Below are 112,412 nucleotides of genomic sequence, written 5' to 3' on the forward strand. Positions count from 1 at the left end.
TGATGAAGGTCGCTCAAGCGATGAAGCCGAACAGGAAGAGTTCGACACGCTGAACGATGAAGTGACTAAGATCGATGCTGATCTGACCCGCCTCCGCAGCTTGGAAAAGGCTCAGGCGCTGTCTGCAAAGCCAGTGATTGCCAACCAGATCACTGATGTCGCCAAAGCTGCTGCTGCTCGTGCTGGCGCTCCGATCACCGTCAAGCCGAATGTCGAGAAGGGCACTGCCTTTACTCGCTATGCCATGGCGTTGATGGCCTCGAAGGGCAATCTCATGCAGGCCGCAGAGATTTCGAAGCGTTGGGATGACCAGACCCCGGAAGTCTCGGCAGTGCTTAAAGCTGCTGTTGCTGCTGGCACGACCACAGACGCAGCATGGGCAAAGCCTCTTGTTGAATATCAGAACATGGCTTCTGAATTTGCGGAACTGCTTCGCCCTCAGACGATCATTGGCCGCATTCCCGGTCTGCGCAACGTTCCTTTCAATATCAAGGTGCCGCGTCAGACTGGTGGATCGTCCGCTTCGTGGGTGGGTGAAGGCGCTCCAAAACCTGTTTCGGCACTTGCCTTCGATCAGATCAGCCTTGGCGTGACCAAGCTGGCTGGTATTGTCGTGATGACCGATGAGCTTGTACGCTTCTCAAACCCTTCTGCGGAAGCAATCGTTCGTCAGGATTTGATTGATACCATCGTTCAGACCATGGATCGTGACTTTGTTGATCCTGCAAATGCTGGTTCTGCTGGTGTTAAGCCAGCTTCAATCACCAATGGCGTAGCACCTGTTACGGCCAGCGGCACCGATGCGGATGCAGTTCGCACCGACATTCAGGCACTGATGGGCAAGTTTGTTACTGCCAACCTCTCTCTGGCTGGTGCAGTCTTCATTATGACTGAAATGCAGGCTCTGGCTCTGGCGCTCATGCTCAATCCTCTCGGTCAGCGTGAATTCCCAGACATTCAGATTAATGGTGACAGTGGCGGTCGCTTCTTCGGCCTTCCGGTCATCCTGTCTGAGAATATTCCAGCCAATCCGGGCACCGGTGAACCTGCTGTGGGTGCGGGTAGCCGTATCATCTTGGCTAAAGCATCAGAAATCATGCTGGCTGATGATGGCGAAACACTTCTGGATGCAAGCAACCAGGCATCGCTCCAGATGGACAGCGCGCCAACAAACCCACCTGTTGCAGCAACCGTTATGGTCAGCCTGTGGCAGATGAACCTTGTTGGTATCCGTGCCGAACGCTTCATCAACTGGACTAAGCGTCGTCCGGGTGCTGTTCAGTGGATCGATAGCGCTGCTTACGGTCAGGCATAAGCCTTTCTCATCAGAAACAGCCGGTCGCAGAACCTCTGCGGCTGGCACTTCCATGGAGAACGGCAATGAAGCATCAATCCTACATGAACCGAGCGCTCAAGGCGCGTGACCCGCGCTATGCGCGTATTCTCGGCAAGCTTGGTTATTCGACCGCAGCTTTGACAACAGAGACTGGCGAGCCTCAGCCGCCATTGACGGTTACAATCCCCGCCGATTGGCGCGATTTGGCTTGGCCACAGCTCAAATCACTGGCCGGATCGGTTAGCGACGAAAAAATCAAGACCAAGGAAGATGCTGTTGCAGCAATCGAACTTGAGATCGAACGTCGCGGAGAGGCTAATTCCTAATGCGTGTACTTGGCTTCAACATCACCCGCGAGAAGGCGGCTGGCAACTTGTCGCGCCCTAATGATCGGGGTGGTTGGTGGCAAGTCATCAAGGAAAGCTTCACAGGTGCATGGCAGCGCAACATTGAAGTGAAGTTCGACAGCGTTCTTGCGTTTCATGCAGACTTTTCATGTCGTACGTTGATCGCATCGGATATCGCGAAACTGCGCATCAAGCTGGTTAAGCAGGATGAAGATGGAGTATGGTCTGAGATCAAGAAAAAGCCGTTCTCTGATGTACTGGCAAGGCCAAATCACTATCAAAACCGTATCCAGTTCATGGAAAATTGGGTGCTTTCCAAGCTCCAGAACGGGAATACCTACGTTCTGAAACAGCGGAATGAGCGCGGTCAGGTGGTTAGGCTCTATGTCCTTGACCCGAACCTTGTCACGCCATTGATCAGCGATGATGGATCGATATTCTATCAAATGAATACGGACAAGCTTGCAGGCGTGGTCGATCAGATCATCGTTCCAGCGCGTGAGATTATTCACGACCGTTTCAATTGCTTTTACCACCCTCTCGTGGGCCTTTCTCCGATCTTTGCAGGCGGATTGGCTGCGATGCAGGGTCTAGCGATCCAGAATGACAGTGCGGCGTTCTTCCAGAATGGAGCTCAACCGGGTGGCGTTCTCACCGCACCGGGTGAAATTCAGCAGGCAACAGCAGAACGGTTGAAGCGGCATTGGGAAAGTGAATATTCCGGCAAGAATGCTGGCAAAGTAGCGGTTCTCGGTGACGGCCTCAAATATGAGGCGATGAGAGCCAAATCCACAGATAGCCAGCTCATCGAGCAGCTTAAATGGTCTGCGGAAGTCGTCTGTTCGGTCTATCACGTGCCGCCGTATAAGGCTGGTGTTGGATCGATGCCGACGAACAACAATGTTCAAAGCCTGAACATCGAGTATTACACTCAGTGTTTGCAGGTTCTCATTGAAAGCATTGAGCTTTGTCTTGATGAGGGCCTCGGCACAGGCGAGGGCCTTGGCACTGACTTCGATACCGACAATCTGCTGAGAATGGACACTGCAACGCAGATGGACGTTCTTGATAAGGCTAAGAGCGTTTTGACGCTTGATGAGCGCCGACGCCGCCTTGAGATGCCAAAGCTGCCTACAGGCGGGAACACGGTCTATCTACAGCAGCAAGACCACAGCATCGAAGCAATCGCAGCAAGAGATCGGCAGCTTATCGACGGCGTGGATAAGCCGGTTGCATCACCTGCGAACGACAACATGATCGAAGAAGCTGACAAAGCGATGATCGAAATTCTAAGAGGGTTTGGCCAATGACATTTAATGGTAAAGCCTTCGGTCAGGAAATCGTCAAAGAGGTGAAGTCCTTTGTGACCAAAGAGCTCGCGCCAATCTTCAAACGGTTGGACGAGTTGGAAAAGCGATTTGACAGCCTTCCTGCGCCAAAAGACGGCAAAGACGCTGACATGAACGAAGTTCGTTCGATCATTTCGGACGAGTTGAAAGTAATCAGCGAAGCCGTCAACGCCATTGAGCCAGCGCCAGAGCTTCCCGACATTCCTAAGATGATTGAGGATGCCATTGCCGCCCGTATGGACGTTAAAGATATGGAGCGGTCTATTGAACAAGTCGTTCGCGTTGTAGTCGCGGAGATACCGCTTCCGCAGGACGGGAAAGACGGTGAAAACGGCACCGATGGTGCAAGCATATCCCTTGAAGACGTGCTGCCAGCCCTGCAAAAGCAGATTGATGAGCATCTTGCGACTGTCCCGGTCCCGCAGGACGGCAAGAGTGTGACAGTTGAAGATGTGACGCCACTTATCCAGTCCGAAGTAGAGAAACGTGTCAGTGAGCTTCCTACACCGAAAGACGGTAAGGATGGCCGCGACGGTTTGGACGTTAAAGACCTATTCCGAGGTGAGGGCGGTGTTCTTGTTGCCACTATGTCGGATGGTCGAGTGAAAGAGCTTGGCCAGTTCGTCGGCAAGGATGGTGAGAACGGCCTTCCGGGTAATGATGGTGTGGACGGTATCGGCTTCGATGATTTGTCAGTCGATTACGATGGCGAAAAAACTATCACCTTGCGCTTCACCAAGGGCGAGAACGTCAAAGAGTTTCCTTTGGTTCTGCCCGTCGTGATTGATCGTGGTGTATTCGTGGAAGGCAAGACCTATGCCCCCGGCGATGGTGTGACATGGGGCGGCAGCTTCTGGATTGCTCAGGAAGAAACCGGAGAGAAGCCAGATACGGCCAAGGGCTGGCGACTGGCTGTAAAGAAGGGCAGAGACGGTAAAGACGCCAAATCAACGCCAGCGGCCAGTTCTGGCCCGATACGGGTAACGATACCCAAGGCTGGTGACTAATGGCCGATCTGGTTTCGCTCCAAGAGGTCAAAAATGGCCTCCGTATCGATACTGAAGACGACGATGCGCATCTGAACTTGCTCATTTCTGCCGCTTCATTGCGTGTCAAAGCCTATCTTGATGTTCGCGCTGATGAAGTGATTGACGAGAACGGTGCAACGACTGATGGCCGGGTAAAAACCGCCGCAATCATGCTGGTTGGTTATTACCACCGAAACCCAGACCAAGACCCTGATGGTGACTTCGATGTTGGCATGCTCCCCAAGCCTGTCTCATCAATGCTCTATCAATTGCGTGACCTGATAGCGAGGTGAGCCATGGCCGCTAAACGATCTGCCGGTTCGCTGTATGACAAGATCACCTTCAGCACGGTCACCGAAGCGCCGGACCCACACGGTGGTTTCGAGCCGACCCCTACCGATTTCACCGTTAGAGCCAATATTCGTTATCTGCGGGGCGGTGAGACGGTTCAGGCAGCACGATTGACGGGTAAGCAGCCAGTCGTTGTGACGGTGCGCAGGAGTAGCCAGACGGCAGCTCTGACCACTGATGACAAGATGCGGGATGCGCGAACGGGAACCGAGTACCAGATCAGGGCAATCGTCCCGACCGAGGACCGGCAGTTTATGGAAATCACGGCGGAGAGCGGGGTGGCAACATGAGTGTATCCGTTGCCCTGCAAGACCTCATCATTTCCACTCTCAAGGCTGATCCGAAAGTGTCAGCACTTGTCGCTGATCGCGTCTATGACGGTCCACCTGAAAAGCCGACATTCCCTTATATCTCGATGGGCGCGAGTGATTTTCGTACCGATGATGCGGACTGTATCAACAGCCGGGAAGAGACTATCCAGATTGATTGTTGGGTGCGCAGGAATGGCCGGAAATGGCCGTGTAAAGAGATTGTAGACGCGATTGTCGGTGCATTGAGAAATGTCACCGGCGAACTGTCAAACGGCACTCTTGTCGGCCTAAATATCGAACTATCGCGTGTTCTTGATGATCCAGACGGCATCACTACACACGGCGTCGTGCAAGTCACCGGCTTTATCGATGAGGAATGGGACAATGGTTGAGGGGTTAGATAGGCTCAAGAGAAAGCTCACCAAAACCATTCCGCAGGCTGTATTCGACGTGACAATAAAAGCCATGGAGCAGGGGGCGACTGATGTTGTTGCCATGATGCGCCGCCTAGCGCCAAAGGATAGCGGGAAGCTTGCTCAATCGATCAACTGGACGTGGGGCGATGCACCGAAAGGCTCAATGGTTCTCGGCAAATCATCACCGACACGTGACGGCTTAGTAATCACGATCTACGCCGGAGATGCATCAACAATGGTTGGTGAGCGCGAACAGTTTCAGCTTGCCAGACTGCAAGAGTTCGGCACCCAGCACATGAAGGCAAGCCCGTACTTCTTCCCATCTTGGCGCACATTGAGAAAGCGCGTTCGGGGAAGGGTCACGCGCCAGATGCGCAAAGCAGTCAGAGACGGAGCGAAATAATGGCTTGGGCAATCTTCAAAGTGGAATGCAACTGGTCGCGTCCTCGCAGCCGGTATTCGTTCAACGCCAAGGCTTCGCCTGAACCGCAAGAACGTCCGCAAGACTTCATTGATTACTGCGTATCGAAAGGCTGGGCCGAAGCGGTCACAAGCCCGACACGCGATGAGAAACGCGCTCTCAAGGGCCGTAAAAGGGCAATCTAGCCCAATCACCTGAAACCGGGCCTCAAGCCCTATCAAGGCTGGCGTATTGCTGGCCCGTTTTCGCATGGAGAATTATCATGGCCGTTAAGCCAACTACCGCAGAGTTTCAGCATCTGGTTGTTGAAATTGAAACAGATGTCGAGGGTACTTTCTCAAAGATCTGCGGCATCACACAGCGCGGCATCAACCGTCAGCACAACATGCAGACCACGGAAGTGCCCGCCGATTGTGAAGATGAAAGCCTGCCAGCTGTTGTTGAACGTGCTGTTCAGTCCTCGGAAGTCACAATTTCAGGTACTGGCGTCTGGGCCAGTCAAAGCCATGAAATGATGCTTGATTGGTGGTATTCGGGCGGGAAGAAGACAATTCGCGTTCAGCACGTCAATTCTGCTGTTGGTGACACAGAATATGAGACAGGATCAGCGATCCTCGTGAACCTCAACAATGCCGTTGAAAAAGGCCAGAAGGTATCGGCTGAAATCGAAATTCAGTTCGACGGCCTGCCAACGCGTACCGCTAAGGCTGCGTAATGGCTAAGGCTCTCACATGGGCTGGCGGAGAGCATGATTTTGAACTCCGCCTTGAACACCTTCGCGCCCTGCAAGACAAATGCGATGCTGGGCCGCAATGGATCCTGATGCGGCTCACGACAAAGCAATGGTTCATTGACGATGTGATCCAGCCTATCCGCCTCGGCCTTGAGGGTGGCGGCATGGAAAAGGAAGCCGCCCGTAAGTTGGTTCAAAAGTTCGTTGAGGATCGTCCACTCACATTGTCGGTGCTGACTGCGCAGGCCGTGTTGATGGTTGCTCTCTTTGGCGATGAGGATGATCAGCCGGGGGAGGGACAAGCGGGGGCGAAGAAGACCCGAACCCGCTCCCGCGTGGCAAATGGAAGTTCAACCGCTTCTACCAATGGGAAGGAATAATTCATCGCGACATCGACAAGATGACGCTTTGGAAATTCCGCTGTGCGGTTGAAGGCTTCAAAACCGCCAATGCGACCGAAGAAAAAGCCGCTCCCGGTATGAGCGACGATCAACTTGCAGAACTTGGAATTGAGGGCTTCTGATGGCAACTGACGTTGAACGCCTTGTTGTGGCTATGGAGGCCCGGACTGCGGCTTTTGAAAAGGCGCTCAACCGCTCATATAATCAGGCGGCAAAGCAATCCAATCAGATTGAACGACGCTTTCGCGATATGAATAAGAATATCGAAAGTGTGTTCTCTCGCGGTAGCATTAGTTCTGCGATCAAGAAAGACCTTGAAGCGTCCGTTGCGGCTGTATCGACAGCGGAAGCCAAGCTTAGTCAGTCCACAACATCCATGAAAGGGATGATGACCGGACTGGCTGGCATATTTGCAGCCCGCGAATTGGTCATGATGGCCGATAGTTGGTCTGATGTTTCCGCCCGTGTCGGTATCGCCGTGGGTGAAATGTCAGAAGCTCCAGCGGTTATGGAGCGTCTATATAATCTTGCGCAGGACACCTATTCAGGTTTTCAGCAGACGGCGGAAAGCTTCATTGCCAACAGCACTGCTCTCAAAGAGCTTGGCTACAACACCAACCAGCAGCTTGATTATACTGAGGCGTTAAACAACGCCCTTGTTGTATCGGGTGCAAAAGGTGATCGTGCAACCAGTGTCACGAACGCGCTATCAAAGGCGATGGCGGCTGGAAAGTTGTCAGGTGATGGCCTTAATACGATCATCGAAACAGGCGGACGTGTAGCTGAGGTTCTGGCGGCTGAACTTGGCGTTGGTGTGAATGCACTGCGCGATGTTGGTGCGCAGGGCAAGATTACATCTCAGGTCATCTACAGTGCTCTCACTAAGCGAATGGAACAGCTTGCAGATCAAGCTGGGTCTATGCCCGCAACAATTGGCGATGCATTACAGCAGATCCAGAACGCGGCGCTAAAGTCTGTCGGTGCACTCGATCAGACTGGAAAGGTCTCAGAAAAGCTATCTGGCCTGCTGGGCGGTGTTGCCAAGAATATGGATGCCGTTGCCGTGGCAGGTGTCGCAATGGCAGCAGCCTTCGGTGCCCGCCAGATTGGGAACGCATCAACAGATCTTACCAAGTATGCAAAATCCTCTATCGATGCAGCCAAGGCTTCACGGATTGCAGCGCTTGAAACGGCGCAGTCGGCACGTGAGGTTGCATTGCAGGAACATGCAGTTGCTACAGCGCGGTTGCGAAGCGCGGAAGCCGCAATGGCTGGCATTCGTACAAATGGGCTTGTTACCGCATCTTATCGAAATGTCAGTCGTGAGTTGTTGGCAGCTCGTATGACCATGAGCGCTGCGAATGCACAATTGTCTGTTGCTGATAGTTCTCTTGCAAAGAACGTTGCATCAATTACACCAGCAGCTACCGCAGCAAATGCAGCTATTCGAGGCCTTTCAGGGGCGATGACTGCGCTTGGTGGTCCGGTCGGTGTTGGGCTACTGGCCTTGACTGGCATCATGTATGCGATTTCTACGCGCTCGCAGGAAGCTGAGGACCGTGCAAACCGCTATGCTGAAGCTATCCGCAAGGCTGGTGAAGACACAGATTATGCCGGGCTTGGTATCGAAAAGACTGCTGAAAAGCTGTTCACTCTTTCCAGCGGTCTTACGGAAGCCCAGAAGGCAATTCGTGTTGATGAGGCAACCGCAAACGTCGAAAAGTCTGTTGCGGCGCTGGAAGAGGCTTTCAACTCTGCCGGTCGCGGTATCGCAGGTCTAAGCACCTATCTTTCATCCGCTTATGGTGAAATGGGTGATCTGGTTGAGCGTTTCAAAGACGGTGAAATTTCAGTCGAGGATTTCAACTCTGAATTAGACCGTTTGTCTGGCATCGACCCGAATGTAACTGCTGTTGTCGCGCGTATGCAGCAAATTGCATCAGAAGCTGCCGCTGCACGTGGTGAAGTCAATGCTCTGGGATTGGCACTTTCCAGCCTCGGTGGCAAAGGCGGTCGCGTTGGGAAAGAAACCGATGCGGAACGCGAAGCGCGTGAAGCTGGCGTTCGTCAATCTCAAGTCAACTTCAATGAGCGTTTTGGTGATTTTGAGGAAACCAAGAAAAGCTTAGAAGCGCAGGCTAAGGCTATTGAAGATGCCGCGAAAAAAGCGGCTGGTGGCGGTAAGAAGCGCAAGGGTGGCGGCGGACGTTCAAAGAAAGATCGTCCAGATGATTTGCAGCGAGAAATCGAGCAGATCAAAGAGCGCACCGCAGCCATACAAGCTGAAACCGAAGCGCAGGCGGGTATCAACCCGCTCATTGATGATTACGATTATGCAATCACCAAAGCTCGCGCTACGCAAGAGTTGCTCAATGCTGCCAAGAAAGCCGGGATTGAAATCACGCCCGCTTTGAAAGACCAAATCGAAGGTCTGGCAGAAGGTTATGCAAACGCCACCGTTCAAGCCAATAAACTCGCCGAAAGTCAGGATCAGGCGCGAGAGGCCGCTGACTTCTTCAAAGGCTCCATGATGGATGCTTTTCAGTCGATGATACCGGCGATTGAAACCGGTAATTCGGCTCTTGATAAGTTCCTGAATACGCTCATTGAGGCGGTCTTGCAGGCAACGTTACTTGGCAAGGGTCCACTGGCTGGCATCTTTGGCGGCGGTGGGTCGGGGGTATTTGGCGGTATCGGCAAGCTGCTTGGTTTTGACAAGGGCGGCTACACTGGTTCTGGTGGCAAATATGAACCGGCAGGCGTGGTGCACAAGGGCGAATATGTCTTTGATCAGGATGCGGTCCGCGCTGCTGGTGGACCTGCGGCTCTCGATGCAATGCGACGTGGTCTGAAAGGCTATGCCAACGGTGGTTATGTCGGTCCACTGCCAACTTCGAACGCACCGACTGCGCCCGGTATCAAGGGTATGCGGGGGCAGGGTTCGAATGAGACTATTCGCATCATGCTTCAAGACGACAGTGGAAGAATGGCGTCCATTGCCGATCAGCGGATACAGACGGCAGCGGGGCCACTTGTCGAAATTTCTGTTCGCAAAAGCACAGCAACGGTGAAGGGCGCTCTTCCATCAATGATCGCTGACGCACAAACAAGGCAAATGTAATGGCAACAATTCTCTGGCCGCGCTCTGTGCTTAAACCTAAGCGCGATCCGTTCAACATTGCGCCTCGCACATTGGCTGGACCTGCGAGTATATCAGGTGTTTCGCAGGTTTCAGCGTCAGATGCTGGTATCTGGAAGGCCACGTTTGCAGATATCATCATGAAGCGCGGGACAGCTTCAATCTTAGCGTTCCGCGCTATTTCCACAATGCTAGAGGGCAGGTTACATCCCATTCTTGTTCCACGGTGCTGCGCCTATCAGCCATTTGATCCAGACTGGAAAGACTTGCTTAATAGGGTTCCTCATTCGGATACCAGCCCGTTTAGCGATGGTGGCTTGTATCGTTCTCGCGCAATCGACATTCGCCTGACAAGCAATATCCCGCTGCGAGGAACAACAGCAAACATCGCCATTGTTGCAGCGGGTCAATTGCAGCCTGGACAAGATTTCTCAGTCGGTGAGCGCATGTATCGTATTCGTACAGTGCAGATGACCGGGGAAAATACGGCAACAATCACTTTCCGGCCTCCAGCACGTGAGGCTGTGGCGGCTGAAACGGACATGGAATTTGACCGGCCCGTCTGCCGCATGCGCCTCGCAACCGATGGTGAGATGGATCTGGACTTGGACCTTGTTGCGCCATGGTCATACCCAACAGTCAATTTCATTGAGGATGTGTGATGTCGTTTTTCACGCCGCAGCAATTGGCTGAGTTCTCAAAAGGTGAGGTTCGGCTTGATATGCTTGTCGAGTTCCGCTTTGCGTCTGAAACAATGCGGGTATGGAACGGCAATACCAAACTGCTAGCTGGCGGCAATATCTATGAGCCAATGTATGGCTATGGTTCGATTGATGGCATCGGCATGGGGTCATCAACAGCCGCAGAAAGCGTGTCGTTTCAATTAAGTGGTTTGCCGGATGCAACACTGAACTTTCTCGCCATGGCGCTTGATGCCAACGACGAGGTTGATCAGAGGATTGTTATGGTTTCTATCCAGTTGTTCGATACCGAATGGCAACCACTTGGTAACCCTGCGCCGATCTGGTGGGGCTTCATGCAGCCGCCGCGCATTAGCCGTTCAGAAATGCAGGGGATTGATGGCGCGATCCAGTCAATCTCAATGACGGCTGAGAACGCATTCTTCAATCGGTCTCGACCTGCTTATGGCCGGTACACTGACCGCGATCAGCAAGCCAGATCGAAAGGGGATAAGTTCTTTCAGTTTGTTGGGTCGCTGCTATTCAAAAGCTTCAAATACCCCGACTACTAAGGCTAGTTCATGCACATTGCAGATTTTGTAGCAACCGAGGCGCTAAAGCCTTTTCGGTGGGGTGAGACTGACTGTGCTTCAACAGCGGACCGATGGATCAACGCTCACACAGGCAAATCACCTTTGGCGCAGGCCGGGTTGGTTTACCGGGATGAGTACGACGCAACAGCACTTCTGATTGAACGTGGCAGTTTCCCTGTTGTCGTCAATCGGGCGATGAGGCTGATCGGCTTTGAAAAGACAGAAACACCACAAACCGGCGATGTCGGTCTGATCCTTCACAATCGAAAAATGTGCCTCGCCATTCGCGCTGAAACATTCTGGTTCTCAAGAGACGAGAGCGGACTGATCGGCGCACCCCTTGATGCAATCTGGAAAGCTTGGAGAATTCGATGCCTGTAGCTCTTTCCGGCTTAATTGCAACAATCGTTGGCACTGGCGCAGTTGGTGCAGCTCTCCAGACGGGTCTTGCGGCTCTCACAATGTTTGCATCAACCACGTTGGGCGGTTTGGCGCTGACACTTGGCTTTTCCTATCTCGCATCTTCGATTTTCCGCCCGTCACAGCCAAAGCCGGAGGATGTGCAGCAACAGGTTCGTCAGCCGACCGCACCGCGCATCAGACATTACGGTCGCGTAAAAATGTCAGGAACTTGGGCCTTTGCCGAAACCAAGAGCGGCAATTTCTACAAGGTTCTGGCATTGGGACAGGGGCCATTTGAAGCCATTGAGGAAGTTTACATTGATGATCTGGTGCTTGATCTGCAATCTGATGGAACGCCACGACCGCCAAGCAAGTTCCGCCAAGGCACAACAGGGTCATCGCTTTTGCGCATACAGACGCGTTTGGGCGTCACTGTTGAAACGTCATACAATGAATTGGTCTCAGCTTTTCCAGAATGGACGGCGCAACATCGAGGCGATGGTGTGGCCTCATTGTTGGCCTGCCAATATGCGGTAGGGCAGGAAAGCTATCTCAGCCTGTTTCCTAACGGGATCAATACAAATTACCGGGTAGTGGCCCGCACCTCGATTATTGAAAACCCCATCACGGGGGGCATGGAATGGAATGACCGAGCAGCTGCCGTCATCCGTGATTACATGACCCATCGTGACGGTATGCGTCTGCCCAAAAGCCTCTTCACAACGCCGCTCGCGCAGGCTGGTTGGGTTGCCGCGTATAACCGTTCCGATGAACCGATTGCGATAGCTGGTGGCGGCGCGGAGCCTCGATACAGGCTTTGGGGGTCGTATCAGCTCAATGAGCGTCCTGCTGACGTTCTGGGCCGAATGCTGGCATGTTGTGATGGTCGTTTGGTACCGACACCAGATGGCGGTTTGACCCTCGATATCGGGGCATGGGAAGAGCCTACCGTTATTTTGACAGCTGACGCAATTACAGGATTTTCCGAAGTTGGGCGTGGTCGCGATGTGATGACATCAGCCAACACGATCCGCGCCACATTCCTTGATCCAAGTCAGGATTATCAATCGACAGATGCTGATCCATGGGCTGATGAAAACGATGTCTCTGAGCGCGGAGAGGAAGCCAAGGACGTTCAATTCAACATGGCACCTTCGCATAGTCAGGCGCGACGCTTGATGAAACTGGAGTGGTGGCGCGCAAACCCTGTTTGGGTAGGAACTTTCAATACCAACCTCATGGGTCTGGCAGCATTTGCCAAGCGTTTCATCCGTATTCAGTACCCTTTATTTGGTATCAACAGCGCGTTTGAAGTCTTGGACTTCAAATTTATCATCGGTGATGGCGGCATCCTTCAGGGCGCAACAATTCAAGTTCAGTCGATGCCGCAAAACGCTTATCAGTGGGATACCTCGCAGGAGGGAACCGCACCTGTGTCTGACAATAGCAACGTGGATGATGATCTGCCGGTGCCAGCTGCGCCTGCCGTTATTATCCAATCCGGGCCTGTTGCAGAATTGAGCTTTCCGCCGTCTGGCAATCTACTTCTCAGTTATATGGTCCGCTGGAAAAAGACAGCAGATACGGAATGGACAGCAGTCGGTCCGCTGGAAAATAAAGCTGAGCGATACACAACGCCAACGCTTGCAGCCGCAACCGAATACGAATTCCAGTTGGCGATGCGAACCGAAAAGGGCCGGGTAGGCACCTATTCGCCGAGCACAGTCCGAACGACGCCCTGATCGATCAAACAATTTAGATAATTTCCCCTGCTCTGGCGGGGCTATTTACCATGGAGCAATCGCATGACCGCACGTCCATTTGATGAAGTTTTCCGCGATTTCGTAATTAATGGAATCCCGGCTTCCGGACCTTATAGTCCCTATAAGCCAGACATTCGCGATAGTCTTAACGCACTGGTCGCAGGTCCATTCCCGGATAATCGTATCATTAAACTCAACAATGCTGATGAGGGATCGGCCAACAATATCGTTGTAACAGCTGCTGTCGATATTCCGGCAGCGACGTATCAGGTTCTTTATATCCTGAATGTCACTCAGGAAAATACAGGCCCGGTTACGGTATCAGGCGCAATCAATCGCGCACTGGTGACAAACACAAATAGACCCGTTGAGGCAGGTTATTTGCAGTCGGGCATGGCGCTACTCTGCATTGATACCGGCATGGAACTGCGACTGCTTTCATATGGTGATGCAGAGGCCATTCAAGAGGCTGCGGAAGATGCTGCGGCACGAGCGGAAGCTGCAGCTAACTCTCTAAATCTACCTACTATTCAGCCGGGCGATGCTGGTAAGTCACTCGTCGTAAATCCTGACGAAGACGGATATGAGCTGGGTTCTCCTAGTTCGGGTGCCGGTGAATATGAAAGCCGTGCAAAGGTCGAGGAAACCGACATCCCCGAAACGGCAAATTTCCTCCGTACCGCTGGTTATTACGCACCCGGCGACGGCGGTGGCGCGCTTTATAAGCGTGTCGCTACCCAACCTACGCACGCGGGTAAAGTGCAATCAGCAGATGGTGCCTGGTGGGAGATATCAAAAGATGAACATAATCCGCTGTGCTTTGGTGCGAAAGCAGATGGCTCTCAAGATGATGCTCCTGCTATCTTAGGAGCATTGCAGGCTAGCCGCTTAGCAAATTTGCCGGAAGGTAAGTTTCTTATCTCGTCTCAAATCCTGATCGACAATTCCACGATGGCAGGTGAAACAGAGAGTGGACCCAAAGGCTTCATACTTCGCGGACAAGATGCCAGACAGACTATAATTATGGCAGCTCCGGCCCTAACGACGCGAATGCTTCACTTGAATTACGGGCTAGATGCATCCGCACATTCAATGCACCATTATTCTGATTTTAGTCTTGTTGGCCGCAGCAAGGCGCAGAAAGGCATTCAAATTAACAATGCAGCCTTTCTGCATATGGATAACGTAACGGTTCGCGGTACTGGTATAGCCCTTGACATGATCAGTACTCTATCTTCATCATTCAAGGATATGCGTCTTGACGCTAATAACTATGGCGTTGTCGCAACAAAAGGATCTGGCTTTTCTTACCCTAATGCCCTTAGTTTTGAGAACTGTGTTTTCTCCAACAATGCACAGTTGGGGTATTCGGGAAACTCTCCTACCCACAACCTAAACATCATTCGAGGCACGGTTGAAGGAAACGGAACTCAAGGCGACGATGCAACGGGCGGCATCTTTCTAAATTTTGAGGGCGGCATAGAAGGTGCAGTAGGCGCTAATATTAATGGCGTATACTTTGAAGGAAATGGCGGATCTGCTGATCTTCGTCTGGATAATTTGGCGGGGTCGAAATATGTCACGGTAATTGTTCAAGGCTGCAACTTTAACAGAACACAAGCCGCTAAGTTTGTAAGGCAAAACATTGTGGCGGTGGGACGAATAAACCTAGTCCTCATAGGAAATTCATTCCGTGGCTACAACGACTATGTGGAAACATCTGTAAGGCCTTATCTTTTTGCTGATAGCCTTGTTCGTGTCATTTCAATTGGGAATTATATCGATAACGCTGCGGCAGGCGCATCATTGCTATCAATGGGTAGTCTCGGAACGCATCGCGGCGTTGTTGCATCGGATGGTACAGGAACCAGATTGCCAAATAACTGGTCTGTAGCAAAAGCGGGGACCGGTGTTTATACTATTACTCATAATCTGGGTGACGTTAATGCTTACAGTCTGGTTGCTGTATCAAACACTGATAGCCGTAGAGTGCAGAGAACCTCCAAATCAGCCAGCAGCTGCCAAGTGGTCGTTGAAAATCTTTCTAGTACCTTAACCGATGGTGGCTTTGATTTTGTAGTTACGATGGGCTAGTTAACGGATAAATAAAGAAGGGTACTTGTGCCTCCGGTTCCGTTTGAAAAATACTAAACCCACAGTAACGTTAGCAAGGTCAGTGTTATCTAACATGTGATGGTGATAGAGGGACCGGTCGGATACCTCATTCCGACCGGTCTACAACATACGCCGCAATTTGCGCACTGCACGCCCAGCAAAGCGAATAGGCTTCGTATTTGCGGCTCAATACCTTCCCTATTTCAACGCATGTCTCATTCTTTTAATCAAGTTAGCTCTTTGGGTTGAATATTAGTCGCCCGCGCATTCTCTGAAGTACCACATCGCTGATGATCTCTAGCAAATATTGCTCGTCAAAATCAGGTGCATGTTCAATGTGAAACTCTCTTAAGCTAGTAAATCTAAATCCGTCAGTCACATTGTCGTAGTGAGTATGCCACCCTAACTCGTTCTTTTCCTGCGAACTGAAGCGAGGCTTTCTATCTTTGAGAACCTTTTTTAAGCCATGCTGGGACGAACGTATCGGATAGTGATGCAAGATGAAGCGATAAGGAAACGGCTTTTTGCCGGGGAAATCTGCATGATGCCCTCCGCTTGAAGACAAGTCGACCAAGTCTTTTCCTTGAAGCCAAGCCTTAGTCTGTAGAAAATGTGAAGGTTGCTTCGAAAAATAACAGTGCGTAAAATGTGTGACTGGGTCCATTGGATAATAAAAAGTATCGTCAAGCGGTGGGTATTCCACAACACCAAACTCGATTGCGTTGCTCCCATAACTGGAGGCTATCGATAAACCTAGATTTAACGGGATTTCGCTCCACGGAGATGCGCGCAGTTCATCGCTGTCAATGTGAATGATCCATCGCCCTGGAAATGCAAAGCCAATTTCCGCTTTGCGGTTTAAGATGGCTCTCCAAACATATTCAGATGTGGGTTCTGCCGGGAACCTTTCTAGGTTCACCCTGTCGGGGAACTCATCGCGCAACTTTTCCAGTAATTCATACGTCCCATCGTTTGACCAGTTGTCTAGGAAGTGGAGATCAATTCCACTCTCCAGATGCTTTCTGGAAAGTTGCTCAACTATATCAGCATCGTTGAAACACGAAACAACGCCCAAGGGATTGCAAGGCAAGAGATCACACGATTTGTCAATCAAGCGATCAAGGATGAGAACACTGTTGTATTTCTTCCTCTTCATGTTGTCGCTAATCGAATACCCTGCGAATGCTGGTTGCATCCCATTGGCTGTGAAAAAGGACGAAAGTTCTTTTAAGGTCCATTCTCTTACATGAGCAGGGTTTACCGGCGGGCCTTCGTGCAGATAACCATGGAGTTTCTCGCGGTCGGGGGTGGAAAGAACAATGATGCCGCCAGCATCGAAAATGTACTTCAGACAGTCCATCAGGCCTAACGGTGACCTAAGATGTTCAATAACGTCGGCGCAAATAACAACAGCGTCTTGCCACTGAATGTCCGGCAGATTGCTGCTGTCGGCTCTTTCTAAATCGAGATCGACTGTTTTGCACTCTGGGTAATGTGTTTTGAAGAATTCTACGTTCACACCAAAATCTATCGCATACTTGAGCTTTGCTGTACTGCCCACCGAAGCTAGCTTTTTGCCGTTCCCAGAGCCGATATCAACTAAGATTTTACGACCGCTCTGTCTAAGTATAAAATCGGCAGCGTAGTACACTTCAGGCTGATGCACGACAAGCTTGCTAGCGAATGATCTGTCATCAAAATAATCGTTATCTCCGCGGTCAGCGTAGATCGATGGCATGTGAAACTGATTTCGTTCTGAATTATTCATCGCGTCCACTCACAATATTTTCTCTACAGCATTCATCAGAAACCGCTCAACAGAAATATCTTCGATGCACTTTCTAAGGTAGGCATCATCTGACAACACGCCTGATTGCACAACGTCTTCAATATTACTCTCAACGAGGTCGAGAGATAAATCATTCATGTCAAATGAACGAACAAGACGTGAAAAAGGAAAGTCTGCATCTCCAGTAGGGTCCGTTAGTACGGGGACGCCGCACGCTGCTGCAAGATATACGCGTGGTGCTAATGCTTGGATATCGTCAGCATGAATATTAAGAATACAGCGTGCTCTTTTGAACAATTTGCCAAGTTCACTGCCACTTACACCATGCTCGACCCACAAGAATGACAGATTATGGTTCTTCAACCTTGACAGAATTCTTGATCGTCGTTCCGTAGCCTTACCAAGAAAAAGAATATCCCATTTTGGTTTTCTAGCTCGCAAAGGATTAAAATAATCGGTGTTTACCGGAATGACGGCGTAGTCATCTATCGGAAGTGAATGTTGATCGATGAAAGAACGCGAGCCTTGATCATAATGGTAAATACGATTGAAGCCCTCTCGTTCGAGGTGGGCAATCATTGCAAGGCGTCGATCAGTTTCCGAAGATGTCTTAAGTAAGCCGTCGGTTGTGATTTTGGGAAGCGGTTCGGTGGAAAATCCAATTTTAAACCCCGAAATAGACTTCAAATGCGAGGCTCGGTGAAGTTCCGGTCGATAAATTAGCGTAACGTCAGGCCGAAAGCTTCGCAGATCATCGTATACACTTGTCGAATAGTGATCGTAATCGAACCACTTAACCTCGAAGAGTTCGGACCTTAGTTCGCAGAAATGGTTCTCAAAGTAGACCCGGTGTCCAAGACATGCAACACGCGGTTTCATCGCGTGGCCTCTTCAAGTCGACGGAAGCCGCTAATTCTTCTCAGCATCGGTGCGAGTAATTTCCACGCGCGACTGTGTTTAAAGAGTAGGTCCGCTCGTTCAGCAATATAGCCTGCTCTTCCGGGGATCTGGATCTGTGCTGCAACCTGAGGGGTTAAGCGTTCCTGCATTACAACGCCATTGTATTCGCACATGGAAGAAAATAACGATGAAAAATAAGGATTATTGTTAAGGTTTTCAACTAATTCGCGAACTAGAGGCTTCTGTTCTTGCCCGACAAATAGCACTCCCAGCCCGAATTGATGGGAAAAATCGAAAGAACTGTATCTGTTCTTAACATTTTGCCAGAAAATTCGGAAGGGGTCATGAGGGCTCGGGTGGTTGATCGTAGCTATAAGGACGATACCGCTGTCTGAGAGCTTCGGTAGCCATTCTGTAATAACGTCCTCGATGGTGGAGCGATCCGCTAAATGCGAAATCGTAAGAATATCAATTGACCCCTCATCGAACAAAGCCGCGCTTTTTCCGGTGTCGCCGACAATGACTGTGGATTGTGGATAGTTATTAGATACACTCCGTAAAACGGCGTCGATTGAGGAGTTCGCATCGCTATCAGAGCCCTCGAAAATGCCGTAACAAGACGTATCCAAGTTAAAACGACGAATGGCAGAGCTGACAGCTTCAAAAACTGAACTACGCGCTACGCCTAAATCCACTGTCACATTAGGGTTGGCGAGACGTGTCAGTAGCGTGATTACTGGAATGTGACCAAGCAATGTATTCGGTGTATGCGTTGCCGGGATCGCATAAAGGCACTCAGTAAGCGCCCATCCAAATTGGTCAGTATGATCGGTCAAAATATTCTCCACTATTGATTGGCGTATTTGCGCGGAATAAATCGGTTCTGCATCCGAGGTGTCAATCTAAAATCTCTGTAGTGGGTGGAATTAAGTCTGTCAGTAGCCTTTTCGACAGAAAGCCCGGCAGGATCGCACAACCACACCGGGGCCGCGCTGGATAGACTGTCACACCTCACCTGCGCCAGAGAATTGATATACAGATAGACACGAAAAGAAAGCCCCGGTGCATGCGGGCGCTACCGGGGCTGCGCTCTACTGAAAGCGGGGGCTTTTAGAGCGCAGACTAATCATCTCACAAAAATAGGAAAACACAATGGACGGAACCGGGTCTAAATGGTGTGAAGATTAAACCGGCTTACGTTAAGATGCGGGGGGTATTAGCGGCGATTACTCATATCCATAATCATTGAAACAATTGCTGGTGCAATAATCGCTAAAGCTAAAGATGTTAATCCGACATTAAACCAGTACACAACAGCCCCATAGTGCCCATAAATTAAAACATGTCTTATATCATCAAGTTTTAATTTCAAGCACCGTCTTCACAAAATTTAAACAAAGGAAACACAATGACACGACGCATCAACGCGGCGGGGCTTTCGCTCATCCAGCAGCAGTAAGGGGCAGGCCCCTCATTCCTTCGTAATTCCACACTCATTCTCAAGCAGCCCTTGAGGCGGTTTTTTCATGCCGAAAGAAAACCCCGGCAGCACGGGGGTGCACACCGAGGCTGCGCCAGATTGATGGTCATACCTCACCGTCGCAAATCGATCATCCCACAATAATAGGAAAACACAATGGATAGAACTGTGCCAGTTGGCGCGGCGCTTTTGCTTGACTTCATCGCACAGACAGAAGTCGGGAGCACAGGCCGCGCATCTTATGACGTGATCTATGGTCACAATCAGGGAAAGTTGCCAAAGCAGATCACAAGCTTGACGCTCGGAGAACTGATTGATGCACAAGCCTCATTCACAAAGCGCTTCAAATCGTCAGCTTCGGGTCGTTATCAGTTCATGCGGGCCACACTGCAAGGCTTGGCTCAGGAACTTGGCTTGCGCGGTACGCAAGTCTTTGACCCGGATTTGCAAGATCGCCTCGGCTATCACCTGCTCATTCGTCGTGGTTATCATCAGTTCATCTCTGGCAAGATCAGCCGTACTGAGTTCGGCAAGCGTCTTGCGCAGGAGTGGGCATCGTTTCCAGTACTGGCCGCAACCAAGGGCGCCCACCGCGATCTGAAACGCGGTCAAAGCTATTATACTGGCGATCCACTGAATAAGGCGCTTGTCACACCTGCTAAAATTGAAGCCGTCCTTAACAAGGTAAAAACTGCCGGTTCCGCACAGCCAGTCGCTGAGGTGGTTGTTGAGCAAGTGCCAGTTGTTGCCGATCCGGGCGAGCTTGGCACGAAGCCATCGCATAGCAAGACCGTCTGGACGTGGGCAGGCGCTGCAATCATGTCGGCAGTCAGCGGTGTGGGTTCATTCCTCGGCGGGCTGGATTGGCGGGTGCAACTCGTATTCAGTGCGGCCATTATCGGGTTTGCGATTTACGGCATCAAACGCCGTCGCGATCTGTTCAAGGCAGTCAAAGAGCTACAGGCTGATTTGTCATGATCTGGGCGCTAATCCCTAACTGGTTGAAGATAACCGCCGCCGCCGTACTGGCGGCATTTTTGTGTCTGGCTGCTGGGTATGTGATCGGCAAGCGCGACGGCCAATCAATTACCGAAACCAAAATCGAAAGACAGAACAATGAAGCAACTGACAAAGCCCTTGGTGCTGCTCTCTCTTATGATGAGTGTATCGATGCTGGCGGGGTGTGGACATTCAGGACCGGCAAATGTGAGCGGCGTCCGTAGCGTGCTTGGTTCTGACCTGATGGGCGCACGAGGCGCGACTGATGTGGATCAGAGAAAGATCGACCGAACAATCGTCCGAGGCTGTGCCGGTGGTGTCTGGTCGAAAGACGAATGCGCAAAGCATGATGAGAAATAAGAGGGGAGGCGGGAATTGAACACAATGCCAGACACAGAAGGCGATTTGAGAGCGCGTATGAGCGCCATGGAACACAATCTGACCGGGATTGTGCCTCGCATCACCACGCTTGAGCAGTGGCAGCGTCAGTCGGAGATTGCTGGCGCTCGAACCGATGAGAAATGGAAGAACGTGGACAGGCGATTTGATGACCTCGACAAGAAGATCGAGAAAGTGAGCGGCATTCTGTCCAAAATCATGTGGCTGGTTATCAGTGGCTTGATAATGGCGTTCGTGGCTTTTGTAGTTGGAGGTGGGTTGAAGTCACTTTGAAATATCAGTGATTTCCGTTTTTCTGGTCCCTGCTAACTTTCACGAAAGCCCATACAACTGACGCGATTACTCCAGTTCCAATTATAGCAGCGACCCAATCCGCTCCGACAGAGGCCGCATATCCGCATACCCCAAGCGCTGTCAGAACAAATAGAAACGCAAAGATTTTTCCTATAATTGCTTCCGCTGCGTAGAGTGTGGACTGCTTTCGGTCCATATGGTGCCGATGATCGGTCTCTTTTTCCCACGCGCGCATGATGCGTTCCGCGCCGTCTGGAACTACATCGTTGAAAGATTGTAGAACTTGTGGGGGAGGCAGCGGACCAGACCACATCATTTCCATCTGTGATGCTGTCGGCGGTCCGTTAAACTCGTTGTGGTCGTTATTATGACTTTTTACGGGAGGCTTCTTCACGCTTGCGCTCTTTCACTATGACCGTGCGCATATCGGACCCAAGACGAACGAAGTCGCCTCGTAGAGAACCAGCCTCAGGCCGTTGCTGCATGCTGGCGCTTGATGGGCCAGCCAATGCAAGAAGGGTAGCTAATCCCGTAACAAAGCTTCCTGCAAAGCCACCGCGACGGTGACGCAGTTCGGCACTATTGTGCACATTCTGCTTTTTTGCGTTCTTCTTCATAAGGACCAATATATTCGCCAAGCGCGGAAAATCAAATAACACTTCTGTAACAGTTCATTTTGAACGGTCGGCGCAACTACAACAAACTGACAGCCATTGTAAAGTCAGATTATTGATAGGTCGCTTTAATAGCGTAACGACAGACGTATCGTCACAGACATATTGCAGAGGATGGAAGCGGCGCAGAAGAAGGGGGCATTAGCCTATTCGTTTGGATCGGCTCCGCGCTCTCCGATGTGAATACCCATCGCAACCTCTACCATTGCAGCAGCCGCTTCAAGCCTGCCCCATCCCGCTTCCTCTGCTTCGTTTAGGGCTTCAACTAGCTTTGCAGCCAATTCTTCCTGACAATCAAGATTGCGGTCTGGGTAGCTTGTTGGTGATTTTGGTCCGTGCATGTCTTATTCCTCCTACAAAGAATGAACGCACGAACGAGCGAAAGGCTCCTTAAAACAGGCTTGCTTGCTCTTCCTTGTTGTCGTTGCTGGTTGTCAGATCGATTAAATCAGCATTATGCAGAGGCTTCTGCATTTTCTTTGCTTCATCCCATGGAGCGCGGAGCCAAGTTTCGATTTCCTCTGTCGTGCGCAGAATAACGGGCATAGCCTTGGGGTGAACTGGCTTAACAACCGCGTTAGGCTCAGTGGTCAGAAAGCCAAATATATCTACTTCAACTGGCCCTTCCTTTTTCTTTCGCACACCTTTCCATGTCGTCCAGATGCCAGCAAAAGCGAATAGCGGCTTATCTTCATTTAAGGCGAACCAGTGCAGCGGCTTACGCTTCGTCTTCGGATCGGTTGTTTGACCGTATTCAGAGAATGAGGTGGCAGGAACAACACATCGGCTTTCGACGCCTTGCCATCGCCTCCAATGCGGAGAGGTGAGGTTGCGAATGTTTGTGACACCTGTGTCTGCTTCGCCCTTCACGTATATGGGTGGCGTCGGCATACCCCAGCGAAGGTGTGCAAGCTCATGCTCTCCATCAGTGAGATTTCGAAGAACTGGCGCGGAATAATCTGGATACACGTCCAACTGCGGGTCAATACGATTCGTCACGTCACCGAATTTCGGAAACAGTCGGCGCATTGCCTCGTGGCTTGTCGTGATGTTGTACAGATTGCACATGTGATCCTCCTGCAACGGAGAGAATAGGGCGCGAATTGAAGCGGCCCAGCCCGATAGACGATAGTTCTATCGAGGAATTTTTCTAACACCAAACTGACTTTCACCCTTTGATTTGCAAACCGTGCAGCGCATCCGCTTGTGGAGCTCGACAAAATAGGTGTGCGTACCAAACTTGCGCAGAATGATCTTGTGCTGAATTTGTCCAATATGCCCGCACAGAAAACAGTATCCATGCAGCTCATACCACGACACCATATCCTTAATACGCGTTTCAGGCGGAATTGCTTCTAAGTGACGGGGTTTCGATCGCATTTTTCAAAATATGTCTCCCACGGCTTAGATTTATTATCCCATGGATCGTGTGAAACGCCGCCATAAAGCCGGATGAACTCTTGCTGACCTTGTTCCGTTTTGAACATAGCTATTTCGAAATATTTGATATCATGCAGGGTGGTATTCCACAGGCGATATCCACCCAGACGCGTCCGGTCATTCAGCATTGGAATAAGATTTGTCCGGTGCCAGTCGGTCATGAAAAGCACGACCTGAAACGGATATTCCTTGTTGATGAGCGTCTTTGGTGGCTCGCCACGAGATCTAATCATTTTGTAAACACAGTCGGCTTCCAGCCACGAGCAAAGCCCATCGACATAGCAAGGCTGGCGTATTCGATTTCTTTGACGAGAAAGTCGCGGTCTTTCAAAAGTGCTTCAATTGCCGCTCGCACATCGCCTTTGTGATAGGCAAGTACCAGCTCGATTTCGTTGTCGTATTCATTTTCTCGCGTAACCGCATTCATTGTACTGCTCCATTAAAAAGCAGATACACACGCCATCCGTATATCTGTGTTTATCACGACCGCCATCGATGTTCTTATTTTGTTCATGTAAATGGAAGAGTCAAACGTAATTTGCTTGAAAAGAAAAATTAGGTGTCAGTTCATGAGCAAATGCCGTTATCTTCCGCTACGGTATTATGCTAACCCTATGCAGTGAGAGCCTAAAAATAAGGCCACAATCATTTTACAATTCAATTTTGACAGCATTGTTTTTGCTATGCAATTTTATGGTGGTTTTTACAGGGAAAATAGCCGTAAGGTGTTGATTTTATTTATATTGGCATCAGACTTTTAATCAGTAGGTCCAGGGTTCGAATCCCTGCGCGCTCACCAAAATCAATCGCTTAGCACATTTTCTTATCGCTTCAGTTGCGTTCCATCCGCCAGATGATTTGTTCGAATTATGCTCTCACATTCTAAATATGGGATGGCGTGACGTATCGCGGATGTCGTTGATGTTCAGGCATTGCACGATATGCATGTATGATTGCTGTTTTGCCTGATCTGTAGAAAGTCGCTCAGGGTATTTCAAATTAAATGACGACAGGGTGAGGATTGATGCCAGCTGTTTCAACACTGGCATTTACAATTAGCATTGCAGTGCCGCCCTATGCTGGAAGCTACAGGTCGGTCGGCCTTATGAGTTTAATGAGATTGTATTCAATGCATGCGACGGTATTGGAAACAAAACAGGCGCATTAGCGCCTGTTTTTCTGTTTCTAAATTAACGAGGTAGGCGATCTCTGATTTCTGTAAGTCGGTCAATTACCTTAAATGAAAGAATAAGACCTTCGCAGACAACGCGCCAAAACAATGTTCCAACAGCGAGCAAAACTACTGCTCCAATAATATTTTTGAAGCCACCAAACGCTGAAAATGCCGAAAAGAACATAACCAAAGATGCAATTATTATGCCGATTAGCCCAATCCAATAAATTACATTGACCAGATAGGGCGTAAGAAATTTGTTAAATGTCAGGAAATCTGAAAACTTCATTTTTATCTCCAGTAAGGTTTTCGCTGATACCTGCTTTCTTTAATTTTGATGCTGTTTCTAGAGATAATTTATATGAAGTTCTGATTTCAACAGAATAATATATTCATCCAGCCTGTTACGTATTGATAATGTTGCTTGAGTTAGGCGCAAAATATAGCTAACTACATATTTTGCGCCTTGCAGTACTTTACGTCGCGGCAACGCGTATGTCAGCCTCGTATGCGTCAGTAGTCCTCATATGCGGGGCATAAGCCTGACTCGATGTATGTTGGATAAAATGCAGGGCTTACAGCGCACGAAGCTTGCGCCGTAAAGGAATGCTGTCTGTCCGACAAAAATGCAAAGATGCATCGCGAAGTTTTGGATAATGCTCTGGAATCTGAATTGGTTCGACGGGGGGCTTGCTTGCCTAAACCTGCGGAGCAATCATTACCAATAGTTGAATGCAGTTTAAAGGCGGGGCCTAAGCCCCGCTTAATATTTATCTTGCAGCCAAGATGCCGGCAATAAGGCCTGTCGCACCCGCGATAAGCAGGTATTGATTGTCGACCTTTACCCAATGCTGACCGCGGCCTGGCTTAAGAAGGCCATAGCGCTGATAATCTTTGATTTCCTGGTGGCGGCGCCAATCACCATATCGCTCACCACGTGACCAACGCTTCTGCTTCTGATCGCGCCGGTCGTGACGTTCAAAGTTTTTCCCATGAGAAGGGCGAGAGTTTTCAGTGTGGCTATACCCAGGCTTGCGTGGCGGATTATGATTTTGTGCCTGCGCAAGTGGTGCACCAACAAATGAAAGAGCGATTGCAGCGAGGATAGCTTTCTTAATCATGGGACACTCCTTTTGTGTTGATGCAACCGTATCAATCGAGGAGTGAACGCCAGATGAATGAAATAAGATCAAAACATTAATTAAAATCAATGTTTTGTTATCGCGTATTGCGGCTCGGCATTCGGGGCTATGGCATGAGGTTAGGTGAGAATGGGGGATATCAGTTATACTGTGTGAGATACTCAAGTCGGCTTTAAAGGCAGAAGTCCACGCTGATACCGAAGCTTGCCAACTCCTCTCCATTTAAGCAGGGTAACAATGGCAAGTAGCTTATTCGTAATGCTGATGGATGAGTTGGAAATCTAAAAAACGATTCAAAATGCGCCGTGGATTATCAGAAAAATATATTCGAGAATCCAATTCAAGGACAGCAGTTCAGTATTCCAAAAATTTTAACACGCTCTTTTTGAACTGGGAATTTTTATACAACCTACTGTTTTCATTAAGAAAGCAGTGGCTCCCCGGGCCGGATTCGAACCAGCGACCAACCGGTTAACAGCCGGTTGCTCTACCACTGAGCTACCGGGGAAGAGGCGCTCGCTGTGTCAGCGATGTGGCGTATAGCAGGAGGATTTCTGATTTGCAAAGCCCTATTTTTCATTTTTTCTAATTTTTTGCTTTTTGCCTACGAAACCCCATATTTCCCGGGGTATTTATGTGTGTGGAATACCGAAGGTAGGACCAGAAAGTACGAATGTTCTATGAGTGAAGCCTATGAAATACCTGTCAAACGCACCATTTTGATTCTTGGAAAGCGAATCCCTGTGCCCAAATCGGTTGCAATGCGTCGAACTTTGGGCGGTGCATTGGTTTTAGGTGGTGCTTTGGGTTTCTTGCCAATCCTCGGTTTCTGGATGCTTCCGCTCGGATTGGTAGTTCTTTCCAATGATTCTCATCGCGTCCGCCGTTGGCGTCGCAAAAGTGAGGTCAAAGTATTACGTAAATGGCGCAATAGGAATTAGTGGGGCAGCTGCTTGCTGGAGTGTCATTGGAAATTCAGGCTGTGATGCGGAGCAATGCTCATGGGGATGGTGTCCTGGCAGTGTCATCACCCGCGTAATTGCCAATAAGCTTCGGTCTTCCTTCGCCCGTTTATGATCATGGGTGTGCTTTTGCCTGTTTTTTGCTGCTTAAACCAATGCGCACTATTAAGTGTAAATTTTGACGTTTACGGAAACGTAATAGTAGGCTAGTTTCTATCTGAAATTTCACCTTTCTCATCAAGTCTTGATCGGGAATGGTGTCAAAAGTTGATTAAATGGCTGGATTTATGTGTTTCCAGCCCATTTGTTAGTAAAGACGTGCTGTCACGCATTTGAGTTTTTGATGTGGCAATCATGTCGTCGACACAAGCTGATGCATGTTTCGTCAAGGCGAAACAGCAGGTAATTGATTTGGAGGATTTCGATGCCGAGCTATCGCGCGCCAGTTGAGGATACAAATTTCGTTCTCAATGACGTTCTGAATTATCAGCGTTATAACAATTTGCCGGGTTTTGCCGATGCATCACCCGATGTCGTCGAGGCGATCCTGTCCGAAGGCGCGAAGCTTGCCGAAGGCACGCTGTTTCCTGTCAATCATACTGGCGATCAGGAAGGCTGCGCCCGCGCATCTGATGGTTCGGTGAAGACGCCAAAGGGTTTCAAAGCAGCTTATGACCAGTATCGCGAAGGCGGCTGGCTTGGTCTTGCGGTGCCGGAACAATATGGCGGGCAGGGCCTTCCATATCTGCTGCATACTGCTGTTGGCGAATATATGTCGTCTGCCAATATGGCGCTCACCATGTATCCGGGTCTTACACAGGGCGCGATTGCAGCGATCCTTACCCACGGAACGGATGAGCAGAAAGACACCTATCTGCCAAAGATGGTGGAAGGCACGTGGACAGGCACAATGAACCTGACCGAGCCGCATTGCGGTACGGATCTGGGTTTGCTGCGTTCAACGGCGACACCGCAGGGCGATGGTTCCTACAAGATTTCCGGCCAGAAGATTTTCATCTCGGCTGGCGAACATGACATGTCGGAAAACATCATCCATCTGGTGCTGGCCCGTATTGATGGCGCACCGGAAGGTGTGAAAGGTATTTCGCTGTTTATCGTGCCGAAGTTCATTCTTGATGCCGATGGCAATCCGGGAGAGCGCAATGGCGTGTCCTGTGGTTCCATCGAAGAGAAGATGGGCATCCACGGCAATGCAACCTGCGTGATGAACTATGATGATGCAACTGGTTTCCTGATTGGCGAGGCACACAAAGGTCTGCGCGCCATGTTCACAATGATGAATGAAGCGCGTCTCGGTGTAGCACTTCAGGGGCTTTCGATTGCGGAAACCGCTTATCAGAACGCTGCGATCTATGCGCGTGAGCGTATTCAGGGTCGCGCGCTTTCAGGTGCGGCGGCGCCTGACAAGAAGGCAGACCCGATCATCGTGCATCCGGATATTCGCCGTAACCTGATGAATATTCGTGCTTATAACGAAGCTGGTCGCGCGCTTATCCTCTGGACGGCGCTCAATTCGGATATTGCCCATCGTTCAGGCGATGAAGCAGAACGTCAGGCGGCGGATGATCTCGTCGGCCTTTTGACGCCAGTACTGAAAGGCGTTCTGACCGACAAGGGTTTCGAACATGCTGTCATGGCGCAGCAGGTGTTCGGTGGTCACGGCTATATCGAAGAACATGGTATGAGCCAGTATGTCCGCGATGCGCGTATCGCCATGATCTATGAAGGTGCCAATGGCATTCAGGCGCTTGATCTGGTTGGCCGCAAGCTGGCGCTGAATGGTGGTCGTGCGATCACCGCTTTCTTCAAGGAAGTGGGCGAATTCTGCGAAACCAATCGCGAAAATGAGAAGCTCTCATTCTTCACCAAGCATCTGAAGAAGGGCGTCAACGACCTCCAAGCCGCAACTATGTGGCTGATGCAGAACGCGATGGTAAAGCCAGACAATGCGGGTGCAGCATCGAATGATTACATGCATCTGTTTGGTCTGGTAGCGCTTGGTTACATGTGGGCGCGCATGGCGAAGGTTGCCGAAGAAAAGCTGGCATCAGGCGAAGGCAATAAGGACTATCTGGAAGCCAAGCTTGTCACGGCTCGCTATTATTTTGAGCGGATCATGCCGGAAAGTGTTGCCCATCTCGCGCGCATCCAGTCGGGTGCAGATAGCATGATGGCGCTTAACGCAGACGCATTTTGAGTTAGAGATCAGGCTAAGTTTTCGAACTTAGCGGGAAGGAGAAAAAATGGCTGAGGCTTATATTTACGATCACGTCCGCACACCGCGCGGACGTGGCAAGAAAGACGGTAGCCTGCATGAAGTGCCTGCCGTTCGTCTGGGCGCGAAGATTCTGGAATCCTTGCGCGACCGCAACGGTATCGACACGGCAAAGGTCGATGATATTATTTTCGGCTGTGTCGATCCGGTCGGCGAAGCGGGCGCAGTTATTCCGAAATCTGCGGCTTTTGAAGCCGGTTACGACTTCAAGGCACCGGGCATTCAGATTTCGCGTTTCTGTGCGTCGGGTCTCGATGCGGTCAATCTGGCCGCTGCCAAGGTTGCGTTCGGTGCCGACGATCTGGTGATTGCTGGTGGCGTTGAAAGCATGTCGCGCGTTGGCATGGGCATGTCGGGCGGTGCCTGGTATATGGACCCATCCGTCGGCTTTCCTGGCTTTTTCATGCCACAGGGCGTCTCTGCCGATCTGATTGCTACGAAGTACGGCTTCTCACGCGATGACGTGGATGCCTATGCAGTAGAAAGCCAAAAGCGCGCCGCCAAATCGTGGGAAAAGGGCTATTTCAAGAATTCGGTCATTCCGATCAAGGATCAGAACGGTCTCACCATTCTTGACCATGACGAGCATATGCGTCCGGGCACCGATATGCAGGCGCTCGGTCAACTCAACCCATCTTTTGTGATGCCCGGTGAAATGGGTGGCTTTAATGCTGTTGGCATTCAGGCGCATCCGGAAGTCGAAACCATCAATCACGTCCATCATGCCGGTAATTCGTCTGGTATCGTTGACGGTGCAGCAGGCGTTCTCGTTGGCTCGAAGAAGGCTGGCAAAGCATTCGATATCAAGCCGCGCGCGCGTATCCGTGCTTTTGCCAATATCGGCTCCGAACCAGCGCTTATGCTGACTGGCCCGGTTGATGTAACGGAAAAGCTGCTCAAACAGGCCAAGATGAAGCTCTCGGATATTGATCTGTTCGAGTTGAACGAAGCCTTCGCTGCCGTGGTTCTGCGTTATATGCAGGCTTTCGATATTCCGCACGACAAGATCAACGTCAATGGCGGCGCGATTGCGCTTGGCCATCCGCTGGGTGCAACCGGCGCGATGATCCTCGGCACGGTGCTGGATGAATTGGAACGCCGCGACCTCAACACCGCACTGGTCACTTTGTGTATCGGTGCCGGCATGGGTACGGCCACCATCATCGAGCGCGTGTAAGGGTAGGAGGCGAATAATGGCTTATGTAAATTTCAAAGTTGAAACCGACGCCGATGGCATCGCACTCGTCACATGGGACATGCCTGAAAAGTCGATGAATGTTTTCACCGTCGAGGCGATGCAGGAATTGAATGCCATCATCGACGCGACGACTGCTGATGAAAAGGTCAAGGGCGTGGTCATCACGTCGGGCAAAGATACGTTCTCCGGTGGTGCTGACCTGACCATGCTCGAAGGCATGTTCAAGGAATTCCAGAAGCAAAAGGCAAAGGACAAGCAGGCTGCTGTCCAGTCGTTGTTCGACAATGTCGGTCGTATGGGCGGACTGTTCCGCAAGCTGGAAACCTCGGGCAAGCCATGGGTTTCGGCCATCAATGGCACCTGCATGGGTGGTGCATTTGAAATGTCGCTCGCTTGCCATGCCCGTGTTGCATCCGATGCGCCGGGCGTGAAAATGGGCCTGCCGGAAGTGAAAGTCGGCCTGTTTCCGGGCGCTGGCGGCACGCAGCGCGTTCCGCGCCTTGCCAATCAGCAGGACGCTTTGCAGATGATGACGACTGGCTCAAGCCTGACGGCGCAGCGCGCCAAGGCGATGGGTCTTGTTACCGAAGTCGCACCTGCCAAGAAGCTCGTTGAAACTGCCAAGAAGCTCATCAAGGGTGGCCTCAAGCCGGTTCAACCGTGGGACGAGAAGGGCTTCAAGCTGCCGGGCGGCGTGATCTATTCGGCAGCCGGTGCAAATCTCTGGCCTGCTGCAACCGCTATTCTGCGCCGCGAAACCTCCGGCAATTATCCGGCAGCACTTGCTATCCTGAAATCGGTATATGAAGGCCTTCTGGTGCCGTTCGATACCGGTCTTAAGATCGAGCAGCGCTACTTCACCGAAATCCTTCAGACGACCGAAGCGGGCATGATGATCCGTTCGCTTTTCGTGTCGTTGCAGGAATTGAACAAGGGCGCACGTCGCCCGGTTGACGAAAAGCCAACCAAGTTCAAGAAGATCGGCGTCATTGGCGCGGGCTTCATGGGCGCAGGTATTGCTTATGTGACGGCCAAGGCTGGCATTCCGGTGGTGCTCATTGATCGTGATCAGGAGTCTGCGGACAAGGGCAAGGCGCATACGGCTGATCTTATCACCAAGCAAATGCAGAAGGGCCGCGCGACGGAAGCCGACAAGGAAAAGCTCCTATCGCTCATCACCGCAACGCCTGACTATGCTGAGCTTGAAGGTGCCGATCTCGTGATCGAAGCCGTCTTTGAGGACCGCGAAGTCAAGCGTGTAGCGACCGAAAAGGCTGAGGAAGTGCTGAAAACTTCTGCAGTCTTTGCGTCCAATACCTCGACCTTGCCAATCACTGGCCTTGCGAAAGTCTCCAAGCGTCCGAAGAACTTCATCGGCATCCACTTCTTCTCGCCGGTCGACAAGATGATGCTGGTGGAAGTCATTCTCGGTAAGAAGACCTCTGAAAAAGCGCTGGCAGTTGCTCTTGACTACGTTCGTGTGATCAAGAAAACGCCGATTGTCGTCAATGACACACGTGGTTTCTACGTCAATCGTTGCGTGCTGCGCTATATGTCGGAAGCCTACAACATGCTCGTTGAAGGTGTTCCGGCTGCTATGATCGAAAATGCCGCCCGTATGGCCGGTATGCCGGTTGGACCGCTTGCGCTCAACGACGAAACCGCCATCGATCTTTCGCAGAAGATCCTCAAGGCAACGCTTGCCGATCTCGGCGAGAAGGCGGTTGATCCGCGCCATGTGGAACTGGTGGACAAGCTCGTCAATGAGTTTGACCGCAAGGGCCGCAAGAATGGCAAGGGCTTCTATGAATACCCAGCCAAGCCTGCCAAGAAGCATCTCTGGGCCGGTCTCAAAGATCTCTATCCGCAGCAGAACCCTGACAAGATTGATGTGAACGAACTTAAAGAGCGTTTTCTCGTGACGATTGCTCTGGAAGCTGCGCGCGTGATGGAAGAAGGCATTGTCACTGATCCGCGTGAAGCCGATGTCGGCTCCATTCTAGCCTTTGGTTTCGCACCTTACACCGGCGGCACGTTGTCTTATATCGATGGTATGGGCGCGAAGAAATTCGTCAAGCTTTCCAAGGAGTTGCAGCGCAAATACGGCCAGCAGTTCAAGGCACCAAAGCTGCTTGTCGATATGGCAGAGAACGGCGAAAGCTTCTATCAGCGCTTCAATCCATATAAAAGTGAAGCGAAGAAAGCCGCTTAACGTATAAATCTTTGACTGAAGTGAAAAACGCGCGACATCCTAATGTCGCGCGTTTTGTCTATGTATAAGAAAATTTGCCTGTAAAATCGTATATCTTGCGTCGTTTTAGGAATTCTGTTAAGTTTGCCACAATATATGTTAGATAATTAGGTTTAAAATCCTCTTTTGTAGGTTGCGGCAATGTTTTCTCACGATAGCGTATGGGCTGCGATTGATGCCTTGGCAGAACGCAGTTCTTTAAGTGCGTCCGGTCTTGCGCGTCGGGCAGGGTTGGATCCAACGACTTTTAACAAGTCCAAGCGATATGCATCAGACGGCCGCGCGCGTTGGCCTTCGACAGAGTCACTTGCCAAAGTGATGGAAGCCACCGGGGCAACATTGGACGAGTTTACGCGGCTCATTCGGGGTGAAAATTCGACGCCCAATTATGGTGAATATTTACAGGAGCCAAGCGCCATTCCGTTGCTTGGCATGGCGGAAGCGGGCGGAGGTGGCTATTTTGATGATGCCGGATTCCCTGCCGGTCAGGGCTGGGATGTGGTTCAGTTTCCCGCGGCGCCCACAGATAATGTCTATGCGCTGGAAGTTTCCGGTGACTCAATGTTGCCGCTTTATCGTGATGGCGATACGCTAGTCGTAGCACCCAATGCAGCGGTTCGCCGTGGCGACCGTGTGGTTGTTCGCACGAAAGACGGAGAGGTAATGGCCAAAATATTGCATCGCCAGACACCACGTACAATCGAATTACATTCGTTCAATCCTGAATTTCCGAACCGTGCTTTTGAAATGAAAGATGTTGAGTGGGTCGCTCGCATTCTGTGGGCCAGTCAGTAATGGCCAAGCCGCGTCGTAAGAATAATGCACGGATTGTTTTTGGTAGTTTGGCTGGACTAACCGGAGCCATCCTCGTCGCTGCGTTTGTTGCGCCGTTTTATGGCGCGCTAGATCGCCCGGTGACCGTTGTCGAAAGCGGAGACGGTGAAAGTAAACCCGATTCTGCTTCCGGCAATGGAATTGTTGTCGAGCAGTTTGACTATGACGAACCCGATAAAGATGCAGATAATCCGCCAGCACCAGATGCTGCGGCTCCTGAAGCTGCGCCAAACACTAATGAGCAGAATTCTGCCAGTCAGAGTGGTCAAAGCGAGACGGAGCAGAGCGGGCTTGAGCGCGAGCCTGCGCGACCACCTTTGAGCGATCTTGGACTAGCTTCAACGCCAAAGCCACCTGAGCCACCCGCACCTGCAACGCCTGTAGATGATGGCGAGCCGATGCAGCTTTTACAGCGACCTGTTGCGATAGCGGCAGGGCGGCTTGAAAGTCAGGGACGCATTGTTGATTTGCAAGGCATAGAAGTCATGCCGATTGAGCAATCGTGCCAATCGCCATCGGGTGAAAATTGGCCATGTGGTATGCAGGCACGCACTGCATTTCGTCAGTGGTTACGCGCACGGGCAATTATGTGCCGCCTACCGCAAGATGATAGCGGTGCTGCTATTGCGACAAGTTGCAGCGTCGGCAATGACGATGCGGCGCAGTGGCTCGTTGCCAATGGTTGGGCCAAAGCTGTTGCGGGCGGTGCCTATCAGGATGCGGGTGAAAAAGCAGAGGCAGGAAAACTCGGGATCTATGGAAGTAAGCCTGAAAGCGCATTGCCGGAGTTCGGCAATGGGGTTGATCAGCCAATAATCCAAGTGCCACAGGCGCCTCTTCAACCGACAAGACCACAACAGCTTGACGGTGAATTTCCGCCTGCGCCGCAAAACTAGGACACATCGCTAAGAGTGTGAAATTCTTTTCGGGATGCGCGTATAAAGATTTGAGACCTTCCAATCTGATTTAATCAGATTGGAAGGTGCTATAAACAAAAATGCCCTGCGCTGATTGATCGGCGCAGGGCATTTTTCGAATTGTTGGTCGCTTATGACAATGTGCCAGCAAGAGCCTTCTGAATGAGTGCGCGGGTTTCATCGATGCCATAAAGAGCAACGAATGAACCAAAGCGTGGGCCGCGTTCCTGACCGATCAGCACTTCATAGAGCATCTGGAAGAAAGAAACAGAAACGCCGGGGCCGCCTTCAGGGCTCTTCTTGGTGTGATCCTGATAACGCTCGATTGCACGGGCAACGTCCAGAATGGCATTCTGAATGTCAGTGCCATCAGTACCGGCAGGCAGCGTCGCAAGCTTCGCATCAAGGCCTTCAAGTGCTGCGCGTTCCACATCGTCAGGCGTACGGAATTGCTTGGTTGGCTTGACGAAATCGTTGAAGTAACGGATCGCATAGCCAACGAGCGCGTCGAGTTCCGGATTGTTTTCCGGCGTAACACCCGGCACATGGCGCGAGATGAAGCCCCAGAGAACGCTTGGGTTTTCTGCATTCGATGCGCTCACCAGATTGAGCATCAGCGCGAATGTAACCGGCAGTTCAACCTTTGGCGGATTGCCGTAATGGATGTGCCAGACTGGGTTGTTCAGACGGTCTTTCCACTCCTGACGGTTATAAGCCGAGAGATAGGTGAAATATTCGTCCACGGCCTTCGGGATCACGTCGAAATAGAGCTTCTTCGCGGTCTTTGGCTTCTGGAAGTTATAGAGTGCAAGGCTTTCGGTCGGCGCATAGGCCAGCCATTCGTCAATCGCGATGCCGTTGCCCTTCGATTTCGAAATCTTCTGGCCGATCTGGTCGAGGAAGAGTTCGTAGACAAAATGCTCTGGCGCGCGACCACCAAGGATTTCACAGATGCGGTCGTAAATGCCCGCATTGGTCTGGTGATCCTTGCCGAACATTTCAAAATCGACGCCGAGTGCTGCCCAGCGCATACCGAAATCCGGCTTCCACTGAAGCTTCACATTGCCGCCGGTAACGGAAAGCGTGGTTTCAACGCCATCTTCATCATCAAAAGTGATGGTGCCAGCCTTGGCATCGACGCTCTTCATCGGCACGTAGAGCACGCGGCCAGACTTCGGCGAGATCGGCAGGAATGGGCTGTAGGTCGCCTGGCGCTCTTCACCGAGTGTAGGCAGCATCACCTTCATGATGTCGTCATAGCGCTCGACAGCTTTCAGCAGCACCGCATCAAACTTGCCGGACTTGTAGTACTCGGTCGCACTTGCGAACTCGTAATCGAACCCAAAGGTGTCAAGGAAGCGGCAGAGCATTGCGTTGTTATGCTCGGCAAAGCTCTTGTACTCGCCGCCAAATGGGTTTGGCACGGCGGAAAGTGGCAATTGCAGATATGGCTCAAGGGCTGCCTTGTCCGGAACATTGTCTGGGATCTTACGCATCCCGTCGAGATCGTCCGAGAAGCAGATCAGGCGCGTCTTGACCTTGTCTTCCGTCAGAATGCGAAAAGCGTGGCGCACCATCGACGTGCGTGCGACTTCGCCGAACGTACCGATATGCGGCAGGCCTGAAGGGCCGTAGCCAGTCTCGAAAATCACTGTTTCAGGCATACCGGACTTGGCGTAGCGCTTAAGGATTTTCTTTGCCTCTTCAAAAGGCCACGATTTCGCTTCCGCAGCCGCCGCGGTCAGTTCCGGGGTCAGCGTAATTTCGGGAAGACGGTGCGAAGTCATGATTTTATCCTGATGTCCTGTGAAGGGCTTTGTTTGATGAAATTTTTTGCACGGTAATGTACCATTGCTCTATGGCGCGGCGGAGCTTGCACGTCAATCTTTGCCACAGTGATTACGTCCGAATTTCCTTGCGTAAGCCTTACATGCTCCCTAATTTTCTTCAAAATTAGCCGAAACTATGATTCCGGTTGAACGATGCAGGAGCATTCGATGAAAAACATTTCACCTCAGGACGCACTCGTTTACATCATGGTGACGACTTCCGCCGCAGATACAACCATGACCGATGCAGAGCTGGCGTCGATCAGCAATGTGGTATCCCGTCTGCCAGTTTTTCAGGGTTTTGATGCTGCGAGATTGCCAAAGCTTGCCAGTGACTGTCTGGAAATGCTTTCTTATGATGATGGCTTGGAGCGTATTCTCGATCTCGCACATGATGTCTTGCCGGAAAAGCTCTACGACACGGCCTACGCGCTGGCTGTCGAAGTGGCGGCGGCTGACCTTCATGTCGAGCAGGAAGAACTTGAGTTTTTGCAGATGTTGCGTGACCGCTGGGCACTGGATGAGTTGACTGTGGCAGCAATTGAACGCAGTGCGCGCGTTCGCTTCCGCAAGCTTTGAATTAAAAGAGTGATATTGAAAACGGGCGGGTTAAATCCCGCCCGCGGCATAAGTTATTTTGTCTTAGTAAACGGCAGGAACGCGCCGTGCCTTGCGCCATTCAAGCGCTGTCCGCATGAGATGGGCAGCTTCGGCAAATGTTGCGCTGTCTTTCCAGCGCTCTGCATGAATAAGGTTTGACGGAACAATATCCCTCAAGGCTTCGAGCGTATGACGCGGGACAATATCAGTACAACTCCATAGTCGACGGAAAACCACGCTGATGCGAGTGATCTTTCCATTGATTGCGACGACTGGCTCCGCTGTTTCCAAATTCCAGTCTTCGTAGGCATCGATTGCGTTCTGAAATGCGTGATGCAAATAGATCGGTGCATGACCGTCATGAAGTGGGGGCAGCAAACTAGACATTTCTGTTTCCTCTCTTCCAATATGATTAGCTTCAGGCACTTACGGAAACTACAATACAAGACTCCGCAAATGCGGTTAAAAGAGCCGTAAAAGCTCGCCATGTATGTGCCGTATCGAACATCTCCTCACGAAATACGACAACACATAATTAACCATGATCTATGCAAGAGTGGGTGTTTGGCAAGGAGAAAATTTCTTTAATTACGCCGGAAGGAGAAAATCAGTTCCGTTGCGTTTAGAAGTCATCCGCATGCATTTTATGTAATATGCGGTGAATGATCGGCGCAAACATAATGCTGAAGCCTGCCAAGAAAAAAATATTGGCGTAAAGCCCATATATTCCAGCGAACATTCTGCCTGCTGTGCTTGCAGGAACGCTGATTAAACCAAAACCACTGAGAATGAAGGTTGAATGCAGTATTGCATCTTCAAGTCCAAGACCTTCAAAAATAATAAATCCAATCGCACCGAATGCCACTGAGATGAGCATGACGACAATCACATAAAAAGCATGTTTCATCATCCGTTCAATGAAACGGCTTTGGCTCAGCGGTGGAGTGGTACGCTTCTCGTACATTATATTACATCTTTCATGCCAAAAGCTACGACTGTTTTTGCTTTTGATTTATTTTCAAGATGTAAGCAAGTTCTCTTAATCAGTCTAATACTGTTCCGCCCAAATCTTTTATGTTCTGCAAGACGTCACTCGTCATTGGCGTGTGCTCTTCGCATGCCGTTGGAGTCGCAAGTTTCATCATTGCCGGCTGAACATAGTCGGTAATGTAAGCATCCATAGTCAGGTTCATATGACTCGCTACGGCTTGCGCCGTTCCGCCGATCAGTGCCGCATCGCCTTTTGTGACACCGTTAATCTCGCAGTTCGAAGCAACGAGATTGGCCAAAGCAAGCTTGTGCAGAGATTCTTCACCTGAAAATTCAGCAATTGCCGATGGTGGCGGTGTCTGAATTGTTGATGCAACCTGCGAATAGACTGGCGAAGTGATCAAGAGCATTGCGCCAAAAGCGAAGCTGATTATCCGTTGTATGTTCCTATCTATAACAATCATGGAAAATCACTTTCTTTGAGCATCGCTGGGTAGTCTATTGCATGGCGGAAATTGCCAGTGCGGATGTGTAGGTCTTTTTGCAAAGTCTATGTAGTAAGGCAATGTCTGTTCGCCGTTTTCATAGCAGGCGACTTTGATGGCGTTGTGAAAAGGGATGCTTTTCAAGCGAAATTGTTTCATGTTTTATAATGGTTGAGACACGCATCATTTTAAGCAGCCTCAAATTGTACTGAAAATGAAGAGATCGTCATCGGTGGTGGACAAAGACACAGTTTTGGGTGGCATCGTTTCGGTCGGACTGCATGGTGCCGTGCTAGCGCTGCTGTTGATTACCTTTCCGGTGTCAACGCATTCTGTCCAGCCGGAAGATGTGAAGGTCGAACTCGTTCCGCCAGCACCCTCGGCACAGGCTGAGAAACAGCCGGATAAGTCGGATGATGCTGCCAATGCCGCATCTGAACAAAAGGCTTTTGAGACCGCTGCAAACGAAGAGAAAGAAAACACCAAGATTGAACCTGCCAAGCCTTCCGACCAAGAGGGCGAAGATGCGCCTCAACCGACGCAAGGTGAAACCGAACCTAATCAGAATAAATCATCTGCTACTGATCCAATTCTCAGCGCTGAAAAATCGTCTGTGAGTGTAGCTAGTTTGGCGAAGCAAGAAGTGCAGATGACGAAGGCTAAGAAAATTTATTCAAAGGACGCGCTGTCAAATCCACATGTCAAACAGGCTTTGGGAAAGCTTTCGCCCACGGATCGGGTCATTCAAATTTGCGGAATAGAGGCATTGGAGCAGATCCGGCATCACCGGCCTGATATTATTCCTGATATGATGGCACGCACGGGTGGGGCGCTGACAGAGACGAGTTTGAAGATGTCCGACGGTGCCTTCAGAAGTCATGCAAAATGGTACAACCTCGATTTCAATTGCGAAGTTAACCCAAAAGACATGGCGGTTTCGTCGTTTCAATATGCGATTGGTGACCCTATCCCTAAAGCCGATTGGTCGCGCAGAGAGCTGCCGGTAGATTAGCCTTGCGAAAAGAGAAACAAGTTTCGATATTTATTGCCACTGTGACAGGATTTACCCTGCAATTCCGCTAGCGCCGTTGTAGACAAAGGAAACGGAATTTCGGAGGCAGTAATATGGCTCGGTTTGTTGCTTCACGCAGGGCATTTCTGATTGGTTCGACATCGCTTGCGGCTTTGCCGCTGTTGCCTCACTGGGCGCGGGCTGAAGATGCGCCGCAAAAAGGCGGGCGACTGGTCGTGGCCGCAGATTCCGAGCCACGCAATCTCAATCCGGCCATTGTCGCTTCCAACGGCGTTTTCTTCGTGGCGAGCAAGGTGATCGAGCCTTTGGCTGAAGCCTCATTTGATGGTGAAAACGGTCTGGAGCCACGTCTTGCAACCAGTTGGGAAGGTTCTGATGATGGTCTGACCGCAACCTTCCGCCTGCGTGAGGGCGTCAAATGGCATGACGGTAAGCCCTTCACAGCCGCAGACGTTGCGTTTTCGGCGTTACAGGTCTGGAAACCGCTGCAGAATCTCGGCCGCGTTGTATTTAAGGCCTTGGAGAGAGTCGAAACGCCGGATGAGCATACGGCAGTTTTCCACTTCAGCGAACCAACACCGTTTCAGCTTATTCGCAATGCGCTGCCGGCGCTGACCGCAGTGCTGCCGAAGCATGTGTTTGAGGGCACGGATATTGCCGCCAATCCTGCCAATGAGAAGCTGATTGGCACTGGCCCATTCAAATATGCCGAGCACAAGACCGGTGAATATTATCGTCTTGCGAAAAATGAAGATTATTGGGGCGAGGGCGAGCCTTATCTTGATGAAATCATCTATCGCGTGCTGCCTGATCGTGCTGCTGCAGCAGGTGCGCTGGAAGCCGAGGAAATTGACCTTGCTGCGTTTTCTGCCGTGCCTCTGGCCGATCTCGACCGCATTTCAAAAGTGCCGGGGATCGGTGTTATTTCTAAAGGCTATGAGGCGCTGACCTATCAGCTGGTCGTCGAAATCAATCATCGCCGTAAGGAACTCTCAGACCTTAAAGTGCGTCAGGCAATCGCTCATGCGATTGATCGCGATTTCGTCGTGAAGACGATTTTTCTGGGCTATGCCAAGCCTTCAACCGGGCCGGTTCCGCAATATGACAGCCAGTTTTATACGGGCGATGTTGCCGCTTATCCTTTCGATGTAGCGAAGGCCAATGCGCTGCTGGATGAGGCGGGTTACAAGCGCGGCCAGGACGGTACGCGCTTTGCACTGAAGCTGCTGCCAGCCCCATATTTCAACGAAACCAAGCAGTTTGGTGATTATCTGCGGCAGGCATTGGCGGAAATCGGCATTGATGCGCGTATCGTCAACAATGATTCAGCCGCACATCAGAAGGCAGTCTATACTGATCACGATTTTGATCTCGCCATTGCACCGACCGTCTATCGCGGCGATCCCGCAATTTCGACGACTATTCTGGTCGAGAGCGGGATTGCAGCAGGCGTGCCGTTCTCCAATCAGGGTGGTTATGCCAACGCGGAATTGGACGCGGTGATTGCCAAGGCTGCACATGAAATTGACGAGCAAAAGCGCACAGCACTTTATCACCAATTCCAGCAACTGGTCGAAGCTGATCTGCCGCTCATCAATGTGGCGGAATGGGGCTTTATCACGGTTGCCAATGACCGCGTTAAAAATGTCTCCAACAATCCGCGGTGGGCAGTTTCCAACTGGGCAGATGTGTTTATTGTACAGTGACGAAATATTGTGACGAAGCATTGCTTTGATTGTACGTTCACGACGTGGCGCAGATTCTAACCCTTTTCAGGAAACGATTGTTCAGCAGCATGGTTGTGCTGCTGATTGTTATTATTGGCTGTTTTTTGATGTTGGAATTGGCCCCCGGTGATGCTGTTGATGCCTATGCGGTAAGCTTCGGCGGTGATGCGAATGCCATTGCTGAAATGCGCGCGCGCTGGGGGCTGGATCAATCCGCTTGGCACAGGTTGACTGCCTATCTGGTCGCCCTTTTGCAGGGCAATCTTGGCTGGTCGGTCAGTTTCAACCGCCCCATTCTCGCTGTCATTCTCGAACGCTTTCCCAATACGCTTTTGCTGATGGGCGCTGCGACGGCGCTGTCATTCGCGGTCGGGTCGGCTCTGGGGATTGTCGCAGGTGCAAAACCCGGAAGCTTTCGCGATCGTTTCCTGTCGGTTGCCTCGCTTGTACTCTATGCCATTCCCGGTTTTTGGCTGGCACTTGTGCTGGTCATCCTGTTTTCAATCCGATTACGCTGGCTGCCTTCAAGCGGCATTGAGACGATTGCTTCCGGCAAGGAAGGTCTGGCGCGTGGGTTTGATATAGCGCGTCATCTCCTGCTGCCTGTCGTTTCACTGGCGCTGATTTATTTAGCCCTTTATCTACGTGTCATGCGCGCTTCGATGGCCGACATCTGGCGTATGGATTTCGTCCGCGCACTGAAAGCGCGAGGCATATCACGCCCGCGCATTGTGCTGCGTCATGTGGCGCGTAACGCGCTCTCACCGCTAGTCACCATGCTTGGCCTTCAAGCCGCTTCCATGCTGGGTGGCAGCGTGGTGATTGAAAGCGTCTTTGCAGTTCCCGGCCTTGGAAGGCTCGCACAGGAGGCGGTTGCCAGCCGCGATACGCCTTTGTTACTGGGCGTCATTTTGACGAGTGCCATCATGGTGATCGCCGTCAATTTTATCGTCGATCTTCTCTATCTCTGGCTTGATCCGCGCATATCTGCGGGAAAGGTCCGGCCATGAGTGGGATGAGACGTTACTTCGGATCTGGCGAGGGCGTTGCAGGCGCGATTATTCTGCTCGTGCTTATCGCAGCAGCGCTTTTTGCGCCGCTGCTCTTTCCCGGCGATCCGCTGCGTATTGTTGCAACGCCGATGCTTGCGCCATTCGACAATGCATCCTTTCCACTCGGAACAGACAGGCTGGGTCGCGATGTGCTGGCAGAGCTTTTCCATGCGAGCCGTACATCGCTGGTCGTAGGGCTGGCCGCAGCGGCTGCATCTATTTTCATTGGCAGCATTATCGGTACACTGTCAGGTTTCGCCGGCGGTCTGGTCGATGAAGTGCTGATGCGCATCACGGAAGCTTTTCAGACTGTGCCGGGCTTTTTGCTGGCGCTGGCACTGGTCAGCATAGCCGGGCCTTCGCTACCGGTCTTGGTCGCGGCGATAGCGCTTTCAAGCTGGACACAGGCTGCACGCCTTACGCGCGGGCAGGTGCTTTCGATCCGTGAGCGTGATTATGTGGCGTCAGCCCGCGTTATCGGTATGAACCCGCTTGAAATTGCTTTCAGGCAAATCCTGCCCAATGCCTTGCCGCCGGTGCTGGCCCTTGTGCCGGTGATTGTCGCCTCTGCAATTCTGATTGAAGCAGCACTGTCATTTCTGGGGCTTGGTGATCCCAATCGCGTGACATGGGGCGGGATGATTGCCGAAGGTCGCACGGTTTTACGCTCTGCACCGTGGTTGTCCATTTTGCCGGGGCTTGCGCTGGCGTTGACGGTTGTTGGTGTCTATCTCGCGGGTGAAGGTATCACGCAGGCTGCATCGCGGCGCGAGGTGCAGGCATGAGCGTGGTCGCCCATATTGAAAATCTCGGCGTGCGCTATGGCAGCGATACAGCGCTCAACAATCTTGACCTCGATATAAATACCGGTGAAACGCTTGCCATTATCGGTGAAAGCGGTTCCGGAAAAAGCACATTGGCGTTGGCCCTTGCCGGCCTGCTGGCAGCCAATGCTCGCGTTTCAGGCGCGATCCAATGGCCGAATGGAAAACCAAAGCCGGGCCGCGATGTGGGCTTTGTATTTCAGGATCCAGCTTCAAGTTTCGATCCATTGATGCGCGTTGGTGCGCAACTGGTTGAGACAATCCGTGCCCATGAAAAGATTGATCGTGATGCGGCAAAAGATAAGGCGCTCAAGCTGTTAGCGCGCGTTCAGATAACGGAGCCTAGTTCAAGTTTTTCGCGCTACCCGCATCAGTTTTCCGGCGGGCAGAAACAGCGTATCGCCATTGCACTTGCCATCGCAGCAAACCCCACTCTGTTGATTGCAGACGAGCCAACCAGTGCGCTCGATACCATTGTGCAACGCGAAATCGTGGCACTGCTGCGCGCCTTGGTTCAGGCTGACGGCATGACGCTGATCTTCATCACACATGATATTGCGCTGGCTTCCGATCTGGCCGATCGTATTGCCGTGTTCCGTCATGGTGAACTGGTGGAGAGCGGTCCGGCGCGTGCGATCATCGCAAACCCAAAGTGCGATTATACAAAAGCGCTGATTGCAGCCGTTCCCGTGCTGGAGCCTCAACATGGATAGAACTTTGTTGCAGGCGACTGATCTGACCGTGCGCTATGGCGAGAAGCTGGCGCTGGATCATGTAAATCTTGAGATTGCAGCAGGTGAAACGCTGGCGCTGGTCGGACCTTCCGGCAGCGGTAAATCCACATTGGCGCGCGCACTTCTAAGGCTGCATCCGCTTGAATTCGGTTCGATACAGTTTGAGAATGAGGATTGGCTTACGCTCAAAGGCGGTGAATTAAGAAAGCGCCGCGCGCGGATGCAGATGGTGTTTCAAGATCCACTTTCGGCATTCAATCCCCGCGCAACGGTGCATGATCTGCTCAACGAACCGCTGCGTATTCATGGGATAAGACGCGATATTTCTGAGCTTTTGCAAAAGGTTGGCCTTGATCCCGAGTTGAGCAAACGCGGAGTTCATGAGATTTCCGGTGGTCAGCGTCAGCGTGTGGCAATTGCACGGGCCTTTGCAACAAGACCGGCGCTTATTGTGCTGGATGAAGCGGTGTCGGCGCTTGATGTGACGGTGCGTGGCTCAATTCTAAAACTGTTGCAGGAGATACAGAAGGCCGAAGGCACAGCCTATCTCTTCATCACACATGATCTGGCCGTTGCAGCACAAATAGCTGATCGGATTGCTGTGATGGAGCGCGGGCGAATTGTTGAATGTCGCCCTGCGCGGGAGTTGATCGCGGCACCGCAAGCGCTTGTTACAAAGGCGCTGATCGATGCGGTGCCGAAAATACTGGCTTAGGCTTTACCCAGCTCAATCGAACGCTTGCGTGCCGCATCGACAGCTTCGGCAACCAAATTTTTGAGGCGATCTTCACCCATTAGAACTTCGAGTGCGGCGGCTGTGGTGCCGTTCGGGCTTGTAACCTGCTCGCGCAGTTTGGTTGGGCTGTCGCTGCTGGAAGCAGCCAGTGCACCCGCACCCATGACCGTTTGCATGGCAAGAAGCGCCGCCGTTTCGCGCGGCAAGCCAGCAGTCACACCAGCATCGGTTAGCGCTTCAATGAAGTGGAACACATAAGCCGGGCCGGAACCGGAAACGGCAGTTACTGCATCCATCTGTGCTTCGTCAGTAATGCTTGCGACTTTGCCGGATGTCTTGAGCAGACTTTTCACGAAAGCTGCATCGTCGTCACTGACATTGGCGTTTTTGTAGGTAACAAGCATTCCCTTGCCAATGGCAGCAGGCGTGTTCGGCATGCAGCGCATGATCTTTGCATCGCTACCCAAATTCTGCTCAAAAAATGAAACGGGAATACCTGCAGCAACGCTGACAAAAGTCGTGTTTGGTGCAAAGCGCTTATACGCTGGCAGAACGGCACCCATGACTTGCGGCTTGACGGCAACCAGCACCATACGTGGGTTAAGGTCGTCGGGCAGCGAATCCGCACTTGAACAGGCATTGACGCCAGCAAGAGCCGCACGACTCTGAAGGCTTTCTGACGGCTCAACCACATACACATTCTCCGATTGCAGAATACCGCTGTCGAGCCAGCCCTTGAGCATGGCAAAGCCCATGTTGCCGCAACCGACGAGAATGACTGTATCTTGCATGAGAAAGTTCCACCTTCATGAATCGAGTGTTTAAGCACTATCGTTTGTTGGGTCCGATATAGCCCTCCATAAACACAAACCGCAAGGCGCGAAGGCAAAAACTCTGGAGAAGAGACGCGCTTTAATGTTTCAAACTTGAAATCAATTCTTTGTTGAACGGATGCTGTTTTATGGATAGGTCTCTATCTGAAAAATAATTACGTCTGACAAAATCCGTTGTAAAACATTGCTTTAAAAGGTGAGCAAATGCTTGGAAAAGCTTTCCAAATCGTGCGTGTGGCTGCAATGGCAGCTGGTGTTTTGACCGCAGGTGCAGCAGTTGCTGAAACACCAAATAGTCCTGAATGGGCAGTAAAAGAAATCAGCACGCTCTCTGATGCCGACCTTGTTATTTCGTCACCTGCAGGCAAAGCATTTATGGATAAGCTGGCTCCTGATCACGACAAAGCCTGCGGCAAGCCGGATGAAAATCGACCTGATTTCGACGAATATTGTTCATGGGCTTTCAATAATGAAGAAAGTGATTTCGATATTCTTATTGGAATTAAAGATAACAAAATTGTTAGTCTTGTAGCGTCGACAGTGCCTGATAATAGCGATGTTTGGGTGTGTGAAAAGACGCATCAGGATATTCCTGAAAGCGATTTGCAGACCTGTAATATCCGCTCTGCGGATGAAAAGAGCCGTGCGAACTGGTCAGAAAGCTGGTCCGGTTTCCTTGGTTCGATTAACTAAGTCGACTGTTTGTCGATATCGGGTTGTGAACGACGCTGACGCAAGTTGGCGTCGTATTTTTATACTTAGTTGTTTATTGAAATATAAGGTTTTTAAAACAGAATAGCCAATAGTCGAACTAAGAGGGAAACAATGGACCCGTTGCTAACAACCGGCGTGCCGCCCGCGGAAGCTTTCACGCATGTCCGCATTATCATCGGGATCATACTTGGCCTTAGCGTTTCGCGCCTTTTGACGGGGCTTGCGCGCTTTATCCAGCATCCGGGCAAACAGAATATCTATCCGGTGCATATTGCATGGGTCGCTTTTATTCTTCTGTCGGTTATCCATTTCTGGTGGTTTGAATTTAGTCTCCGCACGATCCATCTTTGGACCTTTGAAATCTACTTTTTCGTAATTTTCTATGCGGGGCTTTATTTCCTGCTTTGCACACTGTTGTTCCCCGACAGTATGGGAGAATATACCGGCTATCGGGACTATTTTATCTCGCGGCGAAAATGGTTCTTCGGCATTTTGGCACTACTCTATGTAGCTGATGTTGTTGATACTCTGCTTAAAGGCATGGACCATTACTATCTCTATGGCTTTGAATATCCCGTTCGTATTGCATTGTTGATAGCGGCTAGTCTCGTGGCCATGTTCACTGATAACCGGCGGTATCACGCGGTGTTTGTGTCGGTCGCACTGCTCTATGAAATAGCCTTCACACTCCGGCATTTTGCGACTTTATCCTGAAACTTGCCGCTTAGAGATTGTCATCTTCACTGATGACGCTTATTGGCATGTTTTTAGAACGAAGGCGGTGTATCCCAAGGCATCGTCTGTTTAGATCGGAGCATTCAATATGGCCCAATTGATCGATGGCAAGAAGCTCGCCGAGGACGTCGTTTCCACGGTGAAGCGTGAGACTGAAAAGCTCGTGGCTGCGACCGGCGTTGTCCCCGGCATCGCGGTAGTGATTGTCGGTGAAGATCCGGCCAGCCAGGTTTATGTTGCCTCTAAAGGCAAGAAAGCCAAGGAATGCGGCTTCGTTTCTGTTCAGCACGATTTGACTGAGGATGCTTCCGAGCAGGAACTCCTCGATCTGATCGACAGCCTGAACAATGATCCGGCTATTCACGGTATTCTGGTGCAGCTGCCGCTGCCAAAGCATATTGATTCAGGTCGCGTGATCCAGACGATTGCACCGGAAAAAGACGTTGATGGCTTCCATTTCATCAATGTCGGTAAGCTTGGCACCGGCGAAGTCGACACTGCTTTCGTCCCATGCACGCCGGCAGGCGCGATGATCATGATCGAGCGCGTTCACGGTCGTGATCTGTCGGGTCTGAATGCCGTTGTGATTGGCCGTTCCAATATCGTCGGCAAGCCGATGTTCAATCTTCTGCTCGCAGCCAATGCAACAGTTACTGTTGCGCACAGCCGCACCAAAGACCTGCCAGCGATTGCGCGCACGGCGGATATTCTGGTGGCAGCTGTTGGTCGTCCCCAGATGGTCAAGGCTGATTGGGTCAAGCCGGGTGCGACAGTGATCGACGTCGGTATCAATCGCATTCCTGCGCCTGAAAAGGGTGAAGGCAAGACGCGTCTGGTTGGCGATGTGGATTTTCCAGATGCAGAAAAAGTGGCAGGTGCCATTACGCCGGTTCCGGGTGGCGTGGGTCCGATGACCATAGCGATGCTGATGGCAAACACTTTAACGGCTGCTTGCCGCAGTGTTGGCTTCGAAAAGCCGGTATTTTGAAAATAAAAGAAAGGCCGCATGTATCATGCGGCCTTTCAATTAGAAGCGTGTCTTTATCTTAAAACACCGATGCGCCTTCGTCAGCCCGTCCGGCGATGTTGCGGAAGGCGCGGAAAAGTTCGCGCCCCATGCCATGTTCATTGGCTGAAAGATCGGGGCAGCGCTCAATACGCTCATCCAGAAGCGCGTTGTTTATGAGTACGCCTAATGTCCCATTTACCGCATCAAGCCGGATAATATCGCCATTGCGGATTTTTCCGATTGCGCCACCGTCCAGTGCTTCTGGCGTCACATGGATAGCAGACGGCACTTTGCCTGACGCACCGGAAAGACGGCCATCGGTAACAAGGGCCACGCGCTGTCCGCGATCCTGTAAGATGCCAAGCACTGTCATCAGCTTATGCAGTTCGGGCATACCGTTTGCTTTCGGCCCCTGATAGCGGACCACGGCGATAAAGTCGCCAGTCAGATCACCAGCCTTAAAAGCCGCCTGCAATTCAGCCTGATCGTTGAAGACTTTGGCTGGAGCTTCAATGACATGACGTTCCGGCTTCACGGCAGAAACCTTGATGATCGCATTGCCGATATTGCCAGTCAGAACTTTGATGCCGCCGGTTGGCTGGAAAGGCGAGTCGATCTTGGCTAGGACTTTATCGTCACCGCTCTTTTCAGGAACGGGTTCACGAATAACCGTGCCATTTTCGCCGAGCTTCGGCTCAATCGCATATGGGCGCAGACCTTCGCCCCAAACGGTGCGAACATCTTCGTGCAGAATCCCGCCATCGAGCAATTCACGGATCAGAAAACCCATGCCGCCAGCTGCATGAAAATGGTTCACATCTGCCAAACCGTTTGGATAGACGCGCGCCAGAAGCGGCACGACATCAGATATTTCGGAGATATCTTTCCATGTGAGCTTTATGCCCGCAGCTGCTGCCATCGCGATGAGATGGATAGTGTGATTGGTCGAACCGCCGGTGGCGTTTAAGCCGATGATACCATTGACGAAAGACCGTTCGTCAAGCATCTCGCCAACTGGTGTATATTCATTGCCGCAAGCCGTGATCGCCAGCGCGCGTTTAGCGGCTTCGCGGGTGAGGGCATCGCGCAATGGCGTGCCGGGATTGACGAAGGATGAACCCGGCAAATGCAGGCCCATGATCTCCATCAACATCTGATTGGAGTTGGCTGTGCCATAGAAAGTGCAGGTGCCGGGGCCGTGATAGGATTTTGACTCTGATTCCAGTAGTTCCGCGCGGCCAACCTTGCCTTCGGCATAAAGCTGGCGGGTCTTTGCCTTCTCATCATTAGGCAGGCCGCTCGTCATTGGACCAGCAGGGATGAAGATGGCAGGTAGATGGCCGAAAGTCAGCGCGCCGACGATTAGCCCCGGTACGATTTTGTCGCAAACGCCGAGATAGACGGCAGCATCGAACATGTCATGCGACAGGCCGACAGCGGTTGCCATGGCAATCACTTCACGCGAAAACAGCGAGAGTTCCATGCCCGCAAAACCCTGCGTGACACCATCGCACATGGCAGGCACGCCGCCCGCAACCTGCGCCACGCCGCCTGCTTCGCGAGCAGCTACGCGGATTAGTTCGGGATAGGTTTCAAACGGCTGATGCGCCGAAAGCATATCATTATAAGCGGTGATGATACCTAAGTTTGGAACGACATCGGCGGTCAGCGCGGCCTTGTCATTCGGGCCACAGGCTGCAAAGCCATGCGCGAGATTGGCGCATCCAAGCACCGAGCGATGCGGCTTGCGAGAAGCTGCTTCGCGAACACGTCCGAGATAAGCTTCGCGGGTGGGTTTCGAGCGCTCAACAATACGCTCAGTGATGGCCTTGATGCGGGTATGCGCAGTTTGCGTCGTCATGGGTATCACCTGTGAAATAACTTCAGGCTTGCCTGTGGCTCAGTTTAATGCCGACAGTCCCAAACGCAAACTGCGTCTTTATTGAGACTGTTAGCTCGTCCAGTAGAGTTGTATCGGTTTACGCGCGTGACGGAACACGGCACGAACCGGCATTTCTTTTTCGTCGTCGCTGGAGAGTGCTTTCTCAAGCGTTGCCTGTTTGGCAGCACCTTCGATATGCAGAACCAGCATGTCCGCTTCCACCAGCAGCGGCAGAGTTAGTGTCAGACGCTTTTCACCTGCGCCTTCTGCATGAATGGGCAGAACCACCGCTTTGGTCTTTGGATCGATTGCTTGATCAAGACGATCAGCATTCGGGAAGAATGAAGCCGTATGGCCATCATTACCCATGCCAAGCACAACCACGTCAAACGGACGATGCAGCGCGTCGATGCGGCTGGCCGCTGCAAGCGCTGCCGTTTCAGCCGTTGCGGCAGGATTATAAAGGCCAACAAATTTTGCAACGCCTGCATGGTCACGCAGGAGATGATCGCGCACCAGCTTCTCATTTGAGCGTTCATTGGTTGGCGCGACGAAGCGTTCATCGACGAGTGTTATCGTGACGAGCGTCCAGTCAATCATCTTGCGCGACAGGATATCGAACAGCTTGAGCGGCGTTGTGCCACCGGAAACAGCGATTGTCGCGTGCCCCCGCTCAGCGATAGCGGCTGAGAGCTTGTCCGCAATTGCTTCAGAAAGCGACTGCGCCAGTTCTGTTCCGCTTGTAAAATCGTGCCGTTCGATGCTCATGCCGTACCTTTCAAGTCCATACGTCCAGAACGAGCACGCTCTCATCGGATATTCGCGCGCGTTCTTTCTTTTTTGGCACAAAGACTGATCCGGAAATGTCTGTCAACGTCTCCGGTCTCAGCATTCTCAGCTTTCGTGCCAGGTCCGACCGTCGCGCTCGATAAGAGCGATCGATGAAGATGGACCCCAAGTGCCTGACGTATAGCCCTGAACCTGCTGGTTGTTGACATCCCAACCCTTGAGGATTGGATCAACCCAGCGCCATGCTGCTTCTACTTCGTCGCGGCGCATGAACAGCGTCTGATTGCCGCGCACCACGTCCATAATCAGGCGTTCATAGGCATCCGGGTTACGTTCGTTGAACGACTCGGCGAAGCTCATGTCGAGTGGAACGTGACGCAGACGCATGCCGCCCGGACCCGGATCCTTGATCATCAGCCACTGTTTTACGCCTTCGTCAGGCTGCAAGCGGATGACAAGCTGGTTGGCCACCACCTTGCCGGCATTTTCACCGAAGATCGAATGCGGGATTGGCTTGAAGGTGACGACGATTTCCGAAACGCGCGATGCAAGACGCTTGCCTGTACGCATGTAAAACGGAACACCAGCCCAGCGCCAATTGTCGATTTCAGCTTTCAGCGCAACGAAAGTTTCGGTGTTGCTGTCGTCGCTGCCGAGATCTTCAAGGTAGCCCTTAACCGGACCGCCTGCGGATGCACCAGCGCGGTACTGACCGCGAACTGTCACGTCTTCAACATTTGCGTTTGTGATTGGCTTCAGTGAGCGCAGCACCTTAACCTTTTCGTCATGCACAGCATCAGCTTCGAGCGACGAAGGGGGTTCCATGGCAACGAGGCAGAGAAGCTGGAGAATATGGTTCTGCACCATATCGCGCAGTGCGCCAGCAGTGTTGTAATAACCCGCGCGGCCTTCAAGACCGACCGATTCCGCGACGGTGATCTGAACATGATCGATATGTGCAGAATTCCAGAGCGGCTCATAAAGCGCATTGGCAAAGCGCAGAGCCATCAGGTTCTGAACGGTTTCTTTTCCGAGATAATGGTCGATACGGAAAATCTGGTCTTCCCGGAAAACGCTGCCGATTGTGTCGTTGAGCTCATTGGCGGATTCGAGATCGCGGCCAATTGGCTTTTCAACGATAATGCGCGTGTCGCGGGTAATCAGACCGTGCGACTTGAGGCGGCTTGCAATATCGCCAAACAGCGTTGGGCTGACGGCGAGATAGAAAGCGCGAATCTTTTCAGGCTTTTTACCAATGGCGTCTTTCAGAGCGGCCCAGCCGTCTTCTGACTTTGCATCGACTGCAACATAGGAAAGACGAGCGATAAAAGTCTCGACTTCCTTTGCGTCAATTTCGGCGGGCTTTACATGTTCGTTGATCGCATCACGCGCAAACTTGCGATATTCTTCATCGGTCATCGCACTGCGCGATGCGCCAATAATGCGCGTTGGCTCACTGAGCTGACCCGCACGCTGACGCTGATACAGCGCAGGAATCAGTTTGCGTTCGGCAAGATCGCCGGAGCCACCAAAGACGATGCAATCGAAGGGCTCTACCGGTATTATCTGGCTGGTCATATATCGCTCTCTTCCAATTCTGACGCAAATCACTCTGCTCATAGCAGATTGCGATTTTCGCGCATCCTCTGTCTATAATCTAATCGATTTAAATTCAATACTCCACTGTAACATTCTCGCGAATGTTGCCAATTACAGCTGTCTTTGCCGTTTAGTTAACTGCATATGCACTGATGGCATGTTCAACATAGAGCCATATTTATGCTTGAACACATCTGTGTAGAGCGAAGTTTACTGATTTGACGGGCGGATCATATCGCGCATCCGCAAAAGGAGAATGACATGAAGAGGCTGCAAGACAAGGTTGCGATTATCACAGGCGCTGGATCAGGTTTCGGCTCCGCTATAGCGCGCCGCTTTGCAGCTGAGGGTGCAAAAGTTGTGTTGGCTGATGTGAATGTGAAGCGCCTTGAAAATGAACTCGCGGATATTGGCGAGAATGCAATTTCTGTTCAAGCAGATGTGTCTCGCAAGGATGACATGGAGCGGCTGGCGCGTGCTGCGTTCGATAAATTCGGTCGTATCGACATCATGGTCAATAATGCCGGTTTCACACATCGCAACATGCCGCTGACCGACGTGGATGAGCATAATTTCGATCTCATCAATGCGGTCAACATGAAGGCGATTTATTATTCCACTCTGCTGGTTGCGCCGATCATGGAGCATCAGGGCAGCGGTGTGATTATCAATACTGCATCAGCTATGGCCAATCGCCCGCGCAAGGGGCTGACATGGTTTGCCGCCTCCAAAGGCTGGGTTGTGAGTGCGACGAAGGCGATGGCACTGGAGCTGGCTGATAAGAATATCCGCGTCAATTGCATCTGTCCTGCAGAAAGCGACAGCGAAGCGTTGGGTATGTTCCTGGCAGAAGATACCCCGCAGGCGCGCAAAAACCTGAAGGCCACAATTCCACTTGGCCGTTTTTCTAAGCCGGAAGATGTGGCGGAAGCCGCACTTTTCCTCGCTTCCGACGCGTCTTCAATGGTGACGGGAACCGCGCTCAGCGTGGATGGTGGCTATTCTATTTAATAACCCGCTTCGCTCAGGAAGTCATTGAATATGGCTTCCAGTTTTTCATGGAGTGCCGCCGCCATCTGGCTTCCGGTTTCAGTTTTGAAGCCGGAGGCTAGTTTGAAAAGCTTGGTGCGGAAGTGATCCAACGCATAGCTTTTATCATCCAATGGGCGGTTTTCGGCCATTGGATCGTTGCTGTCATAAAGTGCGCTGCCCATTCGGCCTGCAATATAAAAGCAGCGCGCGGCACCAATCACGCCAATTGCATCCAGCCGGTCTGCATCCTGCAATATCTTTGCCTCAAGCGTGCGCGTCTCGATGTTGGCTGAAAAGCTATGTGCTTCGATAGCATGAGCGGTGGCGGCAATACGTTCCTCATTCCATCCAAGCTCGCGCAGGAGATTGGACGCTTTCTCTGCAGCAAGTCCTGATGCGCGATGTCGATCCGGCGAATTCTTTTCAACGCTGATGCAATCATGGAGCAGGGCGGCGGCGAAGAGTATTTCTGCGTCGCCGCCTTCCGACTTTTGAATTGCAGCAGCATTTTTCCATACGCGGGCAATGTGGGACAGATCATGCGAGCCGTCGGCTTTTGCCTCTAGCGCGTGCGGCAGAAGCTGTTCTGCCAGTGCGTCGAAGGGCGCGAATGGTTGGAATGTCATGTCAGGCTTTCAAAAAGGACTCAATTGCTGGGTGTACCTATTCTGGCCATACGTCAGTTCTGTGAAGCCCTGCGCAAAACCATCCAGTTATAAAGCGCGCCAATTGCCATCAAGAGACAGGTGCCGATAAATACCCACGGCATACCCATGCGTCCGCCGACAAAGCCACCGGCGACCGGCCCTGCAACCTGCCCGACATATTGCGCAGAAACAGAAAGGCCAAGCACGCTGCCTGCAACGCGGTCGGGCACATTGTGCCGGATGACACTGCTGATGCAGGGCAGCAAGCCGCCGAGCGCCAAGCCCATCAGGAAGCGTAAACCTATCAGCTGCCAGGCTTGGGTTACGAAAGCCTGCGGGATTAGCAGCAATGCCGCAATTGCCAAAGCGCCAGTGATAACGCGGGTATGGCCGATGCGATCTGCCAGACGGCCAAGACGCGAGGCCGACAGGATGCTGCCGAGCGCTGCTGCAGCCATGACTACCCCAGAGATTATCGTCACCTTTGCCTGATCGTCGACCAATTGCATCACATAAACGGTTATGATCGGCTCAATCGACATATTGGCGAACATTAGCAACATACCGGTCGCAAGCATCGCAATGACGGGTCTGTGGTCGGGAACCGCTGCCCAAATAGACTGCTTCTTTTCTTCCTTGTTTCGCTTAGGCGGTTTGCGATCTTCGCGGATCAGAAATGTTGTTGCAAGGAAGGTCAGGAAGATCACGCTGCCCGCCAGCCAGAATGTTGCGCGGATACCGATCAGCGGTGGAAGAGCGCCACCCAGCAGAGGGCCAGCCAGATTGCCCGCCATGATGCCAGCAGACAAGGCACCCAGCGCCCAGCCGGTCTTGTCTTTGGGTGTTTGAGTCGCGACAAGGATCATCGAGCCCGACGAATAGCCGCCAGCAATGCCGACGAACAGGCGCAGTGCCACCAGCTGCCAAATATCTGTGACCATGCCCATCAGTGACATGGCAATCGCCATGCCAAGACTGGCGCGGATCAGCATAAGTTTGCGGCCATAAAGATCGCCGAGCTTGCCCCAGAATGGAGCGACAATAGCGGCTGCGAGAAAGGTTGCACCATAGGCAATGCCAGACCATTGCACGATAGCAGCTTCATCGGCCACACCCAGTTGCGCCACATAAAGCGGCAGGAACGGCAGAAGCAGCGACATGGCAATAAGCGTGGTGAACGAACCGATGAGGCAGATAAGAAGGTTCTGCTTCCAGTAGCGTTCATGGGTTTCATCTGCTTCGATCTTGGCCTTGCCGCCGCTTGTGGCGTGCTGGGTGCTCATGCTGTGTTCCGTATTTTATGCGTGATTGCATTGTATTCCATTTTGGGATACCAAAACGGAGTACACACATGCGCCTGTCGTAACGGCTTGTCAATTGGCCGCTTGCCAGAATTGTTGAGGGTCCAATGTCACAGATGCGTCAAGTCGAAGAGCAGCTTCGCGATATGATCCTCGGCCTTGAGCTGGGGCCGGGCGAGCGATTGACTGAACGTGCGATTGAAGCGCAGTTCAACGCATCGCGCACGCCGATCCGTGCCGCACTTTTGCGCCTTGAGGCGGAAGGGCTTGTCGGGCGTGAAGGGCGCGGATGGACTGTTTCACCGATCAATCTCGCGGAGATTGAACAGATCGGCGTTTATCGCGAGGCGTTAGAGATTGCCGCCCTCAACGTTACTTGTGCGCTGGATGATCGAAGCAGTGTCGAGGCAATTGCTGAAATGCTGAACAGTTGCGATGCCACAAGTACGCGCGAGGAATGGCATCGTGTGGGCATGGACTTTCACATCGAACTCGCACGACTTTCGGGCAATGAATTTCTGAGCCGTGGTGTTCGAGATGCCATGCAGCGGCTGTCACGGGCGCGTTGGCTTGAAGTGCGCGATGCGGACGCGCTTGCGCGGGCATGGCAACAGCATCACGCAATTCTGAATGCCGTGCGGGAAGGCGATGCGTCGCAAGCGATAGCTCTGATGACAGCGCATCTGGGAGGAAGCCGGTCGCGTCTGATCGATAATCTGCGCGAGGACCGGCGCGGTTTGAAAGCACGTGGCTTTGCGGTGGTTAGTGGTTAAAGCATTTCCAGCAAAAGTGCGAAGCAATTTTGCGTGGGATAATGCGTAAAAACAAGTAATTGTCACCATTCAGGCAGCTTATGACCATCGCGGTCAAAGCGGGAAGGTCGTCCTTCTTTGATGCCCACATCGCGCAACAAATATTCCGGCGAATTTTCGCTGATGACGTAAAGGGTTCGTTTCGCCTTAAACAAGCGTGCAATCCACGCCCGCAGACTAAAAGGCGCTATTTTTTCGGGGCAAGCAGCAGCAATCGCTGATGAGCTGATCTCAACATCACGCATGGTCGGTCTCGATTTTTCTAAGTTTAGGGCCGAGTGGGAAGCTCGGCTGTCGATTAAATTCTGCCTATGCTTATGACGGAAAAACGCGTTGTTTTCCAATTGAACGTCAATTATGATACATAAGGAGAACTTATGTATTATGTCGCAAGCCTTGCCGCCGCTCTCAGCCATTCGTGTTTTTGAATCCGCTTCCCGTCATGCGAGTTTTACGCGTGCAGCAGAAGAACTTGGAATGACGCAGGCTGCCGTTAGCTATCAGATAAAATTGCTGGAAGAACGCGTTGGCGCGCCGCTGTTTTTGCGCAAACCACGCCAGGTGGAATTGACCGAGTTGGGCAAGCGTCTTGCCCCTGCCATCAATGATGCATTTGAAGCTATGCGGGCGGCATTTGCCTCTGCGCGTGAAGATACGCAAGGCGTGTTGACGATCAGCGCTGTGGTGACGTTTGCAGCCAACTGGCTCGTGCAGCGGTTGGGATCATTTCAGATGCAGCATCCAGCGCTGGCCGTGCGACTGGATACATCAAATGACATAATCGATTTCGCGACGTCAAATGTCGATATGGCCATACGCAGCGGGCGAGGTGAATGGCCCGGTATGATCTCGCATGAGCTCATTAAAGCGCAGTTCTCGCCGATGCTCAGTCCCAAGCTGATAGAGTCGGTCGGAGGTATTAAAGAACCCGCTGACCTGTTGCGCCTTCGTGCTGTTGATCCCACCGATCCATGGTGGAAAATCTGGTACAAGGCCGCTGGAATTGAAGACCCCAAAATACAGGGAAATGCATTTAGCCGTTATGGTGCGCAGCATCTTGAAGGACGCGCAGCCGCTGCTGGGCAGGGCGTTGGCATCCTGACGCCTGCCTTTCATGCGGCTGAATTAGCCTCCGGGCAGCTGATACAGCCGTTTGACCTTCTTTGTGATGATGGACAGGCCTATTGGCTGGTCTATCCTAAAGCACGTAAAAACATGCCCAAGATCCGTGCTTTTCGCGAATGGATTTTGAGCGAGCTGGCATTGTCAAATTAGCCCATCAGATAGCGGAAAAAGCCAGCCGAGCAGATGCCGATGATGACGGTTGGCAGCATCGAAAAGCGTGTAGCCGCCAAAATTGTAATTGCAAGCGCTAAGAGATCGGCTGGCTTGTCTGATACGAAATCAGGAGCGATAACCGAAATTAGCACGCAGCCCGGCGCTGCCTCCATGACGGCTGTGGCGCGCTTGCTGAGCGTCCGGTTGCGCAAGAGAATATATCCGCCGATGCGGGTGAGATAGGTGACACCTGCCATCAGAACGATGGCTGCAACTGCTAAAGGATCAATCATTGTCGTCACCTGCAAGAACATAGGCTGCAATCAGGCCGGAAACTGCACCGGCTGCGACATACCACGCGCCGGGAATAGTCAGATAGGTTGTTGCTGCCACAACAAGGCTAACCAGCCATGGACGGGCTGCGGCCACGCCTTTCCACATGCCTGCAAGCAGTACGAGGAAGACAGCTGGAAATGCCATATCGAAGCCATAGGGACGCAAATCGCCCATCATCGGACCAAAGGCAGCGCCCAGCGTGGTGAAAAATACCCACGCGACGTAAAACGGAATCGCAACACCGGCATAGAATTTCAGGCTGAGGGCAGGGTTAATACCCTTGGCTTTACGGCGTCTGGCGTCAGCAATGCCAATGGCCCAGCTTTCATCGCACATGAGAAACAGCGTTGCAAAAGCCTTGCGCTTAGGCAGATGGCGGATGAAAGGAGCAAGTGCTGCGCCCATCAGCAGATGGCGACTGTTGACCAGAAATGTAATCGCAGCAATCAGCAGAATATGTGGCGGGGACGTCCAGAGCTGGATTGCTGCAAATTCCGAACCGCCCGCAAAGTTGAGGCCGGTCATCAATGGGACTTCAACGATGCTCAAGCCTTTCTGTGTGGCGAGCGCACCCAAAACCACCGCATAGGGGATGATGCCGAGCAGAACCGGAAAACCCGCAACAGCACCCCGGCGAAATTCCGAGTTGCGTGCGGTCTTGCTTTTCTGCGGTGCGTAGTCCTGCGAAATATCCATATAAATTCCGTTGGCGGGCCTCTAGGCTGCCCCTCATGCATTGCGTGATCTGCTTGATCGATGGGCAATGTAGCCAATCTTTCACGCAATCGGGTTGCAAAGATCGCTTTCTTGCATCAATATTTGGCACAAAATGCCAATAATATTTGCAGAAATGGAACTGAGAGCCAATGAAGCTGGATGACATCGATAGACGGATTCTTCGCGTGCTTCAGCGCAATGGTCGCATTGCTAACAATGATTTGGCGCGCGAGGTGGGACTGTCGCCGTCACCATGCTTGCGTCGAGTCCGGCTTTTAGAAGAGGCTGGCGTGATTGATCGCTATGTGGCGGTGCTTAATCCAGCCAAGATCGGCAAAGGGCTGACTTTCTTTGTGCGTATTCGTCTCGACCAGCAGGACGAAGAAACGCTGCAAACATTTGCCAAAGCGATTTTGAAACTGCCGCAGGTGGTTGAATGCTATTTCATGCTTGGCGATTTCGATGCGATGATCCGCGTTGTGGCTGCGGATATTGAGGATTATCGCCGGTTTCAGTCAGAGCATTTGAGCCGCATTAAGGGCGTGCAAAGCCTTAAGACGGACGTTCCAAGCCAGACGGTGAAGCAGGTTTCCGAAATACCCGTATGAATCAAACGGCCCGGAATAACCGGGCCATTTTTAGTTCATTATGCTGCGAGTGTCGCGCTGTCGATGACGAAGCGGTACTTTACATCGCTCTTCTGCATACGTTCATATGCATTTTCGATATCCTGAATAGCAATCATTTCGATATCAGAAACGATGCCCTTTTCGGCGCAAAAATCGAGCATTTCCTGCGTTTCAGCAATGCCACCAATAAGCGAACCGGCAATCGAACGGCGCTTGAATATCAGCGCAGCCACGCTTGGCGACGGATGCGCATGTTCAGGCACGCCAACCAGTGTCAGGGTGCCGTCACGCTTTAAAAGCTGTGTGAAGGCATCGAGATTATGGCTGGCTGCAACGGTGTTTAGGATGACGTCGAAGCTATTTGCATGCGCTTTCATCTCTTCTTCGTTGCGTGATACGATCACTTCGTCCGCGCCGAGTGCTTTGGCGTCTTCACGCTTGCTCTCGGATGTGGTGAAAGCCACCGTATGAGCACCGAGTGCATGGGCAAGCTTGATGCCCATGTGGCCAAGGCCACCAATGCCGACGATGCCGACCTTCATGCCCGGACCAACGCGCCAGTGACGCAGTGGAGACCATGTGGTGATGCCTGCGCAGAGCAGTGGCGCAACCGCTGCAAGCTGTTCTTTCGAATGGCTGATCTTGAGAACGAACTTGTCCTTCACGACGATCTGCTGCGAATAGCCGCCGAGTGTGTGACCTGGTGCGTCTAGTGTGGGCGAATTATAGGTGCCCGTGAAGCCGTGTTCGCAATATTGCTCCAGCCCGTCATCGCAGGCATAGCAATGCTGGCAGCTGTCGACCATGCAGCCAACGCCGACCGTATCGCCAACCTTGAACTTGCTGACGTTCGCGCCGACGGCGGTAACGTGGCCGACGATTTCGTGGCCAGGAACGCAAGGATAGACTGTTCCCGCCCATTCTGAACGAACCTGATGCAGGTCGGAATGGCAGACACCGCAATAAGCGATTGCGATCTGCACATCGTCTGCACCCGGCGCGCGGCGGGTAATGTCGATCGCTTCAAGTGGCTTGTCACCGGCATAAGCACCATAGGCTTTTACGACCATGAGGTTGCTCCTTGTTGTGTTTGGGTGTGAGCGCACATTGGTACGTGTCGCTCGATCTGAAATCTTGTTTATGACCGCTCGATATTCGGACGAGGAATATGATCAAACCTATGAGACAGGTTCATGAAGGGTGGTGCCCGTCGTCCTTTAAAAATTGCCGAGTCGGCAGGAGAGCTAAGATGGAGCGAAAACGGAAAAAGGAAAGAGGGAGTTTGAAGTTACTGGTCACAAATGCGTGCGCCAAGAGCTTCGATTTCCATATCTGAAAAGACTTCTATGCCATTGCTGCGCAGGAGTGTGGCCGTAACACCTGCGCCTGAATGTTTTTTCCCGGCAAAATTGCCGTCATAGATCAGGCGGCTGCCGCAGGATGGGCTACCATCGATCAGCAGTGCAAAGCGGCAATCATTGGCGCGGGCAACGGCCAGCGCGGCGCGAGCGCCAGCGATGAATTGCGAGGTAACGTCCTTGCCGTTTTCTTCAACCACTCGGCCTTCGCCCGCAAGTACCGCCTCGCCATTGCTGCCTTCGGCAATTTCTGCAGATGGGCGCGGCACGCTGAATCCGCCCATCAGTTCCGGACAAACGCTAACCAACCGACCTTCAGAACGCCATTGATCGATCAACGGATGATTGAGCGGCTTTGCCGATCCGTTGTAACGGACCGGGTGCCCTGCGAGGCAGGCGCTGATCAATATTTTGCCGCTCATTGTTTGGGCTTTCGTTCAGGGATGCGGATTGGGAAAACCATGCCGCTCGGAAAGCACTGCCATGATCGCATCCTTATCGGAAACGAACGCATTGCCTCCATATTCGCCTGTCTGATGGACCGAATGCTCACCCTTCGTCAATATCAGCAAAGGCAAAGATTGGTTTTCTTCCCCTACAAGCGCGATCACATCATGCCGTGGTCTTGGCCAGGCGATGCGCTTGATGTCGAGGGTTTTGCCGAGTTGCGGAAAGGAAGCGAGTACGCCTTCCATAAGCGCACAATGCTCGCAGTAAAATGTCTGGCCCGGATAGGCGGGATCTTCAAAGCCGGGCGTCAGAAGAAAAAGTGTATCGCGGTTCATGTGCTTGATCTCGCATTGTTCGGGGAATTACTTTTATGACCATGCCTTTTAGGGTCGCAATAAATATTTCATATGGCTAAGTTGCAATGTGCCTTATTCATTTGAAAGTTCAATCAAGACCAAGCGAGTTTAGATGCAGCACACCTCCGCCAGTCACGCCAACAGAGATTGGTTGAAGCAGCTTCTGGCATTTAAACCTGCGAAATGGGTGTGGGGGCGATCAATACGTGCTGGGATTGGCGTTGGTTTACCGCTGGCAATAGGTATCGCGACCGGGCATGTAGCTGAATCGCTCTTTGTTTCTATGGGATCTTTGACACAGGCGCCCGGTGAACGCGATGAGGCCTATCAGTTCACATTTCTTAAAATTGCTATTTCGGCACTTTGCGGTGCCATAGGACTGCTGCTTGGATATCTGGGCTTTTTGCCATGGATTGCCATTATCGGCATTATGATGATCCTGGCGTTTTTCTCCACCATCATTAGTTTTCATAGCAGCGTGCTGTCTTCAGGCTGCATGATGATTTTGATGTTTGGGACAATTGCTTTGTGCAATCCGGATATCAAATCGTTCATTCCGCTGGCAGGTTTCTTTATTCTTGGTTCGGCTTTTTATGCACTTATGCTGGGCATTGAAGCGCTTTTCAGCGGAAACTCTCCTCGGCGGAAACTCCTGATAAAGCTGCTTAGCGCACTGCAAAAGCTCGCGCAGGCGCGCGCTGATGGCACAATGGTTGAAGCGGACAGGGAGCAGGTGACGACCCTTCTTGATTCACTCTATCAGATGATGTTGGAGACGCGATTTAATGCTTGGGGAGCCAGCCCGCAAAGCGAGCAAACAGCTGCAATTGTCCATAAGGCAGATGCTTTATTCACGCTGGTTCTTGGGACAGATAAAATCGATGTGTTGAAAAAGGCTGCTAGCAATCTTGCTCTTATGCATGACATGCTCACCACCAAAGGCAGTATTGATCGACAGCAGATTGAAACTGATGAAGGGCGGATCGGAGACGCTGTTGCGCAGCTCGCCGAAAGCATTACGAATAAACGCGCCTTTGTTCTTGATAACATGAATGTGCAAACACCGCAGACTGCGCCGCTTTTTGAGCGACTGCGCATGACGGTGGATATTATGAGTGTTGGCAAAGACACAATTCTTTCTGCCCTTGCCTTTGCGATGTGTCTGGGAATTGGCCTGTCATTTCATTTTATCGATCGAGTAACGCATTGGTATTGGATACCGATGACCATCGTGATCGTCATGCGCCCGGATTTGGGCTCTGTTTTTGGAAGAACGATCTTGCGTTGCATCGGAACCAGTGCAGGCGTGCTAATCGGTGCCGCGATCCTGATTTTCCTGCCGCTTGGCGTGACCTTCGTTGTGATCCTGACAGCTATTGCCTTTTTGATGCCTTGGGCGATCCAGAAGTCGTATGCCTTGTTTGCAATGGTTTTGACGCCCCTCGTTCTCGTGCTTATCGACTATGTAAGCCCCGAAACAAAGGAAGCCAATTATGCTGTCTGGCGTTTCGTTGATACGCTGACAGGCGGCTTAATTGTCATTGTTTTCGGATATCTGGTTTGGCCAAAGCGAAAATATGAGACCTTTGAACGCTGTTTTACTGCTGCGCGAACGGCGATTGTCCACTATCTGGGGCAGGTGCTGAACAGTTCCAAAAAAACTGGTTTGAAAGACGAAACCGTTAATCTCATTGCTGCACGCAGACTAGCTTACGGAAAACTTGCAGACATGCGAGCGACCTTGCAGAAGACGCTGGGTGATCCGCCGCCTGCGGGTTTGCAAGCCATTGTCTGGTATCCGGTTATTACGTCGATGGAGCGCTTATGTGATGCCATTACTTCCTATTCTATCAGCGATGTAGAAACGGAATATGCAGCACATGGTGAGGCGCTCGATCAGCTTGTTTCCGAACTCAAAGCCATTGGTAAAACCGTGCAGCTGGATGAAAGCGCAACATCGACAGATGGCGACACAGATGACATTGCTGTGAAATTTATCACGAATATGCAATCTGAAATCGCGCATCTGAACGATTGGCATCATAAGGCTTTGGCTGGCAAAATCTTATGAATGCGCCTCATTAAGTGTTTGTTCAAGCGTGGCTGCGAGCTCAAAAAAACGCTGGCGCACCATGGGGGCAAAGTCATTCGCGCGTTCGATGGCATGGAAAACCTCCGGTGCATCATGGCGCACCATGCCGACCGCCTGCATGATGAGATCGAAGCTTTTCGTCGTCATGCGCGTTGGCAATGGCTCCATCTGCACCAGCACTTTTGCGATCAGATGTGTGAGACCCTGAACCATGGCCGCGTCGCGATCATGGTCTTCGGGCGTTGTCATAATGACATCAAGCGCCAGATGTTTGCGCAAGAATGCGCCGATGCGAAGCGCTTGCGTGCCGCGAACCGGGCAAATGGCAATCTTCAGGCCAGCGATTCCGTTGCGTGCGCTTTGCGGACCAAACAACGGATGCGTGGCGACAATATCGACATGATCCGGCAGGCCTTTGAGCATGATACTCGCTGGGCCAACCTTTACCGATCCGACATCCATAACCAGCGCGCCGGGCCGCAGATGCGGTGCGATAGCTTTAACAACGTCTTCAAGGGTTGATACGGGCGTTGCCAGAATAACGATGTCGCAACCGGCTGCGTCTTCGATTGTCGCAAGTGTTACGGAGAGAGCGCCTGCAACATTATCCAGGCTTGCGACAGGATCATAAGCATACAGCCGGTAATATGGGCTGAGGTAACGGGCGATAAGCTGTCCGAATGCACCAAAACCGATAATGCCGATTGTTTTATGCTGCTGATTTTCGTCGAAAGACATAGACTGACCTCTGAATGGCTGGATCGCCAGAGGCACCGTCTTCAAACTAAACCGCTGGCAATGCAGCGGTTGAACTATGACAAAGCAAAACCACCGCTATATGAGCGGGGCGTAATAAGACCGGGTGTTGATGAGCGCTTTAATCATGGTGCCTTGCTATTCCTGCCGGGACGCATTGTCAATCACTTGAATGCGCCCCGGCGTTCAATCGTTCAAAGGTTGCTCACACCGCCGTCGACTTGAATTTCCGAACCGACAACGAAGGTCGATTCATCGGATGCAAGAAACACCGCAGCTTTTGCAAGCTCAACAGGCTTGCCCATCCGTCCAATTGGTACGAGCTTGCGTATATCCGCACGCAAGGCTTCTTCTTCATCGGCAGCAAGTCCCAGCTTGCCAAAAGCCGGTGTTTCAGTCGGGCCGGGGCTCAGACCATTGACGCGGATGCCGCGATCGACAAGCTCGCCGGAAAGTGTCCGTGCGAGCGAAAGAATCCCCGCCTTGCTGGCTGCATAGACACTGCTTTGCGGTAGGCCGATATGTGCGCTGGCCGATCCACACAGGATGACGGATGAGGGATTGGCAAGAAGTGGTAGCAACGCTTTGATGAGAAAGAATGGCCCTTTCAGATTGATCGCCATCAGTCGGTCATAGGCTTCTTCGGAAAAGTCCTGCAAAGGGCTATGGGTGACATCGCCCGCATTTATGTAAACGGCATCCAGGCGCGCCCATTGTTCTGCAAGCGTCTGCGCAAGCTGCTCCTGCGCTGCAACATCTCCTGAATCACTTTGGATTTTGAGAACACTGTCAGGCAGCTCGCGAGCTGCCGCTTCCAGACCTTCCGCCTTGCGGCCTGTAATGGCCACGGTTGCCCCTTCAAGCGCGAACTGTCTGGCTGTTTCAAGCCCGATACCGCTCGTACCGCCTGTGATAAGCGTATATTTTCCTTCGAGACGACCCATAATTCACCTTTCTGCTGCCGAAGCATTTTCGCTTTCGGGAAAAAGGACATTGTTTCCATCAGTATCCAATGTATAGTAGGCACCAATTTGGTACTAAAGGAATAATTTTCCAATCTGGAGATCACGTCCATGGGTGACATATCGGGTGAGGTGTCCACTGACAGTCGTTGCCCCATGGTTGATTTCGTCAATCTGATTGCTGGAAAATGGGCGATACCGATCCTGTATCGGCTGATCGTCACGGATGGTCCCATCCGTTTTGGTGAATTGCAGCGTGCTGTCGCGCCGATTACCCAGAAAGAACTGACACGGCAGCTCCGACTGTTTGAAACACGTGGTTTGATCACGCGTGCCGTTTACCCGGAAATGCCGCCAAGAGTGGAATATGAGGTGACGCCGTTAGGCAAAACATTGCGCGGTACGCTTGATTCACTTGCCTGCTGGATGCGGGATAATGGAGCGTCTCTTCAGAGGTAAACGTCATACCCGATCCATCAGCGCGTACCATGATAGGGCAACAAACAGCAGAGGTGCGCGCAGCGTGCGTCCACCGGGGAAGGCGGGAATGCGCAGCTCTTCAAAGAGTTTAAGCTTATCGCGTTTGCCGCTGACCGCTTCCGCATAAAGTCTGCCCATATAGTTTGCGAGCATTACGCCATGACCGGAGTATCCGCCTGCCGAGATGACGCCGGGCATCACTTCGCGCACGAAAGGCTGACGCGGCATGGTGATACCAACCGAGCCACCCCATGCTTGCGTGATTTCGACTTTGTCGAGTGCGGGGTAGATTTCGGCGATCTGTCGGCGGATATGCTCGCTGATGTCACGCGGATTGTCTGCCGTATAGGCTTCACGACCGCCAAACAGCAGGCGACCATCTTTTGATTTGCGAAAATAGCGGACCACAAAGCGAGAGTCATCAACCGACTCTCCGCCTGGAATGATCGGGCTGTTGTCTCCCAAAGGAGCTGTAGCACCGATAAACGAACGGATCGGCATGACATGAGATGCACTTTTTGGTTCAAGATCACCGCCATGCGCATTGACGGCGAGAAATGCGTGCTTTGCTGATATTGTGCCACGTGGTGTTTCGACCTGCACACGACCGCTTGCCGTGGTGATTTTGGTTGCCTTGGTGTTCTCGAAAATATGCGCACCAGCCTCGGCAGCAACTCTTGCCAGCCCAATCAGCAATTTGAGCGGATGAATATGCCCGGTGCCAGTATCATAGGCACCGCCGTGATAGCGACTTGAGCCGAGAAGTGCAGCCATTTCATCACGTTCAACATAGCGAATATGCGGATAGTCGAAGCGCGTAGCCATCTGCTCTGCATGGTCACGGTAGTGTTTCAAATATCGTGGCTTATGTGCCGCAGAAATCTGACCGGGCATATATTCCATGTCGATATTGTGTTCGCGGGCAAAGCCAAGCAGATGTGCCTTGGCTTCTTCCGCAACATCGAACAATGCCTTGGCTCGTTCAAAGCCATATTGCTTTTCTAGGTCCTCGGCCCATGTGCGCTGACCTGTTCCAAACTGTCCACCATTGCGCCCCGATGCACCATCACCAAAACGGGCGGCTTCAATCAAAACGACATCTGCGCCTTGCTTGGCGAGGTGATAGGCTGCCGAAAGCCCTGTATATCCGCCGCCGATGACCACGACATCCGCCTGCCGTGCACCATCCAATTCGGGATATTGCGGGCGTTCCGCTACGCTCGCTTCGTACCAGGAGACGCCGGGAGATATTGGGGACTGGTATGGCATGTGGAACCGGTCAGACGTTGAGCAGCAGGAACTCGCGTTCCCACGGGCTGATAACTTCCATAAAAGTTTCAAACTCGGCACGCTTGATTGCCGCGTAAGTCGTTACGAATGAACTGCCAAACAGGTTGCGCAATTCCTGATCGTTTTCAAACAGCTCCACCGCATCAATCAGGCCGCGTGGCAGGTCGATTTCCTTGGTGTTGACGCTGGTTGATGCGGGCTGATCGGCCTCGATCTTGTTGACCAGACCAATCAGACCACAAGCAAGCGATGCTGCCAATGCTAGATAAGGGTTGGCATCTGACGATGGAATACGGTTTTCAACGCGACGACCGCCCGGCTCAGAACGCGGCACGCGGAATGCGGTCGTGCGGTTGTCATAACCCCACTTCACATTGACCGGAGCCGAAGCCGATGGCGTCAGACGACGATAGGAGTTCACATAAGGCGCAAACATCACAAGCGCGTTTGGCACGTGGCGCTGCATGCCGCCGATGAAGTGGCGGAAGGCTTCGCTTTCTGAACCGTCTTCATTGGAGAAGATGTTACGCCCGGTCTTCTTATCGACAATCGACTGGTGGATATGCATGGCCGATCCCGGCTGGCCCTGAATAGGCTTGGCCATGAAGGTTGCATACATATCGTGCTTGAGAGCTGCTTCGCGAATTGTGCGTTTGAACAAGAAAACCTGATCGGCCAGCTCTACCGGATCACCGTGGCGCAAGTTGATCTCAAGCTGTGCCGCACCTTCTTCGTGGATCAACGTATCGATCTCAAGGCCCTGACCTTCGGAGAAGTGGTAGATGTCGTCAATCAGTTCGTCGAATTCGTTGACACCGGCAATCGAATAGCCCTGACCGCCGCCAATGGCGCGACCGGAGCGACCGACCGGAGGTGTGAGCGGATAATCCGGATCCGGATTTTTGCGTACCAGATAGAATTCAATTTCGGGTGCCACAACAGGTTTCAGGCCGCGTTTGCTATAAGCAGCCACGACCGAGCGCAGCACGTTACGCGGCGTGAACTCTACCGCACGTCCATCCTGATAAACGAGGTCGCAGATAACCTGTGCTGTCGCATCAGATTCCCACGGCACAGCGGAAAGGGTTGAAAGATCAGGCAGAAGCCGCAGATCGCCATCATCTTCCGGATATTGGAAGCCATGACCATCTTCCGGGTAATCGCCCGAAATTGTGGTCATAAACACAGCCGAAGGCAGCGCCAGCGACGTGTTCGACGTGAATTTCTTCGATGGCATCATCTTGCCGCGGGCAACGCCCGCCTGATCAGGTGTGATGCATTCAATGTCTTCGATGTCGCGCCATGCCAGCCATTCGGTGGCTTGCTTCCAGTTTTTCACACCGCGAAGCGATTTAACATGGGGTGGAGTACGGCGACGCGGCGCGCGCGTTGCCTTTTTTTCCGTCGTATCAGCTGACATCCAACACCAAAAAATTATTTCGTATAACAGCATGATAGCTGCGCATGATCGCGTTGACAAATGAAGCTTTTCAGAAAATCGCAGTTAAATTCGGGGGATGGGGCCGTTCTTGCTATCGTTTTGCCATGATTGCTAAAACAGTTTGCGGGCAAAGAATAAGAGGAGAGTTTCGATGCCGAAATCGCACGCCCGATTTGCCAATATCGTTATAGCTTCGCTTGCGCTTTTGCCGTTTTCTGCCTTACAGGCGCACGCGTTTGAAAAGACGTTGGCCTGTATGCTGGTCGTTGAAGCCGATAGCGGAAACGTGCTGGCAAAGGAGGGCGATGGCTGTGCCATACGTGTTAGTCCGGCATCGACTTTCAAAGTGCCTCTGGCAGTGATGGGTTTTGAGAGCGGCATTCTTAAAGATGCACATGATCCGGTCTGGCCTTATAAAAAAGAATATCCCTCTTGGCGTGAAGCTTGGAAGCAATCAGTCGATCCGACATATTGGCAGGATCAATCGGTTGTTTGGTTCTCGCAGGAACTGACCCGCAAACTTGGGAAAGACAATTTCCAGAAATATACCGATCAAATTGATTATGGTAATCGCGACCTGCGTGGCGATCCGGGCGAAAACAATGGCATGCAGCGTTCGTGGATCAGTTCATCGCTTAAGATTTCCCCGGATGAACAAGTCGCTTTCCTGCGCAAGTTACTCGGTAGGAACCTGCCGGTTTCGGCAGAGGCAGCAGAAAAAACTATGGCCATTCTGCCAATGCAAGATCTTAAAAATGGCTGGAAGGCTCACGGTAAGACGGGATCGGCTTTTGAAAGTGATGCGAAAGGCACAATTGATCGCAGCCGTCAGTTTGGCTGGTATGTCGGTTGGGCAGAAAAAGACGGCAAAAAGGTTGCCTTTGCGCGTCTGAACCGCAATGCCGCAAGTCAAAAGGGTGGCATGGGAGTGCCAACCAAGAATGAGGCATGGGCCGAGCTTGAAAAAATACTAAAGTAACACTGGCGGATCGCCAGAGTTTGGGCGTATAGGCCATGTTCTGTTTAAAAAGTGTCGGAGCGAGTTTTGTGCGCCTTGCAAAGCGCACGGCGCTCTAATCGTCTTCTGGACAAAGTAAATGATCATTCGCCCGCGCCCGCCTTTGTGGAAATTGTTTTTCATTCTCAAAGGCTCCATCGTCACGCGGATATTGCCGCAGATATTTGCGGTTTTCGTGTTGTCGATGGTTGTTGTCTGGGCGCATCGTGCCTTTCCCGGTTGGGTTCCGGCTTTCAATAATGGCACAGCCTTCGCGCTGCTCGGTATTGCGCTTTCCATCTTCTTGGGTTTTCGCAACAATGCTTGTTACGACCGCTGGTGGGAAGCGCGTAAAGTCTTTGGCAAACTGGTCTATGTCACGCGCGGCTTTGCACGCGCGACGCTGGTTCTTGATCAGTTGCCGGGAATGGAAGGCGCGCGTGAAAAGCTGCTTCACTATACAATCGCTTTTACGCAATCGATGGTGCCGCATTTGCGCCCCGGCGATGGACAAGCAAAAGCGCACAAGTGGCTGACTGTCGGTGAGCAAAAGGCCCTTGCGGGTAGTCGCAACGGGCCGGATTACATTTTACGCAAGATTGGCGCATTGCTCGCTGAATTGCGTGGTGCAGGGCGCATTGATGCGATTGATTTTCAGACCTTGAATACGTCGGTTAGTGGTCTTTCCGAGGTACAGGCCGCCTCTGAACGGTTGCGTTTTACGCCCGTGCCTTTCGGCTACACACTTCTTTTGCACCGCACCGCTTATCTGTTTTGCTTTTTTATTCCGTTTGGATTTGCAGATATGCTCGGCTGGGGAACGCCTTTTGCGACCACACTGGTCGCCTATACCTTCTTTGGCCTTGATGCGTTGGGCGACGAATTGGAAGAGCCATTCGGCACGCTGCCCAATGACCTGCCGATTGGCGCGATTGCGGATACGATTGAGATCAATCTGCGTGAAGCACTGGGGGAAACGGATTTGCCACAGCTGCCGCAGCCAAAAGATTATCTGCTGATGTAAAAAAGAACCCGACTGGCAGGGCCAGCCGGGGAGGTCAGTTGGGACAGTCCAACATGGATGAACTGGTATATCAAGTGCTAATATATGTTCTTTGGATGAAACGACCGAAATGCGCTCCAAATGTTTTTTTGACGCGCATCTTGGTCCGAAAACCGTTTCACACTTTTCGGGATGCGCTCTGGACTTAATTTTTCCGCCGCCACAGCGTTGTCGACGTGAAAAGCACGGTGGCGACGGTGATTGCGATGGCGAGCATCATGGGTTTCGGGTAACGATAACGGGGATCAGCAGATCGCCCCAATTGCCTTCGCCATTCCCGTGTTGCCGCAGGCACACAAAGAAAAAAGCATGGTGGTGAAGGCAATCGTCAAAAGCGCTGTTATGGGTTTCGGGTAACGATAACGGGGATCAGCAGATCACCCCAGTTGCCCTCTCCACCATGATGACGAGCGGAGCGAACCAGCTCAACCGAAACACCGGCCTCGACTGCATTCATAACCGACTGATTGAGACGATGCAGATCATTGGCAAGCATACGGATCGCGCTTTGCTGATCGGTGCTCATCGAGGTTGATTGCTCTTCTGCTCTTTCCTTAACGCGTGCAATCGAAGCCATTTTTATTCTCCTCTCAAGAATTGGGCGTCACTCAGCAGCTGGACGGAACTGCGCTGTTTCAGTGGATTCCTTCATAGCGGTGGTCGAAGACTGGCCGCCGGTGATTGCAAGCGACACGGCATCGAAATAGCCGGTGCCGACTTCGCGCTGGTGTTTGGTTGCAGTGTAGCCATTGGCTTCGGCTGCAAACTCCGCCTGTTGCAGCTCGGAATAGGCTGCCATCTGACGATCTTTGTAGCCGCGTGCCAGCTCGAACATGCCGAAGTTGAGCTGGTGGAAACCGGCCAGCGTGATGAACTGGAACTTGTAGCCCATCGCACCCAGCTCGCGCTGGAACTTGGCAATTGTTGCGTCGTCGAGGTTCTTCTTCCAGTTGAACGACGGCGAGCAGTTATAAGCGAGCTTCTTGCCCGGATGGGCCTTGTGCACTGCTTCCGCGAACCGACGAGCCTGTTCGAGATCGGGCTTGGACGTTTCCATCCAGATCAGATCGCAATAGGGCGCATAGGCAATTGCACGGGCGATGCACGGCTCAATGCCGTTCTTCACCTGATAAAATCCTTCCGCAGTGCGGCCCGCATCATAATCAACGAAAGGCTGATCGCGCTCGTCAATATCCGAGGTCAGAAGCTTGGCGGCTTCCGCATCCGTGCGGGCGATAACCAGCGTGGAAGTTCCCATAACGTCAGCAGCCAAGCGTGCCGCATTGAGGTTGCGGATATGGGCCGCAGTCGGGATCAGAACCTTGCCGCCCAGATGACCGCACTTCTTTTCAGATGCCAACTGGTCTTCATAATGAACACCGGCAGCACCCGCTTCGATGAAGGCCTTCATGATCTCGAAAGCATTCAGCGGCCCACCGAAGCCTGCTTCCGCGTCGGCAACAATTGGCGCAAACCACGTATCGACCGACAGGCCTTTGCCTTCTGCTGTTTCAATCTGGTCGGCACGCTGCAACGTCTTGTTGATGCGCTTGGCGAGTTCAGGGGCTGCATTCGCCGGATAAAGCGACTGGTCGGGATACATGGCTGAAGCCGTGTTCGCATCCGCTGCAACCTGCCAACCGGAAAGGTAGATCGCCTTCAGGCCAGCACGAACCATTTGCATGGCCTGATTGCCGGAAAGCGCGCCAAGTGCATTGACGAAATCTTCCTCGTGAATGAGCTTCCACAGACGATTTGCACCCATCTCGGCCAGTGAATACTTGATCTCCACCGAACCGCGCAGCCTCTTCACATCTTCGGCTGTATGTGCACGCTGAATGCCGTCAAAACGACCTTTGGGTGCCGAAGGGATAAGGCTGTAAAAATCTGTCATTTCGGTGTCTCCTCACACTTTGATCAGGTTCTGGAAGAGCAGATTGTTGGCGCTCTTTCTGTGACCAGATTTACAACTGTGGAACTTGTACAGCCAGAAAATGCAGTAAAACGAGCCGATAATTGAAGTCATGCTGTCTGAAAATTGACTGCGGCAATCTGTAAATTTGTAAATATTGTCAAAGCCGGGCTTTGCGGATATTTTGTCATGAATTGTAAAGGTTGCCGTTTTGGTTTGGGAGGACCGGATGAGCGAACGCAAGATATTTGCCGGTCCACGTATCAGGCGTATCCGCAACGAGCGCGGTCTGACGCAGACGTCCATGGCCGAAGCACTTGGCATTTCGCCGTCCTATCTCAATCTCATTGAGCGCAATCAGCGTCCGCTGACGGTGCAGCTTTTGTTAAAGCTTGCCAGCGTCTACAAGCTTGATCTGGACGGTCTTCAGGCAGAGAGCGGCACGACGGTTGCGGGCCTAAAGGAAGTATTTTCTGATCCGCTTTTGACAGGTGAATTGCCGGGGGATCAGGAACTGGTGGAAATTGGCGAGGCAGCACCCAATGCGGCCAGCGGTATCGTTAAGCTCTATCGCGCCTATCGTGAGCAACAGCAGCGCCTTTCGGATCTGTCGCAATTGCTCTCGCATGAAGGAAGTGACGCTCAGCTTTCTGCCACGCGACTGCCGCTAGACGAAGTGCGTGACGTCATGGCGCGGCGTCCCAATCATTATTCGCGTATCGAAGAAGAGGCAGAGAGTTTTTATGCGCTGCTGAAACCCGAAAGTGATTTGTCGGGTGCGCTGAAAGAATGGCTGCGGCGCGAGCATGGCATTACGGTGCGTACGCTGCCCGTCGCGACCATGCCGAACTGGCGCAGGCGTTATGACCGGCATTCGCAGCGGCTGTTTATATCGGAGCGATTGTCGCCCTTTGATCAGTTGCAGGAAATTGCAATGGAGGCGGCGCTTATACGTATGCAGGTGATGATCGGCGCCGAAACAGAAGCGCTGAAACTCTCGTCCAGTGAAGCAAAGCGCATAGCGCGTTTTGAACTGGCGCGCTATGCAGCACAGGCCTTGATGATGCCCTATCGCCAGTTTCGAGATGCGGCTGTGCGGGCGCGCTATGATGTCGACGTGTTGCGCTCAAGGTTTGGCGTGTCATTTCAGCAGGCGGCGAACCGGCTCACGACCCTTCAACGACAGGGTAACTCTGCTTTGCCGTTTTTCTTGATGGAAATCGACCATGCAGGCAATCGCTTACGGATGGCGGGTGCCGAAGGATTTCCCCTCCGGTTTGGTGGGCAATGTCCCAAGCTGCCGGTCTATGCGGCTTTCACTCAAGCGGGGCAGGTGTTGGTGGAGCCAGCCGAATTGCCCGATGGGTCAGCTTTTCTGACGATTGCACGAACACTTGAAGGACCGCAAGGCGCTTTCAATGAACGTCCGCGGCGCACTGCCATTCTTCTCGGCTGCTCGCTCGATGTAGGTTCTGAGACAGTTTATGGTGCGAATAGTTCGTCAAGCACAGAGATTGGTCCGGCCTGTCGGCTTTGTGAGCGACAGGGCTGCATCACGCGGGCCGAGCCGCCGCTTACCCGTCCATTAGGGCTTGATGAAATGGTGGCGGGAATCTCTGCCTTTGACTTTCAATAGAGCTTAGATATTTCGTCGCTAACGTGTGAGCATCGCAATTTTTATGTTCGTGTTGTCGTCAGCCGGTTGACGAATGCTGCACAATCTAAAAAGGTAGTGAGTGAAACAGTTTACCCACCCTTAAGCTGTACCGGAAATTACGGTGCAGAATGGAGCACGCGATGAGGATGAAATCCTTTCTTCTGGCGACAACAATGGTCTCGGGCCTTGTGAGCGCCGCCGTATTTCCCGCAAGCGCGCAAGAGCGGGTGGTCAATATTTATAACTGGTCGGATTATATCGACGATTCGATCCTCAAGGACTTCACCAAGGAGACCGGAATCAAAGTCGTCTACGACGTTTATGATTCCAACGAAATTCTTGAAACCAAGCTTCTTGCTGGTGGTAGCGGCTACGATCTCGTGGTGCCATCCGGCGAATTTCTTGGTCGTCAGATCCCGGCAGGCGTGTTCCTGAAGCTTGATAAAGACAAGCTCCCGAACCTCAAGAACATGTGGGATGAAATTTCGACGCGTGCGGCGACCTATGACCCGGGCAATGAATATTCCATCAACTACATGTGGGGCACCACCGGCATTGGCTATAACAAGGCCAAGATCAAAGAAATCCTCGGCACGGATACGATTGACTCGTGGGATGTTCTCTACAACCCGGAGATTTCGGCTAAGCTGAAAGATTGTGGTATTTACCTGCTGGATACATCCAGCGAAATGCTGCGCCCAGCTCTGAACTATCTCGGTCTTGATCCAAATTCCCCATCGTCTGAAGATATGGAAAAGGCGCAGGAGCTTTATCTCAAGATCCGGCCAAATATCCGCAAGTTCCACTCGTCGGAATATATCAATGCGCTGGCAAACGGCGACATCTGCATGGCCATTGGCTATTCGGGTGATATTTTTCAGGCGCGTGATCGTGCAGAAAAAGCCAATCAAGGCGTAGAGATCGGTTATTCGATCCCGAAGGAAGGTGCGCTGATGTGGTTTGACCAGATGGCGATCCCTGCTGATTCAAAGCATGTGCCAGAAGCGCTTGAATTCATGAATTATATCATGCGTCCGGAAGTTGCTGCCAAGGCATCGAACTTCGTCTTCTACGCAAACGGCAACAAGGCTTCGCAGGAATTCATCGACAAGGAAATTCTGGATGATCCAGAAATCTATCCAAGCGAAGACGTGCTGAAAAAGCTTTTCGTGCCAACGCCTTATGATCAGAAGACACAGCGCTATGTTACACGCGCCTGGACCAAGATTGTCACAGGCCAGTAATAGTTAAATCGTAAGACGGCTTGATTAGAGCGCATCCCGAAAAGTGTGAAACGGTTTTCGGATAAGATGCGCGTTAAAACAAACAATTATAGTGCTGATCAAATCTGATCAGCACTATAACCGGCGCGTTAAGCGTTGAAATTGAGAGCGGCTCACTGTTCATACAGGAGGGCCGCTCTACGTCTTAAAATATACCTTAATGGCAGGCCTTGCCTGTGAATGTCAGGTTCCTGATAGAGCGATAGGGGAACGGAATGGAATCTTTTGGCAGTTTTCGCCGCAAATTCGCGCCTTGGAATGATCCGGCAGCGAAGCCTTATATTTCATTTGAGAATGTAACGAAGATTTTCGGCGATTTTACTGCCGTTGATAATCTGTCGCTCAATGTCTTTAATCGAGAGTTCTTTTCGCTTTTGGGCGCTTCCGGTTGCGGTAAGACCACGCTGATGCGCATGCTGGCGGGCTTTGAAGAGCCAACCTCTGGCCGTATCACGCTTGATGGTCAGGATATGCGCGGCATTCCTCCTTATAAGCGCCCGGTCAATATGATGTTCCAGTCCTATGCACTCTTCCCGCATATGACGGTTGAGAAGAACATTGCTTTTGGTCTCAAGCAGGACGGTATGGCGAAGTCGGAAATCGACGCGCGCGTTGCTGAAATGCTGAAACTCGTGAAGCTTGAGCAATATGGCAAACGCAAGCCGCACCAGCTTTCCGGCGGTCAGCGTCAGCGAGTGGCATTGGCTCGTGCGGTTGCCAAGCGTCCGAAAGTGCTGCTGCTGGATGAGCCGCTAGGCGCACTCGACAAAAAGCTGCGTGAAGAAACACAATTCGAACTGATGGATTTGCAGGTTAAGCTGGGTCTCACTTTCATGGTGGTCACCCACGATCAGGAAGAAGCCATGACCATGTCCGATCGCATTGCCGTCATGGACAAAGGCCGTATCATGCAGGTGGCAACACCGGCTGAAGTTTATGAAGCGCCCGGTTCCAAGTTCGTGGCCGACTTCATCGGTAATGTGAATATCATCGAAGGCGAAGTGGTCAAAGCCGCGAATGGTGAGGCAGAAATCGCCACTGAGAAATTCGGCTTTCACATTCAGACCGAAACCCGCGAGCAGCTGAGCGCTGGCCAAAAGGTCTGGTATGCGGTGCGTCCTGAAAAGACGCGGATCACCCGCGAGAAGCCGGAAGAAACGTCCGTCAATGCAGTTGAAGGCGAGCTTTGGGATATTGCCTATTTCGGCGATATGACGGTTTTCCACGTTCGCCTCGAAAATGGCCGTACCATTAAGGCTGCAAGTCTGAATGCCGTGCGTAAGACGGAAAACCCGCTAACCTATGATGAGCGTGTATGGGTTTCATTTGACACCGATGCCGGTCTGGTGCTGACGGCTTAAGGAGGGGAGGCACATGCAAAAGCTGATTGCTTCCATAACCAGTCGTCTCGTGATTGCAGTGCCATACTTTTGGCTGCTGCTGTTCTTTCTGGTTCCATTTTTTATCGTTTTCAAGATTTCACTCTCCGAAGTCACGATGGCTATTCCGCCCTATCAGCCAACGGTTGATGTGACACAGGGTTTCGCTGCCGCTTGGGAAAAGGTGAAGCAGCTCTCGTTCGACAATTATTTATGGCTTGTAGACGATCCGCTTTATTACAAAGCCTATTTGTCGAGCCTGCGAATTGCTGCAATCTCGACTGTTCTGGCGCTGCTGGTGGGCTATCCGATGGCCTATGGCATAGCGCGTGCGCCGCAGAGCCTTCGTGCTACGCTATTGATGCTGGTTATTCTGCCGTTCTGGACGTCCTTCCTCATCCGCGTCTATGCGTGGATCGGTATTTTGAAGCCAGAAGGCCTGCTCAACCAGTTCCTGATGTGCCTGAATGTCATTGATACGCCGCTTAATATCCTGAACACAGACACGGCGATTTTCATTGGTATCGTTTATTCTTATCTGCCCTTCATGATTTTGCCGATTTATTCGGCGCTTGAGAAAATGGATTATTCGCTGATCGAAGCCGCTCAAGATCTCGGCTGCACGGCGTTCTCAGCATTTTGGAAGATCACTTTCCCATTGTCGCTTGCGGGTGTTGTGGCGGGTTGCTTCCTTGTTTTCATTCCGGCAGTTGGCGAGTTCGTGATCCCTGATCTTTTGGGCGGATCGCAGACATTGATGATCGGTAAAACAATCTGGAGTGAGTTCTTCTCCAATCGCGACTGGCCAGTTTCTTCAGCTGTGGCAGTGGTGCTGCTGCTCTTGTTGATTGTGCCAATTGTGATTTTCCAGCAGGTGCAGGCGCGCCAGCAGGAGAAGGGGAAATAAGATGCAGAACAACTGGTCCCGTTTTAATATCGCCTCAGTCGCGCTCGGCTTTGCTTTCCTCTATCTGCCGATTGTTCTGCTGGTCATTTATTCGTTTAACGAATCCCGCCTTGTGACCGTTTGGGCGGGGTTCTCGACCAAGTGGTATGGCGAACTGTTCCGCAATCAGGCGCTGATGGATGCAGCGTGGGTGACAATCCGCGTGGGGCTTTTGTCGGCAACGGTTGCAACTCTGCTTGGCACGCTGGCAGCCTTGGCACTGACACGATACACGCGGTTTCGCGGACGTATCCTGTTCTCTGGCATGGTCTATGCACCTCTGGTTATGCCGGACGTCATCACTGGCCTTTCGCTATTGCTATTGTTCGTGGCGATGAACTTTGACCGTGGTTTTTGGACGGTAACGCTGGCACATATCACATTCTCAATGTGTTTTGTGGCCGTGGTGGTGCAGTCACGTCTGGTGAGCTTTGACCGTTCGCTGGAAGAGGCGGCGATGGATCTCGGTGCGCCGCCTGTCACCACTTTTATGAAGATTACTCTTCCAGTGATCCTGCCAGCGGTTGTTTCCGGCTGGATGCTCGCTTTCACGCTTTCGCTGGACGATCTGGTGATCGCAAGCTTCACCTCGGGTCCGGGCGCAACTACGCTGCCGATGAAAATCTACTCGCAGGTTCGGCTTGGTGTGACACCGGAAATCAATGCGGTTTGCACCATCTTGATCGCAATCGTGACAGCGGGCGTGATCATTGCGTCGGTTGTTAACAAGCGCCGTGAAGTGCAGCGCCGTCGCGACGAGCAAGCAGCATTCCGTATGGGGTAAACGAACAAGGAACGGCGCAGATTACTGCGCTGTTCCGCTCCCCATGGTCGCTGGGGAAATAAAGGGACGATCCCATGAACCGCCAACGAAGAAATGCAATGGCGGCTTCACCGGCGAAGGTTGAGCCTGCTGGCTATCTGTATTCTCCTGCTGTTGCTGAGGTTGGCTATCGGGGAAAATAACTTCGCCACTCAGTGCCAGACTGCGATCTACAAATGGCACAATGCCAGCAAGATTAAGCGTGCCTTGCGATGTGACAAGCGTTGCATTTTCCAATGATGCAACGCCATCGGAAAGATTTGCTTTCATATCAAGGCGATTGAAAGCCAAGGATACATTCTCCTGCCGCTCAAGCGCGAAAAAGCCCTGACTCTCGGCTTTTGTCAGAAAATCCTGAACTGAGAAGCCTTGCATTTGGCCGTTGTTCAATTGCACTGAGACATTGCCCTGCGCATTATTAAGCAAGCCTGACCAACGGTTTGCAGGAGCCTTCATGAATAGTGAGACATTGCCTTTGCCATTGACGAAGGGCTTCTCGAAGCCGAGTGCTGCAAAGAGCTGTGAACTATCAATATCAGACGCATTGAAGCGCAATTCACCGGTTGCTGTTTTGAGATCACGCACAATCTGAAGATTGGCCTGTAGAATGCCATTGAAGGCTTTGGCATCACCAATGTCGAACATTGCACGACCGCCTCTGATCTGCACAGCCGCTGCAACACCTGTCATCGTGACCGGTCCTGCGGTGGCTGTTTGTGCGGAAAGGCGAAGGTCGAGCTCTGATCGGTTGATGAAGCTTGTATTGATTATGTCGCGCTCATTCAGATCGCGATCGCTTGGCGAACGTGGCTGGTTTTCAGGCAGTGGCACAAAGATCGAAAAAAGACGTCGCAGATTGAGCTTTTCAAAAGCCAGCGTTCCGGTAATTGCAGGCGTATCCTGCTCAAAACCAACTTCAATCACACCTTTTGCCGGACTCTCGTCGGTTGCCATTTCGACATTGTCGAATTTCAGACGGCGCGGGGTCGATGTGATTGTGGAATCAAGAGAAAAGGCTCCAATTTCCGTGCTGCCAGCCACAGGTGGCAGCGCCAGCCATCGCAGAGAATTGCTCAATGAAGGCGTTTTAGCGCTCAACGCGCCTTCAAAGAAACGATCATTGGAAATGTTGGCTTTGCCCTCAAAGGTGATGTTGAGAGGCGTTGACGTGAAACTCGCCGTTACATCAGAGATACCACCTGCAAGAAGCGGCAAGGCTTGGGCTGCTGTCAGGCTGAATTGCGTATTTTCACCGCGCCACAGCGCGCTGCCACGCAGCGTTGCAGCGCTTGAAGTGCGCGGCCATTCAAGTGTGGCATTCAGCTTGGTGATCTGCTGATCGTCCTTCGGCTCTTCCTGCGATTCTGGATCATTGAACGAGATCGTTCCATCGCGAAGAACAACGCGACCAAACGGCTGAGACGCTTGCTGTGCCGCAAGGGCTTTGTCATCGGCACCGTTCTGCTGCAAGGCGCGCTGCGCGCGGATCGCGGTGCCAAGTCGGCCATTCGAACTTGCAATCGCATCCAAAAGTTCCGCAAAATTATCAACCGGCCCACCGATATTAAAATGTGGCCTGACAATTTGCGTTTCAGAAAATGACAGCCGCCCCATGATGGCATCAAGCGGAGAAAGCTCGATTTCAATACGATTGGCACTCATAAAGGGCTTTGCGCCCGGATCGGATAGTTTGCTCAGCGTCACCCCATCAAGCGACGCACGCAAAACTGGAAACACCCGCAAACGGGGTGCTTCACGCAGTTCCACGCTATAGCCGGTCCATGCGCTGATCTCCTGAGCAACGCGAATACGGATAGCATCGGTCGAGACGATAAACGGTATGACCGCGAGCAGGGTGGCCACCGCTGCTGCACCAAGAATGATGACCGCAATAATAAGGCGCATAAATCGGGGCCAGCGCATCAACCATCCTATCAGTGAGACATATTTCGTAATCTAACTCAGCACTGTGGCAAAGCAAAGCCGCCTATGCTGATTCCTGCCTATGGTTAAACAATTGTTTCTAAGAAATTAACCCTGATTTTACGCGAGTTTCTAATGTCTGAATCCAAGCACCCATATTTAACGCCCTATTAACGGGTTTGGCGGGATAAAGAGCGCAACACTGAGCTATGATCGAGCTACCTCAGCTTCGCCCATGTCTGCTTCTGTGTCTCTTTGTCTCTGAGATTCTCCAACGCTGGTTTATACCGGCGTTTTTTTTGACCAATCGAAAAAGCCCTCCAACGAGAGGGCTTCAAACTTTTTAGAATTAGTCCGCCAGAACGCGTGTCGGAGGGAAAACGATTTCTACGACAGTTCCCTGACCGGGAGTAGAGTCGATTGTAAACTGAGCGCGATTGGCTTCAACCATCGCCTTGGTCAGTGGAAGTCCAAGCCCCGTACCTTCATTACGCCAGTCTTTCGCGCTCTCAGTTTGACGGCGTTGCATGGTATTAACCTGACGGAACGGCTTAAGCGCTTGCTCAATTTCAGCCTTGGTCATGCCAACGCCAGTATCACGAACACGCATCACGACATCGCCGTTCAGTTCGTAATTGGTTGAAACGATCACTTGCCCGCCTGTTGCAGTGAAGCGCACGGCATTAGAAAGCAGGTTAAGCGCAACCTGCTTAATCGAACGTGCATCGGCAACGATATCGGGCAGGTTCGACTGGAAGCTGGAGCGGATAATCACGCGTTCACGATTGGCTTGCGGCTGCATCAACGCAATTGCTTCGCCAATTGCGTCGTTGAGTGAAACCGCTTCGAATTGCATGTCGACGCCGCCTGCTTCGATCTTCGAGATATCGAGCAGATCATTGACCAAGGCCAGAACGTGATTGCCCGAACGGTTAATGTCGCGCAGATAATCACAATAGCGCTCATTGCCAATCGGGCCGAATTTTTCGTCAGACATCAGCTCGGAAAACCCGATGATCGCATTCAGCGGTGTGCGGATTTCATGGCTGATACGGGCAAGAAACTCGGTTTTCTGATTGGATGCACGCTCGGCTTCCTTGCGGGCATTTGTTAGCTCTTCTTCGGTGCGTTTCCACTGCGTTATGTCGCGCAGAACAGCGCAGAATCCGCTTGTATGAGGGAGCTTGCCCATCGTCATGAACAACGGAATGAAACCACCTTGTGCTTCGCGGCCAATGACTTCACGCCCATCATTGAGAACGCTGAGAACACCATTGTCGGATAGGCTATGGAGATAGTCCATCGCTGCGCGCTGACTCTCGATGGCAAAGAGCATTGAGAAGAATTTGCCTTCGGTATCAGCCTGATCATAGCCGAATAAAGCTGCTGCGGAATGGTTCATAGACCGCATGCGCCCGTCCGTGTCGATGAGCACGACGCCATCTGTGGCCGTATCAAGAATGGTTTTGAGCTCTTCTATGTGCCCTTGAAGTGCTCGCTGATCCACATTCTCAGTCACGCTAACAGTTGTAGCGCTCGTCATCGGCATGAGGCTGAGCATCAAAGCGCGGCCGTCTCGCCAGTTAATGGCGTTCAGATGTGCCTCTACAGGCTCTTCACTACCATCAGCATGGCGCAGGACCATGCCATCGGCTTTCTCGTCGTCATTTCGGTCACTGTTGAATAGGATCGCGATGCCGCCAGCCTGTTGAATCTCGGTCAGCGCTGCATAGCCAGTCAGGTCTAAAAGAGACTGATTGACGTAATGGATTATATCGCCTGAATGAATGATAACGGGGATAGGAAGATTGGCTAGCAGTGCGGTTTCGTCAGCAAGCTGCTGTTTCGCAGGTATTGCAGGCGTCGACATCTCATCCGCAACGGATGTGTTTTCCGATACAAGTGCTACAGGCGCAACGCGCTCTGCTGCAGGTGGCGTATGTGCAGCGTCGTCCGGCAAGGCATCTTTGTCCTGACGCGATTTTGCCAGTCCCTGCTTGCGCAGCCGATCCGCAATTTCGCGAAACGCATTGCGCTCCATCGTGGTCAAGCCACCTTCCGGGCGCTGTTCTTTGCCTTTTTGGTGCTTTGCCTGATCGGCTTCCAGTTTTCCGCGCGCTGCCGCATTGAGCAACTCAATGACCTTGTCAGATTCGCGGCGGCCGGGATTTGGTGTCAGTTCTAACGGAAGCGTTGGGGCTTCTGATTGGTTGTGCTTTGCTTCAGGCCGATCATCATTGGCGATTTCTTCTGAAAGAGCCAGAATATCGTCTTCATCATCGGCACTAAGCATTTCCTGAATAGTCGGTGCCGCGTCTCGTTTTGTCGGCGTTCCGCCTGCGAGGACGGTACCAATTGTTTCCGGGTCTTGTTCTGCGTCTTCAGGACGAACAAGGCCAAAGCCGCGGAAGCCAATAAATTCGCGATCACGCGAATAGACGGGCAGTGCTGCAAGTTCTACCGGCACGCGCAAGCTCGTGCCTTCAACGGGCCAGAGAAGTTTCTTGCCTGACCATGTATCACGCTGTTTTAAGAGCGCGCTGATGCTGCCATCGGCATCGAAGCCGAAAACATTAGCCACTTCTGCAAAGCGTCGACCAACAACATCTGCTGCGTTCGGTCCGATGATATTACCCAGTTCCGGTGAGACTTCGGTAAATGTGCCTTCTGCATCAACCTTCCAGATGAAGCGAGCAGGCGATCCCTCTGCATCAAAAACGAAGTTTTTCGGAGCGGTGGGCTTTTCAGCCTCTTTCTCATCTTCAACGATCGCAGCTATTGCGGGCGTATCCGTTTTGATCGCGGTTGTCGCTTCACCTACCATACAGATGAGATGCATGGCAGGATTGTCGGTGAGCTTGGCAATTGCGCCGGGGACTGAGTTTTTTCCGGCACGAATGCGGCGCTTCACGATCCGTTCGGCTGCATCGCGCGTTTCGATGATTAGGTCTTCAAGTGTTGAAACGGAAATATCGAGCGCTGCGAAGTGCTCGCTTGTAGCAATCAACTGAGCTTTATCGTCTATGAGTGCTACATGGGTCGTATCATCGCTGAGACCAGCAATAAGGGCATTCGGCGTATGGCCTTCTTGTTCTGACGTAAGCAATAACGCTTCAATGCCGTCCGGCATTGTGAGACGCGAAACGTGTAGACGTATAATTTCTGAACGAAGCCCGGAATTGAGGCGCACAGAGACGATGCGTGGCACGCTCGCCGTTTCACTGCTGGCACCCGCGATCTGGCGGCGCGTTGCAATGGGTAGTTCGAGTTGGCCGCCAATAATGTCTTGGATGCGTTCAAAGCCGAAGAGTTTGGCGCCGGAACCATTGATCCAAAGGACAGTCGTTAGGTCACGCGTCAGCACAAGCTGAGCATCGCCTCTGGCAAAGCCTTCGCTGATATTGTCTAGCGCGACTACATCAATGAATGGGTATGATCCTGACATACCGGTCCTTTAACTGTTCTCGTGGTCACTCAGAGTGCCAATTAATAACTCTTTAATAAGCTTCTTGTGAGGAGTGGTCTATATTCGCCTTTGATATGGGCCTGATTTTCTATTTCATTAGTTAATGTAGGTAAGCCAATTTTATGTCTCGGTGAATAATCCTTGTTTATGCACAACCATGCATAAAACTTGGTAACCGGATTGCGTAGAATTTTAGTGATTACGGGTTTCGAGCTAACAATCGGGGAAATCTTCAAAAAAGATCGTTTTAATCACTTGCAATGTGGTTCGATTCTCCGTATGTGACCCCCTGTCAGCGGACATCGCAAGAAAGTTCGTTGAGATTTAGGTACGCGGTCGTAGCTCAGTTGGTTAGAGCGCAGGATTGTGGCTCCTGAGGTCGGTGGTTCGAATCCACCCGTCCGTACCATCTAATTTCCGTACTTTTAAATTAAAAAATCATTGCTTCCACTTGCCGGAACAAAAGCCTGTTAAGCTCGTTTCAGAGCATGGATCAATTCTGGGCTGAATTCACACACGATAATATGTTGAGTCTGCCAGTTGTTTTGGCTAGAATGTTGCTGGCAACTTTTCTTGGTGCAATTATTGGCCTCGAAAGAGAGTGGCGAAAGCGACCGGCAGGGTTGAAGACCCATATGATGGTCTGTCTTGCATCGGCCACCTTCACAATTGTATCGCTTGAGCTTGTGAATATACCGGTTTTTGACGATCAGAATATTCGCATGGACCCTTCGCGTCTTGTCGAAGCAATCACCAGCGGCGTGGCGTTCCTTGCGGCGGGATTTATCATTTTTGCTAAGGGCCAAATTACAGGCATTACGACAGGTGCGGGTATGTGGCTTGCTGCTGCCATAGGCCTCGCAAGTGGTCTTGGCTTGTGGCATATCGCAATTTTGGCCACTATGATCGCTGTCGTAATGCTTATTGCAGTTGTAAAAATGGAGCAATCCGTAAGGCCAGACAGCGGCGATTAATCGATGACGCCGCTATCCTTCGGTAAGGCCAATTAATTATTGGGCTAACGCCTGTTCAATAGTATCTTTAAGTGCAAGCCGCTGCTTACGCAGGTTTGTTTCCTCTTCCTGACTAACAGGTGATATCTTCGTTTCGGCACGGTGAATACGGTCGTTGACTGTGTCATACTCCTCCAGAATGCGTGCGAAACGAGGGTCTGCCGCCTTCAAGGCATGAATAGCGACCAACTGTCCCGGGAACTCTTCACCGAGTGTATGAGGTGTGTTGGACATGATTTTCTCCTTCCTTTGATAGGCATAGTTTGTCAGTGGAATGAGCAACACTCATTGATCCCAATCAATAAAGAGAATTATCAGTACATGCAGATTTTGCATGGCACTTATGCAAAGTGATGCCTTCAAATAGAAGTTGCATAGCACCATCTAAGAATTGCGGACTAATTCAGCAATGTGTCCGCGATGGAGATGAAAATGTTTGCCCGTTTGAATAATCGTTTCGGTCGTGCATTTGCACAATTTGGTAGTGCCGTGCGCGCTTCTGCTGCACTGCGAGTTGGCCATCAGCCGATGGCAAAAGACCTTGAGACACTTGGTATCGACGTGGCTCAGTTCCGCAAAATTCATGAGTAAATAAAAGCCCCGGTTTCCCGGGGCTTTTTGGTATTAATCTTCGTCCGTTGCCATCTGCTTGAGCATGTCGCCTTTGCCACGGCTGCGCATTATCATCGGCACCACCACTGCGGCGATAGCCAAAGTAATGAGTGTGATCGATACCCACGAATTGACGAGCGTCATTGGATTGCCTTGACTGATCTGAAGCGCCTGTCGCAGGCTTTTTTCGGCCATTGGTCCAAGGATTAGTCCGACGACAACTGGAGCTATCGGATATGAGAAGCGGCGCAGCACATAGCCGAGCAAGCCGAAAGCTAACAGTAAGCCCAACTCGAACGATACTGGCAGACCAAATAGCATCGACGTTGATGCATTCGCTCCGATTGTTCCAAGCGTTGCGAACACCAGAATGCCTGCATAGAGCCAGTGGCGCGGGATCGTCAGCATCTTAACCCACAGCCCGATCAGAGGCAGGTTAAGAACCAGTAGCATCAGATTGGCAACGAGAAGACTGGCAACAAGCCCCCATACCAATGATGCATTGGTTACAAACAGCAATGGCCCGGGCTGCAAGCCGAACTGCTGAAAACCAGCCAGCATGATTGCGGCCGTTGCAGTGGTTGGAAGGCCGAGCGTGAGCAGCGGTACAAGCGTGCCCGCAGCTGATGCGTTGTTGGCGGCTTCCGGGCCTGCGACGCCTTCAATGGCACCTTTGCCGAACTCTTCAGGATGTTTGGAAAACTGCCGTTCTGCTGAATAGGAGAGGAAGCTCGAGACGTCTGCACCACCAGCAGGCATCGCTCCAATCGGAAAGCCGATAGCCGTGCCGCGCAGCCATGGCATCCACGAACGCTTCCAATCGTTTTTGGTCATCCAGACAGAGCCTTTGACAGCGATGACTTCATCGTCGGGGCTTAGCTTCTTCGACACAACCGCAAGCGTTTCACCGATTGCAAATAGTGCAACTGCAAGCGTGGTCACATTGATGCCGTCGAGCAGGTTCGGTGTTCCCATCACGAGACGCGCTTGTCCGGTCAGTTGATCAATACCGATTAGGCCAAGTGTCAGACCGATGAAAAGTGAAGTAAGGCCGCGCAATGTGGAATCGCCGAAAGCCGCAGATACGGTCATGAAGGCGAGGAGCATCAGCGCGAAATATTCGGAAGGCCCGAAGGAGAGGGCGAATTTTACCACCCAAGGGGCCACAAAGGCGAGGGCGAGCGTTGCAATCAGACCTGCAATAAACGAGCCGATGGCAGCGGTTGCGAGTGCTGGCCCGCCCCGCCCCGCCCGGGCCATTTTATTGCCCTCCAATGCCGTGACGATTGAAGCGCTTTCTCCGGGCGTATTGAGCAGGATCGAGGTGGTTGAGCCGCCATACATGCCGCCATAGTAAATACCGGCAAACATGATGAGCGAGCCAGCGGGGTCTAGCTTGTAGGTGACAGGTAAAAGCAGCGCTACAGTGAGCGCGGGGCCGATGCCCGGAAGTACACCGACGGCGGTGCCAAGCGTGACGCCAATTAGCGCATAGAGTAGATTGGCGGGTTCAAGCGCTACCAGAAGACCGCTTGCGAGAAGGCTGACTGTATCCATATACTTTCGCCTTAAACAAAGTGTTCAAGCCAGCCCGATGGTAGGGAAAGCTGAAGGCCGCGTGCAAAAATGAACCAGATTATGAATGCGAAGATGATGCCGACAGGTACGCTGAACCAGAATTTGCGATAACCAAATCCGCGAGCCGTTGCCGCAAAAAGCAATCCCGTCGCAATGGAAAAGCCAAGCGTTTTCATCGTCAGCATCTGGATAACCAGCCCGCCGACAATCCACGCCATGGGTGCGATCTCTTGGTGTTCACGGTCCGGAAACTCGCGTTTAAATGCGCTGATCACAGTCCAAATTGACAGAATGAATAGTCCGCTCGCTATGATGTAGGGAACTGTTTTCGGTCCGACGGGCGAGTATGAGAGAACATTATTGCCATAGGCGGTTGACCACGCGATGGCCACTGCAACCGCGCCTAGAATAAAAGCTATGACAAGAGCTGCGTAATCAGGCGCCGTTCCAGTGGAACGGCGCTCTCCCTCTTTTTCAGTTATGGTCATTTTACGAGGCCAATATCCTTGAGGATTGTTCCCGTTGCGGTGACGTCTTTCTTAAGCTGTTCCTTGAAATCGTCCCCCGCAAGATAGGTGTCTGCCCAGCCCTTATCTTTCAGTGCTTTCTGCCAGGATTCAGACTTCACCATCTTTTCAACGTCGGCATTGATGGCCGCTTCTTGCTCAGCGGTAATGTCTGGTGCTGCACCTACCATGCGCCAGTTCTGGATTGAAACATCAACGCCCCCCTCCTTGAAGGTTGGTGAATCTATGCCTTCAATACGCTCATCGCTGGAAATACCGATGATGCGCAGCGTGCCAGCCTTAATCTGTGGATCAAACTCGCCATAGCCGGAAATGCCGACAGTCACCTGATTGCCAAGGATTGCGGCGAGGGCTTCACCGCCCCCGGAAAATGCGATGTAGTTCACTTTTGTAGGATCAACACCAACTGCTTTTGCAAAAAGCCCGGCTGTTATGTGGTCCGTACCACCAGCCGAACCGCCGCCCCATGAGACCGAGCCGGGATCTGCTTTCAGCTTTGTGACCAAATCACCAAGGTTCTGAATGTCGGAAGATGCTGGGACAACGATGGCCTCATATTCGCCGGTCAGGCGCGCAATCGGCGTAATAGCATCGAGATTAACAGGGGAATTGTTGGTTAAGATCGCGCCAACCATAACATAGCCGCCCACAATAAGCTGGCTTGGATCACCCTTATTCTGATTAACGAACTGCGCAAGCCCAATCGTGCCACCCGCACCGGGAACATTGATAACCTGAACGCTGCCAGAAATTTTCTCGTCCTGCAACACGCTCTGCATGGTGCGTGCGGTCTGATCCCAGCCGCCACCCGGTGCTGCAGGTGCCAAAACCTTATAGTCTTCAGCAGATGCTGCACTGGCGATTGCAAGCGCTGCCACCGACGAAATGGCCAAAATCCATTTACGCATAAATCCTCCCAGAATGCACTTTGTGTGCATTGCGCTGCTATCTTGTCGATAGCCCTCCTCAAAAAACTTCACCTCTCCCAAGGTGAAGACTCCTAATTTGGAGGTTACAACAGGGATTTACAATACGCCAGCACGTGACTGTTTAAGAGCTGGTTCATTAGCATAAAGTCTAAGCAATTTTTTATCGATGATTTAGTGGTTTCAGTTGCTTGACCTTGCGGATACCAGAACGTAATAGAGTTACGACGGTTCCCCGACCGAGAGCGAAGGGGATTAATAGGGAACACGGTGAGGACGACCCAAAAGGGACCGAGACCGTGGCTGCCCCCGCAACTGTAAGCGGATTGCCGTTCATCCCTGTGACGCCCAAAGGCGTCATGCCACTGAGTTTAACTCGGGAAGGCAGATGAACAGCGAATATTCGTGAGCCAGGAGACCTGCCGTCTAACGTAGTCCATTGTCACGGGCGGGGATGCCCGGTGCAGGAGTTGGTTATGACAGCTTTTAACGTCGCAGGACGTTGCTTCCCTTTGTCATTCATATCCCCGGATATGTCCGGTCTCTATACGCGCCGGATCAAATCCGCCGTTTGATACGGCTTTTCTCACATCATTTCGGGGATTCAAATGAAACTTATCGGCAAGTTGCCGTTCGGCGCAATCATCGGCGCTGCAAGTCTTTTCGTAACTGGTTTTGCGGCTGAAGCAGCCGAAACGCAGTATCCGCTGACGTTGAAAAACTGCGCGCGCGACGTGACGTTTAAACATGCACCAGAACGTGCAGTTGCTGTTGGTCAGAGCAGCGCAGAAATTATGTATCTTCTGGGCCTCGGTGATAAAATGGTTGGTACGGCCTTGTGGGTCGGACCTGTTCTCAAGGGCTATGAAGAAGCCAATGCCAAGGTAAAGCGTCTCGCGGATAATGATCCGAGCTTTGAGAGCATTCTGGCGGAAAAGCCTGATCTCGTTGCCAATCAGTTCCAATGGCAGATTGGACCAGAGGGCGTTGTTGCGAAGGCCGAGCAGTTCGAAGAATTGGGTGTTCCAGTTTATACGTCTCCAGCCGATTGCATCGGAAAAGACAATTCGGATGGTGGTGATGGCGTGCGTCACGACGCTTTCACCATGGATCAGGTCTATCAGGAAATCGACGAACTAGCACAGATTTTCAATGTGCAGGACCGTGGCGCGAAGGTTGTTGCTGATCTCAAAGCACGTGAAGACGCAGCACGTAAGAAGATCGCCTCTGCGGATGGCAAACTGTCGGCTGTTGTCTGGTTCTCCAGTGCAGAGCTAGACATTGATCCTTATGTTGCGGGCAAGAACGGTGCTCCAGCCTATATTCTGAAAACACTTGGCATCAACAATATCATTGATAGTGAAGAAGAGTGGCCGACTGTTGGCTGGGAAACCATTGCCAAAGCCAATCCAACGATAATTGTTGCGGGCACTATGGATCGTCGCCGTTTCCCTGCTGATGATGTTGCAGTTAAGCGGGAATTCCTGAAGACTGATCCGGTTGCAAGCCTCATGCCTGCGGTGAAGGATGGCCATGTATTCGATATGGACGCACAGGCAATGAATCCGACCATCCGCACTATCGAAGGCATTGAAACACTGGCTGATGCCATCGCAGCTTCAGGCCTGAACAAGTGACAACGCGCTCAGCCACAGCCGGAATTCTGACTTCGAGAAGCTCAAGCAGCAGGCTGCTTTTTGGCATTCTGGCGCTTGTCTTGTTGCTCGGCGCGCTGTGGCTGGGCGCCGCCATCGGCGAAACGTCTATACCTCTCGACGTGGTGGCAAAGACTATTGCCAACCGCGTGTGGAATGCTGGTTATCCGATTGAGCCGATTGATGAAGGCATTATCTGGAGTTATCGCTTAAGCCGTGCGGTAGTCGCGGCTTGTTGCGGTGCGGCTCTTGCAATATCGGGTGTCGTTCTGCAATCCCTGCTGCGGAACTCTCTGGCTGATCCTTATATTCTAGGTATCTCCGCCGGGGCATCGACAGGTGCCGTCGCGGTTGCAATCCTCGGTATAGGTGCTGGTATACTTTCGCTCTCGGTGGGCGCTTTCATTGGTGCGATCATTGCATTCTCGCTTGTTTCACTGCTGGCACTTCGCGCAGGGCGGGGAAACAGCGCAATCATCCTCGCGGGCATTGCAGGCTCGCAGCTTTTCAACGCGCTCACCTCATTCATTGTCACCAAAGCCGCAAATGCGGAACAGGCACGCGGCATCATGTTCTGGCTGCTGGGCAATCTTTCAGGTGTGCGCTGGCCTGATGTCACGCTTGCGCTACCAGCTTGCATCGTGGGTCTTGCTATTTGCCTGTGGCATGCGCGCGCCCTTGATGCATTCACGTTTGGCTCGGAGTCGGCTGCATCGCTTGGCATTCCTGTGCGCCGCGTCTATGCCGTTTTGATTGGCGTCAGTGCCATGATGACGGCAGTTATGGTTTCCATTGTGGGCTCGATTGGCTTTATCGGGCTGGTCATACCTCATGCAGCAAGGATGGTCGTTGGCGTCCGTCATGGGCGATTATTGCCTGCTTCAGCACTCATAGGCGCAATTTTCATGATTGTTGCCGATATTCTCTCTCGCATCATCATTCCGGGGCAGGTTCTGCCTATTGGGGTTATAACGGCTCTGTTCGGTGCGCCCGCTTTTGCATTTCTTCTTGGGCAGAGAAGGGCACAGTCATGATGCTTTTAACGCATAATGTTTGTTGGTCAGCAGGCGGTGTCGAAATCCTGCGCGACGTATCGCTTGATGTGAAAGAAGGCGAATTTCTTGGCATTATTGGGCCAAATGGGTCGGGCAAGACCAGCTTTCTGTCACTTCTTTCTGGAGTTCGTCGCAGCCGTTCTGGCGAGGTGAAGCTGGGCGGAATGCCCATCCATAAACTCAATCGCCGGGAGATTGCACGCAAGCTCGCATTGGTTGAACAGCAGGCTGGTACGACTGATCGCATAACAGCACGGCAAGCAGTCGAGCTTGGACGTACTCCTTATCTCGGCGCACTTTCTCCATGGTCCTCCGAAGACGACGTGATCGTGGATCGTGCGCTTGCCAATGTTGATATGACGCATCTCGCAGATCGTTACTGGCATACGCTTTCAGGTGGTGAGAGGCAGCGTGTGCACATTGCACGCGCGCTGGCACAAGAGCCGCAAATCTTGCTTCTGGACGAACCAACAAACCATCTCGATATTGGCCATCAAATTGGCCTGCTTGATCTTGTCAGCCGACAGAAGCTGACAGTGGTTGCGGCACTCCATGATTTGAACCATGCGGCGATGTTTTGTGATCGTATAGCCGTCATGGATAAAGGGCGGCTCGTTGCTTTAGGAACTCCGCGTGACGTGCTTCGGGCCGAATGCATCCGCAAGGTATTCGGTGTTGAGGTTGAGGTGGAATATGAGGGGGTGGATCGCTGCCATATTCGTTATCGCGCACCGAGCCATCCGAAGCTTGAACTTAAACAATCCGCATAAACATGATTGGCATGACAATGAGCAAACGACTTTTTCTGGCCGCCGCGTTGATGGTTGCTTCTGCATTTCCAGCTTTGGCTGAAACGTTTGAAGTCAAGATGATGAACCGTGGTGAAAAAGGTTCAATGGTTTTCGAACCGGACTTCTTGAAGTTAGCGCCGGGCGATAAAGTGAAATTCATTGCGACCCATAAGAGCCATAATGCAGCGACGGTTGATGGGATGGTTCCAGAGGGAAATCCGGGCTTTAAGGGCAAGATCAACGAAGAGATCGAAGTGACTTTCGATCAGGCGGGTTTTTACGGCATCAAGTGCTCGCCGCATTACGGCATGGGTATGGTGATGTTGATTAAGGTTGGCGAAGCCGAGCTTCCGCAAAGTTATCGTGAGGTGAAGTTTCCAGCGCGCGCAAAGACGCGTTTTGAAGAGTTGTTCGCCGCATCATCTAATTGATTGTATAGTTAAATGCTAAATTAAGTTATTTTAATTTAGCATTTAAACCTAATTATTTGAATTATGATATTCACGTGAATGTTAGGGGTGTATTGTTGACACTCTGTTTACATTTTGTTGACGTTTCTGCTATTGGTGCGACGTCATATTGTTAAGCCGTCCATTTTAAATTGTCTTTTTTGACTTTCAAAAAATGAATGCGTCGATTATTTTAGCTCATCTTACTCTTGTATCTAAATAATCGCTGCTTTCTCTATGATAGATGCAGCAGCTTTGCGGTATCTCTTTTATGACCTGAATGTTAGGATAAGCTCAGTCTGAAGAGGGCAGAAACAAATTCAAGAGCTTTCATAGTCATTTTTAATAAGATTATATTTATATTTATAAAGAGCGGCGGCATCTTTTTTGGATGTCGTCGTTATTTTATTTCAAACCTCTACGTCACAATCCGTATGGTTGTGACGATGAAGTGAATATCGAATTTTAGTTCAGCTTATTTCATTGCCGAATTGAGGCGGGATTGTTTTAGCTCAAGGCCAAGTTCTTTTGCACGAGCGATGATGGGTGCAAAGCGGCGCTGCTTTTTTTCCGTGTGGTTTGAGGCAATGTCCGCAATGCGGTGCTTGAGGAATGGGTTGAGGAAGCGCTCGCGAACGGTAACAACATAGGCTTCCGCCTGTTCGCCGAGGCCATCAGCGGCAAAAACCGGCAGAACTTCTTCACGCCAAAGTGCTTCAAGTTCATTGCGGATCGTTTGGTCGTTCATTGCTTCCAGCACAATTTCATCCTTCGGATGATTACCGTTCAGCCATTGCTCGGCAATGAAAGTGTGACCGAGATTAAGCAGGTAGAGCTTCAGGCGCTCATAAAGCGCAAGATTGTCCGTCACGACGATGTCAGGATGCGTGCAGGGAAGCGTTAGCCCGTCTGTCTGTTCAATGGCCCATATCGCATAGGGTTCGGCAATTGCACCGACCGGATCGATCGGTTCTGATACGATGCGGTCAACGAGGCTGTTGGCAAAAACACAATTGCTTTCGATCCATTGCGTGAAAGCTTTCGGCAGGCTCCAGCTTTCTGCGAGACCAAGCACAATCGAGCGCAGCTTGTCGCCATTGCGCGAGATCAGCTCGCACGGGAAAATCGACAGCGGCGCATCTGGATTGATCTGCCAGCGATGATGCAGCAGCACGAGCAACTTTGCGGGAAAGCTTTTAGGCAGGCGGTCGATTTCGCTCAGCAGGGAAACATCGTCAGCAGCATCCAGCTCAAAACCTTTGTCGCCAGTATTGGACAGGATAACCTGAACCTTTGCACCCAGGTCGCGTATGGCTTGCCAGTCGGTGTGAGCAGAATAGGCGGCACTTACGCTTTTTGCCTGATGTTTTTCATCAACGGGCTTGCCGTTATGCAATCCGCGAATGATGACCGGATAGCCTTCGCCGCTGTTAAGCGCCTCAATGCGACGTGCGCTTTCAGGATTGGCGGTTGTTTGGACGATTGCGACCGTTCCGATGGCGTCCCCTTTGGTCAGCGCTTCAGAAATGAAGAAATCCACGTGTCCGAGCAGAAAACGGCTCGTTCCAAATTGTAGAATCGATGGCTGCGCGGTCATGTATTCCTCCCTTAGTTCACTAAAATAGCTACGCCAGCAGGTGAAATTGGTCAAGCCACTGTTTAAAACCCATCTAAAAAGTGGTGCGACAAAACTGACATAATTGCCGATATTCAGTAATTACAACGAGATAGCTAATATTGCACTTTTTGCATCTTCAAAATATGGTAAGGCCAATTTGGGAGAGAGCATGAGCGAGCATATTGGCTCCGTGGAACCGCGGAGGCTTTACCAACAGATTGCCGACCGGGTCAGACTGCTGATCCGCGAAGGCCATTTTCCGGCTGGAAGCAGACTTCCTGCCGAGCGCGAACTTGCGCATCAGCTGGGCGTGTCGCGCCCTTCCTTGCGTGAAGCACTGATCGCGCTTGAAATTGCAGGCAATGTCGAAATCCGCATGGGTTCTGGCATCTATGTCGCAGCTGAGGAAACACGGCTCCCAGCACAAGGCGGTTCGATTGGCGAAAGCCCGCTCGAAATCATGCAGGCGCGCTCGCTGATCGAAGGCAGTGCCGTCATCATGGCTTGCAGTCAGATCAACACGGAAGCGCTGGAACGCCTGCGCGGCAATCTTGATGCGATGCGGCTACAGATTGAAGTGGAACGCAAGCCGATTGAACTGGATCGCCAGTTTCATCTGATCATTGCCGAACAATCGGGCAATTCGGTTGTTGCCCGCATCGTTCGTGATCTGTTTGACGAGCGGCATAGCCCGCTGACCGCGCAAATGCGTACCCGATATGAGAACGCCGAAACATGGAAATATGCTTTGGCAGAGCATGAGAAGATTTATGCTGCACTGGAGGCGAGGGATCCGCTTCTGGCGCAGGCAGCGATGCGAACGCATCTGGATACATCAAAGCAGCGATGGATGGAGAACGAGCCTCGGGATTAGGCTCGAACATTTGCTGTAGTGGTTTTGGGAGTGAGGTCAGAAAAATGAACGACAAGGCTGTCTCGGCTGTGACGCCGGTAATCCTTTTGCATCCGTCCGACGATGTGGCGGTTGCGCGTATTTCGGTTCGCGCAGGCGACCCGATCGGACTGGGTGACGTTATCGCGCGCGATCTGATCGGGCGCGGTCACAAGGTAGCTTTGCGCGATATCGCGGCCGGTAAAGAAGTCCATAAATATGGACAGGTGATCGGTGTTGCCATTCAGGATATTGCGGTGGGTGAGCATGTGCATCTGCACAATCTCGCAATGCTGCCATCTGAGCATGAACATCAGTTTTCGGTCGATATTGAAGAACGCGGTATGCTGCCGGAAGCGGAGCGCCGCCAGTTCATGGGTTATGATCGCGGTTTCGGTGGCGTCGGTACGCGCAACTATATCGGCGTTATTTCATCGGTAAATTGCTCTGCTACCGTGTCTCGCTACATTGCGGATTACTTCAACCGCATGGGTGGTCTGGATGGTTTTGAAAACGTCGATGGCGTGGTGGCACTCACGCATGGCAGCGGCTGTGCGCTGAACACCAAGTCGGAAGGCTATCGTCTGCTGACCCGTACCATTCAGGGTTATGCCAAGCACCCGAATTTCGGTGGCATTCTTTTGATTGGTCTTGGCTGCGAAACCAACCAGATCGCGCCGATCATGGAACATTATCGCATGGAAGAGGGTACACGCCTGCGCACCATGACGATCCAGCAGCATGGCGGCACCCGCAAGACAATCGATCATGCGATTGCAGAGATCAAAGAAATGCTGCCGCTGGTGAATTCCGCCAAGCGCACGCCGCAGCCTTTGTCGAAGCTCAAGGTGGCACTCGAATGCGGTGGTTCTGACGGCTATTCCGGTATTTCAGCAAACCCGGCTCTGGGCTATGCATCTGATCTGATCGTGCGCAATGGCGGCACGACCGTTCTTTCGGAAACACCGGAAATCTATGGCGCGGAACACCTTCTGACACGCCGCGCAATCACGCCTGCGGTCGCGGAAAAGCTGCTTCAGCGCATCGACTGGTGGCGCGATTATACGGCTCGCAACGGCGACGAGCTGAACAACAATCCATCGCATGGAAACAAGCTCGGCGGCCTGACCACTATTCTTGAAAAGTCGCTGGGTGCTGTTGCCAAGGGCGGCTCCATGCCGCTCAAGGCTGTCTATGAATTTGCTGAAACTGTTACCGAACAGGGTTTCACTTTCATGGATACGCCGGGCTACGACCCGGTTGCTGTGACTGGACAGGTGGCGGGCGGTTGTAACGTGATCTGCTTTACCACAGGACGCGGATCGGTTTCGGGCTTCAAGCCTGCGCCCTGCATCAAGATCGCGACCAATTCCGAAATGTACGAACACATGAAGGAAGATATGGACTTCAATTGCGGTGGCATCGTCACCGGCGATGAAACCATTGAAGAGTCCGGCACGCGCATTTTCGAGCACATCATCGCGGTGGCTTCCGGTGAGCAGACGCTGAGTGAAATCTATGACTATGGCGATAACGAATTCGTACCGTGGCAGGTCGGCGCCGTAACCTGATCTGCCTCATACAATAAAAATGACAGGAATATTCTGATGGTCAAAGCTCTGCGTATAGAGAGCGAGAACGTTACTCGTTTTGCTGAAATTACGGAAGCGCCACTGTTGCCTGGCCATGTCCGGGTGAGCGTCAAACATGTGGGGCTTTGCGGCAGCGATCTGAATACGTTCAAGGGGCTTAACCCGCTGGTAGAACTGCCACGCATTCCCGGTCATGAAATCGGCGGCGAAATCGTCGAAGCGGGGGAGGGCGTGAGTGCGGCCTATGCCAAGGGCAAACGCGTTATCGTGCTGCCTTACACCAATTGCGGCCAGTGTTCGTCTTGTCGCAAAGGGCGGCTGAACGCCTGTCGCTACAACAAAACGCTCGGCGTGCAACAGAATGGCGGACTGGCAGAACAGATCGTGCTGCCAGCCGAAAAACTGATCCTGAATGATACGCTTGCACCACGTCATCTCGCATTGGTCGAGCCGCTTTCGGTTGGTTTCCATGCGGTCGAACGTGGCCGCGTTCAGGCTGGTGATACGGTCGCGGTGCTTGGCTGTGGCATGATCGGTATGGGTGTGCTGATTGGTGCGGTTGCGCGTGGTGCCAAGGTTATCGCCATTGATCCGAGTGCTGAAAAGCGTGAACTGGCGCTGAAGTTTGGCGCTACGCACGCGCTGCCGGGTGGTGAAGGCGTGGTAGCATCCGTGCTGGAACTCACCAATGACGACGGTGTTGATATCGCATTTGAAGCCGTCGGTCTGCCGATCACTTTCACGCAGGCAGTTGACCTCGCAGGTTTTGCTGGTCGTGTGGTCTATGTCGGCTATTCCAAGTCGCCAGTGACCTATCAGACCCAGTTCTTCAATCTCAAAGAACTCGACATCATGGGGTCGCGCAATGCGACGCTCACCGATTTTGAGGCTGTCATCGCGCATCTCGAAAAGCTCGGAAGCGATGCAGACCTGCTTATCTCTAAAGTGTTTCCTTTTGAGGAAGCAGAACAGGCGCTGCCTTATTGGGATGGTGATCGCAACGTTCTGAAAATCATCATTGAACGCAACTGAATCGAAGCAAATGCGCTGCGTCAGGAAGGATGACGCAGTGCGCTAGTGGAGGAAGCCGGCCTCGTGGCCATTGTTTGAAGACCCCAAAAGGGAGGAATATCATGAAAAAACTCGTTACCGGCATGATCGCCGCTGGCATGTTGCTGGCAGGGAGCATGGCAGCCTATGCTGCCAATGTGTCGATCAAAGTTGCTTACGAAAACAACCCGGGCGAGCCTTTTGATGAGGTGATGCATTACTGGAAAGATGATCTTGCCAAACGCAGCAATGGCGAAATCACGCTGGAGCTTTATCCAAGCTCGCAGCTCGGCTCCAAGAAGGATGTGACCGAGCAGGCCATGATGGGCCTCAATGTCGTGACGATTTCCGACGTTGGCTTTCTGGCCGAATATGACCCGGACCTTGGCGTGCTTTATGGCCCATTCCTGACTGATGATCCGGCACAGCTTTTCAAAGTTTATGACGGCGATTGGTTCAAAGGAAAGAGCGAAGAGCTGAAGAAGAAGGGCATTCACATCGTAATGCCAAACTACCTCTACGGTATTCGCCAGATCATTTCCAAGAAGCCGATCCGCACGCCGGAAGACCTTAAGGGCATGAAGATCCGCGTGCCGAACAACGTCATGCAGATCAAAACCTTTGAAGCCATGGGCGCAACACCGACCCCAATGCCGCTGGGCGAAACCTTCCCGGCGCTTGCGCAGGGCGTGATCGATGGTGTCGAAAATCCAATTTCGGTTCTTTATGGCCAGAAGTTCCAGGAGGAAGCCAAGTATCTGAGCAAAGTCGGTTATCTGACCAATGTGGCTCTGATCGTCGGTGGTGAGGCCTTCTTCTCGACGCTGCCGGAAGAGCAACTCAAGATGATCCATGAGTCCGCATATGATGCCGGTCTCTACAGCCAGAAGCTGACGATCGAAAAAGACAACGAGATGATCGAGAAGATGAAAGAAGCTGGCGTCGAGGTGATCGAAGTCGACCGCGCTCCTTTCAAAGCAATGGCCGAGAAAGTCTACTCGCAGTTCCCGGAATGGTCTGACGGTCTTTATGACCAGATCAAAGCTGAGCTGAATTAATCCCCGTTTATTCGGATATTGCCATGCTGCAAATTGGGTCGTGACCCTCGCTGCGGCATGGCATGGTCATGGAATTTAATCCGATGAAATATTTTGAAAAACTGATCGACTGGCTGGCCGCAGCGCCGCTGTTCGTGCTGCTGGCGATGTTCAATGCAGCTGTTGTGATGCGCTACTGGATGCATCAGCCACTGCAATGGACTGAAGAAATGGCCGGTCTGTTGATGATCTGGATTGTCATGCTGGGCAGTGTCGCGGCTGAGCGTACCAACCAGCACCTCGCAATCCCGATGCTGGTGGACATGTTCTCGGACAAGGTCCGCGACATCGTCAATGCGATCATCGGAATCTTCTCCGGCCTGTTTCTGCTCTATGTGTCCTATGCCGGTTACAAGCTGTCGGTTGCGGCACAGTTCAAAGTGACTGATGTACTGCGTGTTTCCTATTTCTGGATCGATATCGCTGTTCCGGTTGGCTTCGTGATTATCGCTCTTTACATGTTCGCTGGCGCTTTCAAAACCTTGCGCGCCGCCTTTGCGGGAGGCAAGGCATGACCCTTACGACTATCGTTCTAATCATGTTGGCGTTTATCGCGCTCAACATGCGCCTTTATGTGGCCATTCTGATTGCGGTCTTCACTTATTTTATCTTCTTCAACCAGATGCCGATTGCAATCGCTGTGCAGCGCTTCATCAGTCCGGCACAGAACACGTCACTTTTGGCGATCCCGTTCTTCATCATGCTTGGAACGGTAATGGCGCATACCGGCATCGCCGAGCGTCTGATCAAAGTTGCGGATATTTTGGTTGGCCGTATGCGCGGTGGTATGGCACTGACCAACATCATGGTCTCGACCCTGATGGGTGGTGTGAGTGCGTCGAACCTCGCAGACAGCGCGATGCTTACCCGTATGATGGTGCCGGAAATGGTCCGTCGCGGTTATGACAAGGCATTTTCTTGTGCGGTTACGGCGGCGGGCTCTTTGATTACGCCGATTATTCCTCCGGGTATTGCACTCATCATCTATGGTCTGATTGCCGACGTATCCATCGGTAAGATGTTCATGGCTGGTGTTATTCCCGGCCTGCTTGGTGCCGTTATTCTTATGGTTGCGGCCTATATTACATCGGTCAAGCGTGGCTATAAGCCAAGCCGTCAACACAAAATGTCCGGCTCTGAAGTTATGTCCACACTGGCTTCGGCATGGCCAGCCGTATTTCTGCTGTTCGCCATTCTCGGCGGCATCCGCATGAACATCTTCACGCCGACGGAAGCCGGTGCAGTTGCGGTTACGCTGGTCCTGATCATTGGCTTCGTGATCTACCGTGAAATGCGCGTCTCGCATGTGGTGGATTCGCTTGTCGAAACTGCCAAGTCGACAGCCTCAGTAATGCTCGTGATTATGGCGTCTTCTGCACTCGCATGGGTATTCTCGCTCGAACAGGCTGGTCAGTCGCTGATGCAACTGATTTCTTCTTTCACGAGCAATCCTTATGCGTTCCTGCTTGCGGTCAACGTCATCCTGCTGTTGCTTGGCGCATTGATTGAAGGCACGGCACTGATGATCGTTCTGGTGCCATTGTTGATGCCGACTGTTAAGGCTCTTGGCATCGATCCGGTGCATTTTGGTATCGTCGTCATTGTCAATCTGTCGATTGGAACGCTGACGCCGCCAGTCGGCACGGTGATGCTGATGGTCTGTAATATTGCCAAGGTCAGAGTGGGTGATTTCACTCGTCAGGCATTCAGTATGTATTTGGCGCTGTTCTTACTACTCGCGCTTGTCACTTACGTACCGTTTATCTCGACGTTTCTGGCAAATTGAATAAAAAGCAAAGCGCGGGAAATTCCCGCGCTTTTTTATTTCACTGCCCCCAGAGCCAAGCCCTTTATAAGATAACGTTGCAGCCACACAAACAGTATGGCGACGGGTAGGGTGGCGACCAGTGTTGCGGCCATCACATAGTGCCATTCGACGGTGTATCGTCCCGCTACCAGAGAGAAAACCTGAATAGGTAATGTGTAGCTCGCCTGACTACGCAGCATGGTGAGCGCCACAACAAACTCATTCCATGCATTGATGAAGGTGAAAATGGTCGTCACAGCAATTGCTGGAAGGCAAAGTGGCAGGAATACCTTGACCAGCGTTTTGAATCGACCAGCACCTTCCATCCACGAGGCTTCTTCGAGGTCTTTCGGTATAGTATCGAAATAGCTTTGTAGCATCCACACGGTAAAGGCGACGTTGAACGCCATATAGACGGCACCCACCGCCGTAACACTTTCAATCAAACCATAGGCTGCAAGCAGTCGAAATAGACCAAGCACCAGAACGATTGGCGAGATCATCTGCGAAATTAGCAAGAACTGTCGGAATGCTCCGTCACCTGCAAAGCGAAAGCGAGACATGGCGTAAGCGGCTGGGATCGAGAATGCAATTGCGCCGACTGAGGCGATTACCGATACATAGACGGAATTTAGAAGTGCTGTGCCAAAGCCCGTACGCACCCACATTTCCGAGAAATTTTGCCAATGAAACTCGCTCGGCCACCATGTCGGTGACAATACTTCCTGGGGTGGCTTCACAGCGGTAAGAAACATGACTGCGAAGGGAAACAGCGTTAGCACAACCAGCGGTGTGAGGGCGGTCCATGCTAGGATTGTGCGTTTTATCTTGGGCTTATTCATGCCGGTTCCTTCCGCATGGCAAGGCGAATATAAATCGCTGTAAACACAAGCAGAATGGCGAGCATGATTAGTGATACGGCAGACGCTTCGCCGAGTTTCCCGAGACGGAATGCCAGCTTATAAAGATGCGTGACGAGAATATCGGTTGAGTTGGCCGGGCCGCCCTGTGTCATCACCCAGATAATGGGGAAAGAATTGAACACGTAAATCGTGTTCAAAACGATAGCGATATTTACGAAAGGTTTGAGTAGCGGGAAGGTGATTTCACGAAATTGCTGCCATGGGCTGGCACCTTCAAGTGATGATGCTTCGTACAGATCATCGGGAATGGACGATAACCCGCCTAGAAAAATAGTGGTTGTAAAGGGCACAGTTACAAGAATGCCCACCAATATTTGCATGGGAAATGCAGTTGCCGCGCTCGCAAGCCACTGAATGTTGCTGTCGATCAATCCAAGATTGCGTAGTGCAGAATTGAGCATTCCGCTTTCGCCATTCAGCGCCCAGCGCCAGACAATTGCGGTCATTGTGAGTGAAACCGCCCATGGCAGCATGATGATGACACGCGCTACGGATCGACCGTAAAAATCCATATTGAGAATAATTGCGACCGGAACTGAAACAAGCAAAGCGCCGCCAACAACGGCAATCGTCCAAAAAGCCGTGCGCCATATTGCGTTGATAAAATCTGGTGATGCAAACAGTGCTGAAAAATTGTCTACGCCGTTATAGTCGCGCAATTGTCCGAAGCGGTTCACGTCATGTGTAGCAATCTCTATGAGGTTCACAACCGGCCAGAAAATCACAACCGCCGCCAGAAGCAGGCTTGGCAGTATCAGGAAATAGGGCAGTGTGCGATTTTGCATCAGCCATAAACCCCTCGCATCTGTTGAATGAAGAAGGCCCGGCAGCGCGCTTTCACACTGCCGGGATGACGGAGGCTTATTTTTTCAGGATGGCGTCTGCTTTACCAGCAGCGTCTTTGAGCACAGCGTCTGGTTCACCCTTGCCAAGATATATGGTCTGCATCGCATTGGATGTGATGTCAGCAATTTCTTCCCAGCCCGGAATGATTGGTGCAAAACGTGCATCCGGCAAAAGCGCGGTGAAGGCTGCAAGATCGGCATTATTGACATAATAATCCATTTTCGCTTCCTCTTTGTTCACTGGAAGGAAGCCCTCGCCCTGCGTGAACTTGGCGCGCCAATCAGTCTGGAACAAGAAGTCGAGCACTTTCCATGCTTCCTCTTTATTCTTGGAGTTCTCAAACATAATGACCGAGTCAGTCACTCCATAAGTTCCTCGCGCACCCGTTGGACCAGCAGGAATCGCCGCCACGCCATATTTAAGATTTGGCGCTTCTTCCTTGATCTGGTTCGACAGGAACGGCGCGGTAATCATCATGCCGACCTTGCCTTGCTTGAACAGGTTTTGCACATCCTCACGCGCATAGGACGTGACGCCCGGCTGTGTCAGGCCATCGTCGATCATTGATTTGTAAAGTTTGGCTGCTTCAAGTGCACCCGGTGAGCTCAGGCCGGAGGTGCCATCCTTGTTAAGGATTTCAGCGCCTTGCGACCACATGGCGTAGTAATAATAAACGTCGGTCTCAATTTCTTTGCCTTGCAAGCCGAAACCATAGTTTTCGCCGCCCAGTGCCTTAATTTTCTCTGCGGCAGCTTTCACCTCATCCCATGTTGCAGGAGGATTGGCAACGCCTGCTTTTTCCAGCAAATCCTTGTTATAATACATCGCACGGGCAGAGGCTGCGATGGGCAGGCCATAGGTTTTGCCTTCTAACACCGAAGGCGACAGGAATGTTTCGATGAAGCGCCCCTTAAAAGCGTCATCCATATAACCATCAAGCGGCTCAGCAATGCCCTGTTGTACGAAATCGATTAGCCACCGGGTACCAATGATAGAAAGATCTGCGTTGGTTCCGGCGGAAATATCGGTGGTAAGCTTTTGTAGAAGCACATCCCATGGCACGATTTCGAAATTGAGCGTTATGCCGGGGTTTTCGGCCTCAAAAGCTTTCTTGACTTCATCAAAATAAGGTTTGGTTTTGGAGCTGTATTCCGCAACCGTCATTCGTACTTCTCCTGCCTGTGCGAAAGAGCTCAGAGCCAGGATGCTCAATCCAGCCAAAAGGCCAGCCTTCCATTTTCCTATCGTCATGTTTCCGTTCCCTTTTTTGGCATTGCTAAGTGCAAATTCATGCTCTTTTTTTGTTATTTTCTTACATTATCGGCAAATCAAACGCTTTCAAGTAAAAAGTTTTGTTGCAAACTTACATTTTCACTTTTACGCTAAAGCCAAATAAGGGCGCGAAAAGCGCCGTATAAAGGGGAATAAATTGGAGAATTCAGGCGAGTTTGCCGGAAAATCCGTATTGATAACCGGCGCAGGCGGTGGCGTGGGGACGGCTCTTGTTGAGCTTTTTACCTCTCGCGGTGCGCGCGTTGTCGGTTGCGATCTGACGCTTGAGGCAATGCAGAGCGATTGTATCTCTAGCCGTCACGTTTTTGACCTTGGTGCGTCTGAAAGAGTGGAGCAGGCAGCGAATAATATTATCGCTTTAGATGGTGTGCCTGATATCGTCATTAACAATGCTGGCTGGACTCGCTCAGATAGTTTTGAGGCTCTTGAGCAAAGCAATATCATAACTGAAATCGATATAAATCTGACGAGTGTTTCTGTGCTTTCTACTGTTCTGGCAAAGGCAATGGCAAGCCGGGGAAGCGGGGCTTTTGTCTTCATATCCTCCATCAACTCACTCATGCATTTTGGCAATCCAGCCTATGCGGCTGCAAAGGCTGGCATCAATGCTTTTGCTCGCGCCTTGGCTGTTGAATATGGTCCCAAAGGTCTCCGCGCGAATGTCGTTTGCCCGGGCTCTATTCGAACGGCTGCATGGGGGCATCGGATAGGCAAAGATCCTACAGTTCTGGAGAAATTGCGAAGGCTCTACCCTTTGGGACGCATCGTCAATGTTGGTGAGGTTGCGGAAGCCGTTGCGTTTTTAGCATCTGATCGAGCCTCGGGCATCACAGGCACGGTTTTGCCGGTTGATGCTGGCCTGATGGCTGGATGCAGGCCCTTTATTGATGATATTTTAGGTGGGAGCTAAGCGATGAAGAATGTCTCATTGCGCGGAATTACCAAGACTTTCGGTCAGCTTAACGTCCTTGACCGTGTTGATCTTGATATTGAAGATGGCGAATTTCTTGTTCTGGTCGGCCCATCCGGTTGTGGAAAATCGACGCTTTTACGAATGGTCGCTGGGCTTGAGCCAATTTCCAATGGTGATCTCATTATCGGCGGTGAACGAGCTAATGAATTGTCGCCGCAAAAGCGCAACATCGCAATGGTGTTTCAATCTTATGCGCTCTTTCCGCATATGACTGCGCGTGAAAATATCGGTTTCGGTCCCCGCATTCGCGGCGAAGATAAGTCAGCAACTGCTGCCAAGGTTGATAAAGCCGCAGGCATTCTCAACCTGCATTCCTATCTTGATCGTTATCCGCGCCAACTGTCTGGGGGGCAGCGTCAGCGTGTTGCTATGGGGCGCGCGATTGTGCGCGAACCTTCAGTATTTTTGTTTGACGAGCCGCTATCCAATTTGGATGCACAGCTACGTGTACAAATGCGAACTGAAATCAAAGCATTGCATCAACGACTCAAATCGACGGTGATCTATGTTACCCACGATCAGATTGAAGCGATGACGATGGCCGACCGTATTGTCGTGATGAATCAAGGCAAGATTCAGCAAATCGGCGCGCCGCTCGATCTTTATGATCGTCCGGCAAATAAGTTTGTCGCTGGCTTCATAGGCTCGCCGTCGATGAGCTTCATTCCCGGTGAAATGTTGGAGGGCGGCAAGTTTCGTACCGCCGAGGGCGAACAGATTGTCGTTCCAGGAAAGTCTGTTTCTGGCCGGGAGGCTGAATTGGGTGTACGCCCTGAGAATTTCGTCATTGCGAAAGAGGGGGAAGGGCTGACGCTTGCTATCGAAGTGGTCGAACCAACTGGGCCAGAAACCCATGTTTACGGAAAAATTGCTGGCGAAGCTATGCGTGCCGTGTTCCGCGAACGTATTCACCTTGCACCCGGAGAGCGAGTCCCTGTAACGGCAAAGCCCGAACACATTCATCTCTTTGATAAGCAAAGCGGATTGCCTTTTTAGCATCCGCATAAACAGGCCCGCATGAGTAAAATTGCTGACATACTTTCACAGCTTCATACTGTTGCGCAGGATGGATCGAAGTCCGAGAGGAGGCTGGCTGCTCTCGTGCTTTCTGAGCCTGACTACATATCGAAGGCAGCAATCTCAGAAATTGCACAGCGGGCAGGTGTTAGTGAGCCGACTGTTACGCGCTTTTGCAGATCGCTTGGTTGCGATGGTGTACGTGATTTCAAACTCTTTCTGGCACAAGCGTTGGCAATTGGAGGTCAGTATCTAACCGCGGAAACACCCTCGCGCGATGTACGTGAGGCGCGCATTGCACTTGCGATTACCGATGGTGCTATTTCCGCTATTCAGCGCGCCTGTGATCATCTCGATATGTCCGTTATCATGAATATTGGAGAACGGATTGCGGCATCTGGTTCCGTGCTTTGTATAGGCTCGGGCGGCATTTCCTCGATGCTGGCAACAGAAATGCAGAATAGGCTTTTTAGGTTAGGCATTTCTGTGGTTGCACATGTCGATGGTCAGTTGCAGCGTATGTATGCAGCTATCGCAACGCCTGAGACTATAGTGATTGCCTTTTCCGTTTCAGGCTATGCGCGCTCGGTGATTGAAGCTGTGCAGATTGCTAAACAATATGGAGCCGATACGATTGCAATTACTGCACCCGATTCAGAATTGGCTGGAACCGCAAGTACGGTTGTACCGTTTCTCGTTAATGAGGATGGTAATTTGTTCAAACCGACGTCATCGCGCTTCGCCTTGTTGGCGATAGCAGACATGATTGCAACGGCAACTGCGGAAACACGCGGACCGGAAGTGCTGGAACGTCTGAGACGCATTAAGCAAAGTTTGAATGTTTTAAAAATAGATGATCCGCGTTTGCCGCTGGGAGACTGATGAATGACGAGGCCTAAAAATATCCATGAGATTGATACACCTGCAATTCTGATTGATGTAAATCGCGTTCAGGCCAATATTGTTAAGGCACAGGCGCATGCGGATGCGATCGGCGTGAAGCTTCGTCCGCATATTAAAACACATAAGCTCCCATATTTTGCACGACGCCAGCTTGAGGCCGGAGCTGCTGGCATTACCTGTCAAAAGCTTGGTGAAGCGGAAGTCATGGCGGATGCCGGCATCATCGATATTTTCTTGCCCTATAATATTTTGGGTAAGGAAAAGCTTGATCGACTTTATGCTCTGCATCAGCGCATCACAATCTCGGTAACGGTTGATAACGCTACGGCCCTTGAGGGACTGGCAAAGCGCTTCACCAATGCAGGGCGGCCGCTTAAGGTTCTCGTGGAATGCGACACCGGCATGGGGCGCTGTGGCGTGCAAACAGCCGAAGAAGCGCTCGAACTTGCCCGGCAGATCAGTCAGAGCAAAGGGCTGCACTTCGGCGGCTTGATGACCTATCCTGCGACTGGCAAAGCAGAACAGGCCGAAAACTGGTTGCGTAAAGCGCGCGATCTTTTGGCTACCAATGGCCTTCAATGTGAAACTATTTCAAGCGGCGGCACGCCTGACATGTGGCTTTCGCCCACTGACAGCGTCGTTACTGAATACCGCCCGGGTACCTATATCTATTTTGACCGTTTTCAGGTGGCAAAGGGCGCGGCAACCCTTAACGATTGCGCTTTGACGGTACTCGCGACAATCGTTAGCCATCCCACGGAAGACCGCGCAATTATCGATGCTGGTTCAAAATCACTTTCAAGCGATACGCTTGGATTGCCTGATTTTGGCGAACTGGCTGGTAGGACAGACGCAAAGGTGACAGGTCTGAGCGAAGAGCACGGCACTGTTAAGGGTGATATTGCAGGCTTAAAGGTTGGTGATAAGGTGCGGATTATTCCTGATCACGTCTGTGTTGTTTCCAATCTCTTCGATGAAGTGCACCTGATTTCCGGCGACGATATCATTGATATTCTGCCTGTCTCCGCACGCGGAAAGCTTAAATGATGATAGATAATCCTTTTTCCGCCGACAAAGACCGCGAGCAGATTTGGGACATGCTGGTTCGTCGTGATATTGAGGCCTTTGTCACGCAGAACTGGTCATTGGTTGCTGATGACTTTGATGAGGCGCGCTTTCTTGGCATCCATGCGCATGGTGAAGCAAACCCGGACAAATGGGATGCGGCTTTCCCAACACTTGCTTCCTATCGCGATGAATGGTTGCGGCAGGCATCCGCGAGTGCGGCAACTGATTATGCCGAATCTCTTACCGATGGCGTGCATCGTGCAACACGACTCAATGTCATTGATATCAACGGTGATGTCGCGGTTGCGCGTAAAAAATTCGACGGTACTATCGCTAAAGCAGATGGAACGCAGGATATTCTGAACTGGCAGACGCTCTATTTCTGTCGTCGCGATGGCGATCGTTGGCGTATCACGGGCTTTGTCGGATATATGGTTAACGACTGATTGAAATGCGTTCAATGTTATTGCAAATTTGAGCGCGGATTGGTTGATCCGCGCTCATTTTTATGGCAAATCACGCCATATATTGCACAAGTATAATCATACAATTTCACTGTAATTAAGCTCAATTATATTCTACGAATACTAAATTGTCTCATGTCGCAGCCAATTGCATATTTGTCGCAGCTCGCTCCTGTGCGGCCCTTCCAGCGGATTACTATTATAGGCAGGTTGACCGATTAAATCCAAGAACCGGATAAGTCGATTAGCCCTCATATTTCGTCGCGCAGCCCATCAAAAACAATCAAGGGGACGGGCCGTGCAAAGATGAATCCGTGACTGTGGGTGGACATGTCGGGAAATGGCCTATATAAATAGATCACACCAATCGATAATCATTCCATGTGGGTATGTCGTTGCCCGCAAGTTGCGCATGTCCAATTCGCGCATGAATGAAGAAATAAAAATGATAAAAAGGAGATTAAACCCACCAGCACAGTGGGGTTAAACATAATGCATGGTATTTTATACAAGGATGAAAGTATGAAGTCGCCAGCTAAGACAAAGATAAGCTTGAATAGCGTGTTTAAAGTCTTCGGCGACGATCCGAAGCTTGCGATGCAGGAATTGCTCGCAGGTAAATCAAAGGCCCAGATTCACAGCGATCATGGCGCCACAATCGGTGTAGACAACGCGACCTTCGATATAAAAGAAGGTGAAGTATTCGTGATTATGGGCCTCTCTGGTTCAGGTAAATCAACGTTGTTGCGCCTTCTCAATCGTCTTATTGAGCCGACCGACGGTTCCATTGAAGTTGATGGCCGCGATATCGTGAAAATGTCGAAGCGCGAGCTTATCGATCTTCGTCGCCGCGATATGAGCATGGTGTTCCAGTCATTTGCGCTTCTTCCAAATAGAAACGTCATCGATAATGCCGCGTTTGGTCTTGAAGTAGCCGGAATGGGCGAGGCTGAACGTCACGAAAAAGCGCTGAAAGCGCTGGCAGCAGTCGGTCTTGAACCCTATTCTCATTCGATGCCTGATCAGCTTTCCGGCGGGATGAAGCAGCGCGTCGGTCTAGCAAGAGCACTGGCCAGTGAACCCACTATCCTGTTGATGGACGAGGCATTTTCGGCGCTTGATCCGTTGATCCGCACGGAAATGCAGGATGAATTGAAGCGTCTTCAGGCGGAACACAGCCGCACAATCATTTTTGTGAGCCACGATCTCGACGAAGCCATGCGTATTGGTGATCGTATTTGCATCATGCAGCACGGCAAAGTCGTCCAAGTCGGTACACCAAACGAAATCGTCTCGGCACCTGCAAATGATTATGTCCGGTCATTCTTCCGCAATGTTGATGTCTCGCGTGTGTTTAAGGCTGCTGATGTCGTGCGCGAAGATGAGCTGATCACCTTCGATCAGGCACAATTGTCTTCGGCACTCGAACGTCTTGATGCAAGCGGCAAGTCGTATGGCGTGTTGCTGGATGCCGACCGTATTTATCGCGGTGTTGTCACTCGTGATGCGCTCGCCAGCGGTAGTTTTAAAGCTGAGAATGATCAGCTTGATGGTGCAGCTGCAATTCAGGCCGATGCCCCACTATCCGGACTTCTGGTGCGTGTCGCTGAAAGCCCTTGGCCGGTGCCCGTCACCGACCGGAACAATCGCTATCTCGGCGCTATCAGTAAATCGGCATTGCTTGAAACGCTTGGCCGCGCAGGCTGATCTGCGCGCCTCATTTTTCTCAGGCTTTCGGGATTAATCCCGTTTTGGACGCCCGCAAGGGACAAAAGTCCAGCCATAGGTAACTCGATCTGAAATGGACGGTAAACCATGGATTTTAATTTTAGTATTGGCGGTGGGGCAGATGTAGTGGTCAACTACATTCTCGATCATTTCACGCCTGCACTTGATATTATTGCAGCCACTATCGGCTTTGTAACCGATGGTATTCAAAATGCTCTTCTCGCAATTCCACCATATGGCGGCGTTGCAATTCTCACTCTGTTAGCCCTCTGGAGGGTAGGCTGGAAATTCGCGATTTTTGCAGTTCTGGCCCTGGCTCTCATCATTCACATGGGGCTGTGGAGCGGCACGATGGAAAGCCTCTCACTGGTGCTGGCTTCCACAATCATCGCGGTTGTGATCGGTATCCCGCTTGGTATTGCGATGGCGCGCAGCGATGCGGTTGCATCTGTTGTCCGTCCAGTGCTTGATCTCATGCAGACAATGCCAGCATTCGTCTATCTTATTCCGGCGGCTATGTTTTTCGGCCTTGGCGCCGTGCCGGGAACGATTGCAACGGTGATCTTCGCCATGCCGCCGGTGGTGCGTTTGACCAATCTTGGTATTCGTCAGGTCCATGCAGAATTTGTAGAGGCAGGCCTCGCATTTGGTTGCACGTCACGACAGCTGCTTTTCAAGGTACAGCTCCCAAATGCCATGCCATCAATTATGGCAGGTATGAACCAGACAATCATGCTGTCGCTCTCGATGGTGGTTATCGCATCCATGATCGGTGCGGGTGGTCTTGGGAATACGGTACTAACTGGCATTCAGCGTCTTGACGTCGGCAAGGGCTTTGAAGGCGGTCTGGCCGTGGTCATTCTGGCCGTTATTCTCGACCGCATTACGCAGAGCTTTGGCAAGGGAAATTCTGGTGGCCTGCTGGGCTTTTTCAAAAGGCTGTCCTTCATGAAAAAGACTGAGGGCGAGCAGTCCTCATCCTCACTGCGCAATCAACAAGCATAAATAAAAAACGGGAACTCTTTCAATTCAAAGGAGAAGTTATGTTAGGTAAACTGACAAAATTCGGTCTTGCGGCAGTTGTTGCAGGCAGCATGTGCGCCGGAGCAGCCTTCGCGCAGGATAGCAAGACGGTGAAAATCGGCTGGGCTCCATGGTCTGATGCGGAGTTCGTAACGAAACTCGCTGCAAAGCTGATTGAAGATAATCTCGGCCAGAAGGTTGAGCTGGTTCAGACCGATGTTGCGCCGCTGTATCAGGGTGTGAGCCGTGGCGATATCGATGCCATGATGATGGCATGGTTGCCGGAAACGCACGCGGATTATTACAAGCGCGTTGAAGATAAGGTCGAAAACCTCGGTCCTCTTTACGAAGGTGCCAAGCTTGGCTGGATTGTGCCGGACTACATTCCGGAAAGTGAAATTAGCTCGATTGAAGATCTGAAGAAGCCGGAAGTTCGTGAGAAACTGAAGGGTGAGATTCAGGGTATTGATCCGGGTGCAGGTCTGACCCGTCTTTCCGAAGAAGCGATCAAAAAATATGGCTTGGATTACAAGTTGAATATATCCAGTGAAGCCGCGATGCTGACGACAGTTGATCGTGCGACACGTTCGGACGGTTGGTTTGTTGCTACCTCCTGGAGTCCGCATTGGATGTTTGGCAAATATAAGCTTCGTTATATTGCTGATCCAGAAGGCGCATTGGGCGGAGCAGAGCATATTGATGCACTTGCTCGTAAGGGCTTCAAGGAAGACAATCCAAAGGTCGCGTCGCTGCTCGAGAAGATGATCATTCCAATTGATGAGCTTGAAGCAGCAATGTTTGAAGCGCAGGAAACTTCTTACGAGAAGGCCGTTGATAAATACATCACCGATCATCCGGATCGGATTAAAGAATGGCTTGCTGAATAAGCAGTGCTCGTTCGACAAAACAGAACCCCGGCATACGCCGGGGTTTTTGTTTAGAGTAACGCGCTTAAACCACATAGCCGGGCCACCAATTTAATTGGATACTCCCAATTGAAAAGGAGCAGGCTCCTCCCCAAGAACCTGCTCCTTAATGCATCGCCCCCGCCTGCGGATGGTCGATGCTGTATCTGTAAGCTATTGATTAGTAATAACTAATTAAAAGCCCTTAATCTTATGATCAACTTTAACGCACAATTGTTTTGAAGTGCAACTTGATTCTGATGTTCGCTAAGGGAATTCTGACATTTTTTACTTGAATTGAAAAAGCTGTCAGATTTTGCAGGCAGTTACTCTAGTCCACAAGCGCGCAGAAACAGCGTAGAGACTTCTTTTTCGATGCGATCAAGGTCTAACGGCTCGTCTTTACTGAGCGACATCATGCTGCGGACCTGTGTTTCAAAGTCGGCATAGTGCTGGGTGACGGCCCATATATGCATCTGGAATAGCAGTGGATCGACAGGCTTGATACGGCCATCATCAACCCACGACTGAATGAGCTTCACTGCATTATGAGTTGCTGAAACGTGCTTCTTCCAGTGACGACTTAGAAAAGGCGCACCGTTAGCGATTTCTGTCGTAAAGAGCCGTGATGCTTTCGGGTTTTTCTGGCTGAATTCAAGCTTGGCACGAATATATTGCCGGATAAGCGTTGCAGGGTCTTCCTCATTGCTGACACCGAGAAAGATATCTTCCCACTCATCGAGAATATAAATGAGAATATCCTCGTAAAGCTCTTCTTTGCTGGAAATATAGTAATGGAGCTGCGGTTTGGTCAGTCCGGCGCGCTGCGCAATCCCTTGTGTAGATGCGCCAGCTAGTCCTTTTTCAGCAAATTCATCAATGGCGGCTGTACGAATGGCACCCTGAATACGACGCCTGCGGCCAAGAACCTTGTCTCGGCCGGTTAGCTCACTATCGTCATTCTGGTTGTCTGTGGTCATTCGTACCAGCCGCTATTAAAATTGCAGGAGGGTTATTGGCCCAATTGCTTCTTGATGTCGAGACCCGCACCCTTGTTAACAAAAGCGTCGGTTGCAACCTTCGTCATATCCAGCTCGTCGCCGCTGACGATGCCCGACTTGCGTGCGAGTTCGTAGAACTCTTTCACACGGTTCATGTCGATTGCGCCAATGCCCTTTTCGAGTGTGTCGCCGCCGTCAATAAGCTTAAGATCCTTGAGGCGCGCGAGCTCCGCATCAAGTGTTTCTTTGCTCATATCCGCATTGTCTTTGAGGATCAGTTCATAGGCTTTGCTGTTGTCGCCATAAAGGAAGTTGTTCCAGCCTTCGATGGAGGCCGTTACAAATCGCTGTACTAGCTCAGGATTCTCATCGACGAGCTGCTGGCGTGTTTCGATGGTGTTGGCATAGGTGTTGAAGCCCTGATCTGCCAGCAGGAAGGTCGTGACCTTCGCGCCTTCTTTTTCAGCATAGATTGGCTCGGCAGTGGCATAGGCCTGCTGCACGGTCTTCTTGTC

Annotated in this window: 114 protein-coding genes, 2 tRNA genes, 1 pseudogene and 1 riboswitch (2 of these 118 only partly in view); of the genes and pseudogenes, 71 read left to right on the plus strand and 46 right to left on the minus strand. The window is 51.7% G+C overall.

Annotation, left to right across the window (positions count from 1 at the left end; translation table 11 throughout):
- From J2782_RS08625 to J2782_RS08710, 18 genes and pseudogenes are all read left to right on the plus strand, one after another.
- On the plus strand, window positions 1–1,315 hold the 3' portion of the coding sequence (locus J2782_RS08625) for a phage major capsid protein (protein WP_310011464.1). 701 nt of this gene lie to the left of the window's left edge; only the last 1,315 of its 2,016 coding nucleotides appear in the window; its start codon lies off the left edge, out of view; it ends in the stop codon at window positions 1,313–1,315.
- Between the two features lie 65 nt (window positions 1,316–1,380).
- Window positions 1,381–1,662 carry a hypothetical protein gene (locus tag J2782_RS08630; RefSeq protein WP_310011466.1) on the plus strand — a complete coding sequence of 94 codons (282 nt, stop codon included), beginning with the start codon at window positions 1,381–1,383 and terminating at the stop codon, window positions 1,660–1,662.
- Complete coding sequence (locus tag J2782_RS08635; RefSeq protein ID WP_310011468.1) at window positions 1,662–2,993, plus strand: phage portal protein; 1,332 nt, start codon at window positions 1,662–1,664, stop codon at window positions 2,991–2,993. Before J2782_RS08630 ends, J2782_RS08635 begins: the two co-directional genes overlap by 1 nt.
- Entirely contained in the window at window positions 2,990–4,039 is a 1,050-nt protein-coding gene (locus tag J2782_RS08640; protein WP_310011470.1) for a hypothetical protein, read from the plus strand. The genes J2782_RS08635 and J2782_RS08640 overlap by 4 nt, the downstream gene beginning before the upstream one ends.
- Window positions 4,039–4,353, plus strand: a complete 315-nt coding sequence (locus J2782_RS08645; RefSeq protein WP_310011472.1) for a head-tail connector protein — start codon at window positions 4,039–4,041, stop codon at window positions 4,351–4,353. The genes J2782_RS08640 and J2782_RS08645 overlap by 1 nt, the downstream gene beginning before the upstream one ends.
- 3 nt (window positions 4,354–4,356) lie before the next feature.
- The gene (locus tag J2782_RS08650; protein WP_310011475.1) at window positions 4,357–4,701 is read left to right on the plus strand and encodes a head-tail adaptor protein; all 345 of its coding nucleotides are present in this window, start codon (window positions 4,357–4,359) and stop codon (window positions 4,699–4,701) included.
- Window positions 4,698–5,114, plus strand: coding sequence for a DUF3168 domain-containing protein (locus J2782_RS08655; protein ID WP_310011478.1), 417 nt, complete (start codon window positions 4,698–4,700; stop codon window positions 5,112–5,114). The genes J2782_RS08650 and J2782_RS08655 overlap by 4 nt, the downstream gene beginning before the upstream one ends.
- A complete protein-coding gene (locus J2782_RS08660) occupies window positions 5,107–5,541 on the plus strand; it encodes an HK97-gp10 family putative phage morphogenesis protein (RefSeq protein ID WP_310011479.1) in 435 nt (144 codons plus the stop codon). Before J2782_RS08655 ends, J2782_RS08660 begins: the two co-directional genes overlap by 8 nt.
- Window positions 5,541–5,744, plus strand: coding sequence for a hypothetical protein (locus tag J2782_RS08665; RefSeq protein WP_310011481.1), 204 nt, complete (start codon window positions 5,541–5,543; stop codon window positions 5,742–5,744). Before J2782_RS08660 ends, J2782_RS08665 begins: the two co-directional genes overlap by 1 nt.
- A gap of 77 nt (window positions 5,745–5,821) precedes the next feature.
- On the plus strand, window positions 5,822–6,274 hold the full coding sequence (locus tag J2782_RS08670; protein ID WP_310011483.1) for a phage tail tube protein: 453 nt from the start codon (window positions 5,822–5,824) through the stop codon (window positions 6,272–6,274).
- The gene (locus J2782_RS08675) at window positions 6,274–6,672 is read left to right on the plus strand and encodes a gene transfer agent family protein (protein WP_310011485.1); all 399 of its coding nucleotides are present in this window, start codon (window positions 6,274–6,276) and stop codon (window positions 6,670–6,672) included. The genes J2782_RS08670 and J2782_RS08675 overlap by 1 nt, the downstream gene beginning before the upstream one ends.
- Window positions 6,673–6,692: 20 nt before the next feature.
- The gene (locus J2782_RS08680; protein ID WP_310011487.1) at window positions 6,693–6,815 is read left to right on the plus strand and encodes a hypothetical protein; all 123 of its coding nucleotides are present in this window, start codon (window positions 6,693–6,695) and stop codon (window positions 6,813–6,815) included.
- On the plus strand, window positions 6,815–9,814 hold the full coding sequence (locus J2782_RS08685; protein WP_310011489.1) for a tape measure protein: 3,000 nt from the start codon (window positions 6,815–6,817) through the stop codon (window positions 9,812–9,814). Before J2782_RS08680 ends, J2782_RS08685 begins: the two co-directional genes overlap by 1 nt.
- Entirely contained in the window at window positions 9,814–10,494 is a 681-nt protein-coding gene (locus tag J2782_RS08690; protein WP_310011492.1) for a hypothetical protein, read from the plus strand. Before J2782_RS08685 ends, J2782_RS08690 begins: the two co-directional genes overlap by 1 nt.
- Window positions 10,494–11,084, plus strand: coding sequence for a hypothetical protein (locus tag J2782_RS08695; RefSeq protein WP_310011494.1), 591 nt, complete (start codon window positions 10,494–10,496; stop codon window positions 11,082–11,084). Before J2782_RS08690 ends, J2782_RS08695 begins: the two co-directional genes overlap by 1 nt.
- Window positions 11,085–11,093: 9 nt before the next feature.
- Window positions 11,094–11,486 (plus strand): DUF6950 family protein, encoded by a 393-nt coding sequence (locus J2782_RS08700; protein ID WP_310011495.1) that lies wholly within the window; start codon window positions 11,094–11,096, stop codon window positions 11,484–11,486.
- Window positions 11,477–13,249 carry a fibronectin type III domain-containing protein gene (locus J2782_RS08705; RefSeq protein ID WP_310011497.1) on the plus strand — a complete coding sequence of 591 codons (1,773 nt, stop codon included), beginning with the start codon at window positions 11,477–11,479 and terminating at the stop codon, window positions 13,247–13,249. The genes J2782_RS08700 and J2782_RS08705 overlap by 10 nt, the downstream gene beginning before the upstream one ends.
- A gap of 63 nt (window positions 13,250–13,312) precedes the next feature.
- A pseudogene (locus J2782_RS08710) lies at window positions 13,313–13,951 on the plus strand (hypothetical protein); the annotation flags it as partial.
- Between the two features lie 1,666 nt (window positions 13,952–15,617).
- On the opposite strand, the gene J2782_RS08715 reads toward J2782_RS08710, so the two are convergent.
- From J2782_RS08715 to J2782_RS08725, 3 genes are all read right to left on the minus strand, one after another.
- Window positions 15,618–17,153, minus strand: coding sequence for a methyltransferase domain-containing protein (locus J2782_RS08715; protein ID WP_310011498.1), 1,536 nt, complete (start codon window positions 17,151–17,153; stop codon window positions 15,618–15,620).
- A 9-nt stretch (window positions 17,154–17,162) separates the two neighbouring features.
- Window positions 17,163–17,861, minus strand: a complete 699-nt coding sequence (locus J2782_RS08720; RefSeq protein ID WP_310011499.1) for a glycosyltransferase family protein — start codon at window positions 17,859–17,861, stop codon at window positions 17,163–17,165.
- 188 nt (window positions 17,862–18,049) lie between these two features.
- Window positions 18,050–18,910: a class I SAM-dependent methyltransferase gene (locus J2782_RS08725; RefSeq protein WP_310011501.1), complete on the minus strand. Its 861-nt coding sequence runs from the start codon at window positions 18,908–18,910 to the stop codon at window positions 18,050–18,052.
- An 800-nt stretch (window positions 18,911–19,710) separates the two neighbouring features.
- Between J2782_RS08725 and J2782_RS08730 the strand changes: the two genes are divergently transcribed.
- The 3 genes from J2782_RS08730 (at window position 19,711) to J2782_RS08740 (ending at window position 21,225) form a co-directional block, all read left to right on the plus strand.
- A complete protein-coding gene (locus J2782_RS08730) occupies window positions 19,711–20,532 on the plus strand; it encodes a hypothetical protein (RefSeq protein ID WP_310011503.1) in 822 nt (273 codons plus the stop codon).
- 138 nt (window positions 20,533–20,670) lie between these two features.
- Window positions 20,671–20,913: a hypothetical protein gene (locus J2782_RS08735; protein ID WP_310011505.1), complete on the plus strand. Its 243-nt coding sequence runs from the start codon at window positions 20,671–20,673 to the stop codon at window positions 20,911–20,913.
- A gap of 24 nt (window positions 20,914–20,937) precedes the next feature.
- Entirely contained in the window at window positions 20,938–21,225 is a 288-nt protein-coding gene (locus J2782_RS08740) for a guided entry of tail-anchored proteins factor 1 (RefSeq protein ID WP_310011507.1), read from the plus strand.
- A gap of 4 nt (window positions 21,226–21,229) precedes the next feature.
- Here the strand turns inward: J2782_RS08740 and J2782_RS08745 are convergent, their stop codons facing one another.
- The 9 genes from J2782_RS08745 to J2782_RS08785 all read right to left on the minus strand — a co-directional run bounded on the left by J2782_RS08745 (window position 21,230) and on the right by J2782_RS08785 (window position 26,184).
- Window positions 21,230–21,640 carry a DUF2335 domain-containing protein gene (locus J2782_RS08745; protein ID WP_310011509.1) on the minus strand — a complete coding sequence of 137 codons (411 nt, stop codon included), beginning with the start codon at window positions 21,638–21,640 and terminating at the stop codon, window positions 21,230–21,232.
- Window positions 21,612–21,863, minus strand: a complete 252-nt coding sequence (locus tag J2782_RS08750) for a hypothetical protein (protein WP_310011511.1) — start codon at window positions 21,861–21,863, stop codon at window positions 21,612–21,614. Before J2782_RS08750 ends, J2782_RS08745 begins: the two co-directional genes overlap by 29 nt.
- A gap of 203 nt (window positions 21,864–22,066) precedes the next feature.
- Window positions 22,067–22,261, minus strand: coding sequence for a hypothetical protein (locus J2782_RS08755; RefSeq protein WP_310011513.1), 195 nt, complete (start codon window positions 22,259–22,261; stop codon window positions 22,067–22,069).
- A 49-nt stretch (window positions 22,262–22,310) separates the two neighbouring features.
- Window positions 22,311–22,988, minus strand: a complete 678-nt coding sequence (locus J2782_RS08760; RefSeq protein ID WP_310011514.1) for an SOS response-associated peptidase — start codon at window positions 22,986–22,988, stop codon at window positions 22,311–22,313.
- Window positions 22,989–23,275: 287 nt separating this feature from the next.
- Complete coding sequence (locus J2782_RS08765) at window positions 23,276–23,593, minus strand: hypothetical protein (RefSeq protein ID WP_310011516.1); 318 nt, start codon at window positions 23,591–23,593, stop codon at window positions 23,276–23,278.
- The gene (locus J2782_RS08770) at window positions 23,590–23,787 is read right to left on the minus strand and encodes a hypothetical protein (protein WP_310011518.1); all 198 of its coding nucleotides are present in this window, start codon (window positions 23,785–23,787) and stop codon (window positions 23,590–23,592) included. The genes J2782_RS08765 and J2782_RS08770 overlap by 4 nt, the downstream gene beginning before the upstream one ends.
- A 763-nt stretch (window positions 23,788–24,550) precedes the next feature.
- Complete coding sequence (locus J2782_RS08775; protein ID WP_310011521.1) at window positions 24,551–24,823, minus strand: DUF4282 domain-containing protein; 273 nt, start codon at window positions 24,821–24,823, stop codon at window positions 24,551–24,553.
- A 481-nt stretch (window positions 24,824–25,304) separates the two neighbouring features.
- Entirely contained in the window at window positions 25,305–25,655 is a 351-nt protein-coding gene (locus J2782_RS08780) for an RcnB family protein (protein ID WP_310011523.1), read from the minus strand.
- A gap of 454 nt (window positions 25,656–26,109) precedes the next feature.
- Window positions 26,110–26,184 (minus strand) — tRNA-Asn (locus J2782_RS08785).
- A 172-nt stretch (window positions 26,185–26,356) separates the two neighbouring features.
- Here J2782_RS08785 and J2782_RS08790 point away from each other — a divergent pair.
- The 6 genes from J2782_RS08790 (at window position 26,357) to J2782_RS08815 (ending at window position 34,113) form a co-directional block, all read left to right on the plus strand.
- Window positions 26,357–26,617, plus strand: coding sequence for a hypothetical protein (locus J2782_RS08790; RefSeq protein ID WP_310011525.1), 261 nt, complete (start codon window positions 26,357–26,359; stop codon window positions 26,615–26,617).
- Window positions 26,618–27,062: 445 nt separating this feature from the next.
- Window positions 27,063–28,856, plus strand: coding sequence for an acyl-CoA dehydrogenase C-terminal domain-containing protein (locus tag J2782_RS08795; RefSeq protein ID WP_310011528.1), 1,794 nt, complete (start codon window positions 27,063–27,065; stop codon window positions 28,854–28,856).
- A gap of 46 nt (window positions 28,857–28,902) precedes the next feature.
- A complete protein-coding gene (locus tag J2782_RS08800) occupies window positions 28,903–30,111 on the plus strand; it encodes an acetyl-CoA C-acetyltransferase (RefSeq protein ID WP_310011530.1) in 1,209 nt (402 codons plus the stop codon).
- 16 nt (window positions 30,112–30,127) lie between these two features.
- On the plus strand, window positions 30,128–32,344 hold the full coding sequence (locus tag J2782_RS08805; RefSeq protein ID WP_310011532.1) for an FAD-dependent oxidoreductase: 2,217 nt from the start codon (window positions 30,128–30,130) through the stop codon (window positions 32,342–32,344).
- A gap of 180 nt (window positions 32,345–32,524) precedes the next feature.
- Window positions 32,525–33,178, plus strand: coding sequence for a S24 family peptidase (locus J2782_RS08810; RefSeq protein WP_250042116.1), 654 nt, complete (start codon window positions 32,525–32,527; stop codon window positions 33,176–33,178).
- Window positions 33,178–34,113: a thermonuclease family protein gene (locus J2782_RS08815; RefSeq protein WP_310011536.1), complete on the plus strand. Its 936-nt coding sequence runs from the start codon at window positions 33,178–33,180 to the stop codon at window positions 34,111–34,113. Before J2782_RS08810 ends, J2782_RS08815 begins: the two co-directional genes overlap by 1 nt.
- Window positions 34,114–34,265: 152 nt before the next feature.
- Here the strand turns inward: J2782_RS08815 and J2782_RS08820 are convergent, their stop codons facing one another.
- Window positions 34,266–35,921, minus strand: a complete 1,656-nt coding sequence (locus J2782_RS08820) for a lysine--tRNA ligase (RefSeq protein WP_310011538.1) — start codon at window positions 35,919–35,921, stop codon at window positions 34,266–34,268.
- 210 nt (window positions 35,922–36,131) lie between these two features.
- Here J2782_RS08820 and J2782_RS08825 point away from each other — a divergent pair, with 210 nt between their 5' ends.
- Window positions 36,132–36,542, plus strand: coding sequence for a tellurite resistance TerB family protein (locus J2782_RS08825; protein WP_310011540.1), 411 nt, complete (start codon window positions 36,132–36,134; stop codon window positions 36,540–36,542).
- Between the two features lie 63 nt (window positions 36,543–36,605).
- Here J2782_RS08825 and J2782_RS08830 read toward each other — a convergent pair whose 3' ends face one another.
- From J2782_RS08830 to J2782_RS08840, 3 genes are all read right to left on the minus strand, one after another.
- Complete coding sequence (locus J2782_RS08830) at window positions 36,606–36,950, minus strand: BRA0787 family protein (RefSeq protein WP_250042107.1); 345 nt, start codon at window positions 36,948–36,950, stop codon at window positions 36,606–36,608.
- A gap of 235 nt (window positions 36,951–37,185) precedes the next feature.
- A complete protein-coding gene (locus tag J2782_RS08835; protein ID WP_310011544.1) occupies window positions 37,186–37,527 on the minus strand; it encodes a hypothetical protein in 342 nt (113 codons plus the stop codon).
- A 79-nt stretch (window positions 37,528–37,606) separates the two neighbouring features.
- Window positions 37,607–37,957 carry a hypothetical protein gene (locus tag J2782_RS08840; RefSeq protein ID WP_310011546.1) on the minus strand — a complete coding sequence of 117 codons (351 nt, stop codon included), beginning with the start codon at window positions 37,955–37,957 and terminating at the stop codon, window positions 37,607–37,609.
- 295 nt (window positions 37,958–38,252) lie between these two features.
- Here J2782_RS08840 and J2782_RS08845 point away from each other — a divergent pair, with 295 nt between their 5' ends.
- The 6 genes from J2782_RS08845 (at window position 38,253) to J2782_RS08870 (ending at window position 44,123) form a co-directional block, all read left to right on the plus strand.
- Entirely contained in the window at window positions 38,253–39,050 is a 798-nt protein-coding gene (locus tag J2782_RS08845; protein WP_310011548.1) for a DUF930 domain-containing protein, read from the plus strand.
- Window positions 39,051–39,163: 113 nt separating this feature from the next.
- Entirely contained in the window at window positions 39,164–40,777 is a 1,614-nt protein-coding gene (locus J2782_RS08850; RefSeq protein WP_310011550.1) for an ABC transporter substrate-binding protein, read from the plus strand.
- A gap of 29 nt (window positions 40,778–40,806) precedes the next feature.
- Window positions 40,807–41,808 carry an ABC transporter permease gene (locus J2782_RS08855; protein WP_310011553.1) on the plus strand — a complete coding sequence of 334 codons (1,002 nt, stop codon included), beginning with the start codon at window positions 40,807–40,809 and terminating at the stop codon, window positions 41,806–41,808.
- Complete coding sequence (locus tag J2782_RS08860) at window positions 41,805–42,635, plus strand: ABC transporter permease (RefSeq protein ID WP_310011556.1); 831 nt, start codon at window positions 41,805–41,807, stop codon at window positions 42,633–42,635. Before J2782_RS08855 ends, J2782_RS08860 begins: the two co-directional genes overlap by 4 nt.
- Window positions 42,632–43,387 carry an ABC transporter ATP-binding protein gene (locus J2782_RS08865; protein ID WP_310011559.1) on the plus strand — a complete coding sequence of 252 codons (756 nt, stop codon included), beginning with the start codon at window positions 42,632–42,634 and terminating at the stop codon, window positions 43,385–43,387. Before J2782_RS08860 ends, J2782_RS08865 begins: the two co-directional genes overlap by 4 nt.
- Complete coding sequence (locus J2782_RS08870) at window positions 43,380–44,123, plus strand: ABC transporter ATP-binding protein (protein WP_310011563.1); 744 nt, start codon at window positions 43,380–43,382, stop codon at window positions 44,121–44,123. The genes J2782_RS08865 and J2782_RS08870 overlap by 8 nt, the downstream gene beginning before the upstream one ends.
- Here J2782_RS08870 and proC read toward each other — a convergent pair.
- Window positions 44,120–44,935 (minus strand): pyrroline-5-carboxylate reductase, encoded by an 816-nt coding sequence (gene proC, locus J2782_RS08875; protein ID WP_310011565.1) that lies wholly within the window; start codon window positions 44,933–44,935, stop codon window positions 44,120–44,122. The two genes, J2782_RS08870 and proC, sit on opposite strands and share 4 nt — an antisense overlap.
- A gap of 246 nt (window positions 44,936–45,181) precedes the next feature.
- Here proC and J2782_RS08880 point away from each other — a divergent pair, with 246 nt between their 5' ends.
- The 3 genes from J2782_RS08880 (at window position 45,182) to folD (ending at window position 47,414) form a co-directional block, all read left to right on the plus strand.
- The gene (locus J2782_RS08880) at window positions 45,182–45,670 is read left to right on the plus strand and encodes a hypothetical protein (protein ID WP_310011568.1); all 489 of its coding nucleotides are present in this window, start codon (window positions 45,182–45,184) and stop codon (window positions 45,668–45,670) included.
- A 132-nt stretch (window positions 45,671–45,802) separates the two neighbouring features.
- Complete coding sequence (locus J2782_RS08885; protein ID WP_250042084.1) at window positions 45,803–46,405, plus strand: hypothetical protein; 603 nt, start codon at window positions 45,803–45,805, stop codon at window positions 46,403–46,405.
- 109 nt (window positions 46,406–46,514) lie between these two features.
- Window positions 46,515–47,414 carry a bifunctional methylenetetrahydrofolate dehydrogenase/methenyltetrahydrofolate cyclohydrolase FolD gene (gene folD / locus J2782_RS08890; protein WP_250042082.1) on the plus strand — a complete coding sequence of 300 codons (900 nt, stop codon included), beginning with the start codon at window positions 46,515–46,517 and terminating at the stop codon, window positions 47,412–47,414.
- Window positions 47,415–47,472: 58 nt separating this feature from the next.
- On the opposite strand, the gene edd is transcribed toward folD, so the two are convergent.
- The 3 genes from edd to zwf all read right to left on the minus strand — a co-directional run bounded on the left by edd (window position 47,473) and on the right by zwf (window position 51,684).
- On the minus strand, window positions 47,473–49,296 hold the full coding sequence (gene edd / locus J2782_RS08895) for a phosphogluconate dehydratase (RefSeq protein ID WP_310011573.1): 1,824 nt from the start codon (window positions 49,294–49,296) through the stop codon (window positions 47,473–47,475).
- A gap of 90 nt (window positions 49,297–49,386) precedes the next feature.
- Window positions 49,387–50,085 (minus strand): 6-phosphogluconolactonase, encoded by a 699-nt coding sequence (gene pgl, locus J2782_RS08900; protein WP_250042078.1) that lies wholly within the window; start codon window positions 50,083–50,085, stop codon window positions 49,387–49,389.
- 126 nt (window positions 50,086–50,211) lie between these two features.
- Entirely contained in the window at window positions 50,212–51,684 is a 1,473-nt protein-coding gene (gene zwf / locus J2782_RS08905; RefSeq protein ID WP_310011575.1) for a glucose-6-phosphate dehydrogenase, read from the minus strand.
- Between the two features lie 282 nt (window positions 51,685–51,966).
- Here zwf and J2782_RS08910 point away from each other — a divergent pair, with 282 nt between their 5' ends.
- Window positions 51,967–52,716 carry an SDR family oxidoreductase gene (locus J2782_RS08910; protein WP_310011577.1) on the plus strand — a complete coding sequence of 250 codons (750 nt, stop codon included), beginning with the start codon at window positions 51,967–51,969 and terminating at the stop codon, window positions 52,714–52,716.
- On the opposite strand, the gene J2782_RS08915 is transcribed toward J2782_RS08910, so the two are convergent.
- Together J2782_RS08915 and J2782_RS08920 are read right to left on the minus strand one after the other, a co-directional pair.
- On the minus strand, window positions 52,713–53,363 hold the full coding sequence (locus J2782_RS08915; protein ID WP_310011580.1) for an HD domain-containing protein: 651 nt from the start codon (window positions 53,361–53,363) through the stop codon (window positions 52,713–52,715). The genes J2782_RS08910 and J2782_RS08915 overlap by 4 nt on opposite strands.
- A 53-nt stretch (window positions 53,364–53,416) precedes the next feature.
- The gene (locus J2782_RS08920) at window positions 53,417–54,667 is read right to left on the minus strand and encodes a multidrug efflux MFS transporter (protein WP_310011582.1); all 1,251 of its coding nucleotides are present in this window, start codon (window positions 54,665–54,667) and stop codon (window positions 53,417–53,419) included.
- Between the two features lie 125 nt (window positions 54,668–54,792).
- On the opposite strand from J2782_RS08920, the gene J2782_RS08925 reads away from it, so the two are divergent.
- Window positions 54,793–55,458, plus strand: a complete 666-nt coding sequence (locus J2782_RS08925; protein ID WP_310011584.1) for a GntR family transcriptional regulator — start codon at window positions 54,793–54,795, stop codon at window positions 55,456–55,458.
- Window positions 55,459–55,520: 62 nt separating this feature from the next.
- Here the strand turns inward: J2782_RS08925 and J2782_RS08930 are convergent, their stop codons facing one another.
- On the minus strand, window positions 55,521–55,913 hold the full coding sequence (locus J2782_RS08930) for a hypothetical protein (protein ID WP_310011587.1): 393 nt from the start codon (window positions 55,911–55,913) through the stop codon (window positions 55,521–55,523).
- Between J2782_RS08930 and J2782_RS08935 the strand changes: the two genes are divergently transcribed.
- Complete coding sequence (locus J2782_RS08935) at window positions 55,882–56,772, plus strand: LysR substrate-binding domain-containing protein (protein WP_310011590.1); 891 nt, start codon at window positions 55,882–55,884, stop codon at window positions 56,770–56,772. The two genes, J2782_RS08930 and J2782_RS08935, sit on opposite strands and share 32 nt — an antisense overlap.
- Here J2782_RS08935 and J2782_RS08940 read toward each other — a convergent pair.
- Together J2782_RS08940 and J2782_RS08945 are read right to left on the minus strand one after the other, a co-directional pair.
- Window positions 56,769–57,068 carry an AzlD family protein gene (locus J2782_RS08940; RefSeq protein WP_250042056.1) on the minus strand — a complete coding sequence of 100 codons (300 nt, stop codon included), beginning with the start codon at window positions 57,066–57,068 and terminating at the stop codon, window positions 56,769–56,771. The genes J2782_RS08935 and J2782_RS08940 overlap by 4 nt on opposite strands.
- A complete protein-coding gene (locus J2782_RS08945; RefSeq protein ID WP_310011593.1) occupies window positions 57,061–57,807 on the minus strand; it encodes an AzlC family ABC transporter permease in 747 nt (248 codons plus the stop codon). The genes J2782_RS08940 and J2782_RS08945 overlap by 8 nt, the downstream gene beginning before the upstream one ends.
- A gap of 170 nt (window positions 57,808–57,977) precedes the next feature.
- Here J2782_RS08945 and J2782_RS08950 point away from each other — a divergent pair, with 170 nt between their 5' ends.
- The gene (locus J2782_RS08950; protein ID WP_094508151.1) at window positions 57,978–58,436 is read left to right on the plus strand and encodes an Lrp/AsnC family transcriptional regulator; all 459 of its coding nucleotides are present in this window, start codon (window positions 57,978–57,980) and stop codon (window positions 58,434–58,436) included.
- A 38-nt stretch (window positions 58,437–58,474) separates the two neighbouring features.
- Here the strand turns inward: J2782_RS08950 and J2782_RS08955 are convergent, their stop codons facing one another.
- The 3 genes from J2782_RS08955 to J2782_RS08965 form a co-directional block, all read right to left on the minus strand.
- On the minus strand, window positions 58,475–59,527 hold the full coding sequence (locus J2782_RS08955) for an NAD(P)-dependent alcohol dehydrogenase (protein ID WP_310011597.1): 1,053 nt from the start codon (window positions 59,525–59,527) through the stop codon (window positions 58,475–58,477).
- Between the two features lie 218 nt (window positions 59,528–59,745).
- Window positions 59,746–60,237: a 2-thiouracil desulfurase family protein gene (locus tag J2782_RS08960; RefSeq protein WP_310011599.1), complete on the minus strand. Its 492-nt coding sequence runs from the start codon at window positions 60,235–60,237 to the stop codon at window positions 59,746–59,748.
- A gap of 15 nt (window positions 60,238–60,252) precedes the next feature.
- Window positions 60,253–60,600: a DUF3088 domain-containing protein gene (locus J2782_RS08965; RefSeq protein WP_310011602.1), complete on the minus strand. Its 348-nt coding sequence runs from the start codon at window positions 60,598–60,600 to the stop codon at window positions 60,253–60,255.
- Between the two features lie 133 nt (window positions 60,601–60,733).
- Here J2782_RS08965 and J2782_RS08970 point away from each other — a divergent pair, with 133 nt between their 5' ends.
- Complete coding sequence (locus J2782_RS08970; RefSeq protein ID WP_310011605.1) at window positions 60,734–62,692, plus strand: FUSC family protein; 1,959 nt, start codon at window positions 60,734–60,736, stop codon at window positions 62,690–62,692.
- On the opposite strand, the gene J2782_RS08975 is transcribed toward J2782_RS08970, so the two are convergent.
- Together J2782_RS08975 and J2782_RS08980 are read right to left on the minus strand one after the other, a co-directional pair.
- Window positions 62,687–63,451: a prephenate dehydrogenase/arogenate dehydrogenase family protein gene (locus J2782_RS08975; protein ID WP_310011608.1), complete on the minus strand. Its 765-nt coding sequence runs from the start codon at window positions 63,449–63,451 to the stop codon at window positions 62,687–62,689. The genes J2782_RS08970 and J2782_RS08975 overlap by 6 nt on opposite strands.
- A 212-nt stretch (window positions 63,452–63,663) precedes the next feature.
- The gene (locus tag J2782_RS08980; protein ID WP_310011612.1) at window positions 63,664–64,413 is read right to left on the minus strand and encodes an SDR family oxidoreductase; all 750 of its coding nucleotides are present in this window, start codon (window positions 64,411–64,413) and stop codon (window positions 63,664–63,666) included.
- 129 nt (window positions 64,414–64,542) lie between these two features.
- On the opposite strand from J2782_RS08980, the gene J2782_RS08985 reads away from it, so the two are divergent.
- Window positions 64,543–64,890: a winged helix-turn-helix transcriptional regulator gene (locus J2782_RS08985; protein ID WP_310011614.1), complete on the plus strand. Its 348-nt coding sequence runs from the start codon at window positions 64,543–64,545 to the stop codon at window positions 64,888–64,890.
- Between the two features lie 3 nt (window positions 64,891–64,893).
- On the opposite strand, the gene J2782_RS08990 is transcribed toward J2782_RS08985, so the two are convergent.
- On the minus strand, window positions 64,894–66,180 hold the full coding sequence (locus J2782_RS08990) for an NAD(P)/FAD-dependent oxidoreductase (RefSeq protein WP_310011617.1): 1,287 nt from the start codon (window positions 66,178–66,180) through the stop codon (window positions 64,894–64,896).
- Window positions 66,181–66,190: 10 nt separating this feature from the next.
- Window positions 66,191–67,621, minus strand: coding sequence for a glutamine synthetase family protein (locus tag J2782_RS08995; RefSeq protein WP_250042041.1), 1,431 nt, complete (start codon window positions 67,619–67,621; stop codon window positions 66,191–66,193).
- A gap of 172 nt (window positions 67,622–67,793) precedes the next feature.
- Here J2782_RS08995 and blaOXA point away from each other — a divergent pair, with 172 nt between their 5' ends.
- Entirely contained in the window at window positions 67,794–68,621 is an 828-nt protein-coding gene (gene blaOXA, locus J2782_RS09000) for a class D beta-lactamase (RefSeq protein WP_310011621.1), read from the plus strand.
- A 118-nt stretch (window positions 68,622–68,739) separates the two neighbouring features.
- Window positions 68,740–69,663 carry a bestrophin family protein gene (locus J2782_RS09005; protein ID WP_310011622.1) on the plus strand — a complete coding sequence of 308 codons (924 nt, stop codon included), beginning with the start codon at window positions 68,740–68,742 and terminating at the stop codon, window positions 69,661–69,663.
- 379 nt (window positions 69,664–70,042) lie between these two features.
- Here J2782_RS09005 and J2782_RS09010 read toward each other — a convergent pair whose 3' ends face one another.
- Both J2782_RS09010 and aceA read right to left on the minus strand, forming a co-directional pair.
- On the minus strand, window positions 70,043–70,279 hold the full coding sequence (locus J2782_RS09010; RefSeq protein WP_007879671.1) for an SMc00767 family acetate metabolism repressor: 237 nt from the start codon (window positions 70,277–70,279) through the stop codon (window positions 70,043–70,045).
- A 27-nt stretch (window positions 70,280–70,306) separates the two neighbouring features.
- The gene (aceA, locus tag J2782_RS09015) at window positions 70,307–71,596 is read right to left on the minus strand and encodes an isocitrate lyase (RefSeq protein WP_112813498.1); all 1,290 of its coding nucleotides are present in this window, start codon (window positions 71,594–71,596) and stop codon (window positions 70,307–70,309) included.
- A 247-nt stretch (window positions 71,597–71,843) separates the two neighbouring features.
- On the opposite strand from aceA, the gene J2782_RS09020 reads away from it, so the two are divergent.
- The 5 genes from J2782_RS09020 (at window position 71,844) to J2782_RS09040 (ending at window position 77,663) form a co-directional block, all read left to right on the plus strand.
- Window positions 71,844–73,250 (plus strand): helix-turn-helix domain-containing protein, encoded by a 1,407-nt coding sequence (locus tag J2782_RS09020; RefSeq protein ID WP_310011626.1) that lies wholly within the window; start codon window positions 71,844–71,846, stop codon window positions 73,248–73,250.
- Between the two features lie 161 nt (window positions 73,251–73,411).
- Window positions 73,412–74,515: a polyamine ABC transporter substrate-binding protein gene (locus J2782_RS09025; protein ID WP_250042028.1), complete on the plus strand. Its 1,104-nt coding sequence runs from the start codon at window positions 73,412–73,414 to the stop codon at window positions 74,513–74,515.
- 254 nt (window positions 74,516–74,769) lie between these two features.
- Window positions 74,770–75,915, plus strand: a complete 1,146-nt coding sequence (locus J2782_RS09030; protein ID WP_310011629.1) for an ABC transporter ATP-binding protein — start codon at window positions 74,770–74,772, stop codon at window positions 75,913–75,915.
- Between the two features lie 13 nt (window positions 75,916–75,928).
- Window positions 75,929–76,840, plus strand: a complete 912-nt coding sequence (locus tag J2782_RS09035) for an ABC transporter permease subunit (RefSeq protein ID WP_310011633.1) — start codon at window positions 75,929–75,931, stop codon at window positions 76,838–76,840.
- A gap of 1 nt (window position 76,841) precedes the next feature.
- Window positions 76,842–77,663, plus strand: coding sequence for an ABC transporter permease (locus J2782_RS09040; protein ID WP_310011636.1), 822 nt, complete (start codon window positions 76,842–76,844; stop codon window positions 77,661–77,663).
- A 21-nt stretch (window positions 77,664–77,684) separates the two neighbouring features.
- On the opposite strand, the gene J2782_RS09045 is transcribed toward J2782_RS09040, so the two are convergent.
- The gene (locus J2782_RS09045) at window positions 77,685–79,625 is read right to left on the minus strand and encodes an AsmA family protein (protein WP_310011639.1); all 1,941 of its coding nucleotides are present in this window, start codon (window positions 79,623–79,625) and stop codon (window positions 77,685–77,687) included.
- 349 nt (window positions 79,626–79,974) lie between these two features.
- Window positions 79,975–83,070, minus strand: a complete 3,096-nt coding sequence (locus tag J2782_RS09050; protein ID WP_310011641.1) for a PAS domain S-box protein — start codon at window positions 83,068–83,070, stop codon at window positions 79,975–79,977.
- Window positions 83,071–83,423: 353 nt separating this feature from the next.
- Here J2782_RS09050 and J2782_RS09055 point away from each other — a divergent pair.
- Window positions 83,424–83,500: transfer RNA gene (locus J2782_RS09055), tRNA-His, on the plus strand.
- A 79-nt stretch (window positions 83,501–83,579) separates the two neighbouring features.
- Window positions 83,580–84,065 carry an MgtC/SapB family protein gene (locus tag J2782_RS09060; RefSeq protein ID WP_310011644.1) on the plus strand — a complete coding sequence of 162 codons (486 nt, stop codon included), beginning with the start codon at window positions 83,580–83,582 and terminating at the stop codon, window positions 84,063–84,065.
- Window positions 84,066–84,101: 36 nt separating this feature from the next.
- Here J2782_RS09060 and J2782_RS09065 read toward each other — a convergent pair whose 3' ends face one another.
- Window positions 84,102–84,338, minus strand: coding sequence for an HP1242/YdcH family protein (locus tag J2782_RS09065; RefSeq protein ID WP_310011646.1), 237 nt, complete (start codon window positions 84,336–84,338; stop codon window positions 84,102–84,104).
- A 198-nt stretch (window positions 84,339–84,536) separates the two neighbouring features.
- Here J2782_RS09065 and J2782_RS09070 point away from each other — a divergent pair, with 198 nt between their 5' ends.
- Window positions 84,537–84,695, plus strand: a complete 159-nt coding sequence (locus J2782_RS09070; protein ID WP_310011649.1) for a hypothetical protein — start codon at window positions 84,537–84,539, stop codon at window positions 84,693–84,695.
- A 33-nt stretch (window positions 84,696–84,728) separates the two neighbouring features.
- Here J2782_RS09070 and J2782_RS09075 read toward each other — a convergent pair whose 3' ends face one another.
- Genes J2782_RS09075 through J2782_RS09085 form a run of 3 tightly spaced genes read right to left on the minus strand, consistent with a single transcriptional unit; the run spans window position 84,729 to window position 87,729 of the window.
- Window positions 84,729–86,273: a tripartite tricarboxylate transporter permease gene (locus J2782_RS09075; RefSeq protein ID WP_310011652.1), complete on the minus strand. Its 1,545-nt coding sequence runs from the start codon at window positions 86,271–86,273 to the stop codon at window positions 84,729–84,731.
- 11 nt (window positions 86,274–86,284) lie between these two features.
- Complete coding sequence (locus J2782_RS09080; RefSeq protein WP_310011654.1) at window positions 86,285–86,782, minus strand: tripartite tricarboxylate transporter TctB family protein; 498 nt, start codon at window positions 86,780–86,782, stop codon at window positions 86,285–86,287.
- Window positions 86,779–87,729 carry a Bug family tripartite tricarboxylate transporter substrate binding protein gene (locus J2782_RS09085; RefSeq protein WP_310011655.1) on the minus strand — a complete coding sequence of 317 codons (951 nt, stop codon included), beginning with the start codon at window positions 87,727–87,729 and terminating at the stop codon, window positions 86,779–86,781. Before J2782_RS09085 ends, J2782_RS09080 begins: the two co-directional genes overlap by 4 nt.
- Window positions 87,730–87,958: 229 nt before the next feature.
- A riboswitch (cobalamin riboswitch) is annotated at window positions 87,959–88,188 on the plus strand.
- 167 nt (window positions 88,189–88,355) lie between these two features.
- Between J2782_RS09085 and J2782_RS09090 the strand changes: the two genes are divergently transcribed.
- Genes J2782_RS09090 through J2782_RS09105 form a run of 4 tightly spaced genes read left to right on the plus strand, consistent with a single transcriptional unit; the run spans window position 88,356 to window position 91,679 of the window.
- Window positions 88,356–89,384 (plus strand): ABC transporter substrate-binding protein, encoded by a 1,029-nt coding sequence (locus J2782_RS09090; protein ID WP_310011656.1) that lies wholly within the window; start codon window positions 88,356–88,358, stop codon window positions 89,382–89,384.
- 23 nt (window positions 89,385–89,407) lie between these two features.
- Window positions 89,408–90,436 carry a FecCD family ABC transporter permease gene (locus J2782_RS09095; protein WP_404989623.1) on the plus strand — a complete coding sequence of 343 codons (1,029 nt, stop codon included), beginning with the start codon at window positions 89,408–89,410 and terminating at the stop codon, window positions 90,434–90,436.
- Entirely contained in the window at window positions 90,433–91,227 is a 795-nt protein-coding gene (locus tag J2782_RS09100; protein WP_310011657.1) for an ABC transporter ATP-binding protein, read from the plus strand. Before J2782_RS09095 ends, J2782_RS09100 begins: the two co-directional genes overlap by 4 nt.
- A 17-nt stretch (window positions 91,228–91,244) precedes the next feature.
- Entirely contained in the window at window positions 91,245–91,679 is a 435-nt protein-coding gene (locus J2782_RS09105) for a pseudoazurin (RefSeq protein ID WP_310011659.1), read from the plus strand.
- A gap of 493 nt (window positions 91,680–92,172) precedes the next feature.
- On the opposite strand, the gene J2782_RS09110 is transcribed toward J2782_RS09105, so the two are convergent.
- Entirely contained in the window at window positions 92,173–93,294 is a 1,122-nt protein-coding gene (locus J2782_RS09110; protein WP_310011661.1) for a mannitol dehydrogenase family protein, read from the minus strand.
- Window positions 93,295–93,484: 190 nt separating this feature from the next.
- On the opposite strand from J2782_RS09110, the gene J2782_RS09115 reads away from it, so the two are divergent.
- The 6 genes from J2782_RS09115 (at window position 93,485) to J2782_RS09140 (ending at window position 99,732) form a co-directional block, all read left to right on the plus strand.
- Window positions 93,485–94,189 (plus strand): FadR/GntR family transcriptional regulator, encoded by a 705-nt coding sequence (locus tag J2782_RS09115; RefSeq protein WP_310011662.1) that lies wholly within the window; start codon window positions 93,485–93,487, stop codon window positions 94,187–94,189.
- A 44-nt stretch (window positions 94,190–94,233) separates the two neighbouring features.
- A complete protein-coding gene (locus J2782_RS09120; RefSeq protein WP_112806826.1) occupies window positions 94,234–95,778 on the plus strand; it encodes a UxaA family hydrolase in 1,545 nt (514 codons plus the stop codon).
- A 36-nt stretch (window positions 95,779–95,814) separates the two neighbouring features.
- A complete protein-coding gene (locus tag J2782_RS09125; RefSeq protein ID WP_310011665.1) occupies window positions 95,815–96,831 on the plus strand; it encodes a zinc-binding alcohol dehydrogenase family protein in 1,017 nt (338 codons plus the stop codon).
- 101 nt (window positions 96,832–96,932) lie between these two features.
- Entirely contained in the window at window positions 96,933–97,907 is a 975-nt protein-coding gene (locus J2782_RS09130) for a C4-dicarboxylate TRAP transporter substrate-binding protein (protein ID WP_310011667.1), read from the plus strand.
- An 83-nt stretch (window positions 97,908–97,990) separates the two neighbouring features.
- Complete coding sequence (locus tag J2782_RS09135; protein ID WP_310011670.1) at window positions 97,991–98,461, plus strand: TRAP transporter small permease; 471 nt, start codon at window positions 97,991–97,993, stop codon at window positions 98,459–98,461.
- Window positions 98,458–99,732 carry a TRAP transporter large permease gene (locus J2782_RS09140; protein WP_310011672.1) on the plus strand — a complete coding sequence of 425 codons (1,275 nt, stop codon included), beginning with the start codon at window positions 98,458–98,460 and terminating at the stop codon, window positions 99,730–99,732. The genes J2782_RS09135 and J2782_RS09140 overlap by 4 nt, the downstream gene beginning before the upstream one ends.
- 35 nt (window positions 99,733–99,767) lie before the next feature.
- Here the strand turns inward: J2782_RS09140 and J2782_RS09145 are convergent, their stop codons facing one another.
- From J2782_RS09145 to J2782_RS09155, 3 genes are all read right to left on the minus strand, one after another.
- Complete coding sequence (locus tag J2782_RS09145) at window positions 99,768–100,595, minus strand: carbohydrate ABC transporter permease (RefSeq protein ID WP_310011674.1); 828 nt, start codon at window positions 100,593–100,595, stop codon at window positions 99,768–99,770.
- Entirely contained in the window at window positions 100,592–101,461 is an 870-nt protein-coding gene (locus J2782_RS09150) for a carbohydrate ABC transporter permease (protein WP_310011677.1), read from the minus strand. Before J2782_RS09150 ends, J2782_RS09145 begins: the two co-directional genes overlap by 4 nt.
- Window positions 101,462–101,537: 76 nt before the next feature.
- The gene (locus tag J2782_RS09155) at window positions 101,538–102,773 is read right to left on the minus strand and encodes an ABC transporter substrate-binding protein (RefSeq protein ID WP_310011681.1); all 1,236 of its coding nucleotides are present in this window, start codon (window positions 102,771–102,773) and stop codon (window positions 101,538–101,540) included.
- Between the two features lie 178 nt (window positions 102,774–102,951).
- Between J2782_RS09155 and J2782_RS09160 the strand changes: the two genes are divergently transcribed.
- From J2782_RS09160 to J2782_RS09195, 8 genes are all read left to right on the plus strand, one after another.
- Window positions 102,952–103,725: an SDR family oxidoreductase gene (locus J2782_RS09160; RefSeq protein WP_310011683.1), complete on the plus strand. Its 774-nt coding sequence runs from the start codon at window positions 102,952–102,954 to the stop codon at window positions 103,723–103,725.
- A 3-nt stretch (window positions 103,726–103,728) separates the two neighbouring features.
- The gene (locus J2782_RS09165) at window positions 103,729–104,784 is read left to right on the plus strand and encodes an ABC transporter ATP-binding protein (RefSeq protein WP_310011684.1); all 1,056 of its coding nucleotides are present in this window, start codon (window positions 103,729–103,731) and stop codon (window positions 104,782–104,784) included.
- Window positions 104,785–104,805: 21 nt separating this feature from the next.
- A complete protein-coding gene (locus J2782_RS09170; RefSeq protein WP_310011686.1) occupies window positions 104,806–105,687 on the plus strand; it encodes a MurR/RpiR family transcriptional regulator in 882 nt (293 codons plus the stop codon).
- 3 nt (window positions 105,688–105,690) lie between these two features.
- Window positions 105,691–106,755 (plus strand): D-TA family PLP-dependent enzyme, encoded by a 1,065-nt coding sequence (locus J2782_RS09175; protein WP_310011688.1) that lies wholly within the window; start codon window positions 105,691–105,693, stop codon window positions 106,753–106,755.
- Complete coding sequence (locus J2782_RS09180; RefSeq protein ID WP_310011692.1) at window positions 106,752–107,222, plus strand: hypothetical protein; 471 nt, start codon at window positions 106,752–106,754, stop codon at window positions 107,220–107,222. The genes J2782_RS09175 and J2782_RS09180 overlap by 4 nt, the downstream gene beginning before the upstream one ends.
- 540 nt (window positions 107,223–107,762) lie before the next feature.
- Window positions 107,763–108,947, plus strand: a complete 1,185-nt coding sequence (gene proV / locus J2782_RS09185) for a glycine betaine/L-proline ABC transporter ATP-binding protein ProV (RefSeq protein ID WP_310011693.1) — start codon at window positions 107,763–107,765, stop codon at window positions 108,945–108,947.
- A gap of 108 nt (window positions 108,948–109,055) precedes the next feature.
- Window positions 109,056–109,973 (plus strand): ABC transporter permease, encoded by a 918-nt coding sequence (locus tag J2782_RS09190; protein ID WP_310011695.1) that lies wholly within the window; start codon window positions 109,056–109,058, stop codon window positions 109,971–109,973.
- A gap of 38 nt (window positions 109,974–110,011) precedes the next feature.
- Window positions 110,012–110,878, plus strand: coding sequence for a glycine betaine ABC transporter substrate-binding protein (locus J2782_RS09195; RefSeq protein ID WP_310011696.1), 867 nt, complete (start codon window positions 110,012–110,014; stop codon window positions 110,876–110,878).
- A 344-nt stretch (window positions 110,879–111,222) separates the two neighbouring features.
- Here the strand turns inward: J2782_RS09195 and J2782_RS09200 are convergent, their stop codons facing one another.
- Both J2782_RS09200 and J2782_RS09205 read right to left on the minus strand, forming a co-directional pair.
- Window positions 111,223–111,876 (minus strand): TetR family transcriptional regulator C-terminal domain-containing protein, encoded by a 654-nt coding sequence (locus J2782_RS09200; protein WP_310011697.1) that lies wholly within the window; start codon window positions 111,874–111,876, stop codon window positions 111,223–111,225.
- A gap of 32 nt (window positions 111,877–111,908) precedes the next feature.
- Window positions 111,909–112,412 carry the 3' end of an ABC transporter substrate-binding protein gene (locus J2782_RS09205; RefSeq protein WP_310011698.1) on the minus strand. It continues 507 nt past the right edge of the window, so the window shows 504 of its 1,011 coding nt (coding positions 508–1,011); its start codon lies beyond the right edge, outside the window; the stop codon is at window positions 111,909–111,911.

It is taken from the genome of Brucella pseudogrignonensis, from assembly GCF_031454375.1.
Classification (GTDB): Bacteria; Pseudomonadota; Alphaproteobacteria; order Rhizobiales; family Rhizobiaceae; genus Brucella; species Brucella pseudogrignonensis_A.

What these genes read in the sequence shown, in the direction of transcription:
- J2782_RS08630 (WP_310011466.1), top strand. Translation starts at nt 1,381, where the DNA reads ATGAAGCATCAATCCTACATGAACCGAGCGCTCAAGGCGCGTGACCCG.
- J2782_RS08635 (WP_310011468.1), top strand. Translation starts at nt 1,662, where the DNA reads ATGCGTGTACTTGGCTTCAACATCACCCGCGAGAAGGCGGCTGGCAAC.
- J2782_RS08640 (WP_310011470.1), top strand. Translation starts at nt 2,990, where the DNA reads ATGACATTTAATGGTAAAGCCTTCGGTCAGGAAATCGTCAAAGAGGTG.
- J2782_RS08645 (WP_310011472.1), top strand. Translation starts at nt 4,039, where the DNA reads ATGGCCGATCTGGTTTCGCTCCAAGAGGTCAAAAATGGCCTCCGTATC.
- J2782_RS08650 (WP_310011475.1), top strand. Translation starts at nt 4,357, where the DNA reads ATGGCCGCTAAACGATCTGCCGGTTCGCTGTATGACAAGATCACCTTC.
- J2782_RS08655 (WP_310011478.1), top strand. Translation starts at nt 4,698, where the DNA reads ATGAGTGTATCCGTTGCCCTGCAAGACCTCATCATTTCCACTCTCAAG.
- J2782_RS08660 (WP_310011479.1), top strand. Translation starts at nt 5,107, where the DNA reads ATGGTTGAGGGGTTAGATAGGCTCAAGAGAAAGCTCACCAAAACCATT.
- J2782_RS08665 (WP_310011481.1), top strand. Translation starts at nt 5,541, where the DNA reads ATGGCTTGGGCAATCTTCAAAGTGGAATGCAACTGGTCGCGTCCTCGC.
- J2782_RS08670 (WP_310011483.1), top strand. Translation starts at nt 5,822, where the DNA reads ATGGCCGTTAAGCCAACTACCGCAGAGTTTCAGCATCTGGTTGTTGAA.
- J2782_RS08675 (WP_310011485.1), top strand. Translation starts at nt 6,274, where the DNA reads ATGGCTAAGGCTCTCACATGGGCTGGCGGAGAGCATGATTTTGAACTC.
- J2782_RS08680 (WP_310011487.1), top strand. Translation starts at nt 6,693, where the DNA reads ATGACGCTTTGGAAATTCCGCTGTGCGGTTGAAGGCTTCAAAACCGCC.
- J2782_RS08685 (WP_310011489.1), top strand. Translation starts at nt 6,815, where the DNA reads ATGGCAACTGACGTTGAACGCCTTGTTGTGGCTATGGAGGCCCGGACT.
- J2782_RS08690 (WP_310011492.1), top strand. Translation starts at nt 9,814, where the DNA reads ATGGCAACAATTCTCTGGCCGCGCTCTGTGCTTAAACCTAAGCGCGAT.
- J2782_RS08695 (WP_310011494.1), top strand. Translation starts at nt 10,494, where the DNA reads ATGTCGTTTTTCACGCCGCAGCAATTGGCTGAGTTCTCAAAAGGTGAG.
- J2782_RS08700 (WP_310011495.1), top strand. Translation starts at nt 11,094, where the DNA reads ATGCACATTGCAGATTTTGTAGCAACCGAGGCGCTAAAGCCTTTTCGG.
- J2782_RS08705 (WP_310011497.1), top strand. Translation starts at nt 11,477, where the DNA reads ATGCCTGTAGCTCTTTCCGGCTTAATTGCAACAATCGTTGGCACTGGC.
- J2782_RS08715 (WP_310011498.1), bottom strand. Translation starts at nt 17,153, where the DNA reads ATGAATAATTCAGAACGAAATCAGTTTCACATGCCATCGATCTACGCT.
- J2782_RS08730 (WP_310011503.1), top strand. Translation starts at nt 19,711, where the DNA reads ATGGATAGAACTGTGCCAGTTGGCGCGGCGCTTTTGCTTGACTTCATC.
- J2782_RS08735 (WP_310011505.1), top strand. Translation starts at nt 20,671, where the DNA reads ATGAAGCAACTGACAAAGCCCTTGGTGCTGCTCTCTCTTATGATGAGT.
- J2782_RS08740 (WP_310011507.1), top strand. Translation starts at nt 20,938, where the DNA reads ATGCCAGACACAGAAGGCGATTTGAGAGCGCGTATGAGCGCCATGGAA.
- J2782_RS08750 (WP_310011511.1), bottom strand. Translation starts at nt 21,863, where the DNA reads ATGAAGAAGAACGCAAAAAAGCAGAATGTGCACAATAGTGCCGAACTG.
- J2782_RS08755 (WP_310011513.1), bottom strand. Translation starts at nt 22,261, where the DNA reads ATGCACGGACCAAAATCACCAACAAGCTACCCAGACCGCAATCTTGAT.
- J2782_RS08760 (WP_310011514.1), bottom strand. Translation starts at nt 22,988, where the DNA reads ATGTGCAATCTGTACAACATCACGACAAGCCACGAGGCAATGCGCCGA.
- J2782_RS08765 (WP_310011516.1), bottom strand. Translation starts at nt 23,593, where the DNA reads ATGATTAGATCTCGTGGCGAGCCACCAAAGACGCTCATCAACAAGGAA.
- J2782_RS08770 (WP_310011518.1), bottom strand. Translation starts at nt 23,787, where the DNA reads ATGAATGCGGTTACGCGAGAAAATGAATACGACAACGAAATCGAGCTG.
- J2782_RS08775 (WP_310011521.1), bottom strand. Translation starts at nt 24,823, where the DNA reads ATGAAGTTTTCAGATTTCCTGACATTTAACAAATTTCTTACGCCCTAT.
- J2782_RS08780 (WP_310011523.1), bottom strand. Translation starts at nt 25,655, where the DNA reads ATGATTAAGAAAGCTATCCTCGCTGCAATCGCTCTTTCATTTGTTGGT.
- J2782_RS08790 (WP_310011525.1), top strand. Translation starts at nt 26,357, where the DNA reads ATGAGTGAAGCCTATGAAATACCTGTCAAACGCACCATTTTGATTCTT.
- J2782_RS08795 (WP_310011528.1), top strand. Translation starts at nt 27,063, where the DNA reads ATGCCGAGCTATCGCGCGCCAGTTGAGGATACAAATTTCGTTCTCAAT.
- J2782_RS08800 (WP_310011530.1), top strand. Translation starts at nt 28,903, where the DNA reads ATGGCTGAGGCTTATATTTACGATCACGTCCGCACACCGCGCGGACGT.
- J2782_RS08805 (WP_310011532.1), top strand. Translation starts at nt 30,128, where the DNA reads ATGGCTTATGTAAATTTCAAAGTTGAAACCGACGCCGATGGCATCGCA.
- J2782_RS08810 (WP_250042116.1), top strand. Translation starts at nt 32,525, where the DNA reads ATGTTTTCTCACGATAGCGTATGGGCTGCGATTGATGCCTTGGCAGAA.
- J2782_RS08815 (WP_310011536.1), top strand. Translation starts at nt 33,178, where the DNA reads ATGGCCAAGCCGCGTCGTAAGAATAATGCACGGATTGTTTTTGGTAGT.
- J2782_RS08820 (WP_310011538.1), bottom strand. Translation starts at nt 35,921, where the DNA reads ATGACTTCGCACCGTCTTCCCGAAATTACGCTGACCCCGGAACTGACC.
- J2782_RS08825 (WP_310011540.1), top strand. Translation starts at nt 36,132, where the DNA reads ATGAAAAACATTTCACCTCAGGACGCACTCGTTTACATCATGGTGACG.
- J2782_RS08830 (WP_250042107.1), bottom strand. Translation starts at nt 36,950, where the DNA reads ATGTCTAGTTTGCTGCCCCCACTTCATGACGGTCATGCACCGATCTAT.
- J2782_RS08835 (WP_310011544.1), bottom strand. Translation starts at nt 37,527, where the DNA reads ATGTACGAGAAGCGTACCACTCCACCGCTGAGCCAAAGCCGTTTCATT.
- J2782_RS08845 (WP_310011548.1), top strand. Translation starts at nt 38,253, where the DNA reads ATGAAGAGATCGTCATCGGTGGTGGACAAAGACACAGTTTTGGGTGGC.
- J2782_RS08850 (WP_310011550.1), top strand. Translation starts at nt 39,164, where the DNA reads ATGGCTCGGTTTGTTGCTTCACGCAGGGCATTTCTGATTGGTTCGACA.
- J2782_RS08860 (WP_310011556.1), top strand. Translation starts at nt 41,805, where the DNA reads ATGAGTGGGATGAGACGTTACTTCGGATCTGGCGAGGGCGTTGCAGGC.
- J2782_RS08865 (WP_310011559.1), top strand. Translation starts at nt 42,632, where the DNA reads ATGAGCGTGGTCGCCCATATTGAAAATCTCGGCGTGCGCTATGGCAGC.
- J2782_RS08870 (WP_310011563.1), top strand. Translation starts at nt 43,380, where the DNA reads ATGGATAGAACTTTGTTGCAGGCGACTGATCTGACCGTGCGCTATGGC.
- proC (WP_310011565.1), bottom strand. Translation starts at nt 44,935, where the DNA reads ATGCAAGATACAGTCATTCTCGTCGGTTGCGGCAACATGGGCTTTGCC.
- J2782_RS08880 (WP_310011568.1), top strand. Translation starts at nt 45,182, where the DNA reads ATGCTTGGAAAAGCTTTCCAAATCGTGCGTGTGGCTGCAATGGCAGCT.
- J2782_RS08885 (WP_250042084.1), top strand. Translation starts at nt 45,803, where the DNA reads ATGGACCCGTTGCTAACAACCGGCGTGCCGCCCGCGGAAGCTTTCACG.
- folD (WP_250042082.1), top strand. Translation starts at nt 46,515, where the DNA reads ATGGCCCAATTGATCGATGGCAAGAAGCTCGCCGAGGACGTCGTTTCC.
- edd (WP_310011573.1), bottom strand. Translation starts at nt 49,296, where the DNA reads ATGACGACGCAAACTGCGCATACCCGCATCAAGGCCATCACTGAGCGT.
- pgl (WP_250042078.1), bottom strand. Translation starts at nt 50,085, where the DNA reads ATGAGCATCGAACGGCACGATTTTACAAGCGGAACAGAACTGGCGCAG.
- zwf (WP_310011575.1), bottom strand. Translation starts at nt 51,684, where the DNA reads ATGACCAGCCAGATAATACCGGTAGAGCCCTTCGATTGCATCGTCTTT.
- J2782_RS08910 (WP_310011577.1), top strand. Translation starts at nt 51,967, where the DNA reads ATGAAGAGGCTGCAAGACAAGGTTGCGATTATCACAGGCGCTGGATCA.
- J2782_RS08915 (WP_310011580.1), bottom strand. Translation starts at nt 53,363, where the DNA reads ATGACATTCCAACCATTCGCGCCCTTCGACGCACTGGCAGAACAGCTT.
- J2782_RS08920 (WP_310011582.1), bottom strand. Translation starts at nt 54,667, where the DNA reads ATGAGCACCCAGCACGCCACAAGCGGCGGCAAGGCCAAGATCGAAGCA.
- J2782_RS08925 (WP_310011584.1), top strand. Translation starts at nt 54,793, where the DNA reads ATGTCACAGATGCGTCAAGTCGAAGAGCAGCTTCGCGATATGATCCTC.
- J2782_RS08935 (WP_310011590.1), top strand. Translation starts at nt 55,882, where the DNA reads ATGTCGCAAGCCTTGCCGCCGCTCTCAGCCATTCGTGTTTTTGAATCC.
- J2782_RS08930 (WP_310011587.1), bottom strand. Translation starts at nt 55,913, where the DNA reads ATGGCTGAGAGCGGCGGCAAGGCTTGCGACATAATACATAAGTTCTCC.
- J2782_RS08940 (WP_250042056.1), bottom strand. Translation starts at nt 57,068, where the DNA reads ATGATTGATCCTTTAGCAGTTGCAGCCATCGTTCTGATGGCAGGTGTC.
- J2782_RS08945 (WP_310011593.1), bottom strand. Translation starts at nt 57,807, where the DNA reads ATGGATATTTCGCAGGACTACGCACCGCAGAAAAGCAAGACCGCACGC.
- J2782_RS08950 (WP_094508151.1), top strand. Translation starts at nt 57,978, where the DNA reads ATGAAGCTGGATGACATCGATAGACGGATTCTTCGCGTGCTTCAGCGC.
- J2782_RS08955 (WP_310011597.1), bottom strand. Translation starts at nt 59,527, where the DNA reads ATGGTCGTAAAAGCCTATGGTGCTTATGCCGGTGACAAGCCACTTGAA.
- J2782_RS08960 (WP_310011599.1), bottom strand. Translation starts at nt 60,237, where the DNA reads ATGAGCGGCAAAATATTGATCAGCGCCTGCCTCGCAGGGCACCCGGTC.
- J2782_RS08965 (WP_310011602.1), bottom strand. Translation starts at nt 60,600, where the DNA reads ATGAACCGCGATACACTTTTTCTTCTGACGCCCGGCTTTGAAGATCCC.
- J2782_RS08970 (WP_310011605.1), top strand. Translation starts at nt 60,734, where the DNA reads ATGCAGCACACCTCCGCCAGTCACGCCAACAGAGATTGGTTGAAGCAG.
- J2782_RS08975 (WP_310011608.1), bottom strand. Translation starts at nt 63,451, where the DNA reads ATGTCTTTCGACGAAAATCAGCAGCATAAAACAATCGGCATTATCGGT.
- J2782_RS08980 (WP_310011612.1), bottom strand. Translation starts at nt 64,413, where the DNA reads ATGGGTCGTCTCGAAGGAAAATATACGCTTATCACAGGCGGTACGAGC.
- J2782_RS08985 (WP_310011614.1), top strand. Translation starts at nt 64,543, where the DNA reads ATGGGTGACATATCGGGTGAGGTGTCCACTGACAGTCGTTGCCCCATG.
- J2782_RS08990 (WP_310011617.1), bottom strand. Translation starts at nt 66,180, where the DNA reads ATGCCATACCAGTCCCCAATATCTCCCGGCGTCTCCTGGTACGAAGCG.
- J2782_RS08995 (WP_250042041.1), bottom strand. Translation starts at nt 67,621, where the DNA reads ATGTCAGCTGATACGACGGAAAAAAAGGCAACGCGCGCGCCGCGTCGC.
- blaOXA (WP_310011621.1), top strand. Translation starts at nt 67,794, where the DNA reads ATGCCGAAATCGCACGCCCGATTTGCCAATATCGTTATAGCTTCGCTT.
- J2782_RS09005 (WP_310011622.1), top strand. Translation starts at nt 68,740, where the DNA reads ATGATCATTCGCCCGCGCCCGCCTTTGTGGAAATTGTTTTTCATTCTC.
- J2782_RS09010 (WP_007879671.1), bottom strand. Translation starts at nt 70,279, where the DNA reads ATGGCTTCGATTGCACGCGTTAAGGAAAGAGCAGAAGAGCAATCAACC.
- aceA (WP_112813498.1), bottom strand. Translation starts at nt 71,596, where the DNA reads ATGACAGATTTTTACAGCCTTATCCCTTCGGCACCCAAAGGTCGTTTT.
- J2782_RS09020 (WP_310011626.1), top strand. Translation starts at nt 71,844, where the DNA reads ATGAGCGAACGCAAGATATTTGCCGGTCCACGTATCAGGCGTATCCGC.
- J2782_RS09025 (WP_250042028.1), top strand. Translation starts at nt 73,412, where the DNA reads ATGAGGATGAAATCCTTTCTTCTGGCGACAACAATGGTCTCGGGCCTT.
- J2782_RS09030 (WP_310011629.1), top strand. Translation starts at nt 74,770, where the DNA reads ATGGAATCTTTTGGCAGTTTTCGCCGCAAATTCGCGCCTTGGAATGAT.
- J2782_RS09035 (WP_310011633.1), top strand. Translation starts at nt 75,929, where the DNA reads ATGCAAAAGCTGATTGCTTCCATAACCAGTCGTCTCGTGATTGCAGTG.
- J2782_RS09040 (WP_310011636.1), top strand. Translation starts at nt 76,842, where the DNA reads ATGCAGAACAACTGGTCCCGTTTTAATATCGCCTCAGTCGCGCTCGGC.
- J2782_RS09045 (WP_310011639.1), bottom strand. Translation starts at nt 79,625, where the DNA reads ATGCGCTGGCCCCGATTTATGCGCCTTATTATTGCGGTCATCATTCTT.
- J2782_RS09050 (WP_310011641.1), bottom strand. Translation starts at nt 83,070, where the DNA reads ATGTCAGGATCATACCCATTCATTGATGTAGTCGCGCTAGACAATATC.
- J2782_RS09060 (WP_310011644.1), top strand. Translation starts at nt 83,580, where the DNA reads ATGGATCAATTCTGGGCTGAATTCACACACGATAATATGTTGAGTCTG.
- J2782_RS09065 (WP_310011646.1), bottom strand. Translation starts at nt 84,338, where the DNA reads ATGTCCAACACACCTCATACACTCGGTGAAGAGTTCCCGGGACAGTTG.
- J2782_RS09070 (WP_310011649.1), top strand. Translation starts at nt 84,537, where the DNA reads ATGTTTGCCCGTTTGAATAATCGTTTCGGTCGTGCATTTGCACAATTT.
- J2782_RS09075 (WP_310011652.1), bottom strand. Translation starts at nt 86,273, where the DNA reads ATGGATACAGTCAGCCTTCTCGCAAGCGGTCTTCTGGTAGCGCTTGAA.
- J2782_RS09080 (WP_310011654.1), bottom strand. Translation starts at nt 86,782, where the DNA reads ATGACCATAACTGAAAAAGAGGGAGAGCGCCGTTCCACTGGAACGGCG.
- J2782_RS09085 (WP_310011655.1), bottom strand. Translation starts at nt 87,729, where the DNA reads ATGCGTAAATGGATTTTGGCCATTTCGTCGGTGGCAGCGCTTGCAATC.
- J2782_RS09090 (WP_310011656.1), top strand. Translation starts at nt 88,356, where the DNA reads ATGAAACTTATCGGCAAGTTGCCGTTCGGCGCAATCATCGGCGCTGCA.
- J2782_RS09100 (WP_310011657.1), top strand. Translation starts at nt 90,433, where the DNA reads ATGATGCTTTTAACGCATAATGTTTGTTGGTCAGCAGGCGGTGTCGAA.
- J2782_RS09105 (WP_310011659.1), top strand. Translation starts at nt 91,245, where the DNA reads ATGAGCAAACGACTTTTTCTGGCCGCCGCGTTGATGGTTGCTTCTGCA.
- J2782_RS09110 (WP_310011661.1), bottom strand. Translation starts at nt 93,294, where the DNA reads ATGACCGCGCAGCCATCGATTCTACAATTTGGAACGAGCCGTTTTCTG.
- J2782_RS09115 (WP_310011662.1), top strand. Translation starts at nt 93,485, where the DNA reads ATGAGCGAGCATATTGGCTCCGTGGAACCGCGGAGGCTTTACCAACAG.
- J2782_RS09120 (WP_112806826.1), top strand. Translation starts at nt 94,234, where the DNA reads ATGAACGACAAGGCTGTCTCGGCTGTGACGCCGGTAATCCTTTTGCAT.
- J2782_RS09125 (WP_310011665.1), top strand. Translation starts at nt 95,815, where the DNA reads ATGGTCAAAGCTCTGCGTATAGAGAGCGAGAACGTTACTCGTTTTGCT.
- J2782_RS09130 (WP_310011667.1), top strand. Translation starts at nt 96,933, where the DNA reads ATGAAAAAACTCGTTACCGGCATGATCGCCGCTGGCATGTTGCTGGCA.
- J2782_RS09135 (WP_310011670.1), top strand. Translation starts at nt 97,991, where the DNA reads ATGAAATATTTTGAAAAACTGATCGACTGGCTGGCCGCAGCGCCGCTG.
- J2782_RS09140 (WP_310011672.1), top strand. Translation starts at nt 98,458, where the DNA reads ATGACCCTTACGACTATCGTTCTAATCATGTTGGCGTTTATCGCGCTC.
- J2782_RS09145 (WP_310011674.1), bottom strand. Translation starts at nt 100,595, where the DNA reads ATGAATAAGCCCAAGATAAAACGCACAATCCTAGCATGGACCGCCCTC.
- J2782_RS09150 (WP_310011677.1), bottom strand. Translation starts at nt 101,461, where the DNA reads ATGCAAAATCGCACACTGCCCTATTTCCTGATACTGCCAAGCCTGCTT.
- J2782_RS09155 (WP_310011681.1), bottom strand. Translation starts at nt 102,773, where the DNA reads ATGACGATAGGAAAATGGAAGGCTGGCCTTTTGGCTGGATTGAGCATC.
- J2782_RS09165 (WP_310011684.1), top strand. Translation starts at nt 103,729, where the DNA reads ATGAAGAATGTCTCATTGCGCGGAATTACCAAGACTTTCGGTCAGCTT.
- J2782_RS09170 (WP_310011686.1), top strand. Translation starts at nt 104,806, where the DNA reads ATGAGTAAAATTGCTGACATACTTTCACAGCTTCATACTGTTGCGCAG.
- J2782_RS09175 (WP_310011688.1), top strand. Translation starts at nt 105,691, where the DNA reads ATGACGAGGCCTAAAAATATCCATGAGATTGATACACCTGCAATTCTG.
- J2782_RS09180 (WP_310011692.1), top strand. Translation starts at nt 106,752, where the DNA reads ATGATGATAGATAATCCTTTTTCCGCCGACAAAGACCGCGAGCAGATT.
- proV (WP_310011693.1), top strand. Translation starts at nt 107,763, where the DNA reads ATGAAGTCGCCAGCTAAGACAAAGATAAGCTTGAATAGCGTGTTTAAA.
- J2782_RS09190 (WP_310011695.1), top strand. Translation starts at nt 109,056, where the DNA reads ATGGATTTTAATTTTAGTATTGGCGGTGGGGCAGATGTAGTGGTCAAC.
- J2782_RS09195 (WP_310011696.1), top strand. Translation starts at nt 110,012, where the DNA reads ATGTTAGGTAAACTGACAAAATTCGGTCTTGCGGCAGTTGTTGCAGGC.
- J2782_RS09200 (WP_310011697.1), bottom strand. Translation starts at nt 111,876, where the DNA reads ATGACCACAGACAACCAGAATGACGATAGTGAGCTAACCGGCCGAGAC.